Source organism: Vibrio ulleungensis, from assembly GCF_016900875.1.
Taxonomy (GTDB): domain Bacteria; phylum Pseudomonadota; class Gammaproteobacteria; order Enterobacterales; family Vibrionaceae; genus Vibrio; species Vibrio ulleungensis.
In genome coordinates this window covers 621931-737273 of sequence record NZ_JAFEUM010000001.1, presented here as the reverse complement: position 1 = coordinate 737273, position 115343 = coordinate 621931, and the positions used below count along the sequence as shown (strand labels likewise).

At 45.4% G+C, this 115343-nt stretch carries 96 protein-coding genes and 1 pseudogene (1 of these 97 running past the window's edge); 48 read left to right on the top strand and 49 right to left on the bottom strand.

The genetic code is table 11. The features are described from left to right. Nucleotides 1–89 precede the first annotated feature (89 nt). From JQC93_RS03400 to JQC93_RS03375, 6 genes are all read left to right on the top strand, one after another. Nucleotides 90–653 (top strand): dihydrofolate reductase family protein, encoded by a 564-nt coding sequence (locus JQC93_RS03400; RefSeq protein WP_205157042.1) that lies wholly within the window; start codon nucleotides 90–92, stop codon nucleotides 651–653. Nucleotides 654–776: 123 nt separating this feature from the next. After that, the gene (locus tag JQC93_RS03395; protein WP_205157041.1) at nucleotides 777–2171 is read left to right on the top strand and encodes a sensor domain-containing diguanylate cyclase; all 1395 of its coding nucleotides are present in this window, start codon (nucleotides 777–779) and stop codon (nucleotides 2169–2171) included. 220 nt (nucleotides 2172–2391) lie between these two features. Next, nucleotides 2392–4257: a methyl-accepting chemotaxis protein gene (locus tag JQC93_RS03390; RefSeq protein WP_205157040.1), complete on the top strand. Its 1866-nt coding sequence runs from the start codon at nucleotides 2392–2394 to the stop codon at nucleotides 4255–4257. 375 nt (nucleotides 4258–4632) lie between these two features. Further along, entirely contained in the window at nucleotides 4633–4938 is a 306-nt protein-coding gene (locus JQC93_RS03385) for an isoamylase early set domain-containing protein (RefSeq protein WP_205157039.1), read from the top strand. 270 nt (nucleotides 4939–5208) lie between these two features. Continuing rightward, nucleotides 5209–6438 (top strand): sodium/glutamate symporter, encoded by a 1230-nt coding sequence (gene gltS, locus JQC93_RS03380; RefSeq protein ID WP_205157038.1) that lies wholly within the window; start codon nucleotides 5209–5211, stop codon nucleotides 6436–6438. A gap of 126 nt (nucleotides 6439–6564) precedes the next feature. Then, on the top strand, nucleotides 6565–7680 hold the full coding sequence (locus JQC93_RS03375; protein WP_205157037.1) for a GGDEF domain-containing protein: 1116 nt from the start codon (nucleotides 6565–6567) through the stop codon (nucleotides 7678–7680). A 42-nt stretch (nucleotides 7681–7722) separates the two neighbouring features. On the opposite strand, the gene JQC93_RS03370 is transcribed toward JQC93_RS03375, so the two are convergent. After that, the gene (locus tag JQC93_RS03370; RefSeq protein ID WP_205157036.1) at nucleotides 7723–8934 is read right to left on the bottom strand and encodes an MFS transporter; all 1212 of its coding nucleotides are present in this window, start codon (nucleotides 8932–8934) and stop codon (nucleotides 7723–7725) included. Between the two features lie 7 nt (nucleotides 8935–8941). Beyond that, on the bottom strand, nucleotides 8942–9127 hold the full coding sequence (locus tag JQC93_RS03365) for a hypothetical protein (protein WP_236009262.1): 186 nt from the start codon (nucleotides 9125–9127) through the stop codon (nucleotides 8942–8944). 521 nt (nucleotides 9128–9648) lie between these two features. On the opposite strand from JQC93_RS03365, the gene JQC93_RS03360 reads away from it, so the two are divergent. Next, nucleotides 9649–9945, top strand: coding sequence for a hypothetical protein (locus JQC93_RS03360; RefSeq protein ID WP_205157034.1), 297 nt, complete (start codon nucleotides 9649–9651; stop codon nucleotides 9943–9945). A gap of 102 nt (nucleotides 9946–10047) precedes the next feature. Here JQC93_RS03360 and JQC93_RS03355 read toward each other — a convergent pair whose 3' ends face one another. Then, on the bottom strand, nucleotides 10048–11508 hold the full coding sequence (locus JQC93_RS03355) for a DUF3360 family protein (protein ID WP_205157033.1): 1461 nt from the start codon (nucleotides 11506–11508) through the stop codon (nucleotides 10048–10050). Nucleotides 11509–11882: 374 nt separating this feature from the next. Here JQC93_RS03355 and JQC93_RS03350 point away from each other — a divergent pair, with 374 nt between their 5' ends. Next, nucleotides 11883–14435: a DUF294 nucleotidyltransferase-like domain-containing protein gene (locus tag JQC93_RS03350; protein WP_205157032.1), complete on the top strand. Its 2553-nt coding sequence runs from the start codon at nucleotides 11883–11885 to the stop codon at nucleotides 14433–14435. Nucleotides 14436–14440: 5 nt separating this feature from the next. Here the strand turns inward: JQC93_RS03350 and JQC93_RS03345 are convergent, their stop codons facing one another. Further along, nucleotides 14441–15523: a LacI family DNA-binding transcriptional regulator gene (locus JQC93_RS03345; protein WP_205157031.1), complete on the bottom strand. Its 1083-nt coding sequence runs from the start codon at nucleotides 15521–15523 to the stop codon at nucleotides 14441–14443. A 336-nt stretch (nucleotides 15524–15859) separates the two neighbouring features. Here JQC93_RS03345 and JQC93_RS03340 point away from each other — a divergent pair, with 336 nt between their 5' ends. The 3 genes from JQC93_RS03340 to malE are packed head-to-tail and all read left to right on the top strand — an operon-like array spanning nucleotide 15860 to nucleotide 19356. Beyond that, entirely contained in the window at nucleotides 15860–16834 is a 975-nt protein-coding gene (locus JQC93_RS03340; protein ID WP_205157030.1) for an aldo/keto reductase, read from the top strand. A 35-nt stretch (nucleotides 16835–16869) separates the two neighbouring features. After that, entirely contained in the window at nucleotides 16870–18117 is a 1248-nt protein-coding gene (locus JQC93_RS03335; RefSeq protein ID WP_328833085.1) for an alpha-amylase family glycosyl hydrolase, read from the top strand. A gap of 60 nt (nucleotides 18118–18177) precedes the next feature. Then, complete coding sequence (gene malE, locus JQC93_RS03330; protein WP_205157029.1) at nucleotides 18178–19356, top strand: maltose/maltodextrin ABC transporter substrate-binding protein MalE; 1179 nt, start codon at nucleotides 18178–18180, stop codon at nucleotides 19354–19356. Nucleotides 19357–19465: 109 nt separating this feature from the next. Here malE and JQC93_RS03325 read toward each other — a convergent pair whose 3' ends face one another. From JQC93_RS03325 to JQC93_RS03300, 6 genes are all read right to left on the bottom strand, one after another. Continuing rightward, nucleotides 19466–19636 (bottom strand): hypothetical protein, encoded by a 171-nt coding sequence (locus JQC93_RS03325; protein ID WP_205157028.1) that lies wholly within the window; start codon nucleotides 19634–19636, stop codon nucleotides 19466–19468. A gap of 297 nt (nucleotides 19637–19933) precedes the next feature. Further along, a complete protein-coding gene (locus tag JQC93_RS03320; RefSeq protein WP_205157027.1) occupies nucleotides 19934–20938 on the bottom strand; it encodes a substrate-binding domain-containing protein in 1005 nt (334 codons plus the stop codon). Then, complete coding sequence (locus JQC93_RS03315) at nucleotides 20939–22750, bottom strand: methyl-accepting chemotaxis protein (protein WP_205157026.1); 1812 nt, start codon at nucleotides 22748–22750, stop codon at nucleotides 20939–20941. 139 nt (nucleotides 22751–22889) lie between these two features. Continuing rightward, complete coding sequence (locus JQC93_RS03310; RefSeq protein WP_236009261.1) at nucleotides 22890–23897, bottom strand: Ldh family oxidoreductase; 1008 nt, start codon at nucleotides 23895–23897, stop codon at nucleotides 22890–22892. Between the two features lie 62 nt (nucleotides 23898–23959). Further along, on the bottom strand, nucleotides 23960–24976 hold the full coding sequence (locus JQC93_RS03305) for a zinc-binding alcohol dehydrogenase family protein (RefSeq protein ID WP_205157025.1): 1017 nt from the start codon (nucleotides 24974–24976) through the stop codon (nucleotides 23960–23962). 13 nt (nucleotides 24977–24989) lie between these two features. Then, the gene (locus tag JQC93_RS03300; RefSeq protein WP_205157024.1) at nucleotides 24990–26459 is read right to left on the bottom strand and encodes a mannitol dehydrogenase family protein; all 1470 of its coding nucleotides are present in this window, start codon (nucleotides 26457–26459) and stop codon (nucleotides 24990–24992) included. A gap of 329 nt (nucleotides 26460–26788) precedes the next feature. On the opposite strand from JQC93_RS03300, the gene JQC93_RS03295 reads away from it, so the two are divergent. The 3 genes from JQC93_RS03295 to JQC93_RS03285 are packed head-to-tail and all read left to right on the top strand — an operon-like array spanning nucleotide 26789 to nucleotide 29510. Continuing rightward, nucleotides 26789–27748, top strand: coding sequence for a sugar kinase (locus JQC93_RS03295; protein WP_205157023.1), 960 nt, complete (start codon nucleotides 26789–26791; stop codon nucleotides 27746–27748). A gap of 12 nt (nucleotides 27749–27760) precedes the next feature. Beyond that, on the top strand, nucleotides 27761–28405 hold the full coding sequence (locus JQC93_RS03290; RefSeq protein ID WP_205157022.1) for a bifunctional 4-hydroxy-2-oxoglutarate aldolase/2-dehydro-3-deoxy-phosphogluconate aldolase: 645 nt from the start codon (nucleotides 27761–27763) through the stop codon (nucleotides 28403–28405). 1 nt (nucleotide 28406) lies between these two features. Beyond that, nucleotides 28407–29510: a 3,6-anhydro-alpha-L-galactonate cycloisomerase gene (locus JQC93_RS03285; RefSeq protein ID WP_205157021.1), complete on the top strand. Its 1104-nt coding sequence runs from the start codon at nucleotides 28407–28409 to the stop codon at nucleotides 29508–29510. Between the two features lie 84 nt (nucleotides 29511–29594). Here the strand turns inward: JQC93_RS03285 and JQC93_RS03280 are convergent, their stop codons facing one another. From JQC93_RS03280 to JQC93_RS03255, 6 genes are all read right to left on the bottom strand, one after another. Next, nucleotides 29595–32495, bottom strand: a complete 2901-nt coding sequence (locus tag JQC93_RS03280) for a beta-galactosidase (RefSeq protein ID WP_205157020.1) — start codon at nucleotides 32493–32495, stop codon at nucleotides 29595–29597. An 8-nt stretch (nucleotides 32496–32503) separates the two neighbouring features. Next, entirely contained in the window at nucleotides 32504–33145 is a 642-nt protein-coding gene (locus tag JQC93_RS03275) for a hypothetical protein (protein ID WP_205157019.1), read from the bottom strand. Nucleotides 33146–33166: 21 nt separating this feature from the next. Beyond that, nucleotides 33167–33631 carry a YhcH/YjgK/YiaL family protein gene (locus JQC93_RS03270; protein WP_205157018.1) on the bottom strand — a complete coding sequence of 155 codons (465 nt, stop codon included), beginning with the start codon at nucleotides 33629–33631 and terminating at the stop codon, nucleotides 33167–33169. A 63-nt stretch (nucleotides 33632–33694) separates the two neighbouring features. Next, nucleotides 33695–34354, bottom strand: a complete 660-nt coding sequence (locus JQC93_RS03265; protein ID WP_205157017.1) for a GlyGly-CTERM sorting domain-containing protein — start codon at nucleotides 34352–34354, stop codon at nucleotides 33695–33697. Between the two features lie 48 nt (nucleotides 34355–34402). Continuing rightward, the gene (locus tag JQC93_RS03260; protein WP_236009259.1) at nucleotides 34403–37291 is read right to left on the bottom strand and encodes a beta-galactosidase; all 2889 of its coding nucleotides are present in this window, start codon (nucleotides 37289–37291) and stop codon (nucleotides 34403–34405) included. A gap of 66 nt (nucleotides 37292–37357) precedes the next feature. Then, complete coding sequence (locus tag JQC93_RS03255) at nucleotides 37358–38620, bottom strand: carbohydrate porin (RefSeq protein WP_205157016.1); 1263 nt, start codon at nucleotides 38618–38620, stop codon at nucleotides 37358–37360. 383 nt (nucleotides 38621–39003) lie between these two features. Between JQC93_RS03255 and JQC93_RS03250 the strand changes: the two genes are divergently transcribed. From JQC93_RS03250 to JQC93_RS03240, 3 genes are all read left to right on the top strand, one after another. After that, nucleotides 39004–40080, top strand: a complete 1077-nt coding sequence (locus JQC93_RS03250) for a glycoside hydrolase family 117 protein (RefSeq protein WP_205157015.1) — start codon at nucleotides 39004–39006, stop codon at nucleotides 40078–40080. 67 nt (nucleotides 40081–40147) lie between these two features. Next, nucleotides 40148–42649 (top strand): glycoside hydrolase family 2 TIM barrel-domain containing protein, encoded by a 2502-nt coding sequence (locus tag JQC93_RS03245; protein ID WP_205157014.1) that lies wholly within the window; start codon nucleotides 40148–40150, stop codon nucleotides 42647–42649. A gap of 108 nt (nucleotides 42650–42757) precedes the next feature. Further along, the gene (locus JQC93_RS03240; protein ID WP_205157013.1) at nucleotides 42758–43348 is read left to right on the top strand and encodes an NAD(P)H-dependent oxidoreductase; all 591 of its coding nucleotides are present in this window, start codon (nucleotides 42758–42760) and stop codon (nucleotides 43346–43348) included. Between the two features lie 199 nt (nucleotides 43349–43547). Here the strand turns inward: JQC93_RS03240 and JQC93_RS03235 are convergent, their stop codons facing one another. Next, entirely contained in the window at nucleotides 43548–43880 is a 333-nt protein-coding gene (locus JQC93_RS03235; protein WP_205157012.1) for a PBPRA1643 family SWIM/SEC-C metal-binding motif protein, read from the bottom strand. Nucleotides 43881–44146: 266 nt separating this feature from the next. On the opposite strand from JQC93_RS03235, the gene JQC93_RS03230 reads away from it, so the two are divergent. Together JQC93_RS03230 and JQC93_RS03225 are read left to right on the top strand one after the other, a co-directional pair. Further along, entirely contained in the window at nucleotides 44147–44575 is a 429-nt protein-coding gene (locus JQC93_RS03230) for a hypothetical protein (protein ID WP_205157011.1), read from the top strand. A gap of 60 nt (nucleotides 44576–44635) precedes the next feature. Continuing rightward, nucleotides 44636–45106 carry a GNAT family N-acetyltransferase gene (locus JQC93_RS03225; RefSeq protein WP_236009257.1) on the top strand — a complete coding sequence of 157 codons (471 nt, stop codon included), beginning with the start codon at nucleotides 44636–44638 and terminating at the stop codon, nucleotides 45104–45106. Nucleotides 45107–45167: 61 nt separating this feature from the next. On the opposite strand, the gene JQC93_RS03220 is transcribed toward JQC93_RS03225, so the two are convergent. Together JQC93_RS03220 and JQC93_RS03215 are read right to left on the bottom strand one after the other, a co-directional pair. Next, entirely contained in the window at nucleotides 45168–45545 is a 378-nt protein-coding gene (locus JQC93_RS03220; RefSeq protein ID WP_205157010.1) for a thiol-disulfide oxidoreductase DCC family protein, read from the bottom strand. A 57-nt stretch (nucleotides 45546–45602) separates the two neighbouring features. Continuing rightward, nucleotides 45603–46280: a DNA alkylation repair protein gene (locus tag JQC93_RS03215; RefSeq protein WP_205157009.1), complete on the bottom strand. Its 678-nt coding sequence runs from the start codon at nucleotides 46278–46280 to the stop codon at nucleotides 45603–45605. A 301-nt stretch (nucleotides 46281–46581) separates the two neighbouring features. On the opposite strand from JQC93_RS03215, the gene JQC93_RS03210 reads away from it, so the two are divergent. The 3 genes from JQC93_RS03210 (at nucleotide 46582) to JQC93_RS03200 (ending at nucleotide 49414) form a co-directional block, all read left to right on the top strand. After that, nucleotides 46582–47034 carry a DUF302 domain-containing protein gene (locus tag JQC93_RS03210; RefSeq protein ID WP_205157008.1) on the top strand — a complete coding sequence of 151 codons (453 nt, stop codon included), beginning with the start codon at nucleotides 46582–46584 and terminating at the stop codon, nucleotides 47032–47034. Between the two features lie 447 nt (nucleotides 47035–47481). Further along, the gene (locus JQC93_RS03205) at nucleotides 47482–48750 is read left to right on the top strand and encodes a GGDEF domain-containing protein (RefSeq protein ID WP_205157007.1); all 1269 of its coding nucleotides are present in this window, start codon (nucleotides 47482–47484) and stop codon (nucleotides 48748–48750) included. A gap of 85 nt (nucleotides 48751–48835) precedes the next feature. Beyond that, nucleotides 48836–49414, top strand: coding sequence for an HD domain-containing protein (locus JQC93_RS03200; RefSeq protein WP_205157374.1), 579 nt, complete (start codon nucleotides 48836–48838; stop codon nucleotides 49412–49414). A 48-nt stretch (nucleotides 49415–49462) separates the two neighbouring features. On the opposite strand, the gene JQC93_RS03195 is transcribed toward JQC93_RS03200, so the two are convergent. Then, entirely contained in the window at nucleotides 49463–50005 is a 543-nt protein-coding gene (locus tag JQC93_RS03195) for a TetR/AcrR family transcriptional regulator (RefSeq protein ID WP_205157006.1), read from the bottom strand. A gap of 181 nt (nucleotides 50006–50186) precedes the next feature. Here JQC93_RS03195 and JQC93_RS03190 point away from each other — a divergent pair, with 181 nt between their 5' ends. Both JQC93_RS03190 and JQC93_RS03185 read left to right on the top strand, forming a co-directional pair. Further along, entirely contained in the window at nucleotides 50187–50804 is a 618-nt protein-coding gene (locus JQC93_RS03190) for a hypothetical protein (protein WP_205157005.1), read from the top strand. An 18-nt stretch (nucleotides 50805–50822) separates the two neighbouring features. Beyond that, complete coding sequence (locus JQC93_RS03185; protein ID WP_205157004.1) at nucleotides 50823–51695, top strand: SDR family oxidoreductase; 873 nt, start codon at nucleotides 50823–50825, stop codon at nucleotides 51693–51695. A gap of 92 nt (nucleotides 51696–51787) precedes the next feature. Here JQC93_RS03185 and JQC93_RS03180 read toward each other — a convergent pair. The 8 genes and pseudogenes from JQC93_RS03180 to JQC93_RS03145 form a co-directional block, all read right to left on the bottom strand. Beyond that, a pseudogene (locus JQC93_RS03180) lies at nucleotides 51788–52195 on the bottom strand (MarR family winged helix-turn-helix transcriptional regulator). Between the two features lie 8 nt (nucleotides 52196–52203). Continuing rightward, on the bottom strand, nucleotides 52204–53145 hold the full coding sequence (gene dmeF, locus JQC93_RS03175; RefSeq protein WP_205157003.1) for a CDF family Co(II)/Ni(II) efflux transporter DmeF: 942 nt from the start codon (nucleotides 53143–53145) through the stop codon (nucleotides 52204–52206). 243 nt (nucleotides 53146–53388) lie between these two features. Further along, the gene (locus JQC93_RS03170) at nucleotides 53389–54147 is read right to left on the bottom strand and encodes a hypothetical protein (protein ID WP_205157002.1); all 759 of its coding nucleotides are present in this window, start codon (nucleotides 54145–54147) and stop codon (nucleotides 53389–53391) included. Nucleotides 54148–54158: 11 nt separating this feature from the next. Then, nucleotides 54159–54614, bottom strand: a complete 456-nt coding sequence (locus tag JQC93_RS03165; protein WP_205157001.1) for an outer membrane beta-barrel protein — start codon at nucleotides 54612–54614, stop codon at nucleotides 54159–54161. Nucleotides 54615–54865: 251 nt separating this feature from the next. Further along, the gene (locus JQC93_RS03160; RefSeq protein WP_205157000.1) at nucleotides 54866–56011 is read right to left on the bottom strand and encodes an amidohydrolase; all 1146 of its coding nucleotides are present in this window, start codon (nucleotides 56009–56011) and stop codon (nucleotides 54866–54868) included. A 220-nt stretch (nucleotides 56012–56231) separates the two neighbouring features. Then, nucleotides 56232–57677 (bottom strand): aldehyde dehydrogenase, encoded by a 1446-nt coding sequence (gene aldA, locus JQC93_RS03155; protein WP_205156999.1) that lies wholly within the window; start codon nucleotides 57675–57677, stop codon nucleotides 56232–56234. Nucleotides 57678–57743: 66 nt separating this feature from the next. Continuing rightward, on the bottom strand, nucleotides 57744–58490 hold the full coding sequence (locus JQC93_RS03150) for a GntR family transcriptional regulator (RefSeq protein WP_205156998.1): 747 nt from the start codon (nucleotides 58488–58490) through the stop codon (nucleotides 57744–57746). Between the two features lie 418 nt (nucleotides 58491–58908). Then, nucleotides 58909–59997, bottom strand: a complete 1089-nt coding sequence (locus tag JQC93_RS03145) for an ABC transporter ATP-binding protein (RefSeq protein WP_205156997.1) — start codon at nucleotides 59995–59997, stop codon at nucleotides 58909–58911. 270 nt (nucleotides 59998–60267) lie between these two features. On the opposite strand from JQC93_RS03145, the gene JQC93_RS03140 reads away from it, so the two are divergent. The 5 genes from JQC93_RS03140 to JQC93_RS03120 all read left to right on the top strand — a co-directional run bounded on the left by JQC93_RS03140 (nucleotide 60268) and on the right by JQC93_RS03120 (nucleotide 65668). Next, nucleotides 60268–61524: an ABC transporter substrate-binding protein gene (locus JQC93_RS03140; RefSeq protein ID WP_205156996.1), complete on the top strand. Its 1257-nt coding sequence runs from the start codon at nucleotides 60268–60270 to the stop codon at nucleotides 61522–61524. 68 nt (nucleotides 61525–61592) lie between these two features. After that, the gene (locus JQC93_RS03135; protein ID WP_328833069.1) at nucleotides 61593–62459 is read left to right on the top strand and encodes a carbohydrate ABC transporter permease; all 867 of its coding nucleotides are present in this window, start codon (nucleotides 61593–61595) and stop codon (nucleotides 62457–62459) included. Next, on the top strand, nucleotides 62459–63355 hold the full coding sequence (locus JQC93_RS03130; protein WP_205156995.1) for a carbohydrate ABC transporter permease: 897 nt from the start codon (nucleotides 62459–62461) through the stop codon (nucleotides 63353–63355). Before JQC93_RS03135 ends, JQC93_RS03130 begins: the two co-directional genes overlap by 1 nt. Before the next feature lie 172 nt (nucleotides 63356–63527). Next, on the top strand, nucleotides 63528–64778 hold the full coding sequence (locus JQC93_RS03125) for an ABC transporter substrate-binding protein (protein WP_205156994.1): 1251 nt from the start codon (nucleotides 63528–63530) through the stop codon (nucleotides 64776–64778). Nucleotides 64779–64849: 71 nt separating this feature from the next. Next, on the top strand, nucleotides 64850–65668 hold the full coding sequence (locus tag JQC93_RS03120) for an SDR family NAD(P)-dependent oxidoreductase (protein ID WP_205156993.1): 819 nt from the start codon (nucleotides 64850–64852) through the stop codon (nucleotides 65666–65668). Nucleotides 65669–65680: 12 nt separating this feature from the next. On the opposite strand, the gene JQC93_RS03115 is transcribed toward JQC93_RS03120, so the two are convergent. Then, entirely contained in the window at nucleotides 65681–66853 is a 1173-nt protein-coding gene (locus JQC93_RS03115) for a multidrug effflux MFS transporter (protein WP_205156992.1), read from the bottom strand. 102 nt (nucleotides 66854–66955) lie between these two features. Between JQC93_RS03115 and JQC93_RS03110 the strand changes: the two genes are divergently transcribed. After that, the gene (locus JQC93_RS03110) at nucleotides 66956–67900 is read left to right on the top strand and encodes a LysR family transcriptional regulator (protein WP_205156991.1); all 945 of its coding nucleotides are present in this window, start codon (nucleotides 66956–66958) and stop codon (nucleotides 67898–67900) included. Between the two features lie 17 nt (nucleotides 67901–67917). Here JQC93_RS03110 and JQC93_RS03105 read toward each other — a convergent pair whose 3' ends face one another. Continuing rightward, nucleotides 67918–68943 carry a LacI family DNA-binding transcriptional regulator gene (locus tag JQC93_RS03105; protein ID WP_205156990.1) on the bottom strand — a complete coding sequence of 342 codons (1026 nt, stop codon included), beginning with the start codon at nucleotides 68941–68943 and terminating at the stop codon, nucleotides 67918–67920. A 196-nt stretch (nucleotides 68944–69139) separates the two neighbouring features. On the opposite strand from JQC93_RS03105, the gene JQC93_RS03100 reads away from it, so the two are divergent. Further along, the gene (locus tag JQC93_RS03100; RefSeq protein WP_205156989.1) at nucleotides 69140–70339 is read left to right on the top strand and encodes an enolase C-terminal domain-like protein; all 1200 of its coding nucleotides are present in this window, start codon (nucleotides 69140–69142) and stop codon (nucleotides 70337–70339) included. A 64-nt stretch (nucleotides 70340–70403) separates the two neighbouring features. On the opposite strand, the gene JQC93_RS03095 is transcribed toward JQC93_RS03100, so the two are convergent. Continuing rightward, nucleotides 70404–72917, bottom strand: coding sequence for an EAL domain-containing protein (locus JQC93_RS03095; protein WP_205156988.1), 2514 nt, complete (start codon nucleotides 72915–72917; stop codon nucleotides 70404–70406). Between the two features lie 494 nt (nucleotides 72918–73411). On the opposite strand from JQC93_RS03095, the gene JQC93_RS03090 reads away from it, so the two are divergent. Continuing rightward, nucleotides 73412–75775, top strand: a complete 2364-nt coding sequence (locus JQC93_RS03090) for a glycoside hydrolase family 2 protein (RefSeq protein WP_205156987.1) — start codon at nucleotides 73412–73414, stop codon at nucleotides 75773–75775. Nucleotides 75776–75875: 100 nt separating this feature from the next. Here the strand turns inward: JQC93_RS03090 and JQC93_RS03085 are convergent, their stop codons facing one another. The 4 genes from JQC93_RS03085 to JQC93_RS03070 form a co-directional block, all read right to left on the bottom strand. After that, a complete protein-coding gene (locus JQC93_RS03085; protein ID WP_205156986.1) occupies nucleotides 75876–79034 on the bottom strand; it encodes an efflux RND transporter permease subunit in 3159 nt (1052 codons plus the stop codon). Continuing rightward, nucleotides 79034–80176, bottom strand: a complete 1143-nt coding sequence (locus JQC93_RS03080; RefSeq protein WP_236009255.1) for an efflux RND transporter periplasmic adaptor subunit — start codon at nucleotides 80174–80176, stop codon at nucleotides 79034–79036. Before JQC93_RS03080 ends, JQC93_RS03085 begins: the two co-directional genes overlap by 1 nt. Before the next feature lie 319 nt (nucleotides 80177–80495). Further along, entirely contained in the window at nucleotides 80496–81269 is a 774-nt protein-coding gene (locus JQC93_RS03075; protein ID WP_205156985.1) for an IclR family transcriptional regulator, read from the bottom strand. Nucleotides 81270–81347: 78 nt separating this feature from the next. Next, nucleotides 81348–82109 carry an FCD domain-containing protein gene (locus JQC93_RS03070; protein ID WP_205156984.1) on the bottom strand — a complete coding sequence of 254 codons (762 nt, stop codon included), beginning with the start codon at nucleotides 82107–82109 and terminating at the stop codon, nucleotides 81348–81350. A gap of 350 nt (nucleotides 82110–82459) precedes the next feature. Between JQC93_RS03070 and JQC93_RS03065 the strand changes: the two genes are divergently transcribed. The 5 genes from JQC93_RS03065 to JQC93_RS03045 all read left to right on the top strand — a co-directional run bounded on the left by JQC93_RS03065 (nucleotide 82460) and on the right by JQC93_RS03045 (nucleotide 89317). Further along, complete coding sequence (locus JQC93_RS03065) at nucleotides 82460–84694, top strand: beta-galactosidase (RefSeq protein WP_205156983.1); 2235 nt, start codon at nucleotides 82460–82462, stop codon at nucleotides 84692–84694. 56 nt (nucleotides 84695–84750) lie between these two features. Then, nucleotides 84751–85989: a LamG domain-containing protein gene (locus JQC93_RS03060; RefSeq protein WP_205156982.1), complete on the top strand. Its 1239-nt coding sequence runs from the start codon at nucleotides 84751–84753 to the stop codon at nucleotides 85987–85989. Nucleotides 85990–86228: 239 nt separating this feature from the next. Next, entirely contained in the window at nucleotides 86229–87182 is a 954-nt protein-coding gene (locus JQC93_RS03055) for an SDR family oxidoreductase (protein ID WP_205156981.1), read from the top strand. A 216-nt stretch (nucleotides 87183–87398) separates the two neighbouring features. Beyond that, nucleotides 87399–88547: a DUF481 domain-containing protein gene (locus JQC93_RS03050; RefSeq protein WP_205156980.1), complete on the top strand. Its 1149-nt coding sequence runs from the start codon at nucleotides 87399–87401 to the stop codon at nucleotides 88545–88547. 425 nt (nucleotides 88548–88972) lie between these two features. Further along, nucleotides 88973–89317 (top strand): hypothetical protein, encoded by a 345-nt coding sequence (locus JQC93_RS03045; protein WP_205156979.1) that lies wholly within the window; start codon nucleotides 88973–88975, stop codon nucleotides 89315–89317. A 137-nt stretch (nucleotides 89318–89454) separates the two neighbouring features. On the opposite strand, the gene JQC93_RS03040 is transcribed toward JQC93_RS03045, so the two are convergent. Further along, complete coding sequence (locus tag JQC93_RS03040) at nucleotides 89455–90987, bottom strand: amidase (protein WP_205156978.1); 1533 nt, start codon at nucleotides 90985–90987, stop codon at nucleotides 89455–89457. 147 nt (nucleotides 90988–91134) lie between these two features. Between JQC93_RS03040 and JQC93_RS03035 the strand changes: the two genes are divergently transcribed. From JQC93_RS03035 to JQC93_RS03025, 3 genes are all read left to right on the top strand, one after another. Next, nucleotides 91135–92013: a LysR family transcriptional regulator gene (locus JQC93_RS03035; protein WP_205156977.1), complete on the top strand. Its 879-nt coding sequence runs from the start codon at nucleotides 91135–91137 to the stop codon at nucleotides 92011–92013. A 159-nt stretch (nucleotides 92014–92172) separates the two neighbouring features. Then, nucleotides 92173–93369: an MFS transporter gene (locus JQC93_RS03030; RefSeq protein ID WP_205156976.1), complete on the top strand. Its 1197-nt coding sequence runs from the start codon at nucleotides 92173–92175 to the stop codon at nucleotides 93367–93369. A 206-nt stretch (nucleotides 93370–93575) separates the two neighbouring features. Further along, nucleotides 93576–93863 (top strand): hypothetical protein, encoded by a 288-nt coding sequence (locus JQC93_RS03025; RefSeq protein ID WP_205156975.1) that lies wholly within the window; start codon nucleotides 93576–93578, stop codon nucleotides 93861–93863. A 337-nt stretch (nucleotides 93864–94200) separates the two neighbouring features. Here the strand turns inward: JQC93_RS03025 and JQC93_RS03020 are convergent, their stop codons facing one another. Further along, complete coding sequence (locus JQC93_RS03020) at nucleotides 94201–95229, bottom strand: IS110 family RNA-guided transposase (protein WP_205156974.1); 1029 nt, start codon at nucleotides 95227–95229, stop codon at nucleotides 94201–94203. A 117-nt stretch (nucleotides 95230–95346) separates the two neighbouring features. Between JQC93_RS03020 and JQC93_RS03015 the strand changes: the two genes are divergently transcribed. Then, nucleotides 95347–95739, top strand: coding sequence for an MAPEG family protein (locus tag JQC93_RS03015; RefSeq protein ID WP_205156973.1), 393 nt, complete (start codon nucleotides 95347–95349; stop codon nucleotides 95737–95739). Nucleotides 95740–95837: 98 nt separating this feature from the next. Continuing rightward, the gene (locus tag JQC93_RS03010; RefSeq protein WP_205156972.1) at nucleotides 95838–96203 is read left to right on the top strand and encodes a glyoxalase superfamily protein; all 366 of its coding nucleotides are present in this window, start codon (nucleotides 95838–95840) and stop codon (nucleotides 96201–96203) included. A 423-nt stretch (nucleotides 96204–96626) separates the two neighbouring features. Here JQC93_RS03010 and JQC93_RS03005 read toward each other — a convergent pair whose 3' ends face one another. Beyond that, nucleotides 96627–97007, bottom strand: a complete 381-nt coding sequence (locus JQC93_RS03005; RefSeq protein WP_205156971.1) for a winged helix-turn-helix transcriptional regulator — start codon at nucleotides 97005–97007, stop codon at nucleotides 96627–96629. A 149-nt stretch (nucleotides 97008–97156) separates the two neighbouring features. Between JQC93_RS03005 and JQC93_RS03000 the strand changes: the two genes are divergently transcribed. After that, on the top strand, nucleotides 97157–97699 hold the full coding sequence (locus JQC93_RS03000) for a nuclear transport factor 2 family protein (protein WP_205156970.1): 543 nt from the start codon (nucleotides 97157–97159) through the stop codon (nucleotides 97697–97699). A 106-nt stretch (nucleotides 97700–97805) separates the two neighbouring features. Here the strand turns inward: JQC93_RS03000 and JQC93_RS02995 are convergent, their stop codons facing one another. Beyond that, a complete protein-coding gene (locus JQC93_RS02995; protein WP_205156969.1) occupies nucleotides 97806–98111 on the bottom strand; it encodes a DUF3861 domain-containing protein in 306 nt (101 codons plus the stop codon). Nucleotides 98112–98500: 389 nt separating this feature from the next. Here JQC93_RS02995 and JQC93_RS02990 point away from each other — a divergent pair, with 389 nt between their 5' ends. Then, nucleotides 98501–99496 (top strand): glycine betaine ABC transporter substrate-binding protein, encoded by a 996-nt coding sequence (locus JQC93_RS02990; protein ID WP_205156968.1) that lies wholly within the window; start codon nucleotides 98501–98503, stop codon nucleotides 99494–99496. A gap of 126 nt (nucleotides 99497–99622) precedes the next feature. Here the strand turns inward: JQC93_RS02990 and JQC93_RS02985 are convergent, their stop codons facing one another. Together JQC93_RS02985 and JQC93_RS02980 are read right to left on the bottom strand one after the other, a co-directional pair. Continuing rightward, the gene (locus tag JQC93_RS02985) at nucleotides 99623–100006 is read right to left on the bottom strand and encodes a nuclear transport factor 2 family protein (protein WP_205156967.1); all 384 of its coding nucleotides are present in this window, start codon (nucleotides 100004–100006) and stop codon (nucleotides 99623–99625) included. A gap of 77 nt (nucleotides 100007–100083) precedes the next feature. Continuing rightward, nucleotides 100084–100938 (bottom strand): SDR family oxidoreductase, encoded by an 855-nt coding sequence (locus JQC93_RS02980; protein ID WP_205156966.1) that lies wholly within the window; start codon nucleotides 100936–100938, stop codon nucleotides 100084–100086. 196 nt (nucleotides 100939–101134) lie between these two features. Here JQC93_RS02980 and JQC93_RS02975 point away from each other — a divergent pair, with 196 nt between their 5' ends. Then, nucleotides 101135–101395 (top strand): DUF5062 family protein, encoded by a 261-nt coding sequence (locus tag JQC93_RS02975; protein WP_084882380.1) that lies wholly within the window; start codon nucleotides 101135–101137, stop codon nucleotides 101393–101395. 241 nt (nucleotides 101396–101636) lie between these two features. Then, complete coding sequence (locus tag JQC93_RS02970; RefSeq protein ID WP_205156965.1) at nucleotides 101637–102416, top strand: PhzF family phenazine biosynthesis protein; 780 nt, start codon at nucleotides 101637–101639, stop codon at nucleotides 102414–102416. 145 nt (nucleotides 102417–102561) lie between these two features. Here the strand turns inward: JQC93_RS02970 and JQC93_RS02965 are convergent, their stop codons facing one another. Beyond that, entirely contained in the window at nucleotides 102562–103434 is an 873-nt protein-coding gene (locus JQC93_RS02965) for a LysR family transcriptional regulator (protein WP_205156964.1), read from the bottom strand. A gap of 105 nt (nucleotides 103435–103539) precedes the next feature. On the opposite strand from JQC93_RS02965, the gene JQC93_RS02960 reads away from it, so the two are divergent. Next, nucleotides 103540–104781: an MFS transporter gene (locus JQC93_RS02960; protein WP_205156963.1), complete on the top strand. Its 1242-nt coding sequence runs from the start codon at nucleotides 103540–103542 to the stop codon at nucleotides 104779–104781. Nucleotides 104782–104915: 134 nt separating this feature from the next. Here the strand turns inward: JQC93_RS02960 and JQC93_RS02955 are convergent, their stop codons facing one another. Then, on the bottom strand, nucleotides 104916–105542 hold the full coding sequence (locus JQC93_RS02955) for a histidine phosphatase family protein (RefSeq protein WP_205156962.1): 627 nt from the start codon (nucleotides 105540–105542) through the stop codon (nucleotides 104916–104918). 258 nt (nucleotides 105543–105800) lie between these two features. Between JQC93_RS02955 and JQC93_RS02950 the strand changes: the two genes are divergently transcribed. Continuing rightward, entirely contained in the window at nucleotides 105801–106739 is a 939-nt protein-coding gene (locus tag JQC93_RS02950; protein WP_205156961.1) for an FG-GAP repeat domain-containing protein, read from the top strand. A gap of 168 nt (nucleotides 106740–106907) precedes the next feature. Here the strand turns inward: JQC93_RS02950 and atzF are convergent, their stop codons facing one another. From atzF to JQC93_RS02920, 6 genes are all read right to left on the bottom strand, one after another. Further along, the gene (gene atzF / locus JQC93_RS02945) at nucleotides 106908–108710 is read right to left on the bottom strand and encodes an allophanate hydrolase (RefSeq protein ID WP_205156960.1); all 1803 of its coding nucleotides are present in this window, start codon (nucleotides 108708–108710) and stop codon (nucleotides 106908–106910) included. 10 nt (nucleotides 108711–108720) lie between these two features. Next, the gene (uca, locus tag JQC93_RS02940) at nucleotides 108721–112311 is read right to left on the bottom strand and encodes an urea carboxylase (RefSeq protein WP_205156959.1); all 3591 of its coding nucleotides are present in this window, start codon (nucleotides 112309–112311) and stop codon (nucleotides 108721–108723) included. A gap of 91 nt (nucleotides 112312–112402) precedes the next feature. Next, entirely contained in the window at nucleotides 112403–113041 is a 639-nt protein-coding gene (locus JQC93_RS02935) for an urea amidolyase associated protein UAAP2 (protein ID WP_205156958.1), read from the bottom strand. Between the two features lie 10 nt (nucleotides 113042–113051). Further along, a complete protein-coding gene (locus JQC93_RS02930; RefSeq protein ID WP_205156957.1) occupies nucleotides 113052–113810 on the bottom strand; it encodes an urea amidolyase associated protein UAAP1 in 759 nt (252 codons plus the stop codon). 10 nt (nucleotides 113811–113820) lie between these two features. Then, nucleotides 113821–114606 (bottom strand): ABC transporter ATP-binding protein, encoded by a 786-nt coding sequence (locus tag JQC93_RS02925; RefSeq protein WP_084882345.1) that lies wholly within the window; start codon nucleotides 114604–114606, stop codon nucleotides 113821–113823. Beyond that, nucleotides 114599–115343: the 3' portion of an ABC transporter permease gene (locus JQC93_RS02920; protein ID WP_084882344.1), read on the bottom strand. 86 nt of this gene lie beyond the right edge of the window; the window shows 745 of its 831 coding nt (coding positions 87–831); its start codon lies off the right edge, out of view — the gene reads right to left on this strand; its stop codon occupies nucleotides 114599–114601. The genes JQC93_RS02925 and JQC93_RS02920 overlap by 8 nt, the downstream gene beginning before the upstream one ends.

Genomic DNA, 115343 nt, shown 5'->3' with positions numbered 1-115343 from the left:
ACCTATCCTTTTCTATGCATATCCAACACAACCTGCAGTTTTGACATATAATCTATTGAGTATTCACCGATTTTTAGAAAGGTCCTCGCATGAAATGTTCCGTCTATATTGCTGCCAGTGTCGATGGCTACATTGCGAAACACAACGGTGACGTAAGTTGGTTAGACAGCGTGGGAAATAGACAAGCCGATATGGGTGATCATGCCGACATGGGGTGGCATGCTTACTTTAGCTCTGTCGATTGCTTGATCATGGGCCGAAAGTGTATGCAAGTGATAGCTGATATGAATCTGTCTCTAGAGCAATGGCCTTATGGTGATACACGAATAGTGGTATTAAGTAATACGCTTAAACAGCTCCCTAACACACTTCATGGAAATGTAGAGTTGTACTCTGGCGATATTTACTCGTTAATGGAATTACTTGAACAAGACGGACATAAACATGTCTATGTTGATGGTGGCCAAACTATTCAGTCATTTTTGGAGCTCAAACTTATCCACCAAATCACCATTACCCGCGCACCGATTCTACTTGGCGGCGGCATCCCTCTATTTGCTAAAATGCCACTGCCCATTCTACTAAAGAAGGCAAAGTCGATTGCATATGCCAACGATTTTGTTCAAGAGCATTACGCAGTGTCTTACCTTTAAAACGCGCTATGGAATTGTTTTATAGCGAGAAAAAATAGCCTTGTGGCGCGCACACTTGTAATTCAAATCATTTTAGGGTGTTATGTACGCTTAAGCATATAAACTTTGCACAAGGTGGCCTTGGTGATAGAAACATTAGACAGTTCTTATCAATCTTCACAAATGATTGACCACTTGTTTGCCAATGTGGATGTGGCTTTTGTGGTGCTAAATCTTAACCGTGAAGTGATGTTGATGAATCGTCATGCTGAACGCTTAACCGGTTACACCCAAGAAGATATGGTTGGCAAAAGCGCTCGCGTGTTTTATGAGCGCGAAGAAGACTTTACCGAACAAGGTCAAAAACGTTATAACCCAGACGCTGAGTACACCAAAGAGCACTACGTCACCCCATACATTACAAAACAAGGGCGTCGTTTTTGGGGCGATACTCAAGGAGGCGCCGTTAAAGGAGCCGACGGCAAACCGATCTATTTTGTCGCTATTGTTACGGACGTAACTGAGCGTTATCAGTCAACACTCACATTGAATCACCTACATGCTGTCACTTCGGATCGAAACCTCGACTTTTCAGAGCGTATGAGTCGCATACTTACGCTGGGGTGCGAACACTTCGAGCTCCCAATTGGGATATTAAGTCGAATAGATGACGAAGTGTACACTGTTGAATACGCTAAACACCCAGAAAACGCGCTAAAAGGGGGGGAAGTGTTTGATCTATCAAACACCTATTGTTTTCACGTATTCCAAGCCGACGATGTTCAACAATTTCATCATGTCGCCGACAGCCGCATTTCTAGTCACCCTTGTTATACCGCGTTCGGCTTAGAAGCCTACATCGGTTCACCGATATTTGTGGATGGGGTTCGTTACGGAACACTCAATTTTTCTAGCCCTGACCCTAGACGCACATTTACTGCCCAAGATCGAGAAATCATTCGCCTACTCGCACAATGGGTAGGACATGAAATAGCAAGAATGCGAGATATCGATGAGTTACAACAAGCAAGGGAAGAGCTCGAACGCGTCGCCAACACAGATAGCCTGACAAGGTTGCCAAATCGTCGCTATTTAAATTGTGAAATTGAACGCCACATGGCTCATTTTGAACGATTTAGTGAGCCCGTCACCATCGCAATGGTTGATTTTGATAAGTTTAAATTGCTTAACGATCACTATGGACATGCTGCGGGTGACCAAGCATTAATCGACTTTGCTACTATCACCCGTAATGAGCTGCGTAAATACGATCTCTGTGGGCGTTGGGGTGGAGAAGAGTTCATAATTGTGTTCCCTAACACAAATATTTCTGACGCTTCACTGGTGATTGAGAGGCTTCGTCAACAAGTTATGGCCTCTCCCGTTACTTTAGACAATGACCAGATTTTTTTCACCATTAGCATCGGATTGAGTGAGTCACGAAAAGGTGAAGAAACAGAAGCACTGATACAACGCGCTGACGATGCTCTTTACCGAGCAAAAGAAAAGGGCCGCAACTGCTTTGTCACCAGTAAGTAGTCCTCACTTAGCTTTGTTTAATCGTTTGTTTCCAAAGCCCACCACTATTGTGACGGCGCTGTTTTAAAGTATAAGCAACGGGTGTGCGTTTTCGTGACGCCCGTTATAAAAGCCAATTCCTCTATGTTAACTCGATAATAACTTTCCAAATTTCCTCATTATTGTTAGTGCTAGGCCGATATAGCCATAGCAAAACTAAAACAATAATTAGGAACATGCTATGAAGTTTAAAAGCAAAGTTGTCACACTTACAGCAGCACTATTAGTAGGCACAATTGGCCTACTTACCACCAAAGCATTTTTTGATTCCAAAGAATCTATACAAAATCAACTCATCACCAGCACTGAAGAAATTGTCGAGAGTGTAAGCCAAACGGTTAATAGCGAAATGGAAGCTAAGCGAGCATTTTCGCAATACGTTACGCAGCTTTTATCCAACGCCACCACCGACGCTGAGGTTCGAAATATAATCGATCAACCTCAACTTACCAGCCAGTTTATCGTTACCGCACTTGGTTTTGAACATGACGGTCATATTGTAGAAAATGACCCAACCTGGGACCCTGTTGATTATGACTCGCGAACACGTCCGTGGTACCAAGAAGCAAAATCGACTCGTGAGCAAATTATTACAAAACCGTATATTGATATTGCTACGGGTGAAGTTATCGTCTCCATTGCACAATCTGTTTACCGAAATGGTGAATTTATTGGCGTATCGCTAGCGGATGTGTCACTCGCGTACCTATCGGAAGTCACTAACAGAGTCAATATGAGTGGTTTAGGCAACATGGTGCTAGTCAATAAAGAGGGCGTCTTGCTGGCTCACATAAACTCAAATCTAATTGGCAAGCAAGTCTCCGATATCGCACCAAACGTTAAGCTAGAGAATCGCGCTCAACAGACCGTAATCGATGGTCAAAAATACCTCATCAACTTTGCCGATGTGCCTAATACCAACTGGAAAGTCGGTGTCGTAATGCAAGAAGATAAAGTCTTCGCGCTAATTACTGACATGCGAAATAACTCTTTAGTTATCGCTTTTATTGCCATCATCGCAAGCATGCTTATTTTGCTTATGGCGCTTTCACACTTAATGAAGCCGCTGAATAATCTAAACGATGCAATGGACAATTTAGCCAGTGGTGAAGGCGATTTAACACAGCAATTAGCCACCGATACAGACGAAGAGTTTTCTAAAATTGCTGTAAGCTTTAACCGTTTTGTTGGTTCGCTAAAGGATAATATTTCTCAAACCAAACATATTAGTAGCCAACTGATAGAGAGCGCACATCAATCTACAAACAATGCGCTCAAAACGACCTCCGCCATTGAAGTGCAACTTGCTGAAATCGAACAGCTTGCGACAGCAATGAATCAAATGGCCACCAGCAGTAGCGAAGTTGCAAACAATGCACAAAGCGCAGCAAGTGCGACAAAAGATGCCGATCAGGCCACAACGGTCGGTACTGATGTAGTACAAAATACCACTGAATCCATCAGTCATCTTGCGCTTAGAATAGATCAAGCCGTTGATGAGATCGTTGGCTTAGAAGCGGCTACTGAAAATATCGAAAGCATTATTAAAGTCATTAACGATATTGCTGACCAAACGAATTTACTTGCACTTAATGCCGCTATCGAAGCTGCAAGAGCTGGAGAATCAGGCAGAGGCTTTGCAGTGGTGGCAGACGAAGTAAGAACTCTAGCTCATCGCACCCAAGAGTCGACTACAGAAATTCGCACTATGATTGAACAGTTGCAATCCGGAACACACTCTGTGGCAAACGCAATGAATCATAGTAAAACAACGGCCAGTGACACTGTTTCAAAAGCCAGCGAAGCAAACATTGCGCTGAACAGAATTCGTGATGCTATAAGTGATATTAACAGCATGAATTTGCAAATCGCATCGGCTGCGGAAGAGCAAAGCTTAGTTGCAGAAGAAATAAACAACAACACCATGAAAATCAAAGGACTGTCGGAGAACGTATCAGAAGGTGCAAATTCGGCTAAAACAACGGCTCAAGAGCAGACTAGCTTGGTTAAAGAGCAACAAAGCATTTTGGGGCGATTCATCGTCTAAGTAACAAGCTCTGTGCGAATACCTAAAAAGCCTTTCAATTGAAAGGCTTTTTTATGACTTATTGCAAGTGTTCAGCTTTACATATAAAGCTGTCACCACGGAGTCGCTTTCATGTACCTAATACGAATGGCTTAACCTAATTTACAACATATTTTAATGAAGATGCTGCAATGCTAATAAGTCATAAAAATGAAAAATATCAGTTGTAACGTGCACTAGTTACGCTCAAAAGTCCGCCTTGTTGCACGATAAATGAGCATGAAAACTGTAATTTATTGCAACAACAGGTGAAATGACCCTAGTTTTTGTGGTATTTATTTTGCTAGGTTCTACTAATTAAAACGATTTAACTTACGACGACTCTGAGGAGAGACAATGTTTACTAAGAAGTTTTTTAAAACGAAAGACGAAGTTGAAGTAACCTTTCAATGGCCAAAAGGTGAGTCTGACATTTCTAGCATCGCGGTTTGCGGTGAATTTAACGATTGGCAGCCTACTCCAATGAAGCTAAACAGACAAAAAGTGTTTACAACTAAAGTTCGAGTGCCTAAGAACAGCCAAGTTCAGTTCCGCTACCTGATCAACGAAGAACAGTGGGAAAATGATGGCCAAGCGGACAGCTACGTCTGGAATGAGTTTGGTTCTGAAAACAGCGTCATCGATACAATCGCAAGCGCCTAACTTATCGCTTTGCTCAATCGGCGATGCCCAATCGAACAACACTCATCAGTGAGTACGGTCATTAATCAGACTCCCCTATCTGGTTTCATCGTTAGAAAATACTGCAGCCAAGGTATCTAGACACCTTGGCTGTTTTTTGTTTCTTACCCTGCCCAAATCGACCAATTTCGCAATTTAATTCGTTGTACTATTTTCAACAAATGCATACACTTAATTAACAATTTACGTTTTGCACTTTACTCTAATAAATCAGACTTTTAGGAATCTTTAATGGAATTTGAAAATAACGTCCTTCAACTTGGCTCATTCTTCGCCATCACTGTGGGGATCATGGTGCTTTTTATCGGACGCAGATTAAATCAAGTTGTTGGGTTTCTGAAAGAATTTAGCATTCCAGAGCCTGTTTCTGGTGGGTTATTGGTGTCCGCGGCATTTGCCATTTTGTACTGGACTACGTCAATTGAAGTATCTTTTGATATGACGGCTCGAGATGTTTTACTGGTGTACTTTTTTACCACCATAGGTATTAACGCCAGCCTAAAAGATCTTGTAAAAGGTGGAAAGCCACTCATCATTTTACTCGTCATCACCATCGGCTTCATGCTGGCACAAAACGTGGTGGGCATTTCGGTTGCGACCATGTTTGGTCTTGAGCCTGTCTTTGGGTTATTAAGCGGTTCTATTTCACTGATTGGCGGACACGGCACCGCCATTGCTTGGGCGCCTCGCGTTGGTGAAGAGTTTGGTTTAGAAAGTGCAATGGAAATTGGCATCGCCAGTGCAACATTTGGCTTAATTCTGGCCAGTTTAATGGGCGGTCCAATCGCTAAATTCTTGATTAAGAAACACGGACTTGCCGCAGAAAAAACAGATGCAGAGCAGTATGAACAAGACAACTTAGACGAAGAACACACGCCAAAAATGAACTCTTTCGATTTTTTGGATGCGGTGTTAGCTATTCACATCTGTATTGTTATTGGTACCATACTCAATGAGTTAGTCAGTCAAACTGGTTTGCAACTGCCTCTATTTGTGACTTGTTTGTTTGCGGGTATTATTTTGACCAATTTAATTCCCACCGCCTACCCGCGTATTACTGGTACTAAGTGGCCTACTCGTACGGCCGCCATTGATCTGCTTGCAGACATTTCGTTGGGTACCTTCTTAGCCATGTCTCTAATGAGTATGCAACTTTGGACCTTGATCGATCTCGCTGGACCTATTTTTGCCATTTTGGCCATGCAGCTTTTGCTGGCAGTCTTGGTGAACATTTTCATTGTCTTCCCAGCAATGGGGAAAACCTATGATGCAGCATTAACTTGTGCAGGTTTTGGCGGTATATCCCTGGGTTCTACGCCAACAGCAATGGCAAATATGTCTGCGGTAAGCCACAAGTATGGCTACTCCGCACAGGCGTTCATTGTCGTACCTTTGGTATGTGCCTTCTTTATTGATTTAGCTAACGCCTTCATCATTCCATTCTTCATGGGCATTCTATAAATCCGTCAAATAGGGAGCCTTGGTGAATGATGGCTCCCTAATTCGTTGATTTTTATGACCTAGGTCCTCAACTAAAAATATGTCATATGGTAAAGTTTGCCTTGGACCTTTAGTTTCACTAACTGTATGTCAAATCAAGCCCAAGTATTCCAACGTCGATATCTCATCACTCACAGCCATCTAACTTACAGTATTGTAAGCCACCTAGTAATTGGCGGTGTATGCAGCGGCTATATGTATTTAAGCTCTTCGCTTGGACACATCGCCTTATATTGGTATTTAGGTTTGTGCGCGGTATTGCTGTTGCGGCTTATATTGCAAACATACCTAGTTTCGAACGTGAAAAACGGATTTAAGTACCAAAAGGCGTATGACCTATTGTTCGCATTCTGTCCTACGCTTAACGCCTTGGCATGGGGTGTGGGTTACTGCCTGATATTACAGTTGGGAGAGTACACCTTCTCGCTCAGTGCTACCTTGGTTCTTACCGCAATGGCATTTACCGGGTTTACTCACCTAACCTTAAGTCGCGCCAGCTATATCGGTTTCTTTGTCAGCTGCTTTGTTCCCGCCATTGTCTATTTTTTAATTTTTGAGCCTAACATTGCCGTCGTAGTTGTGCTGATTATGGGGGTCGTGCACTTCCTCGTGTTTAACCGATTGGTGTACAACATTTCCACCGATGCACTTCGATCTGACGAAAAACAAAAGAATCTCATTCAAAAACTCACCGAAGCCGAAGAGCAGCTTAAGTTACTCTCTGAAATCGATCCCCTAACGGGGCTAAGTAATCGTCTAAGCTATCAAAAGCAATACAAACGAATGCGCTACGATTGCATGTTAAGTGGCGCCACACTCAATATTGCGCTTATCGACATTGACTACTTTAAGCAGCTTAATGACACCCATGGGCACCTTGTTGGCGATCAAGTATTAACCTCACTCGCTCAGCTCTTACAAACTCAACTCGGTGAAGGTACGATAGTTGGACGTTTTGGAGGTGAAGAATTTATCGTTTTTCAGTTAGGAAAAACGGCCAGCCAATTTGAGCTGACCTTGGATAACCTGAGAGAATACGTAAGTTCTAATCAGTTGATTGAAGGCGAACACTACCCTATTAGCATCTCAATAGGCGCAAATACAATAGAAAGCCCCATGTCATTATCAACCTGCTTGGCACCCATTGACGAAGCCTTGTATAAAGCAAAGGCATTGGGGCGCAATAGGGTTTGCCACGCTTAACCTAATATTAGTGAACGGCTTAGTGTACGGAATAGTTCAGGGCTAACTCGCTATAGCCAACCTAGCTAACGGTTTATCGTTAATCGGCAAATGCACCACGGCGGCGATAAGTGCCAGCGCGACTGTTGACCACCATATAGGTTGGTAAGAACCGTAGTAGTCATAGATCAATCCCCCAGCCCATGCCCCCAAGAAGCTCCCCACTTGGTGAGTAAAAAACACCAGTCCATACAGCGTAGAGAGATACTGCGCCCCGAAGATTTGCCTGACCAACCCAGAGGTTAACGGGACGGTGCCTAACCAAACGAAACCGATAGCCCCACCAAATATGGCAGCGCTATATTGAGTGATAGGTAACGTCACAAATCCGGCAATAATCGCTGCACGCAAAAGATACAATACAAACATAACGTGACGTTTGTTAAATCGATCCGCCATCATGCCCCAGAAATAGCTGCCAAATATATTGAATATCCCTACATAGGCAAGCGCAAGCGCGGCACTCGATGCAGGCAGCTCTTTGTCTGCCAAATAGCTTGGAAGATGCGTTGCAATAAACATCACGTGGAAGCCACACACAAAAAAGCCTAAGTGAATAAGCCAATAACCTTTATGACGAAAGGCTTCCTGCAACGCTTGCTTTAAACTGACGGAGCTTGGAGATTGTACTCCACTCGCATCACTATTAGACGATGAGCTTTTGATAAAGCACGCAAACGCCACCATCACGGTGCACAACATCGCAAATACTTGCATAGCGCCTTGCCAGCCAAATTCGCTCAATAACGCTTGCGCGCCTGGGATCATTGCAAACATACCAAATGACCCAGCAGCAGTGGTAAGGCCAAACGCTTTTGCAGCGTGCTGTGCTGGTACCACTTTTGCCACAACACCCAAAATAATTACGTAACTGGTGGCACTTAATCCTAAGCCCACTAGCGCGCCAAGCGAAACATAGACAACCGCGGCCGACGTTGCTATCGACGTGATATACAAACCTGTTGCGTACGCAATCGCGCCCATAATAACAATGCGCTTTGCACCAAACCTATCGGCGGCCATACCAACCATTGGCTGGAAAACGCCGAACAATAGATTCTGTAGCGCGATAGCAAAACTGAAAAATTCTCGACCGCTATCAAAATGGTCCGAAATAGGCAGCATGAATATGCCAAAAGACTGCCTGATGCCTAAGCTCACAATAAGTATACCAATGCCAATCCATACCATTGGTGGAAACCGAAAAATGCTCATAATGATCCTAGTGATGGTGAATATGTTTGCCCATGTGCGTATCCATAGGCGAGTGAGAGTTTATGTCTTCATGTTGATGACAGCCCGCAGCCATAGCTTGCTCTGCAAGCAAATCTAATAACGGTTGGCAATGATGGACCGAAAATAGGGTTACACTTAAAACCACCAGCCAACGAGCTACTTGCGCGCTCATTGCTTGCGATTTAAATAGCCAAAGTGGTGATTGTGTCAACATGGTAGAAGTTAGGTGCATAACAAAAGCGGTAGCAAACTGAGGGCGCGAAGTATAAGAATAGCCGTCGGTAGATACAAATGATAAATAGACAATTACTCTATGACTAAAATGCATAGTGACACTAGGAACCTATGCACACGAAGCCACTTTTTTGCTTCATCTAAAACGTCAAAAATCGAATCTCCAAACGGTTTTTAAACTAAATACGACTATTTTTATCAACACAGCATCAAAAAGACTCAAATGTTCTAAATCGACTATCGAGATCACATGATTCAGTAGAATTTCTGTAGGGAGTGTCTTCCTATTACCGTACAATGTAAGGCATGCAATCAACGGAGTTCTTAGACTGAACAGTTTGACCATGTCAGTTCAAGACCTGTTGAAGTTGAAAGATTCAGCGCATGATTTCGTTACAAAGAGTTAAGGGACAACTCGGACGACGAATGAAAATATAACTTTATCCAAGGACAGGTACTATGAACCAAATTACCAAAGCATACCCAACCACCAATCCCTTTGTAATCGGCTTCTTTAGCTTCGCACTACTTTCTATTATCGGTACCCTAGGCTATTTATGGCCGGCCATTCAGATCACGTTCGACTATATGGCTGTTTCTAGCGCACTCAATGACGCAGCTGGTCAAAGTACTATGAGCGAGTTCGTCGTCGTAGAGCTGCAACGTATACTTCCTTTGGCATACGCTAAGGCAGGTGCAATCTGTATTCCAGCGCTTGTTGCCACTTTGTGGTGTTATAGAAAAGCACTTAAATAAAGCGTTCGATTATGCCGGTAGTGCGATAGCTGCCATTCTTGCTCCCAACGTTTAGACAAAAAAAGCACCGAACAATGTCGGTGCTTTTGTGATCTATCGAGTTTAGTTGCCAATAATGGCTGGAATACCAGGAAGTTGGCCAACCAATGCAAGCGACCCAACACAGATAAAAAATGCAATACCTGGGATTAAGTACTTATCTTGAGCTGAAAGCGATTTTGCACGCTCATGATCGCCTATCAAACCCATGTTATCGAGCAACATAGTTGTTGCCCAACCAAATACTGGGTTTACAAACGCACACGCAAAAATACAGATGCCCGCACTCAGTGAGTCTTTATGTTTATGGATCATTTGCATACCCGCTTCAAGAAGCGGTAAGAACACACCCACAATCAAAGCAACGCGCAATACTGGCTCCCACATGGCAAGATCCATTGGATAACCTAGTACAGACGCCATAATACACATGAGGCCGGTTAGCAACGCACCACCTGGGATAGGTCGCTTAGCGATGGCCGCTGGGATCATATAAGTACCCCACGAAGACGCTAAGTTACCACCGCCAAGAAACGAGCCCACACCTTGTCGAATGGACGCACCCATCATAGTGTCATCAACATCCATCAGAACGCCTTTGGCTTCTTTTGGATAGTTCAACTCTTGGAATACGCGGTGTCCTAAATAGTCTGGAGACCACATTGCAACTGCCAATAACGCAAATGGAACCACGGCAACAAAGTGCTCTAAAGTCGGCCAACCAAGTTTCCAACCGGTATCCTCACCCCACCAGTAAAATGGGCTAAAGTGCGGCAAACCTGGCGCTGTGCTAAACGAAAAGTCTGCGCCCAACACATAGGCAACTATTCCTGCCAACGCAGAACACAATGGAATTGCAAGCCAACGCTTATTGATCTTGGCGAGGTAGGCATACACCATTACCGTTACACCAATGACCGCAAACGAAATGTAACCTTGATCGGTGCTACTCGCCCAAGCCTCAGTTTTGTTAATTTGCCCAATAAGACCCACAGCCCCTAAGTAAATCAGTAAGCCCCCTCGAACCCCAACGCCTGTGAGGGTCATTAACTTTGAACCCCCTTTGGTATAGGCGAGGATAAGGCCAAACACACACACCATGATGCCCAGTGCGAGTGGGTGCCCGCCTGCTGCGGCAATCAAAGGGATCAATGGAATCATCGGCCCATGTGTACCCGCTAGGTTGGCATTAGGGTTTAAGATGGCGGAGAACAAAATAACAAATAGCGCGCCTGCGATTAGCAGCTCATAACGGACGTTTTCAGCCACAAATTCAGGCGATAAACCGAATTGAGCAGCAAACGCCGCCACCATTGCCGTTACCATGACCACTTTACCAATCGTTGCCGCTAAAGCTGGCACCCAATCTTCAATCTCCACACTATAATCACGTGAAGGTAAATGAATACCCCAACGCTTAAAGCTCATGATTTTTAGGTCATGGTTTAAAAATTCTTCCCTGCTTTCAAAATCTTGCGCTTTCTTGCGCATATCTCTATAAAATGTCTTTCCAGATTTAGACATGTAACATTTCCTTATTAGGCTTCAAAGCAAAGCGTTCACTGCTCAGTCTCACTTGCGCTCGGTATACCAACCTTCAGCTGATACGAGACGACATCCCAGACGCTACCTTGCATCTCCATTTACTTTTAAATAAAGAGGAGACAGACAGTGTGCAAGCTTATTAATGAATACGGTGACCAACCATTTTCGGTCACTGAACGTGCGTCAATCGCACTAGAAGCAGTCTAAAGAAACATTTTGTAACAGAAATTGACTTAGATTATTTTAGGGGATGAAGTACGGGTGTATTGTAGTATTAATAGACAGAGTTGCTACTTGGCGCACACTTTTTGTGTGTTAGTTAATCGTTAAACAGAGCGAGATGTAACTGCACGATGAAAATATCAGAACACGCTGCGCGCACAGAAGCATTGTTTGGCGTCCGGGGAGAAGATATCCATAAATGGATTGACGGGTTCTTTGATCACGATGGTAAAGATCATGCCCAGCACATGGCCAAACAACTGGATTATGACCCCTTTGACCATCGCCGCTTTCGCCACTGTAAAGAAGCTCTAGGAGAAGCATACCGTGAATTTGGTGGACGCTACACTCAGCAACAAATAAAAGATGTTTTCGAAACCCACATAAAGGATGACTACGAAGGCTACTTACCTGGTAGAGCGGATTTTGAAAATGGCACGTTTACCGCCAAATATCACGATAGAACTCATAGCGACTCCATAGAAGAAGTACTCGATGAACGAGAACTCGCTGATTACTTTGATGGACTGCATCAACAAGAACCCAGCGCCAGTCATCCGCTTAAGCATTTTAGCTACCGCATTGTTCTGCCGACCATTGCCGCAATTATCCTGTTCATCACATCGATTATTTATGTGATTGTGCCATTGGTCGAAGACTCCATGGTTGAACAAAAACGGCAAATGCTAAGAGAGCTGACCTCAGCAGCGGTGAGTATTGTAGATAGCTATGTCGAACTGGAACAGCAAGGCGTGTTAAGCAAAGAGAGTGCGCAAACAAAAGCTGCGCTCGAAATTAAAACCATGCGATACGGCCCAGAAAACAGCGATTACTTTTTTATTACCGACATGCACCCCAAAATGGTAATGCACCCCAACCGCAATGACTTAACCGGCCAAGACCTTACTCACTATAGTAACGATGCTCAAGACGACGGTCCGTCGGTCTTTGTTAGGATGGTGCAATTGGTTAACGAAAGCCAGCAAGGCTTTCTCGAGTATCAATGGCAATGGAAAGACGACCCTACCCTTACCGCCCCAAAGATGACGTACCTTGAAGGCATCGAAGAGTGGGATTGGATCATCGGTACCGGCGTTTATATCGAAGACGTTGAGCAGGGCATTGCAAAGTTAGAAAATACCATGTCACGTATCTTTGTTGTGATTACCATTGGTTTGATCGCGTTGATGAGTTACGTCATTAACCAATCGCGAAAGAGTGAGCTCAAGAAAAAACGAGCAGAGCTTGCATTACATGAAGCAAAAGATCGTTATAGAGCCTTAGTCGAGTCCTCCAATGAAGGATATATATTAGAGGCTGATGGACAGGTACTGTTCTCGAACACGCGCCTGAGACAGTTATTGGGGTATCAACAAGACGACCTCAAATCGAACACGATTTGGGAGAAGCTGTTTTCTACAGCGCCGCACAATACCAAAGTTATTGAACACTTGTTAAAGCTCTTCAAGCAACAAGCTGAGCCTGGAGAGTTCGAAGCTCAACTGCAAACAAAGCAAGGTCAACACATAGATATCATTCTCACTACATCTAAGATTTTCCTTGCCGAAAAACTGGGGCATGTTGTGAGCTTTCGACCTATTGTTCGTAAAATATATGGCACCAGCGTTACGCCAACCTCCTTATTAAGCAGTCACGCAGACCAGACAATTGTCGATCATATTCAGCAGGCAAATACGCACAGCGAGGTGGTGGAGTCTCTCAATCAGTTAGCGGATCAGATTCGATACAAAATTGAAGTAGGTACAAGGCCGCATCACCTACGCAACCTTATTGGTTTAACCTACGATGCCGCTATTTGCCGTTTTATCGAGTTAACCATCGCAGACATTGGCGAGCCACCAGTGCCCTTTTCTTTCATAAGCTTTGGCAGTAATGCACGCCACGATATGACACTGTTTTCCGACCAAGATAATGCTATCGTTTTTGAAACTCCTGACGATAGCGACTTAAAGTCCATTCGACGTTACTTTTTGCATTTAGCCGAAAAGGTCTGCGCCCTATTGAATCAAGCTGGTTATCGCTACTGTGACGGACTGATCATGGCTTCTAACCATCAGTGGTGCTTAAGCCAACAAGAGTGGAAGCAAAACTTCACTGACTGGATTGAAAGTGCAACGCCCGACACTATTTTGGAGCTCAATGTATTTTTCGACATTCGCTCAACCTATGGGCACGCCACATTGGTTGATGGTATTCAAACCCATATACAAAGTGTGTTAGCTAAGCAACCTGAGTTTCTACCAATATATTCGCTCAACTGTCTTTCCTATCACGTTCCGCTCGACAGCAGTGGCCAGTTAATCACAGAGAAGTATGAAGGGATAACGTCGATAAATCTAAAAGATTGCCTTCGACCTATGGAGATATTTTGTCGCTTATACGCTCTGCATTTTGATATACGAGAAATAAGCACCATTGAGCGACTAAGACAGCTCCACACGCACGATCTGTTTGATGCTGAAACACTACGAGAAATGGTCTATTTGTTTGACCATATGTGGAATTTAAGGTTTATGAATCAACTGGTCGAATACACAGATTTGCGCAAAGTTAATGACGTACTTGCCATCGATGAACTGACGACCGTTGAGCAGCAAAATCTCAAAAACGTACTCAGTCGCATGCAGCAATTAGAAGAATGGGTAAAACGAGACTTCGGTTAAGCGAGCTATCGGGTGCTTTGACGCGCTACAAATTGAGTACTTAAGGTGACGTTCTCTTGTGCTTCAAGCCCTAGCGCCATCATCGCAGCGGCTTCGCCTTTTTCAAAGATAGGCTGAGCAATCGTCGTTAGGCCATAATCAGCCGCGCTTTCAATATCGTCAAAACCAACAATCTGCGTCCGGTTGGGTACGTCAATATTGAGCTCTCTAGCCACTTGTAGCGTTGCGATCGCCACCTTGTCACTCATACATAAAATGATATCAGGGACGGTTCTTGTTGTGTCAGTAAGCAAACCGCGAACCATAGTACGGATCGCTTCACTTTCAAGCCAGGGTAAATGCCAAACGTTATCCTCTTTAACAGGCACTTGTTTGCTGGAGAGCGCCTTTTGATAACCGTCGAGTCTTTTGCGAGAGACAGAGAACTCTGGTTCAAATAACTGCTGCATATTCACAGGACCAGGGACTGAACCTTCATTAAGCCGCAGTCCGAGGATCAGTACTTCTGGACAACTCGCTTGTGTGGCGCTATGCCTCTCTATGGCATAACTGGCAATCTTAAAGGCGGCCTCTTGATCGTCGATTGCCACCTGCCGACATGAACTCATAGGCAGTTCAAAGTCGACCGTTACCATAGGTTTAGATTGACGTATAAGCCGCTCTGTAATGCGCTTATCCAGTGGTTCACCATACAATATAAAACTATCAGGCATTGTTTCGATGGGGCTGTTTTGATAGTGCGCCTCGCTGGTGGGCAACAAAAGCATACTGGCGTGATGAAGGTCCAGTGTCTGGCCAACCCCTGCTAGAAATTGGCTTGCAACTGGATCGGTAAATCCAAACGCTAGGGTGTCGCATAAGAACACTCCAACGACATCGGTCTTTCCAGTGATCAAACTTCTTGCAGTGACGCTAGGGCCGGCGTAGCCCACTTGCTCACAATACTTTAGAACTTTCTCTTTTAGCTCCGGAGAGACGATATCCGGCTTATTAAATACATTCGACACCGACGCTTTTGAAACGCCAAGTTCCTTAGCGATGTTCTTAAGCGTTGGCTTTGGCTGTTTAGCAAATTCCGGTGTCGACATGGGTGGGTCTAAATCCTTGAGGTTAACTTATTAATAATACCGTAATTAATCTTATTATTCGAATAATTGATGGCCTTTTTGGGGGCAATATTGAACCGGTTCAATGTTGAATTTGACCTTTATCACTAATCATTAGATTTTTGCCCTACACATAGAGATCTAAGTCGCAGCTTTGTGCTGATTTACTCGCAGTTTTATCCCGTATTACTACTATTACCCCATATTGAACCGGTTCAATCCGCTCGACGATAGATATAAATACTGGTTACAACGTATCCGATTGAATGATAGAGACCGGATTTTACGACCCACACATACACTTTTATAGAGAAGATTATGCAATACAAAAATGTCAAAGACCTAAACGCCTCAGCTATTGGGTTCGGCTGTTGGGCAATTGGTGGCACATGGAATAATATTGACGATAAGCACTCAATTGCGACTATTCGAGCCGCGATCGATCATAATATCAACTTTTTTGACGTAGCCCCGATTTACGGAAAGGGTCATGCTGAAACCATCCTCGGCAAGGCTCTAAAAGGGATAGAGCGAGACAAAGTCATCGTTGCCACAAAATGTGGATTGCCATGGAATAATGCTGGTGACGTTCGCAATGATCTTAGTAAAGCAAACATATTTAAAGAAATAGACCAGAGCCTGAGCCGACTTAACCTGGACGTAATCGATCTTTACCAAGTGCATTGGCCCGATCCTAACACGCCTATTAGTGAAACCGCCGACGCTCTTGCGGAACTGAAGCACCAAGGAAAAATCAAACACGTTGGCGTGTCTAACTATTCGCTCGAGATGACACTAGAAATGATGAAAGGTGTAGACGTCGCGACTTTCCAAGGCTTGTATAATTTACTCGAGCAAAACCCAACGCATTATCACTCAATCCCATTACAATACAGAGCACGCGAGCAAGCACTGCCATTTTGTGAGCAGCACGACCTGAAGTACCTACCTTACAGTCCACTAATGCAAGGCTTACTAACAGGCACGTTTAAACGACACAATAATTTTGACCATCATGACGATCGATCAAACAACCCTAAACTCAATGACCCTTTGTTTGAGTCATATTATGAATGTGTAGAAGAGCTGAAACGTCTTGCTGATTCGGCAAATGTGTCAATTACCGCCTTAGCCATGCAATGGCTTACAAACCAGCCTCACGTTGGTCCAGTAATAGCGGGGGCACATACTGTTGAACAAGTGATCGCAAATGCTGCCACTCTCCAAAAGACCATTGACTTGAATCTAATTCTGCAAGCAGAAGCCATCGTAGACAAATGGCAGCTTAAATAACCCCATATTATCTCTCTTATATTAAGGATTACCCAGTGACACGTTTAGCCCAAACTCCTTTCAATCACCCTGAGTGGACCAAAGATAAAAATATTTATGAGGTCAACCTTCGACAGTACACCTCAGAGGGTACCATTTCGGCTTTCATGACCCATTTGCCTCGATTGCACGATATGGGTGTCGACATACTTTGGCTCATGCCTATACACCCCATTGGCGAACTTAATCGCAAAGGAACGTTAGGCAGTCAGTACGCGGCCAAGAATTACCTTGAGCTTGACCCAGCTTTAGGTAACAAAACAGACCTACTTTCGTTAGTCAATAAAGCGCATCAGCTTGGCATGTACGTGATCTTGGACTGGGTGGCCAACCACACAGCGTGGGACAACATCTGGGTGAGTGAGCATCTAGACTGGTATCAAAAAGACGACGGTGGTTCGTTGTTTCCTTACACTTACCGCGACAACAATAAAGTCGAATACTGGACCGATGTAATAGGTCTAGATTACAACAACAAAGCCCTATGGGAAGGCATGAAAAATGCCATGGCTTATTGGGTCACTGAATTTGACATCGATGGTTTTCGGTGTGATGTAGCAGGTTTGGTCCCTACACCATTTTGGGAATATGCAACTCAAGAGCTCCACAAAATCAAGCACCTGTTTATGCTTGCAGAATGGTCTTCGCCTGAATTACATCGCAAGGCGTTCGATATGACTTACGATTGGGATTTGTATACCTTAATGGGCGATATCGCTTCGGGTCGAAAAGATGCGATGGATGTAATCGCCTACTATAACGACCTGTTTTCTCGTTACCCTCGTGATGCATACCGCATGCTTTTTACCACCAATCATGACAAAAACACATGGGAAGCAAGTGATCGTGAGTATTTCGGTGAATCCTTCAAAGCATTCACCGTGCTCACAATGACCCTTTATGGCATGCCCCTCATCTACAGCGGACAAGAATCTATTCTTGATAAGCGCTTGGCGTTTTTCGAAAAAGACGCCATTAACTGGAGAGACTTCCCTCTACAACAATTTTATAGTGAGTTGCTTGCCTTAAAACGCAACAACTGCGCTTTATGGAACGGCGAATTTGGTGCACAGCCAGAGTTCTTAGAAACAAATAACCACCATGTACTTAGCTTCGTACGTCGTAAAAACAGTAACCGCGTTGAAGTAACCATCAACCTGTCAGCAGAATCACAATCCATAACCATAAACCAAAATACCTATGAGTTTTCCCCCTATGAATACCGGATAACAACGACCCCTTAAAAGCGGTCGCTACGAACCGTACTAAGGACAAGCCTCTCGTAACAACACAAGGAACGAATCATGAAGAAACATGCTCTTTTGAGCGTGGCGGCTTTTTGCGCCCTGCAAACAGCCAATGCCGCCGCTTTTAGTGACGAAAGCATCACCATTTGGATGCCTTTAGATAAAGGTCAAAAAGGGATGACTCACGCAGTAACCACTTTTGAGCAGGACACCGGGGTAAAAGTAATAGTGGAGTACCCTGACGGTTTAGAAGAGAAGTACGTCAAAGCATCATCGATCGGCAAAGGACCCGATGTGATGATATTTGCTCACGACAGATTTGGTGGTTATGCCGAAGCAGGTCTGGTCCGTGAAGTCACGCCTAGCCGGGAATTTAAACAGTTATTTTCAGACTATACCTGGGAGGCGACACGCTACAAAGGAAAGCACTATGGTTATCCGATAACCGCCGAATCTATCTCTCTTTTGTACAATAAAGATCTTATAGACAAACCTCTAGAAAACTGGGAAGACCTTCATCAACTGGACCTAAAGTTATCCAAGCAGGGTAAAAAGGCCATCGCTTGGGAAATAAAATCGCCCTACTTCACTCAACCTCTGTTTTCGGCTGCAGGAGCCTATGTCTTTGAACGCACTGAGACGGGACTTGATGCGAGTTCAACGACGGTAAACAGTCCGCAGGCTGTTGAGACAATGAGTTTCCTAAAATCGCTTATTGATGATGGGATAATCTCAAAAGATATGGATTATGCTCATGCAGAAAGTGACTTTAACAAAGGACAGGTCGCAATGACGATTAACGGCCCTTGGGCATGGGCAAACCTAGACAAAACAGGGATTAATTATGGTGTAGCCGAGCTTCCTAAATACAAAGGAAATCCATCAAAACCTTTTGTAGGAATATTGATGGCTGGCATAAATAGCGCGTCTCCAAACAAGGATCTTGCTCAAGAGTTTATTGAACAGTATCTACTGTCGATTGATTCGTTAACCTTTATGAACAGCCAGGTGCCCATCGGTGTCCCTGCTTTAAAGAGCTTCGCGGAGCAGCTCAGCAGCGACGAACGCCTAAAAGCGTCCATGATTAATGCAGAAAATGGAGAGTTAATGCCTAACATACCGGAAATGATGGCATTTTGGAGTGGCCAGAATGCCGCACTAACCAACATTATCGATGGTCGCCAAAGCGTGGAAGATGCATTACGAGATCTAGAAAAGAGAGTATTACAAAAATAGTCGTCTTGTTACGATGTACGAAGTCATACACAGCGGCCGCGAGGTCGCTTTGTATTTTAGAGCCATTCGACATTTCATTGATTGGCGAGCCACTGGCTAACAGTCACCTTCAGCCAAACGAAAAATCTAATTCCAGTGGTGTCACTGGCTCAGTATCGTAGTAATAAGTCTCTTCAATAGAATCAGATTGCTGATCATCAGAATGGGAAGAATCTGGCTGACTACAGCCAACAAAAATCACACAGGCCATCACAATACTGCATACCGACTTGCTGTCCATACATCACTCCTTACAGATTAGACATACCTTGTATGTCCAAACCTTGAAGTTAGGCCGCGTATCCTTGCGACAATTGCTTCAAACCCGAGCTTTGAAGCGCTCCTTTCATGTCGCAACTGTATGTTGATTTTCGATAAATAGTGTTAGGCGTTTCAACGAGCATTGCGATCATTTGGTACCTAACTATTATAGCTATTGTGTTCGACTTAAACCTTGCTCAATCTATCAAAATTACCGGGATCCTACGGATTTTTGGACTGTTAATTTGCGTCGATATCACGCCCCTCTATAGACGGGCTAGCGTCGTTCAATAACTGACTTTCGCTGTACCAGTGTTGGTTTAAATTCGTGTGTCATATCCGCTTTTACAGGCATACCTGACTCTAAATCCAACGCGAGTTGTGCAGCGCAGGTAGCCATATGTGAAATGGGATACGCCATAGTGGTAAGTTTTGGATAAAGGTGACCTGCAATGTATTCATTATCAAACCCAATGACCGATATTTGTCGCGGTAAGGATATCCCATTATCTTGCAAGCACTCTAACGTACCAGACGCCATCGAATCGTTATAGGTCGCGATTGCCGAGTATCGTTTACCTGAATGGATTAACGCTGTAGTAGCGACCCTCCCACCTTCATCGGTCGGCTCGCCAAAGTAGACGTTATTAATATCAAAGTGTAAGCCCGCATTGTCCATTGCTGCTTTGTATCCTTGCAAGCGCTCTCTTGCATCCGGGATATCTTCGTTTGAACACACATACGCTATCTGTCTGTGACCTTTGGCAATGAGTTCATTACACGCATCTAGGCTGCCTTGGAAGTTATTTAGGTATAGGCACCGCTCACGTGCCGTCGGTAAATGACGATTAATGAGTACTAAAGCAGGTGCTTCTTGACAATACCTACTGAGTACGTCATCGCTTAGACCTTTTGAGTGCACAACAATAGACTTACAGCCATTACTTAATAACAGCTCTAGCATCTCTTTCTCTTGGTGTGCATCGTGGTAACCATTGGCCACCAATACATGCCTGCCATTTTGACGCGCTACATTATCGACGCCTTTGACGAGTGCGCCAAAAAAGGGAACGCCAACGTCCGAAACCAGCACGCCTATTGTCTCGGATTTGCTTCTCACTAAGGCTTTTGCCATTGCATTTTTTCGATAACCTAGTTGCCTTACGGCATTGTGCACGGCGTTGTAGGAATGCACACTGATTTGCGGCGAGTTGTTCAGCACCCGTGAAGCGGTCCCAACCGATACACCGGCTAATTTAGCGACGTCTTTAATCGTGGCCATTTACGCCTCCTTTTCAATCTTAAATCGGCCAACCAATGCGTCTAGCTGGCGATTTTTATCAAGTAAAGTATGGGTGTTGCTCACCGCAGCTTGGCTATTCTCTTCTAACTCCGACACAACAGAATAGAGCGTATGCATATTCCTATTGATCTCTTCACTCACCTGTTTTTGTTCACTAGCAGATTGAGCGACAGAATCATTGAGATCAGTAAGCTGATGAACTGCCGTGGTAACATCATCAAGATCTCGACTGATTTGATTGGTACTGATTGAGGTGCTCTTACTGCTGGATTTTGTCTCTTCGAGCGCTTGCACCACTTGATGACTGCCTTTCTCAAGTTTTGCCAGCATGGCGCTAATTTGTTCAGTACTTTGCTGAGTTCTGGCAGCCAATGCTCGAACTTCATCCGCAACCACAGCAAAGCCTCTGCCTTGCTCACCCGCCCTCGCAGCTTCAATAGCTGCGTTAAGCGCTAAAAGATTGGTTTGCTCTGCTATTCCCCCAATAACATTGAGCACTTCAGAAATGTCTGCCACATCGTCAACCATGCTACCCACAGAGTTCGACATGTTTTCCATTTCTAACGTCAGTGAATCTACGTTTGTTACTGCGTGCTCAACACTCTTTTGACTGCGTTTACTCACCATCATTGCATGATTGGTGACGCTCGCGGCTTCACTGGCTATGGTTGCAACCCCATCAGCAGCTGTGCTCATTTCGTTGATCGCGGTCACCGCTTTCTCGATCTCTTGGTTGTGTGTGACTGCTTGTTGCTGATTGGAAGACACTCGCCCTTCTAACTCATTCGCTTGTTGTGCAACGCTTGTACTGGTAAGTTTTACCTGCTGCATCAACGACTGTAAGTTGGATACAAAGCTATTTATGCTGGCAGAAATGCGGCCAATATCATCCGAGCTGTGGACCTCAAGGCGCTTGGTGAGATCAGCCTCGCCCGACCCTAATTCTTCAATGAGTTGACGCAGCGCAATGATTGGCCTGTAGGTCACATTGAGCGCCACGAGCGCCAACCCAATAAATACCACGCCACACACCAAGCTAAGCAGGGCCACTTTTACAACCAGGGCGTCAGTATGGCTATGAATGTATTGTTGATTGAGATAGCCGTGAAGCGCCCAAGCGCTATCACCGACCTCAATCTGTTTTGTAAGCAGCGGCTGTTGATGTGTGGCATTACCTTCGAGAAATGACACGCTCGAGAACAGCAATTCGCCATCAGCGGTGAGCAGCTCTAGCCCTCCAGCATCAGAATGAATGGCCTCTAAACTGGTTAAAATCGGCTGTAAATTGACTTCGAAAACATCGATACCACCAGAACTGTCTATCGAAGCGATAGCGATTGTCATAATTAGTTTATCGTCAACGAGTTCGACATAACGAATTGAGGCACCCTGTTCCACCTGAGTTGCAATCGCTTGGTAATGCTGCTCTTGCTGAGGGGAAAATTCTAAATAGGTGGGCGCCAAGCCGGCTTGATACTCTATGCTTGGGTCGGGCGAAAATACCGATCCATACATTACCTTAGTGATTCTATAAAAGCCTGAGGAGTCCAGTACCTGAGCCATGTTAGACAGGTTTAATGGAATACTGTTGGCAAGCTTCACTGCTGACTGGAGTTCCACTTCGACTCGCTCTGAAACCAAATCTAATTGTGTTTGAATTTGTTGACTATCGTTGGCGTAAAAATCTTTTTCTACCAACGTTCTCGCGCTTAAAAAAGACGCCAATATAGACAGTAACAACAGTAGTACCATCACAGACAATATTTTGTTTCTAAACGATAGTTTTGGCATCAACGTAATCTCCGAAGCCGTTTTAGGTAAAAAAAGGCCACGCCCTGAAGACTATCGATCAAAGCGCGGCCAAAATGTAGAGATTCCCCCTCTACGGAACATATCTAAATAAAACAGTGAAACACCTACCCCCTAAGTTTTACCCTTTTAGATACTGATACACCCCCTCAGCAACCGGAATTCCCTCAGCTTCACATTTGGCTTTATACGCCACTTGTGGATCATTTGGTGCCATGACTTTTTCAACACCTGGTACCGGTTTAACGGCGCGAAGCTCACTGGTCATCATTGCCATGGTCGCAGCAAACAGCGGCGTACCTAATTTGGTTGGGTCGATAATGATCACTAGGCTTGCGAGCTTACGCATCTTGTCGTAGTCGCCATACATACGAATAATGTGGTTGCCGTAATTCGCCCCCATCAAGACGCCAGTAAGTGCATCAATTGCAAGGGCAATGCCCGACCCTTTGTGTTGGCCAAATGGCAGTAAATTTTCAACCTTGTGAGGATCTGTGGTCATGTGACCTTCTTTATCAATCGCGAGATCAGGACCAATTTCTGTTCCCGTTTCTTTCGCGTGCAATAATTTGCCAAAAGCCGTCGCACTGGTGGCCATATCAACAATCATTGGATGGCTGCCTTCTACTGGGAATCCGAACGCGATTGGGTTGGTACCCAAGAAACGCTCAGCACCACCATGGGGAGCCACACAGGTATCCGTTTGCGTCATACCAATGGCAATCATGCCTTCGCGAGTCGCTTGCTCCATAAAATAAGACAGTGCACCGCAATGAGAGGTGTTCTTAACACTGACGAACCCTAAGCCCGTTTCAGCTGCCATCTCAATGCCGTGCTCAGTGGCCGCTATCAACGCTGAATGTCCCATACCGTCATCTGAATCAAGTACCGCGACCGACGGTGAAATTTGGTCTATTGAAAAAGACGCATGTTTGTTTAAGCCACCTGTTGTAAGGCGCTTACAGTAATGCTCGACACGCATAACTCCATGTGAGTGAACGCCTGTCATGTCTGCATGAATCAATACGTCCGTCACTTCCTGTGCGGTCTTATCGTCTAAACCTGCAGCGACCAACTTCGTCAACGCAAGATCTCTTAACTCGGCTTCTTTCACTAATGTCATCGACATACTTCTATCCTTTGTTTTTATGATGCGGCGCAAGCGCCGCTTATTGTTTGATAACGTCTGAATTAAAAATTGATTACGCCTTTGACCAGCGACGTGTTTTCAACGACATCTTGCTTATAGTTCAAGCCAAAACTGTGAAAATCGTACTCTTTGTTCTTCATGATGGTTTCCGAAATCTTGCCTTGTGCCATGAGTTCGATAACACGTTCAAAGTCCTGACGAGTGGCATTGCGACTGCTCAGAAGCGTAGTTTCTTTCTTATGGAAAGTTGGATCGTCCATCACCAAGTCACCAATGTACAAACCGATAAACACTATCTTTCCACCATGACGAATAAGCTCTACTGCTCGGCTCATCGAGCCTTTATTGCCAGTTGCGTCCATCACCACACAAGGTAGGTCACCACCAAATGCATTACGAAGTTGTTCTTGGTAATCATCGACAAGTGGGTCAAGTGCAATAACATCAAGAGATTGCGCTACTTTGTCGCGTCTTACGTCAGACACATCGGCAACGGCGACCGTCGCTCCCTCTGCTTTTGCAATAGCTGCCGCAGCTAAACCAATTGGACCGGCCCCTACAACCAGTACATTGTTGCGCGGCGTAATTTCTGCGCGTCGAACCGCGTGAGCACTAATGGCAAAACACTCAACCAACGCGCCTTGAGAGTCACTCACACTATCCGGTAGCTCCACTAAGTTATCTTCGTAAACCGCCAAGTACTCACTAAAACCACCATCTTGATGCACGCCATATAAAGAGACGTCTTCACAACAATTGGTTTTGCCATCGCGACATGCGGCGCAAACGCCACAAGGGATACATGGGATGACTGAGTAGCGTTTTCCGGCAGTGGCAGACGCTACTTTTTCACCCACTTTAATCACTTCACCCGAGATTTCATGGCCCAATACACGTGGGTAAGAAAAGAACGGCTGACGTCCTGCATAGGCGTGAATGTCAGTTCCACAGATTCCAACCGAACGAATTTTAAGTAGCACTTCGTTGTCTTGGATTTGAGGAATGTCGCGTTCGATGTATTCAATCGAGTTTGGTTCGTTACAAATTAGTGTTTTCATATCAGACTCTTACTTAAATTTTTGCTAGAGAATCGACAACATAAGCGATTCCGTGATGTTCAATAGCGTCAAACGCTTCCATAACCGCTTGTGTAAATTGCGGATTGGTTTGCGCTTGGTCGCCAAAAATTTTGTCAATCGACAATAGAGCGTGTGCTCGATCTTCCGGTGTCGTATTGGTTTCGCAAACCGAGGCATAGGTCTCTGCAAGTGGATCTGCAATGGCCTCTTTGTTAACAACTTGAGCGATGGTGTAATGCATCCAACCTGCAATTAAGGTAGGTAAGCAGGCAAAGTCCACATCGCGCTTTTGCAGCTCTAATAGCGGATCGAGTACTCGTTGAGGTAGCTTCTGTGAGCCGTCCATCGCGATTTGTGCCGTTTTGTGTCTGATGTTGCTATTGCTAAAACGCGCAATCAACAGTTCAGCGTATTGCTGTAAATCGACTTTTAACTCATCACTTAGCGAGCGCGCTTGTTCGTCAAGCATCAAACGAAGCGTTGTTGCACGGAGTTTGTCATCCTGCATGCATTGAAAAATAAATTCATACCCAGCAAGGCTGCCGTTGTAAGCTAAAAATGAATGGCTACCATTTAGCATGCGCAATTTCATTTCTTCGTAGGGCAATACGTCGTTAACAAACATCGCCCCAGCAATCGACCAATCAGGACGTCCCGCAACGAAGTTGTCTTCAATAACCCACTGGCGAAAATCTTCGGTCACAACACCACAAGGGTCGCGATAACCCGTTTTGCTTTCGATCACATCAAACTGATCGTCGGTCATAGCAGGTACGATTCGGTCTACCATCGTGCTAGGAAAAGACACATTGCTCTCAATCCACTTTGCAAGTTCAGCATCACGCTGTTTAGCAAATGAAAGCACGGCATTTTTGGTTAACACTCCATTTTCAGGAATGTTGTCGCAAGACATCACACTAAAAGGAGCGAGGCTGTTTTGCATACGTTGAGATAGTGCCTCTGTTATAAGGCCAATCGCTGATTGAGGTTGGTGTGGTTGGGCTAAATCATGAGCGATCAAAACGTTGTCGACATCAAGTGAGCCCGATTGTGGATCTACGCAGTAGCCTTTTTCGGTAATGGTCAGCGATACGATTTTAACTTGAGGTTCGACCATTTTATCAATTGCCGCTTGGATGCCCTTTTTAGGCGTATGGATCTGCTCGCAAACAGTACGAACCACACGAGAAACCGTTTTGGTTGATGAGGTCTCAACGACCGTGAACAAACCCTTCTGGTGCGATAGGTCATCAATAAGGTTCGCAGGACCAAACATGTTTATCTCACATATTCCCCACGGCTTATCTGACTGGTCATTTGTGAGGTCGTTATACACAGCTTGGTGTCCGCGATGAAATGCACCAAATCCGATATGAACGATATCACTGCTTAATGTTGAGCGATCATACGTGGTGGTTTGATCGTAATTTGCGTTAACCACATCCCTATCCAAAACAGTCATCTTATACCTTTTAATTAAAATTGATTAACCAATGATGAATTTATACTCTTTAGAACGACCAATTGCAGTGATAATTGTCACACTTAGAGAACCAATATACAAAAATGGCTGACCAATATTACTTTTCGATTAATTATTAGGCAAAATATTCGTTAATGGACTATGCCAAGGCCTACGCCATTAACCACACCACCCCTTATTAAATAAAGTGTGAGCTGACACATGTACCGAAATAGCCTTTTGGTTGACCAAAAATTACTAGTTGTTTAGTATCTAAATCAGTTGAATAAGTAATAAGCAGTTATTAAGAATTTATAGGTGAAATTTGTATGCTAAATAGTAAAAGCGGCCAACAGGTACCAGCAGAAATCCTTAGCTTTGGTGAACCGATGTTCGAATTCAGTCAAATGAAAGACGTAGCACTGGGTCAGGCAGACTTTTTAAGTGGGTTCGGGGGTGACGCGTCTAACTTTGCCATTGCCGCAGCAAGGCAAGGTGCTAATGTGGGCATGCTCACGCACGTAGGTAACGATGAATTTGGAAAGCGATTCATTGACCTTTGGACAAAAGAGCGCGTATCTACCCACAATGTCCAAGTAAAGTCGAACCAACATACCGGTGTTTACTTCATTACTCATGATGATCAAGGACACCACTTTTCGTTTTTAAGAAAGAACAGTGCCGCAAGTTTAATTACCCCTGACCAACTCCCTATAGAGCAGATTGAAGCAGCCAAGTTATTGCACGTTACTGCCATTACCCAAGCTATCAGTAGCAGCAGTTGTGATTCTGTGTTTGCTGCAATTGAAGCGGCAAAGCAAAGCAACACATTAGTGTCCTATGATACGAACCTGCGTTTAAAACTGTGGTCACTGGCAAGAGCAAGAGCTGTCATTAACGAAACGGTCAAAATGGTCGACATCTGCTTCCCAAGTATTGATGAAGCTCAGTTGATCACAGGGCTTACACACGCCGACGACATTATTGACCACCACTTAAAGCTAGGGGCAAAAGTTGTGGTCCTCAAGCAAGGCAGCGATGGCGCAACTGTAGCGGATGAACAACAGCGAATTCACGTGTCACCGCATAAAGTCACCCCTGTTGACGCTACCGCGGCTGGCGACTCTTTTGCAGGATCATTTTGTACCCACTTTGTGAGAGGAGCATCTCTCGAGCAAGCACTATTGCACGCCAATGCTACGGCTTCTATCACAATTACTGGCTACGGCGCTGTCGCGCCCCTGCCCACCCTTGAGCAGGTAGAAAACCGACTTCTAGAATCTAAATAAGGAAAGTGAATCATGGAGCTTCAAACCAAACAGCTCGTTAAACAACTTAAGCAATTTAAAGTTGTTCCCGTTATCGCCATTGATAGTGCACTGGATATACTGCCTTTAGGCGAGCAACTCGCTAACAACGGACTACCTGTCGCAGAAATCACCTTTCGATCAGATGCAGCAGTCGAGGCCATTCGCTTGTTACGTGATGCCCAGCCCGAGATGTTGATTGGTGCCGGCACCGTTCTTAACGAGCAGCAAGTGATTGCGGCAAAAGAAGCAGGTGCAGACTTTATCGTTTCACCTGGACTTAACCCAACCACCGTAAAAGCGTGCCAAAAGCATGGAATAATCATTGTTCCTGGTGTTAACAACCCTTCTCAAGTCGAGCAGGCTTTAGAGTTAGGTGTTTCAACTCTCAAATTTTTCCCTGCAGAAGCCTCTGGTGGTTTACCAATGTTAAAATCGCTGCTTGGACCCTATAGCCAAATTCAAGTTATGCCTACCGGCGGTATAAGTGCCAGCAACATTCAACAGTATCTCGACTTACCTGCGGTACTTGCATGTGGGGGAACTTGGATGGTCGATAAAGGTTTAGTTAATAAAGGCGAATGGGGTGAGATTGGTCGTCTCATTCGCGAAATAGTTCAGCAATTAAAGGATGCTTAACATGTCGTACGCACAATCAACTCAAATTACCGATATTCAGACACGGCTATTTAAAATCCCTCTAGATGAGATCCTTTCTGACGCGAAGCACGGGGATCACGACCATTTCGAACTCATTACAACCACTATTACTACCGCTGATGGGCTCACTGGCACCGGTTATACCTACACAGGTGGTAAGGGGGGTTACGCGATCAAAGCGATGCTAGAGCACGACTTGCAGCCTGTTGTATTGGGCAAAGACGCCGCCAATATAGAAGAAATTTATGACTTTATGGAATGGCATATACACTATGTGGGCCGTGGTGGCATCGCGTCGTTTGCCATATCGAGTCTAGATATTGCGCTGTGGGACCTAAAAGGTAAACGTGAGCAACTGCCACTGTGGAAAATGGCAGGTGGAAAGAACAACACCTGCAAAGCCTACTGCGGCGGCATAGACTTGCAATTCTCTCTTGATAAACTTCTGAGTAACATTCAAGGCTATTTAGACTCTGGCTTTAACGCAGTAAAAATCAAAATTGGCAAAAGCGATCCGCAAGAAGATATCGACCGAATCAAAGCTGTTCGTGCCCTCATTGGACCCGACGTTACCTTTATGATTGATGCCAACTACTCTCTAACTGTTGAGCAAGCGATTGCACTGTCTAAAGCGGTAGAAGAGTGCGACATTACGTGGTTTGAAGAGCCAACGATCCCAGACGACTACCAAGGATATGCTGCAATTGCAGAGGCCACCAACATTCCACTGGCAATGGGCGAAAACCTTCATACAATCCACGAATTCGGTTACGCAATGGAACAAGCAAAGCTTGGATTTTGTCAGCCAGATGCATCTAACTGCGGCGGGATCACGGGTTGGTTACAGGCCGCACACTTGATAACTGAACACCAAGTTCCAGTCTGCACCCACGGTATGCAAGAACTGCACGTGTCGCTTGTGTCTGCGTTTGATACTGGCTGGTTAGAAGTGCACAGCTTCCCTATCGACCGCTACACAAAACGACCACTGGTCGTCGAGAATCATCGCGCAGTAGCGTCCGACGAGCCTGGCATCGGTGTTGAATTTAAATGGGACATCATTGCCCAATACGAAGTCCATTAATAAACGGGGTCAGAGTCAATCGACTCTGACCCCGTTGGGTTAAAATAGGGGGTCGGAGTCAGATGACTCTGCCCCCCTTTGCTTTTACTGGCCGAAACGGCGGGTATAAAGCTCTTGGTTTACTTTTCTTGCTGACTCTACGAGTGGTTTGTAGGGCGTGTCGGTAACGGTGACAAAACCAACGTTATAGTTCTCGCCATCCCATGCTCGGCCCGTTGCTGGTGAGTCCATGTACTGGAACCAGTGCGCACCTACAAAGTATGGGTTATCGATAACACTACGCATATAGTGGGCATAAGCATCTGCCCTACCTTGCTGGTCATCCATACTCACCAATCCTGGGTGGAACAGTCCAGAATCGGTAGCACCAAAGTGAAATTCGCCAATAATACTTGGCATGTCCAATTCTGGTAAATGCGACCAGTCACCCTTCGAGTTAAGATCTTTTGCATACAAGTTGTAGCTCATAACGTCCACATACTTAGCGGCGGCGTTAGCGGCTTCTGGGGTTATCCCCCAATCAGAGAAACGCGATCCCAAGTTCAGGTGATTAGGCAGCACATTCTGCATTTCTTCGTCTACCACGCGGAAAAATTGGTCAGCAAGAGCCGACAGCAAAACACTCAGGTCTTGTTTCATTGCCTCAGATAGGTCGCTTGGCAGGCTCACCCCTTGTGCAAAACTTTCCCACGACTCAAACGATGTACTCCATGCCGCATTGAGCTTGTCGATAGAACCGTACTGCTGTTGCAGTAACTCATCGAAAGCCTTCTTAGCGGAACTTTGTTGCGAAGAGGCTTTCAATCCTGACAGAGCAAGAGCGTAATGGCTTGCATCAAATTGAGTGTTACCCCAGCTCAACTCGTTGTCGACAAAATATCCAATACAAAACGGATCATTATCAACGTCATCGGCCACAGATTTAGCCATGGTGGCTACAGAACGTCTAAACTCAGGATCAAATGGGTCGTGCATTGGACCCCAATAATCGTTCCCTGTGTTAATACGCTGATGGCTGCCTACAATCCAGCCGTGAGCCGTGTACGGTACCTTGTCATTGCCGTAAAAACTTGGATCAGACCAGTTGCCTAGAGAGGTAAAGCCCCAATCCATCATTCTTGCCAAGGTAACGTCTTGCCAAATCGCCAAAGCGTCTGCTTGAGACGACTGCTGATATTTCCGCTGTAAGTTTGCTCCATAAAAACTAAACACTTCGCCATGCTTAAGCGGGCCTGTATGGATCATTTGGGTATAGTTGTAGTTTTGCGCAAGCTCAGAGTCGTAATCGGGCAACTCGGTAAACATTCCGCGACGCAGTGGAGAGAGCTGCGCTCGAGGTTGAGTACTTTCAAGATACCCACTCTCAGCCACTTGACTCGGCCTTAGATCGTCGGTTGCAACGTCCGTGATGTCCGAAAATCCAATACCTGTGGTGGTATAGCTATCATCCATACGAATATTATCGAGACCTGTCGCGAAGTATAAGTACCCCTCAGGGTCGACCAGCGCCCACTTTCCTTCGACCTTTTCAGTTCTAAAATAGCCAGTTGCGTTAAGTTTTGGACCATCGCTCCACCCGCCATACGTTGAACGGTCTGGCAGTAGTGAGGCTTTTTCAAGAAGTGCGTAGTCCTGTGCTGCGCGAGATTGTAGGTCTGCCAGATCTGTGACCTTTTCTGGCCACTGCTCGGCAGTATACTGACCAAACTCGTCGATGATATTACTGTAGCGACTGGTATCATTGGTCAAGTTTGGAATAAGACGTAAATTATCAAATTCTAACTCAGCATCGGCTAATGGGTTCATCATATAGAGCTGAAAACTGACTATATTGGATAAATCGAGCTCTGTTTCCCCCCAACCAAACACGACCTGCGTGGCAGAGAACGCTTGTTTAGGCGGTTCGCCTCGCATTCCTGAGTTCATCGCTTCAGCTAAGTCTTTTAGCGTAAAGTAATAGGTATCTTGTGATTGTGGAGGAAGCTGAACATAGCCAGAACGACTGTGTACCACGCCAGTCGCGCCACCGCCTAGCTTTTCATCCAAGTCGTCATCGACACGAACAAACAGTTGCACACCTTTATCGCCGAGGTTTTTGGCATCAAACGCTAATGCCACGTCACCATACTGCGTCCAGTCCCACGATTCACCTTGAGTACCCGCGGAAAACTTAACGGTTGGGTAAGCTTCAGCTGTGGAATATTGAACTCGCAGCGCGTGGCCACCGTTATTTTCAACACGCGTTACATCTGTTCCTAATTTTAGCTCTAAAATTGAACTATTAGGGTCGTCAAACTGGCTTAAGTTCAGCACGGTAGGTACCGTGGCAGACGCAATAACATCCTCGCGAGCCTGAGATTTCACAAAATCGCCAGTACGTTCAATAAAGGCAATATCGTGCAGCCTTAAGCTTTGCTTAGTTGCCGGCCCAACAACATAAAATTGGAACTCAGATACAGTTTTAAGATCTAATTCTTCGCCACCACGATAACCGTCCAAGCCCATCTCAGAGCCGTTAAACAGATAGTCGACAGTTTTGGTTTCGCCAGCCGCCAGTTCGATGGGTTTATCCAGTTGATGAGTCGCTACACCCATAATGCCAATGGAATCCGCAACTTTTAGCTCAACACGCAACGGTGAATCAGTAGGGTTTTCTAAGGTCAGCTTTAAACCACCTTTTGTATTCCAATCGGCGCTACCGTCGACAGGCCTAAACTTCATATTTGGCCATTTACTGTTGGCATCAGCTTGGCTTACTTCATCAAATTCAACCAATACACTTTCAGCTTCAACCGTGTAGCGACTGTGTTCGTTCGCCGCCGCAGCTAAAAAAGCAGCATCGGTTAACACAATCGGTGCGACGCTCGCTGTCATGTCAGTTTGTTGCGCCTGCGTTGCTGTATCTGTCGTTTGTGTGCTGCATCCTAGAGATGCTAAACCGGCCGCGATGGCTATCGCAACCGCGGTTTTTTTTATTGTTCCCATAGCACCCTCTACTTAATGTACTCGATCGCTTGAACTTGAATCACCTGTTCGCCAATAGGACCCACTGCGTAAAACTGAAATTCTGGTATTTGTGTTAGATCGAGTTGCTCACCACCACGGTAGCCTTCTAGCCCCATTTTTTGGCCCGAAAATAAGAATTCAACCTCGCTGACACCGGTTGGCAAATACAGTGGTAAATCCAACTGATGCGTTGCAGCGCCCATGATGCCAATGTTATCTGCGACTTTCATTTCGATCCGTGCCTCTACGTCTCCGAGGTTTTCAAACGTTAGCTTAAGCCCTTTATATTGACTCCAATCATAAATACCCGCTGCAGGTCGGAACTTCATATTTGGCCACTTTGATGCGGCCTGAGACTGAGTCACTTCGTCAAAGGTTATTGTGACAGCGTCACCTTCTACTGCATAAGAGGTATGGGTATTTGCTGATTTACTTAGAAATTCAGCATCTGTAAGTACAATCGGGGCTGACAGATCGACGTTCTGTTCTTCAGCTGCCACATCGACAGCTTCGCTGGTCGCAGATCCCGCACAACCTGCGATCATAGCTGTGGCCATCAGTGCAGCGAGGAAATTACGTGTGTTCTTGCCAGTAATAGCTCGAGAGATTTGAGTAAGGGTAATAGTCATGATTCATTCCTTTTGAATGTATTATTCGAATAACGTTGCTGGGATTTTGATGATGGCTTTTTTAACCTTTGAAGGAGTGGTTAAACTGCACAGTGGGCGGTGCACCTGATTTGGATAAAACACCGCAAAATCACCACTGCGCAGTTCGATAAATTGCTCTTTTTCCACAGAATCAAAAAACATCACATCGTTGTCTAAGGTGGTTAGTTGTTCACTTTTTGCGTCTATGTGGTAAGAAAAGCCAATTTTCTCCTCCCCGGATAACACGATCTGCACGTCGATATAGTGCTTGTGAACTTCAGCTTTTCTTTCACTTAATGGCTCAGTGACAGCATTCGCAACCACAACAAACGCACCTGGGTAGGCGAGTTCATACTTACCTTCGGGTTGCGCTGCAGCAATGGGTAACGCTTCTTCAATCAAAGCGATGATGCGTTGGTCGCAATAAGCTAACTGGGAAAGCCGTTTAGTGTTGCCAAATAGCATGAGGATTCTCCTTAACGAAATCCTAAACGAAAAAAGGCGGCCCGAAGGCCACCAGTGGAAGGATTAACGACGGCGACGAAGCCAAAGAAGACCAGCCATCATAAGTGCACCAAACCCGCCTAGGCTGCCACCCTCAACTCGTAAGTTATCGGAATCAACTGGTGGCTCAGGTTCTGAACCATTGCAACCTGCACCAACAGTTGGAGTAGCGTTGGATAGCCGAAGGTTATCGATAAACACTTCCGCACCATCAGGAGAAGCGGCATTGCCTAAATCAATAACAGCAATATAGGCGAAATTGATATTCCCATTGTTATTGCCATCGACATAAGACAGATCAATCGCGTATGCTGCTGCACCACTCTGGTCGATGCTAATCCAGTGCCATGCATCATTGTTATTTGAATCAATAAGCTTGATCAGCAACTGCGCAGTAACACCAGAATCATTAATTGCATCAAACGCGATATGAGTGCTTGATGAAGCATCTACGGGGCTTGCGAGCTCAACCTTCAATTGGTTCCATTGATTACTAGCGTCGTAGTTGACCTTTAGAGATTTTTCACCGTCAGTACACTGATCTACACTAACCATATTGGTTATTCCCGTTGCATTATCAACGACTGCACCGGCTTGATAACTCTCAAATGACTCAAAGGCCATTACTTGTCCGCTAACAGCAAGCGACGTTGTCAAAGCCAACATTGTTAAACGTGTATTCATTTTTTTCATCCTTAATAGTATTTTGATATCAGCAATGCCTGCCAATTTTTACTTGCCAAATCGATTGTCGTAGAGGGTACGGTTAAACTCGGTAGCAGCCTCAATAAGCTCCACATACGGCTCATCAGCGATGGTGACAAAACCAATGTTGTAGTTTTCACCATCCCAAGCGCGACCAGTTGCTGGAGAATCTAGGTATTGGAACCAATGCGCACCAACAAAATACGGATTGTCCACGACGGACTGCATGTAGTGGGTGTACATTTCGGCGCGTTGAGTCTGATTTGCAACCGTCACGATGCCACCATGGAAAAGACCAGTATCCGTCGAACCAAAGTGGAACTCCCCTATCACGCTGGGCTTATCTAGCTCCGCAAGCCACTGTTTAAAGTGCGCTTTCTTAGGATCATTTAGGTCATTGGCGTACAAGTTGTAGCTCATAACGTCCACGTATTTCGCCGCGCCTCGAGCGATCTCTGGTGTCACACCCCAATCAGCAAATCTAGCCCCCATGTACATGTGGTTTGGTAGCACTCGATTTAGCTCTGCATCTACCGTTGAAAAGTACTTATCTGCCAACAGCGTCAACATGTCTGAGTAATCCGATTTCATACCCGCTTTTAATGCGCTGCGGTGTTCAAAGCTCGCATCAAAAGTTTCCCAACTGCTGATTTGCGTTTTCCAAGCACGGTTTAGCGCATCGATGGTGGTGTATTTCTGTTTAAGGTGGGCCGAAAATGCCGCTTTGGCAGGGCTCTGTTTCGCATCAAGGCTCAGCGCATTAACGATTAGGCCGTAGTGGTTGGCTTCGTTCATTACGTTGCCCCAGCTAATCTCGTTGTCGACAAATATGCCCACAAGCCACGGATCATTCTTGTCTACTTGTGCGGCAACACCTTCTGCCATTTCGCGTGTACTGTTGACAAACTCAGGATCGAACGGGTCATGGATAGGCCCCCAGTAATCGTTGCCGGTGCTGATGCGTTGATGATTACCATTGATCCAACCGTGTGCTTCATAAGCAACTCGCTCGCTGCCAAAAAACATTGGGTCAATCCAATTGCCAAGGGTTGTGAATCCCCACTCTTGCATTCGGTCTAACGTGACTTCTTTCCATGTTTCCAACGCAGAATCGCGATCTGTCTGGTACTTGCGCATCAAGTTAGTTCGATAAAAGCTAAACACTTCCCCTTTTTTGGTTGCGCCTGAATGCACATAAGGTGCGTAGTCGTAATTGACGGCATAAGGGTCGTCGTCTTCAGGTAGCCATTCGAACATGGAGTTACGCAGCTCAGACGCGACAATTCGCCCTTCACGTGCTGCTGGATTGTCAAAATCCACACCCGTCATTGTCACCGTATCGTCCATGCGAACATTATCAAGACCGGTCATAAAGAACAGGTAACCTTGTGGGTCAACTAAACTCCATTTGCCATCGACTTTTTCAGTTCTGAAATATCCAGTAGCTTCTAGTTTAGGTCCAGCCTTCCAACCGCCATAAAGGCTTCTGTCCGACATAGGTTTAACTTGGCCTAGCTTGGCAAGCTCTTCTTGGCCTGCGGCAATCAACTGTTCATCGCTGGTCACTTTTTCGGCCCAGGTGTCACCGCTAAACTGCCCATATTGATCCACAATATTGGTATAGCGTGACGTATCAGCGTCTAAATTCGGAACGAGTCGTACTGAGTCCATGATGATTTTGGCGTTGCTTGTTGGGTTTTGTAAGTACAACTGGAACGACACGATATTGCTCACATCCAAGGAGGTTAATCCCCAGCCATGGCTGATAGCTTGTGCACTGTACGACTTTTTCGGTGGTTCGCTGCGCATGCCCGAGGTCATGTCACCAGCCACTTCCGCCAGCGATAAATAGTAGGTTGAGCGTTGGTTTGGAAGCAGTGTCATATAGCTCGATAAGCTATCGTTAACGCCATCTGCGGTTCCACCCCAGTTTTTATTCTCGGCCTGATCCACTCGGACAAACATTTGCAGCGCATCGCTACTTGGGTTTTCGATATCAAACGCTAGGTTAAAGTCACCAATCTCAGACCAATCGAAAGGGCTACTACTCTTAAAAGTAAGGTTTGGATAGGCATTATCGGCAGTGAACACCACCTCTATCGCTTTTCCATCGTCACGTTTAATACGTTTAACCGTGGTTGATGTACTTCGATCTGAAATAAGCGAAGGCATGGTATCAAAATCAGTCACCATTTTAAGCGTTGGGATTGGACCTGCTTCAATCACTTTTTCCTGAGCAGAAACAAAATCGCCAGTAGAATCTACAAGAGAAAAGTTATCCAGAACCACTTGTTGAGCGTCCATGGGGCCTTGTACGAACACTTGCAACTCTACAAGTCGACGTAAATTAAGTTTTTGCCCATCCCAATAGCCATCTAACTGACGTGTCCCACCGTTAAATAGCATTTCTACCTGTTGGGTTTCACCGGCTGGGATCGTCACTGCATAATTAAGTTGGTTTGTAGCGGCACCCATTTGCCCAACATTATCGACCAGCTTAAAGATGATGTTAGCCGGCTTGTCTGTCGGGTTGGTCACATCCACCGTAAAACTGCCTTTATCATTCCAGTTCCAAGGTTCACCTTGAGGGAAAATTTTTACGTTTGGCCAGTAGTTGTATTTATCGGCCTCTGACACAGCGTCAAAACTGATAGCAAGAGCACGTTCACCCTCTGTAACACCGTCACCAGAGACAGGTTTTACTGTTGCGTGCGTTGCAGAAGCTGCGCTAAAGAACGGTGTAGACTCAAAGTCAGGAGCCACACTAGTGTCACTTTGTTCGGTATTTGAAGTCGGTGAATTAGACGTTGTTGACGATGTCGAACACGCTGTCATCGTAAAGACAGCCACTCCCAATGCAGCGCATAGCGAAAGCGACAACGGAGAGCGAGAGTATGTTTTTGAAGAGTCATTCATAGGAAACTGCACCTGTGAAAAACGCCCTAGCAAAAACTTACTAGGGCTAGATAAAAGAGGATGGGTTTACCACCAAGCTTCGAACTGAGCACCAAAAGAGAGTGCATCTTGGAGTTTGGCATCGCCGTAACCGAAGCGCAGGTCTTCATCCACATAGGTTGCAAAGAAGCGGATCACAGGACGGTCCCATGCGCCGCTACCAATATGAATGTTTTGAGATAAAGTGACTTTGTAACCGGCGTTGGTGTCGTCGGCTGATGTTTCGTAGCCTTTGAAGTCCATGAACTCGTAACCAAGCTCAAGTTCCGAAGACGTACGTTGGTTCCAAGCGTAAGAGTTGCGCAACACAAACACATTCCAATGCGACTGGACATAATCTGTACCGTTTACGTTACCGACACTCTTATCAGCGCCTTCGCCACCATCCCAGATTTCAGTTTCGTGCTGCCACAAGTACGAGATGCGAAAATCATCCGTAATCCCTTTATTACCTTGCCAAAAAGCACCAATTTGTTGATCTGGACGTCGCTCCCAGCTACGAGTAATTGACGCTGACGTATTAGCGCTAAAACGGACAAAGAACTCATCGTTATTCACCCAGTCGCCAAAGCGCACTTTTGCTGCCAGTTGGAAGGCATCATCTGGTTTTTCAAAGTTGTCATCGGAAAGTGCAGGCCCCATGAAGGTGCCATAGTTTGCATACAGGGCTAGACGACCTGTTTCAGACACAGTGATGTCAGATAACGAACTGGTAAAGGCAATTTGTTCGCCTGAATCTGGTGATTCGTCGTATAGGTTGCGCGTCACACCTAAGTGTAGGGCGGCAAAACCTAGGTCAAAATTGTCCATACCAAAACCGGCACCATCATTTGACATCGCTTGCGAATCATTAAGATATACGTCAACACGGTTATAGTAACGCTTACCGGCCCAGAACGTCGCTGATGGATTGCTTTGAATAATCCCACCGCCTTCAACCATTAACTCATCTAACGCTAAAAAACTCCCATAGACAACGTTGGTTTTGATCCCCCAAGACATGTCATTTGTGGGGGTCCAACCATAAGAGGTGTGCATTTCTAGCCAGTTCGCTTCATTTCCTAAACGTCCACCGGAGCTATTGGTATAACCATTGCCTTCAAGTCGAAATATGTTAATCCCTGAATTGGCCCAGTCATATGCTGGTTGATTTAAAATGGCATCATTAGTAATACCTATGCCGCCTTTCGCGTAACCATGAAACCCAAAACCCTCATCGATAGCTGCATACGATGGTAAGCAAACAAGTATTGCGCTACAAAGAGTGGAAATACGAAACGTATTTTTCATTGTTCATCCCTTTTTATGAATTTTTTTGATTTTTTACTTTTTTGGTAAACCAATACCGCTGATTCGTTGATAAATCTAGAGTATTCAGCGTGCCATTTACGTGACAGGTTTATCAATTCCTTTCCATGGTTGACAAATGAAAGCAAATTGCACAAGTTATATCGGCAGTCTCAAGTGTAAATTTTTCACTTACAATTCAATAACTTAAACAACTAGTTGCCATCGATTGCATAGTGTTTTTGTCGCACGAACAATTCGCCAAATTGCGTGTTCCATCACTGTTCCATGGGATTTTTAGTGGATTATGACCTGTGTCACTGAGAAATTAGATAAATTGGTTTACCTTTGTCGTTAATTACTATTATTTGAAACCCGAGACTCACATGGAATCTAAAAAACTCAGCGCTGCATCGCGTCGCGCTCTTGAGCGTGGCTACGATCAACGTGGCCCAGAATGGATGATAGAATTTGACGTTCACGAATTGACTGGCGACTTCGCCTATGAAGAAGGTGTGATCCGTCGTGACCCAACAGCGGTCATAAAAGTCGACGATCTATACCACTGCTGGTACACAAAAGGGGAAGGCGAAACCAAAGGATTTACTGGCGATATAAACGATAAGGTATTTCCATGGGATAAAACCGAGGTGTGGCATGCCACCTCTAAAGACGCGATAGAATGGAAAGAGCAAGGCCCTGCCATTCAGGCCGGTGAATCAGGCCGCTTCGATGACCGCGCGGTGTTCACACCAGAAATTCTTGCACACGATGGCAAATATTATCTGGTGTATCAAACCGTTCAAACGCCCTATACCAATCGTCAGTACGAAGAAATCGGCATCGCATGGGCGGACTCTCCTTACGGACCATGGAACAAGTCCGATGCCCCTATTCTAAGTCCCTCAAAGGACGGTGAATGGTTAGGTGAGGAAGACAACCGTTTTCATGTTAAGTCTAAAGGCAGCTTCGATAGCCACAAAGTCCACGATCCTTGTTTGATGTTCTTCAACGGCCAGTTTTTCCTTTATTACAAAGGGGAAACCATGGGTGAAGAGATGAATATGGGCGGGCGCGAAATTAAGCATGGTGTCGCTATCGCTGATAATGTTTTAGGACCGTACATCAAATCGGACTACAACCCTATTTCTAACTCTGGCCACGAAGTCGCGGTTTGGCATCAAAATGGTGGCATAGCGTCACTGATTACCACCGATGGACCAGAAAAAAACACCATTCAATGGGCAGCTGACGGCATCAACTTTGAGATTATGTCTCATATTAAAGGCGCTCCAGAAGCGCTCGGGATATTCCGTGATGCACAGGAAGGGACTTTCCAAAACCCTGGTTTGAACTGGGGTATATGCCACAAGTACGATCCAAGTTGGAACTGGAACTACATCTGCCGTTACACCATTAAACGACAAGTGTTAGACGCTGGTACTTTTCAAAACAGCAACTAGGCCACCTCGCAATACGTTATTAACTGCATAAAGGTTTCCTATTGGAAGCCTTTTTTAGGACCCATCTATGCCCCGTCAAATTATAGACTTTACTCCAGGCTGGGAGTTTCAACTCTCTGATCACCTGCCGCAAAGCCCACTATGCCGCTCAGTTTCTATTCCTCACGACTGGAGCGTAGAACATCCTTTCGATGAAGCGCTAGACGGTGCAACGGGCTATTTACCTGGCGGCATGGGTTGGTATCGGAAACGCTTTTCAGCACCTACTCTCAAACCTAACCAGCGAGTAATCATTGTTTTTGATGGGATTTATAACAACAGTGAACTGCGTCTCAACGGGCAGTTATTGGCCCGTCATCCTTACGGATATTCACCGCTAAAAATCGATATCACAGACCACCTCGATTCCAGTAACGAGCTGATAGTAAAGGTCGACAGAAGACGATATATCGATAGTCGCTGGTACACCGGCTCTGGCATTTATCGCGATGTGAACATGTTTATTGTCAACCCTACTCATATCGACATTTGGGGGAACCAACTTACTGCAGATCGCATTTCACGCGAGTCAGCCACGATCACTCAATCACTTTCGGTTAACCTTCCGCGATATCTCGAGTCTGCTACACAACAAGCGCTGCAGATAAAAACCTCACTTTTTGATTGCCAGACCAACATGGACAAACCCGTTGCCTGTCATGTACATACTGCCTCAGAGTTGGATTTCGCCTGCATTAAGCGCGCTCAACCGATTTCTTTTGAGTTTTCGCTGCAAAACCCTAAGCTTTGGTCGCTTGAGTCACCAAATCGCTATCAGGTTGTCACACAACTGATCGCAACCGACGAGAACGGCCAACAAGTCTGTGTTGACGAAGATACCCAGCCCTTTGGATTTAGAACCATTCGGTTTGATCCCGACAATGGATTCTTTTTAAACGATCAAGCAACCAAAATTAAGGGTGTCTGCCTACATCATGATGGGGGCTTAGTGGGTGCTGCTGTGCCAGACGCAGTTTGGAGGCGCCGCTTGTTAAAGCTCAAACAAGCTGGTGTCAACGCTATTCGTAGCGCCCACAACCCTGCTTCATTGGCTTTCTTAACGCTATGCGACGAGTTGGGGTTATTGGTTCAAGATGAATTTTTCGACGAGTGGGATTACCCTAAAGACAAACGCCTCAATATGGGCGAACAACACGAAGATTTTTACTCTCGTGGGTATACGGAACACTTTCATCAATATGCTGAGTCCGACCTAAAAAACACCCTGTGCAGCAGAGTTAACCACCCTTGCATATTCATGTGGAGCATTGGTAACGAGATTGAGTGGACGTACCCAAGAAACGTAACGGCGACTGGATTTTTTGACGCCAGTTGGGACGGCAACTATTTCTGGAACTTACCGCCCCACTCGCCAGAGCAAATTAGCCAACATCTTGAAGAGTTGCCTCGTCAGCAACACGATATAGGCACTACGGCAAAAATGCTTAGTGGTTGGGTCAAGCAATTAGACACCTCTCGCCCCGTAACCGCGAACTGTATTTTGCCGTCGGCCAGTTACCTATCTGGTTATGCGGATGCGCTAGACGTGATTGGGTTTAGCTATCGACGCGTAGTCTACGATTATGGCCACCAGCACTACCCTAATCTGCCAATAATTGGCAACGAAAACCTGGGACAGTGGCACGAGTGGAAAGCCGCAATAGAACGTCCTCACGTCGCCGGTATATTTCTTTGGACTGGGATTAACTACATGGGCGAGTCTCATGACCAATGGCCAACTCGCACCACCGACAGTGGACTGTTAGACTCTGCTGGGTTCGAAAAGCCGTCGCACGCCATGTTTAAATCATTGTGGTGTGACGAACCGGTATTAAACATATTCACGCAGTCTGCTGACAGCACTGACCTAATTATTGCACCAGAGGATAACGCCGCCTACGAGACTGACCCAGACGCATGGCAACAAAAGCTTTGGACGTGGCCACAACGAAACCAGCATTGGAACTACGATGAGCAGCAGATGGTGGTTGTTGAAGTGTATACCAACTGCCCAGCTGTAGAGCTTCAACTCAATGGGCAATCTATGGGCAAGCGGGTTCTATCAGAACACCCCGATCGCATACTCCGTTGGGCCGTTCCGTTTTCACACGGCACACTCACGGCTATCGAATGCGATGTTGAAGATAACGAGTCTGATAAACGCTGTGCTTGTTCGTGTTCGTTGACCTCGGCTGACTCACCAAGTGACGTAGAAATAGACCTAGAGTTTAGCGACCAAGACGGTGCATACCGACACATCATTTTGAAAAATATAGACAGTCAACAAAGAGTCGTTCGTCATCAACAAGTGACTTACCGCGTCGAGATTGAAGGTGGCAGACTCTTAGGTGTCGACAACGGTGCTAAGGACAGCTTACAGCCCTACCAAAGTAACACCATTACAACCCACAATGGGCAAGCACTTGCGCTTGTTGTACTCGAAAAGCAATCAGCCACGATCCGTGTCACCGGTGCCCTGTCCAATCCCGATAATAGCGGTGTCATCGAAAGGACGCTTCAACTTTCATAGCGGTAACACTACACCACTTGTCATAACCAAGAACTCTATGTCTAGCTCATGGTATGGCCAAGTGGTGTAACCAAAACCATAACCCGAAACTAATGGACGAGTTAAGAGATGAATAATGTATTAATACTAAATGGTGGCAAGCGCTACGCGAGCGCAGAGGGCAATTTAAACCTTGCTATGACGCAGCTCGCAGAGGAGCATTTAAGTACGTTAGGGCACAATATTCAAGTCACTCACATTGCGCAAGATTATGATATAGAAGCAGAACTTGATAAATGGCAATGGGCAGACGTGGTGATTCATCAATCTCCTGCCTGGTGGATGGGCCCACCTTGGATCGTCAAAAAATACATTGACGAAGTGCTTACCGCTGGCCATGGGCGTTTGTATCAAAGCGACGGTCGAACAAGAAGTGATGGTAATAAAAATTACGGCGCAGGTGGGTTGATACAAGACAAGCAATACATGTTTTCCGTAACATGGAATGCACCACTAGAAGCATTTGAAGATCCGTCTCAGTTCTTTGAGGGTGCGGGTGTCGACGGTGTCTATTTAGCTTTTCATAAAGCGCATCAATTTTTAGGGATGTCAGCGATGAAAACCTTTATGTGCAATGACGTCTCAAAGAACCCTGCTATTGACGGCGATTTTGAACGCTATAAATCACACTTAGATGACGTTTTTAAACAGACGTCATAATGGTTTCAAAACAGATTATTACTGTGAGACTGGCTGAGTATGTATTCACATTACCTGGCTTGTACATAAACAAGGCGAATGTGCGTAATCTCTATAAAATCCGCTATCATCGGTTCGATTACTAATGGTCGAATAACTGATCGTCCAATAGCGGATTTTCTATGCATTATTGAGTAGGCATATTACGCCTCGACGCTACTTAGCCGCAGCATTTCTTGAATTTTTTTCCGCTGCCACAGCTGCATGGATCGTTACGGTTAGGGGTTTTCTCAAACACCATTGTTTTTGGCTTGTTCAAAATAACGTCAAGCTCAGTGGTATTTTCCTGTGCATCCGCATCAACAATAATCTCAGCCACTAATTGTTGCTCAGCCACAATAGCTTCAAGCTCAGCTTTACGCTCTAACGTGTTTACTGTGAGTGAGATAGGTGCAAGCTCGGTACCTGCTTTGACTTCACGGTCGACATTGTAGCCTGACATCACGTGGTTTTGGCGCGTCTCGATACGGCCTTTAAAAAACATTTTTGACATACTGAACTCATCACAAATAACAAAGATAGGCGGCGATTATACGCATCGGGTGTCGATAAAACAGAGTTAGATCATGTACTTTACGGTTATCACCCACTAACGATAATAAAATTAGTAGCTTACACAGTTGCCATCGGTTAACAAAGAACTGCCCAAAGGCGTTAAAACGGGTAATCACTCAAAAGTAGCGCAGTTTTGTTGACCAACAGGCAAAGGAAGCGGACATTAAGCACTACGCCGTCGCGATAACACTATAGGTTTCCAGCATGCACAGCGATACCACACTTATCGAACTATTTAGCTATGAAACGGGTAACAAACAGCTTAGTGATGTGATTAACGTAAAGTTAGCCGTCAAGGCAACTGTTCCGTTTCAAACATGGCATGGCAACAAGCGAGCATTAACAACAGAGGATGTCATTAGTGGTCAATGGGTAAAAACTTGCACCGCAGGATACATCACAGAGCTCTCGTTTAATCAGGATGGGCGCGTCGATGAATTTCGCCTGTTCGATCGCTTTCACACTAAAGGAAATTGGACCCTTGAACATGGGATTCTGTCTGTGCAAATAATGAAAGGCGAAAACCAGTACCAATTTGATGTTGTGGGTAACAGTGACGTTAATATTCACTCGGCCATTGAACGCAAAAATGGACGACTACACTCCTACCTTAAACTCATGCAAATTAAATAGCGTAATCACGTCGACATAATGAGCAACAACCAAGACGATATTTAGAGGGAACTTACGTTAATGAAAAGACGGGATGATGGCTGTTATATCACTGATTTTACCCCTGCAATGACCCAAGAATTGCAGCATTTATACTTGGAGTGTCGCACCAACGCATTCACATGGCTTGATACACAAACATTTTCGCTGCGAGATTTCGCTAACGATACCAAAGAAGAAAGGATACGCGTGGCCGTGAAAGACTCTAAGGTCATTGGGTTTTCATCGCTGTGGCTTCCTGAGCGGTTTATCCATCACCTATATATCTCGCCGGATTACATAGGCCAAGGGGTCGGTTCTATGCTGATGCGAGAATTGAAGCTTGAACACGCTAAGCTACGTTTGAAGTGTATGGTTAACAATGCCTCAGCGATTGAGTTTTATCGTCAACACCAATTTCAAATATCATCCACGCACCATGACAATGAAGTACCTTATCACTTAATGATTTGGACCAATAACCTCAATGAGTCGTATCCCCTACTAACCTGAATAACCAAGCTCAACAAAATAGCGTTGACCATTTATAAGTGATAACAAGCCTGTATCTAGGCTAACGACCGCAGTTGCATTTTTCGGCCCCAGTTAACCACTTCGAAATGCGATATCGATGGCGCGCAAATAAGATGTAAGCTTTGTCGGCAGCGGGCTTAATGATGGGCCAACGTAACGGGGCGTATAACCACCCACGCCCTAACAGGGACCAGGCTTTATGTGCCGCATCTAATCCAAGCAGCAATTGACCCTGGCTATCATAGGCGTGCAAAATCTCATTGGCCTTCTCGTAGTTCACGTTGGGATAGCGCATGAATTCTTCACTATTGATATCGACACGTTTAATCTGACGACGTTTATCGTGCTTTTCGAGCGAGCTCATTTCTCTCGCACACAATAGGCAAGTCCCGTCATAAAAAAGCGTTAATTCAATCATAGTGTTTACTCTTTGTGAGAAGGTTACTCTTAGATACGCATTGAACTCTTTGAGCGATCAACCTTTTCTGTTTAGCCATTTCAACCCTTCGCGTTTGGCGAGCCCTTCGATTGAGTGTTGTTCAATGAAGCTCACTACCCAGTTAGCATCGGTTTTTGAGTACTCTCTTAACATCCAGCCGATCGCTTTTTGAATGAAAAACTCGCTGTCACTGCGGTTTTCTAAAATGATTACACTGAGCATCTCCACATCGGTGTTGGTCTTATACTTTAATTGATACAGCAGTGCCGTTCGGCGTAACCAGGTATTCTCAGACCGTCGCCACTTTGAAATATATTGAGCGGTTTGTTCGGGATAGCGGTTGAATAATGAGCCAACCACATGCGTTGCCAACATGTCGACGGTATCCCACCACGATTTAGTTGTTATCCAGCGCTCCACACTCGACAGCACTTCCACGGGCAGTTGGGTTTTGCTCTTGATCAGCATATCAACCGCCACCATTTGATACTCACGCTGCGGTTTCGACCATAGTTCATCAACGAGTTCAGGGATTTCGACTGCACCTGGAAAACTCTTCTTTGAGAACAGTGGTTTTAGAGCCTCCCTGCGTGGGCCCGATTTTATTCCATAGAATTCGAACTGCCCCCGAAGGTACGCCTTCATATAATTGGCGTCCTTCTCGTTTGCAAGTGGAATAAGTGCTAAATGAACATGTTCAATCCAAGGGTGCATAGAGTATTCCGAATGATTGCTTAAACGCGGTGAGTATAACGCAACCGTTCGCCTTCACTGAAATCTAGATTTCTTACCCAACCTTTGCCCACGATTCTGGGGGCAGCATAGTAAGCGATGTAACTTATTTTTGGATGAACAAGACTAAGCGCCGATTTTGCACTACGTTTTAATGGACCATGAACCACCGCCTAAGGTGTTCACGCGATAACATTTACAATCGCTAAACCTAGCTGAGCTCGGATCACACAAAGTCATTCTGCAGTCCGAGCATAGCGTCTCATTAAACTTAGAGGTTACTATGAAAAAGTTACTCCCATTTGGCACCGCCTTGTTATTACTTTCGTTCTTTACCGATGCCTCTGACGGATTAGTGAGATATGAAAGCCAATATTCGGTAGAAGAAACCGCTGACCGCTTTGAAAGCATTGCCAAAACGAAAGGCCTCACCGTGTTTGCGCGGATAGATCACCAAATGAACGCACAAAGCATTGATTTGCCCCTTCGACCTACCGAAGTGATTTTGTTCGGTAACCCCAAAGTTGGTACACCTCTAATGCAATGCACACAAGAGGTCGCCATCGATCTGCCACAAAAAGTCTTGGTGAGCCAGGATGAAGATAACATTGTCTGGCTGGCCTATAACAATCCGAACTACTTAGTCAGTCGACATGACATTACTGGCTGTGACGACGTGGTTAAAAAAATATCAGGTGTATTGCAAGCCCTTGCAAAAGCGACTGTCGAAAAGTAGTCCGAGTTGAATAATGCTAACTCTATGAATGGGTGCGCAATGCACCCATTTCTCGTTGAGTGACTGCACCTCAAACTTCAAGCACCGCCAGCGATACAAATCGTTACAAAACTTGAAGCGCGTCTCGATTCTGGTAATTTATTTCACTAAAAACCGTTGATAATTGACCCTATATAATGTTGTGGTACAAAGGGGACTTACGGTTTCCCGTTCTATTTAGTTAGCTATTTTGAGCCCAGTAATGAGCACAATATCTCCCTAATTTAACAGTAAAGAACCTTTGTTGAGTGCCAGTTCAGGACTCAGTTGTTCTAAGTAAGTAGCGTAGCTCAAACCGTTAACCGAAATTCGAATTATCGAAGTGGATTTTGATGTCTGGTGATACAGGCATGACCTGTGCAGTGTAAGCCTTAAGCATGACTTACCGCTGTCGTATAGGGACGTAGTATGATTCAGCTTTTTTCATTGCCTCTAATTGTCACCTCAAGTATCAGTTTGATATTAGGGCTGTTTTATATGCTCCTGCATTATCGGCTGAAGACTCGTTACCAAGAATCTGTAAAGTACTACTACGTGTTTTCTTTGTCTGCCTTAGTGAGCGGTATATTCTTGGCCTCGTTCGCTGTACTGGTAAACTCTGGGTCTAATCTAGACATATTGAGTATTTCTAACCGTATAGCGATCATAACGTCAATGTTCACTATCGTATTAGGCTTGCATTTCTACGTGTCATTTTTTGACTATAAAGCACCCGTCTTTTTGAAGTGGTGTTACGCCATCTGTCTAGTCTTCTCCGTATTAGCCATTATCCCAAGCCCCTACTTCTTGGCTAAAGAGTTTTACCCTACGTCACAGTACTATGTAGGACTCGCTTTTGGGCCGCTATTTCAGCTTTGGGGCGCTTGGGTTTTGTTGCTTGCTATCTACTGTATCGTTATCCTGTTTCGAGTCTATTTACGAGAACATCGTGACGAAGAAAACCTATCACTCGGTACGGTACAACTGCTTCTAGTCGCCACTACGGTTTGGATGGTAACAGGCGTTGGAGACACACTTACTGGACTGCAAATCGTTGATTGGCCGCCATTAACTTGGGTTGGCTCGTTTTTTGTCACTTGCTGTATCGCGTGGATACTAGTGTTGCACATCGACAAACTGTACGAAGATAGGCAGCAGATGAGCAATCGCTTAATGTACGATCATCTTACCCAGGCTTTTTCACGCAGTTACTTCGAAATACGCTTAACGAACTCGATTCAATCGATGTCACGCAGTGATCCAGACCGACTGTACATTTGCCTGTTTGACGTTGATGACTTCAAATCCGTCAATGACCAATATGGCCATGTTAACGGAGATGCGCTGCTTAAATCGATCTCCGAAATTGCTAAAGAAATAACACGACCATTAGACTGCTTTGCCCGCTTTGGTGGTGACGAATTTGTACTATTGCTTACAGGGCTGCAAAACGATGAACAAGCACTCACCGTTGTTGAGCGGATCCGAACGCGTATATACGAAACGGCACATGGAGAAGGGTCTCAGAAGTTTAGAGCGACCTGCTCTTTTGGTATTGTGAGCGCGGGTGCCGAGCACCTGTTTCAGGCCGATCTTGCCAACCAGTTGTTGACACATGCTGATCAGGCTCTTTACCATTCAAAACATCAAGGAAAAAACGCCAGTTACTTAAAACGTCTACCTTTATTCGACTCATAACAAGTCGCTACTAGGTACTGGTATCAAGGAAAATAGAGTGCTAAAGAAGTATCGAAGCCTATTCGAGCAATTTATCCAAGCAGAGATGATCCAAGATCCCGCTCACGATATTAACCATGTTCGACGGGTTGTTAAAACGGCGCTTTCATTATGTCAGCAAGAACACGCTAAGATAGAGGTTGTTTTACCCGCGGCCTACTTACATGACTGCTTCACTTTTCCCAAAAATCTCCCTGATCGAGCCACCAGCTCCACCATTGCCGCTCAAAAAGCGGACGCATTTTTGCGATCTATCGACTACCCGCAGCAATACCTTAAAGCGATAGAACACGCAATCATGGCTCACAGTTATAGCGCCAATATTAAGCCGAATTCACTGGAAGCGAAAATCGTTCAAGATGCAGATAGGCTTGATGCATTAGGTGCCATTGGCGTATCCCGTTGCCTACAAGTGAGTAGTGGTTTTGGTGCAAGTTTGTATCATGGTGATGATCCTTACGGAGAACACCGCATCCTAGATGATAAGGCGTACACCATAGATCATTTTCAAACCAAACTTTTCAAGCTTGCCGACTTGTTGCATACCGACGCAGCCAAGCGGGAGGCAAAATCTCGCATCCAGTTCATGGAGCATTTCCTAGAACAACTAAACTCAGAAATGTAATCTCAGCTTTCATAGATGGTATAACAGTAAATAAAGGTTGTCGTTTTATCAGGCCTCTTCTGCTAGTTCAAACACCCATTCAACAATGCTTTCTATGTCCGTTTGTTGTCCATTCAACAAGCGCATGGTTAGACCGCCAAAAAGCAGTGCATACGCTTTGTCTGCATGATCTGAACCCACAATTTGAGCCAGTTCTTGTGTAAATCGCTGATTCGCCAACTCAATTAAGCTATCTTGCTCAATTTGCTGGTGGCTTTTGTTTTTGGTGTAATCCAACATCAGTGTCAGCTCACCTCTAAATCGACTGTCTAGAGCTGTAACCAACTTTGTTAACATCGCCTTTTTATCCTCAGGAATGGTTTCTCCGGGATGCAAACCATATAAGGAACCTGGCTCTAGAAATGCTTCGGTACTGGCTTCAAATAACGCCTCTTTACTTGGAAAGTAGTGATACAAGGCGCTCTTTGAAATACCTAATGCTTCTGCGATTCCGCGCATACCTAAACCGTTAACACCGTGCTCAGCAAATATATCAACGCTTTTAAGCGCAATTTCGCGGCGGTAAGCCTCGTGATCAACAACTTTAGGCATAGATTATTCTCTCAATTAAGTCCAAATGGACTATATAAAGATTCCTCACTGAAGTCTAATGAATTATTTTAGGACGATCGGTCTAAATAGTTTGACAGGTGAAGACTCGATCGCATACTCTTTAAATAGACCGAGTGGTCTTTAAAGAGTTTCTGTTCTTTTTACTAGAGGTGCACTATTTATGCCGACAGACACATCAACGACCAACAGCGCCCCCATCAACTGGGTCTGCTCTGGAAAGTTCAATTTCACAACAGGCTTTTCCGCAACAAAGCAAGAAGCGATGATCGCCAACTACGCTGCATTTATCGCTCCACTAGCGCTCTATTTTGCAGTTTGGCAAGGGCTAGAGTGGTCATGGATTCAGGTTGCGGTCGCATCACTGCTAACCCTCGATATGATTGGTGGCGTGTTGAGCAACTCACTGGGTTCAATGAAGCGCTTTTTACATTCCGAACAATCGCTGGATGTCGGCAGGCTGGCTAAATTAGTGAAAAGCAAATTCCTATTCCCTCTGGTTCATCTACAACTGTTTGCCATACCGGTATTTTTTGAAGCACCATGGACGTATGCGTACTGTTGGTATGGCGCAATGATCGGTTCAATTTGCATACTGCATTTATTGCCCTTGTACCTACACCGCCCTATCGCACTGTTGTTCATTATGATGTCCATCATATTGGCGACCATTACCTATGCGCCAACAGGGCTTGAGTGGCTAGCACCCATTTTCATGATCAAATTGGTGCTATCCCACGGCGTACGAGAAGAGCCTTACCGTCCCTCAATCGACAGCTAAACTAAACAGGACCCCTTTATGGATTTAGTAAAAAAGATGCTAATTGTTGGCGCTACTGGGTATTTGGGCTTACACATCATTAAGCAGTTACAGCAAAACAACCAAAATTTTGTCGCAGTGGCTCGCAATAGGTCAAAACTTATCGCTTATGGCGTTCTACCATCGCAAATCATTGAAGCAGAAGTGACAGACCCTCAACAACTAATGGGGATCTGTGAAGGTGTAGACACTGTCATCTCGTGCCTTGGTATTACTCGTCAAAAAGATGGACTGAGTTATATGGACGTTGACTATCAAGCCAACTTAAATGTATTGCTCGAAGCCGAACCGGCAGGTGTTCGTCGTTTTTTGTATATCTCAGCCTTTAATGCCGAGCACCACCCGAAAGTGAGATTACTCTGCGCCAAAGAATCCTTTGCCAAACGTTTACTCGCCTCGACCCAAGTATCCCCTTGCGTCATTCGACCGAACGGCTTTTTTGTGGATTTAGAAGAGTACTTCCACATGGCAACGAAAGGTAAAATCTACCAGTTTGGCCAAGGCAAGATGAAAATGAACCCCATTGATGGTGAAGATCTCGCACAATTTTGCTTGAGCCAGATTGAGTCCGACGAACATCAGTGTGACATCGGTGGACCACAGGTATTAACGGTCAATGAGATCGCCGAGTTGGCGTTTAAGACGCAAAATAAAGCTCCGACAATAACCAGCATTCCTGATGTGGTCCGCCGAGGATCTATCGCACTGATGGGTAAACTACCAGAGAAATGGGGAGGTCCTGCAGAGTTTTTTTTAACCATGCTAGGACAAGATTCTGTTGCGCCGCACTTTGGAAAACATACCATTGAACAGCATTTTAAACGCTGTTATGAGGTAAGTTCGAAAAAGTAACAATATGAAATCGAAAAGACCTATCTCGCCCTCAGCAAGTGAAAGTCAGAGTTCACCACTTTTCCCTTTGAGTTATAGGAACACGCTTTGCCTTAAAACTCGCGATTCATTTTCACTAAAGAGTTTGCTAAAACTTGAGCGGACTCATCATCAAGATGTCGAGTGATGTCTTCGGTAAGTTGAAGATGCATTTGATTATGATGCTGGTATAGATCGCTCCCTTCGGGGGTTAATCCTACCACTTTGGAGCGTCTATCTTCACTGTGCGGATAACGAGCGATCAAGCCTAGCTTCACCAGTTTATCAACCTGCACGGTGAGTGTTCCGGTTGTGATCCCTAATCAGTCTGCTAACTCTTTCATGCGCATTGAACCGTGTGAGCCTAGCACCTCCACAGTGTGGACCTGAGCCAATGAGTAGCCAGTCTCTTTAACCACAGACTGTTCCCAAGACGATAGCTTGTCGTAAAACTCAATAATTAGGTTGTTTAAGGTGTGCATAGCATGACTCAACAGTGATTCACTTCGATGGTTAGGTGATGAAGTTTAGCAAATTTCGTTAGCTCTTGTTTAAACGATTCAGCGCTATTTTTCGTTGCAGTAACAATCACTAACGAGGCTGCGTAATGATCGGCACTGACCTTCCAAATGTGTATATCAGTCACTTTAGTCTGTTTGTGGCGTTCAATTATATCCACGATTTCTTGTTGGTAGGCAGAATCAGTATTTTCATCTAACAATATCGGGCTGGTTTGATTTATTAGGTTTAACGCCCATTTAGTAATTACCAGTGCGCCAACAATTCCGATAATAGGATCGAGCCACACCCACCCTACGTACTTCGCGACTAACAGTGCCCCAATTGCGAGTACTGACGTTAATGCATCGACAAGAACGTGAAAATAAGCGGCTTTAAGGTTATGGTCTTGAGCATGATGGTGTCTGGACTCCGAGTGAGAATCATGTTGATGAGCATGATGATGCGAATGATCGTGAGTGTGTTCATGCCCAAGTATGAAAATACTAACAACGTTTACCGTCAACCCAATTGCCGCGACCAATATAGATTGATTGACCTGAACGTCGATTGGCACAAATAGACGATGCACCGACTCACCGACCATAACCAGCGCCACTATGCCTAACGCGATGGCACTGGTGTACCCGCCAAGAACCCCGACTTTACCAACCCCATACGAAAACTTTTCGCTATTTATGTGTTTTCTGGTGGAGCGATAAGTAAACAGCGTAATGCAAAATGCCGCTGCATGCGTTCCCATGTGCCACCCGTCTGCCAGCAGTGCCATAGACCCGTAAACCGTTCCGGCAATGATTTCGACCACCATGGTTACTAGGGTAATCGCGAGTACATACCAGGTTCGACGTTCATTTTTCTGGCTGAAAGAAGAAAAATTGTGATGGTGAGTGTGTTTAGTAATGATCTCGTTCATATCCATATAACTTGATAATCAAAATATATCTAGCTATAGATATTTTGATTATCAAAGTAAATAGGTATGGAGATTCACTTTTATGGAATGGAATTCACATTAATTCGATGGATAGCAGGACTGCTATCCATCAGAGGGTTACTAGGCTCGCCCCACTATAAAGTGAAAGCAATTAAGTCGAGTTAGCATTTGGTTATTTGCTATTTCTGAAACCCCACAAACGCCCAACACTTTATAGCGCTTCTACTGTAGAGCATAGAAAGGAGTCCCTGCTGGATTTCGATACAGCATTTTAAGGACCGCCATCGATGTGGTATTCCATTTACCAAAATAATCAAAATGATGAAACAGCCCCAGTGCGTGCGCCATTTCGTGCAGTACGATGCCTTTATCCCAACTGCATTGTCGATTACCAAGATTAACCCACAGCAGTGTCGATGGTTCAAACGTGTGTGTATTAGTGTCGACATTAATGCTTAAGCCACCATCATAAGGCCCTTGACCCGCATTTGCGCACATAGTATTTGGGTTGGTGGTGTATTGATGCGAATAAAACGCCGAGTCGATTGAGAAGACAATACCTCCGGTTATTCCGTGAGTAAGCTTGAAGTCATCTTCGCTATACTCACCATTACCGATGTTTTCCTCGGCATGCCAAAAATTTCGGTATTGCTCAATATCTTCGTTTAGGACCTGTATCTCGCTGAATGATACACCGAGTTGGTTCCTCATGACTTCGACTGATTCTAAAATACTCTTTGGCACGCTCTGGCCAACGTCGGTGACATAATAAAGCGGAATAGACGACGTAGTATCAAAGCGAACCGTTCCACGCTGATCTAGGCCATGCAAATACGGGAAGTGGTTTATCGAACGATTCGAAGACTCTAAGTATGCTGCGAGAGTATTTTGATCCACCAGCCCATCAGTTTCACCGGTGATCCCAAAACAGCCCAATAAGTTTAACGACAAGCCACAGATAACAACCGATTTAGCGTTCATGACAGTCATCCTCAAAACAAGTAGCTCAATTTAACCGTTAACGCTTCGATATCCGACACGCCGATTTTATAAAAATTATATTCCGCTCCAATGGTTGCTCTTTGGTGGAGGTAAGTCTCTGCGCCAAGGCCATACACAAATTGTGCGTCGATATCCGCTTCGCCATTGAACACATGAAACCCTAAGTTGCCGTACATTGTAAATGTCGCAAATTGGTACCTTGGTTTTACTTTAAATGACACTGTGTCGTAGGTGGTTTTATACCCAGAACGATAATCGTCACCGAGTCGATCTATGCCAATTTCCGCCCCTAGGTAAGGCAAAGGTGTGTAACCTAAATGCACCCCATAACCATGACTGGCAGCGCCATTAACATCGGTTAAGTTGGCATTAATGCCACCATTAAAAACGGCGTGTGCTGGCATACTTAGCATGACAAGTACGCCACTGAGTCGACTTAATTTCACTTTGTTATCCGCGTCTAAATGCAAACAACCCTTTCTTTTCGATAAGGAAAAGAAAGGGTTGATGCGTTGTAAACGTTGATAGTAAAACAGTAAAGGATTTCAAAATATCCTTTAAAAACATTTAATTACAATTTAGTCGCTATACAGTAAATCAAGCAACTCTTACTGTAGATAGCGCACTAAAACAGCTAACTGAATGTCCTAAACAAACACCGTAAGCTTACTATGCTTGTTACCCACAGTATAATGACCTACCCATGTAATTGTTTAACGATAGACATAAACAGAGTACTGGCGGTCTCAATGATCTCATCGGGAAAATCGTAATCAGGGTTGTGCAATTCTGGGTGAGACTCCCCACTGCCAATACAAAAGAGTGCCCCTGGATAGTGAATGAGAAACTCCGAAAAGTCTTCCGACCATCGCATGGGCTCACGCAATTCGTTAACCTTTAAGCCAAGTTGTTTGGCTTGTGTGCGAACGATATCAACGTGCACGCTCGAGTTCACGGCGGCGTTAAACGGCTCATGCCAAGAGTACTCAACCCCGAGTCCACTGCCCTTTCCAACCTCTTCTAGCTTTAAACGAATCGTTGATTGCATAGCGTGAAAAGTCGAATTGCAGTCGCTTCGTAGTGTGGCCAGTATTCTTGCTCTACCCGCAGAGACACCAAACGCTTCCTCACCCAGTTGTGCGCTTACAATGGTAACCAAAGCAAAGTTTTCCGTGTATTGTGAGGGTAGCCCTTCCAAAAACTGTAAAATCTCTATCATCGCCTTAGCGGGGTTAAGCCCATTTTCTGGGTACGCTGCGTGCGACGTCTTTCCTTCAAGTTCAATGCTCACGCCAGTAGATGCACAGGCAAACGTATTGTTTTTAATGACCACTTCATGCAGAGGTTGACCCGGAAGGTTGTGATACGCGAACACATTATCAATCTTCAGTTGTTTGAGTTCGGCAGAGTTAAGCATTGCGCTGGCACCCACGCCAGTTTCTTCTGCTGGCTGAAACAGTAAAATAACCTTTCCGCGTTTGGGTGGAGTCACTGCAAGCTTCTCTGCTACGGCAAGTAGCGATGCAGTATGCCCATCATGACCACAAGCGTGCATGATCCCATGATTGACCGACACATGCGAATGTGTGGCTTTTTCTTGAATTGGCAACGCATCAAAGTCGGCTCGCAGCAAGGTTGTCTCGCCGTCTTGCTCACCCGAAACAGTGCAAATGACACCATGACCGCCGATTCCCTCTTGAGGGTTCAAACCAAAGTGTCGAAGTTGCTGCGCAATAGTTAAAGCGGTATTGATCTCATGACCCGACAGCTCAGGGTGCTTGTGGAGCTGTTTTCGAAAGGACTCGGCCTTAAAGTCGTTACCTAATTGACGTTCTGTTTCCATTACACACATCATCCTTAATGCTGCAAAATACATTCTGTCTTAAAGAGTATAAAAAAACCTGTGTGCGTTGCTATTTACAAATAAAAGCTCTATCACTTAGTGATTTACGGCCTGTGAAAGTAACTCTCAATAACAAGGTGCAACGACGCAATACAATCTGGTTGAGTATCAGGCAAAAAAAAGCCACCCGAAGGTGGCCATCAAGAATCCATCGCGCAACTTAGTCGCCAAAGTTCACGTAAAATGTCTTCTTCTCTAGGTATTGCTCAAAACCATATTTACCGTCTTCACCGCCGGTGCCACTCAGCTTATAGCCATTGTGAAAACCCTGATGCTGCTCGCCATGGCCACGGTTTACATAGATTTCGCCACATTCGAGTTCGTGGGTAAGACGTTGAATATACTTCATACTTTGGGTACAAATCATCGTCGCAAGGCCGTATTCACTATCGTTGGCATAGCCTAACACTTCTTCAAAAGAATCAAACTTAATCACAGGCAGAATAGGACCAAACGCTTCTTCATGGACAATAGTCATAGACTGCGTCACATCCGTTAGAATAGTGGGTTCAAACCAAAAGCCTTTCTCAAACTCACCTGTCGTTAAGCGGTTACCACCATACAATACCGTTGCACCTTCGGCTTTTGCTTGCTCAACCAATTCAACCATATGCTCGACTTCGCGTCGGTTCACTTTTGGTCCCATGTCCGAATCTTCATGCATTGGATTGCCCACTTTAAGTGCTTGCACTTTCTCCATGAAGATGGCCATAAACTCATCATAAACCGCAGAATGCACGTACATGCGCTCGTTACAGGTACACACTTGGCCGCAATTATCAAAACGTGAATGCAGCGCTGCTGCTGCTGCTTGTTCTAAATTGGCATCTTCCATCACAATGAACGGTGCTTTGCCACCAAGCTCTAGTTGAACATGCGCCATGTTTGCTGCGCATGACTTAATGATTGATTGCCCAACTGGCGTAGAACCGGTCATGGTTACCATGTTCGTTAGCTCGTGGCCAGTCAATGCACCGCCTAGGCTAGATCCACCACCCGTCACAATGTTTAGTACCCCTGCAGGGATCCCTACTTTTTCGGCTAGGTGACCTAGCTCCAATGTTGCCAGAGGCGTTTCCGATGTTGGTTTCACAACGATTGCATTACCTGCAACCAACGCAGGACCAATTTTTCGACCCGCTAGTGCCAACGGGAAGTTCCAAGCGGTAATGGCAACAACAACGCCACGAGGGATTTTTTGGATCCAGATATGCTCGTCTGCATTATCAGATTGCACTATGTCTCCGTCCATCTGGCGCGCCCAGTCACAAGCGTAGTCAATAAACGATGCGGTAACATCCACTTCGCCACGTGCCACTTTAAGCAGCTTGCCTTGCTCTTGGACGAGCAATTCTGCCAAGAACTCACGATTCTCTCGGATTTCTTGAGCAAACTTTCTTAGTAGTTCAGCACGTTGACGTGCAGGGACTCGTTTCCACTCGGCTTGAGCGCGCTTTGCAACACCAAGTACATAATCGGCATCGCTGGCATCGCCATCTTGGATCTCTGCAACCACTTCTTCAGTTGAAGGGTTAATAACTTGATCAATCTTGCCATTCTTAGCATCGACCCACTTTCCATCGACATAGTTTTGGTAACGTTTCATAGCTTTTCCATTCGTTATAGGAAGGTCGCTTCCTGTCTAGTTTGTATAAGTTTGTACTACTGGAGTTCACATGTCTCCAGCGAAAAAGAAATCGTCAATATCGGCATTGATGCCATCACTGGTGGCTATTTTCATCAGCTCCACCTTACTGTTTTCAATATGCTGCCAAACGGCTTGCTTTACGTCTTCGGCTGCGCGGCGTTGCAGTGCAAGCAAAATTCGTTTGTGGTCACAGATCCACTGAGATTGCAGATCGGCCTCGTGCAAATACTTGTGATTTAGTGCTTTCCACAATGGATTTTGAGTACGCACCGATTTCCACATTTCGGTGGCCTGATCGATCAACACGCGGTTCTGAGTCGACTCAGCAATCAACTGATGAAACTGATGGTCTAACTCTTCAAATTTTTTACTGTCGCGGTTAATTTCATTTTCTTGAGCAATTAGGACTCTCTTGAGTGCTTTCAACTCATTAAATTTTATCTGAGTCGCGGCAAAACAGGCGATATTGCTTTCTACGACTTGGCGAGCTTGTAGCAATTCAAAAGGACCAATGTCGTTATACTGGTTAGGCGGCCCTGTTTGGACCTGCTTAGATTCGATAAAGTAAATGCCTGCCCCCTGCTTCACTTCGACTAAGCCTTTTAGCTCCAACATGATGATAGCTTCACGGATAGTGGCACGGCTGGTTTCAAACTTTTCGCTCAATACGCGCTCTGAAGGCAGTCTTTGCCCCGCTTTAAATACGCCACTATCAAGCAGTTCTTCAATTTGGGTGCCAATTTCAAAATAGCGCCTTTTATTTGATAACATCCTTTGAGACTCCTAAGGCCACCAATGGTTGACCAAGAAAAACTTTGTAAACCATCAAAAGAACTTGATTGAAAACTGGGTAAACCAAGGTTTAACGGGCTCTTGATAATCAAGATACAAGGTAATTATACGTGAGTGGAAAAATTATAAGTAGGATCTACGTCATAATTTATCAACCAAATTAAACTGAATATACAATATTGGTTGACCATAAAGTCATACTTACCTACCATTAAGCTGTCTTAGTAAGACACATCCTATAGAGTGCGATGGCTCAGGCATGTATCACGCTTGTTGCTCATTAGCTTACCTATTTTGCTCCAGCTTGCTGGAGCTTTTTTTTACTAAGCATTTGTTTCAATGTACGATTCTCAAAAAAAAAGCTGCCGAAGCAGCTTTTTTAAAGTCCGATATTGATTTAACTGGTGATACAGATTCCGTCTTGATTAAACACATGACAATCTTGAACATGTAGCCCAAGCTTGGTGGTTTCAAACGAATGAATCTCTTTATCTCCAGGGTGATGTACGATGAATCCACCTTGGCCTGCAAAATTACCAAACAAATAGGTACTGTTTCCTAATCGTTCGACCACTTCACTGGAGAACTCTATTTGATAATCTCCAGTTCCGCCTATTTCTAAGTGCTCAGGACGAATACCAACTTTAACGCTGTCGCCAATATCGACTTTACCTTGGGCCTCGGTTGGCAATGCCAATACTTGGTCATCGTTTAACTTGACGTGCAATAGCGAATCGGTCATATCGACTACTTTTGCTTCAATAAAGTTCATTCTTGGAGAGCCAATAAAGCCTGCAACAAACGTGTTTACCGGTTTGTTATAGAGTTCTAAAGGCGATCCTACCTGCTCAATTTGCCCTTCTTTAAGAACGACAATCTTATCGGCCAATGTCATTGCCTCAACCTGGTCATGCGTTACATAAACCATAGTTGTATCAAGCTCTTGGTGAAGCTTGGCTATTTGCAGTCGCATCTCAACACGAAGTTCTGCATCGAGGTTAGATAGTGGTTCATCAAACAAGAACGCAGCAGGATTTCGAACAATTGAGCGACCAATTGCAACGCGCTGTCGCTGTCCACCAGACAGCTCTTTAGGACGTCGTTGCAGTAGAGGTTCAAGTTGCAGTGTTTTTGCTGCCAACAACACTTGTTTCTTCGCGTCTTCTTTAGACACACCGTTCATTTTTAGGCCAAAGCCCATATTTTGTTCGACGGTCATATGTGGGTAAAGTGCATAAGATTGGAAAACCATAGAAACCCCGCGATCAGCGGGCTCTGCATCGTTTACCAATTTGTCTGCGATATATATGTCGCCATCCGAAATGGTTTCTAAGCCAGCAATCAAGCGCAGTAGTGTAGATTTACCACAACCTGATGGACCAACAAACACTACAAACTCGCCATGTTTGATCTCTAGATCAACACCATGAATCGTTTGTACTTTACCAAACCGTTTTTTCACACCTTTAAGTTGAATATCTGCCATGGGATCAGCCCTAATATTGTTATCAATGATTCGTCAACCAAAATAACTCATATACAGACCATTGGTTAACATCTTTTCGTTTTTTGAACAGTTATTGTGACCAAATTCATAGAAAGCACTCAATTGTGACACTTTAGCAGGCTCTATTTTGCTTAATTTGAGCCTTGTCACATCAGTGGTTGACAATGGTTGTTAACCTAAGGGTGAATTTGGTGAGCCAATTTATTTTTAACTTTGCTTACTAGAAAACAATAATTAAGGATTGAACCCATGAAAATGAAAAAGGTTGCTGCGTTTACTGCAATCGCTCTGTCAACAATGGCCTCTGCAGCCATCGCACAAACAGAACTTGAGGTCGCAAGCTGGAAAGGAGCTGGTACTGAAGTTGCCAATTTCCCTGCAATCATTGAGCGTTTCGAGCAAGCTCACCCAGACATTAAAGTTAAGCTCAACTATATGGCTCGTAACGACATGGTTACCACCATCCCGGCTCGCTTCCAAGCAGGTACACCACCAGATGTACTTATGGTTGACCGCGAGTTTGTTACTCACTGGGGTGGAAACGGCCAGTTGATGGATTTGAGCGGAGAAGAGTTTATCTCTCGCATTCAACCTGCTCTACGCCCACATTTAGGTCTTGGCGATAACACTTACTACGCAATGCTACAAATTTCCGGTATGGGCGTATACGTCAATGACGATCTCATGAAACAAGCGGGTATTACTGCCTACCCAGAAACATTGTCTGAGTTTACAGCAACTTGTGGCAAACTGCGCGAACAAGGCACTCTACCACTGCTTCTAGCGGGTAACAACGGTAACTGGACACCGTATGTATTCTTTTTAGCACTTGCGTTAGCTGACGGCGACGTTCCTAGCCAAGATCGCTTAGCGAAATTTAATAGCGGTGAGCTAAAATTTGTCGACGACGCAGCGGTTAAGGGTGCCTTTGAAGCGTTCCGTACGCTGATCGACGCTAAATGTTTCGACCCTAAAATCTCTGCAGGTACCGACCCATGGTCAGTTGGCCTAACGACCTTCCAGTCTGGCCGCGTTGCTATGCTTCCTCAAGGACTTTGGAATATCACGCCATTTGCAAAAGATGCACTACCAGAAAACTTTAGCCTGCATCCATTCCCGTCAGCGAACGGCACGCAAGGTATTACCATGGATTACTTGGGCCCTGGTTGGGCAATCCCCGCTGCAGCAAAAGACAAAGAAGCGGCTAAGAAATGGATCGATTTCTGGATTCAAGATGAGAACCTAAAACTGTTCTTAGAAGCGGATACTGCACTGACAACCCTTGAAGGTGGAACATCAGGTCTGCCAATGGATATCGCATCAAACTACGTCGAGTCTCGCAATGAAAACCGTTACGTGACCTTCCCTGTTGGTGCTCTGCCCATCGATTTGACCGACGACATGATGAATGCCGTGACGTCATTTATGTTAGACCCTAGCCAAGATTACAACAAAATCTTGCAGCGCTGGGACAGCATCGTCGAGAAAGATATTGCTCGTCGATAACCCTTTAGGTGACTGGGTTTCCCAGTCACCTCTTTTTGTAAGTCGTTATGTAATTTAAGGAATTGGTTGTGAAAATTGATAAACGATTTTATTTCCTTGTGCCAGCCTTATTGGTGTACGTCATTTTTATGATTTACCCGGTATTAAAAGGTGTGTCGCTCTCGCTGACCGAATACGCAGGTGTTGGGGAAGCGACCTGGGTAGGGATGGAAAACTACCAAGAAATATTTCAAGATGAACGCTACTTAAAAGTGCTTCGTAACACGCTTGTTTACGGCATTGTGGTGGTGGTTTTTCAAAATGGTATTGGTCTCATTTTTGCTGCCATTTTAAATAGCTTACCCGCAGTTAGAGACATGTTTCGTACTGCGCTTCTCGTGCCTTCTATGCTGTCGCTAGTGATTGCGGGTTACGTGTGGCAGTACCTTTATGCTCCAATGGGCGGTGGCTTAAACGAATTGTTGGGCGCTCTCGGGCTACAAAGCTTGCAGCAAGTTTGGTTAGGTGACTCGGCGATTGCCTTGTTCTCCGTTGCTGCGGTGCATGTTTGGATGTTCGTGGGTTATTCAACCGCGATTTTCTTAGCCGGTTACGCAGGTATATCGTCTGAAATCAAAGACGCAGCACGTATCGATGGCGTGTCGCCTATTAAGTCTTTCTTCCATATTGATATTCCGTTGCTCGCACCCGCGATCACCGTCAACATCACATTGGCTACTATCGGTACCCTTAAGTCGTTCGAGTTCCCATTCATTATGACTCTAGGTGGACCAGATTACGCCACCATGACGCTAGGATTGAAGATCTTTACGCTGATCTTCCAAGACTTTAAGTATGGTATGGCTGCAGCATTGTCTGTGGTAATGATTCTCCTGGTTGCCATTATCACCATGGTTCAAAACAGTTACCTACGTGCAAGAGAGGACCGTATCTAATGAACAGTTCAACTCCACTAAAGACTAACACTGTAAGCACTAAGCCTACGTCAAAACGTCTTAATGCGTTGTTCGCACCGCGTAACATCAAAAAGGTCACTATGACCACTCTGATGTCACTGTGTACGCTGATCATCTTGTCACCGGTTTTCTACATGATTTTCATGTCGTTTAGAACACGCCGCGAAATCATGCTTGATCCGCTTGGCATGCCAAAGACTATGCAATGGGAAAACTACGTCAACGTTATTGGCGACATGAACTACTTTGGTACCTTGTTCAACACGGTAGGTATCACGGTAACCACCATCTTCATGGTGGCAATGCTTTCGTCACTAGCGGCTTATCCACTGGCAAGAATTCGCGGAAAAATGTCGAACTTCCTGTACTTCTTCTTCCTACTTGGGATGATTGTACCGCCGTTCGCAGCATTGACCCCGCTGTACCTATTCATTCGCGACTTAGGTCTGCTGGATACCTTTGCTGGACTGGTTATTGTCTATACCGCGGGTAATTTGCCACTGGGTGTGTTCTTTTACACCAGTTTTATTAAGGCCATCCCTAAAGAGTTAGAAGAAGCTGCTCGATTAGATGGTGCAAGCTACTTCAAAACCTATTGGTACATCATCTTCCCGATGCTTAAGCCTATCACGGGTACGCTTGCCATCTTTGTGACCTTGTCTTGTTGGAATGACGTAGTGAACCCACTGCTGTTTATTACCACAGAAGCCAAGCTCACGCTGATGCCAGCAGTACTTCGATTCCTAGGAACCTATTCAGTTGACCCAACCCAGTTGTTCCCAGCTGCGGTATTGGCTTCACTGCCGCTACTGATTGTGTTCTTCACCCTATCTAAACAGATCGTTAACGGCATGACCGCGGGCGCTGTTAAATAATTGAGTGTGCCCTTCCATGTGAAGGGCACTTCTTAGGATTTAAAGGAGGCTACACACTAAATACAAACATAAAAACAAGGAATTACCGTTATTTTTTTATAACTCGCCTTGCGAGATTACAAAGACTATCACCCTACAAATAACGATTAATTATCAAAGGAATGTTACAGCGATGAAACTACAAAAATTGACACTCTGTACTGCTATTGCCGCTGCTATTATGGCTTCAACATCAGTTGCTGCAAAAACTGAACTTGAAGTCGCAAGCTGGAAAGGCGCTGGCGCTGAAGTTGCGGATTTCCCTGCAATTATTGAGAGATTCGAACAAAAATACCCAGACATTGAAGTAAAACTGTCCTACATGGCGCGTAATGACATGGTGACGAGCATCCCTGCACGTATGCAAGCGGGCAATCCACCAGACGTTGTGATGGTTGACCGAGAGTTTATACTGCACTGGGGTGGCAACGGCCAACTTAAAACTCTTAACGACCTCCCTTTTGTCGAGCGCGTACAACCTAACCTTCGCCCTTACCTAGGCTTAGGTGACGACATCTACTACTCCATGCTAGAAGTTTCGGGCATGGGCGTATACACCAACGATGACCTTTTAGCTAAAGCCGGCGTGGATAGCTATCCACAAACCATCGAAGAACTCGTTTCAGCGTGTGGCAAACTAAACGACGCAGGTATTCAACCTATGCTACTTGCAGCAAACAATGGTGGATGGACACCGTTTGTTTACTTCTTGGCAATGGGCTTAGCAGATAGCGACAATCCTGATCATACTCGCATTGATAAACTCATTAGCGGTGAGCAATCGTTCGAAAACGATGAGTCGATGAAAATGGCCTTTGAAGGTTTCCGCAAGATGATCGATGCTAAGTGTTTTGATCCTAAAATCTCTGCCGGTACCGACCCATGGTCTGTGGCGCTAACGACCTTCCAATCAGGTCGCGTAGCTATGTTACCTCAGGGTATGTGGAATATTACCCCATTTATGAATGACAGCTTGCCAGAGAACTTTAGTTTCCATCCGTTCTCAGCGATCAATGGTGACACAGGTATCACCATGGATTACAACGGTCCAGGTTGGTCTATTCCTGTTGCAGCCAAAGACGTTGATGCCGCTGAAAAGTGGATTGATTTCTGGATGACTGATGAAAACCTACAAATTTTCCTTCGTGCTGATACGGCTATCTCAACGTTAGTTGATGGCACGTCTGGTGTCCCTGCTGTTGCTGACCCATTTAAGGCAGCACGTAATGCGGGGCACATGGTGACATTCCCAGTAGGTACAATCCCACCGCAACTTGGTATCGATATGCCTAACGACATTACCTCGTTCATGCTAGATCCAACGCAGGATTACAACGAGATCCTTAAAGGTTGGGACAAAGTGGCTGCTAAAGAAAGAAAGTAGCGCTTAAGCGTCAGCCATAGTTGAAATAAGCCCGCTCATCGCGGGCTTATTTATTGAATACGGGAGATACCATGAAACAAGTGATTGTGATCACCGGAGCCACTGGTGGCATTGGCAGCATGCTAGCAGAAGGATTAATAGACGCGCACCGACACTTCGTATGTATAGGGCGAAGCGAAAATAAGCTAGTTAAACTTGTCGAAAACCTAGCCCACACTCACCGCCGCCATGCCGCGCAATACTCTTACCAAGTTGCCGATATGCAGAACCAACGTGATGTCGAAAGAGCGATAAATAATATTGTTCACCAGCATGGTAAGGTAGACATGTGGATCAATAACGTTGGAGTTAATCATCACGATGCAATGGGGCCCAGTTGGACTATTGACCCAGTGATGTGGCAACAAGAGGTTGAAGCCAACCTCTACAGCGCCTATTTAGGCTCTGCAGCAGCAATAAACATTATGAAGTCACAACCAAGAGGCTATATTGTTAATTTTGGCGGTGGGGGTGCCGATCAGCCAAAGACATATGGATCTGCCTATGGAGCCGCAAAAGCCGCTGTGGTTAAATTTACCGAAACCTTGCAACAAGAACTGCGCGCAGAGCAGGTTCCGTTGTGCGCGTTTTGTATCAATCCAGGGTTTATTAAAAACGAACGAACACTAAAGCTCACAAACTCAACCGTTGCTACAGACTATATGCCACACCTAAAAGCCGCAATGGACAGCGGACAAATGTCCGACATAAACGATACGTTATGGTTACTTAATTCGATGTTGTCTGGCGAGCTCGATCACTTAAGTGGCCGCTATTTACTGGCCGACACCATTCAGCAAAACCTTAAACAGCCGATTGGACACGACCAGTTTTGCCTCCGCGTCCAATAGGTCTTTATTTGCTTAGTGAGTTGCTTGTTGAAGCTTAGAGCGACGTTTAAAAATGCCGTACCAGCAAATCGGCAGAATCGTTGCCAGCGCCAGCGCGTGTACCGAGCTTAACGACAATGCGCCTATTGCTGCGACAAGAACAGAAGCTCCTGCCATTTGGAAGAACCCCATCAATGAGGAAGCTGTACCCGCTCGTTGCGCGAAGGGGGCTAATGCTGCTCCGCAACAGATGGCTAGCACAATACAAAACCCTGTACTTGCGATGAATACGGGACCCATGAAGGCAAATGGGTGAGCAATATGGCTAAGCGTCACTAACAATACCGCCGCTAAGGTGCACATCCCAATAGCCAGTTGTAATGCGCGATCTTTGCCCAAACGAGCAATAACCATTGGTGCCGTAAATGATGCGATGATATTGATTATTGCGTTGCTACCAAACCACAATGAGAATGCCGTTGGGCTTAGACTCAGTTCAACCATAAGACGTTGCGGAGCGATACTCACAAACGCAATGATTATCGCCATAGCCAGCATGACTAACCCTACATTAAACCTAAACGTTGGGTTTTGGATAATAGGCTTATATTGCGCCCAATTAATAAGCTTGTCTTGAACAATAGTGTCTTGAGGACGAGTTTCTGGGAGTTTCCAAAGTGCAATTAGCATAACAAGTACTGCATAACCCGTCATGAAGTAAAAGGTTGAACGCCAACTCCAGGTTTCGCTGAGCCATCCACCTACGAGTGGGGCTAACGCGGGGATCACACAAATTACACCGTTAATGTAGCTGTATATTGACGCGGAACGCTCTGCAGAATAACTGTCTCGAACGCCCGACATCACGCCAACCGACACAGCGCAAGTCCCTAGGCCTTGTAATACCCGAGCAAACCATAACACTTCAATCTGCAAAGCCATTGAGCCAACAACAGCGCCCACAATGTATAGAATAAGACCAACAAAGATCATCGGCTTACGACCGTACCGATCCGCCAAAGGTCCTGCGAACAATTGCCCCAAACCTAGCGCCGCAAGAAAAATCGGAATGGTCGATTGAACGTTAATCATTGAAGTTTGTAGATTTTCAGCCATCTGAGGCAGGGCTGGTAAAAAGATATCGATCCCCATAGGGCTTACGATTATCAATAGCAAAAACAGATAGATAGGCGCTTTCTGCGTCATGGGTATTCTCGTCAAAAATGTACAGGGCGAATACTAACAAGCTTGCGATATGAATAATATTGAATTATTGTCATTCACAAATTTCCAAAATGGAATATTAAAATGAAGCTTGACCATATCGACCTCAATTTACTGCGTTTAATGCTGGCGTTACTCGAAGAAAGAAGCGTCAGTCGAGCCGCAGAGCGCCTAAATGTGAGTCAATCTGCGGTAAGTAAACAATTGACCAAGCTTAGAGAGCAGCTCGGAGAGGTTTTAGGCGATCCACTCTTTATTCGAACTGGACGTGGACTTACGCCTACAGCACGTTCGGCAGCACTGGAGACACCACTTCGTCAATGGTTACGCGACTCACACATCATGTTATTGCCAGAGTCCTTCAATCCCGCAAAAGACGAACGTAGCTTCACCATCAGTATCTGCGAAACGGCTTTCCCAACGATTATTCCGCGATTAATGCCCAAACTGAGACAGCGCGCGCCCGGATTGCAGCTCAGCATCGTTCCTAAGGTTAAAGAGAGTTTGAGCCAGCTTAATCAAGGAGATTTAGACTTACTCATCGCGGCTAGAGACACCGACCAACGAGCTCAATCTCCGTTTCACATCTCTGACTTGGCTGGTCAACCGAATAAGGAATTGTACAAGGATAGGCACGTCTGTTTAGTGAGCGAATCTTATCCCGTTTCTGCCTCTAATTGGGACGTTGCGCAGTTTCTGGCAACGGATCTTGTCAGGATATTTGTTGAAGAAAACGAATTTTGGCTGCTGGATAGAGTCGCGGGCGAACTAGGCCATCGAATAGAAGACAAAGCAAAAGTACCCGATTTTCACTGCGCGGCACTGCTCGCACAACACACTAATATGATGCTGGTTTCGACATCCATATTTGCTGAACAGTTGGCGCAGAGGTATTCGCTAAAACCATTACCGCTGCCTTTTGAAATGAAACCCGTTAGCTATCGCATGCTATGGCCTGCCATGCTTGAACAAGATTCCGCTCACCAATGGCTAAGAGAGCTAATATCTGAATGCTGCAGTGACCTTTAAATCGAGATTGACTGCCACTAAGTTGCGAGTAGCTCCATGAATTCATAAGGAATCACGACTTGTTTTACACCTGATGACGATCCAGTTGCCGACTCAATCGCCAGCTGGGCAAGCGTCTCTCCTGCCCGATTAAAATCCTGATAGTAGCAAGCAATAGGAATATCCAGCATCTCCAAAAGACTTGGCGTTGCGGTCGAACAGCACACCAGCAGATCCTGACCAATAGTTCGGTTGTTAGATACCGCAATTTTTTTAATTTGATGCACTAAATGCGGAGATATGGTGATGATGGCATCGCACTCTTGGACCACTTTCTGTAAACGAGTCCGAGTAGCGCTATCATTGCTAACATCCACTTTAATCAACTTAAACAAGGCTTTGTTGGATGATTGGACAGTTTGTTGAGCGTCTTCAAAGCCTCTCAGCTGATGCATGTAATGCAAGTAAGACTCTTGCGATACAACAAAGGCGATGTTGGTTCTGCCTTGAGTCACTAGACGTTTGACGGCATCAAACACAAAGGCGTAGTTATCAAAATCAAAGCAATGCATTGACGAAGCCTCATCAGCGAGACCAAAGGCTACTGTAGGTATCTGACCCTCTTGCAAACGTGCGATCCTACCATCATCCAGTTCGAGCTGCGTGATCACGAAGGCATCTGGGTTAAACGTCGTTAAATAGGCGTCTAACACCTTGTCTCTTTCTGACGCCGAGGTGTATGGCAACAGTTTCATGTTGTAGCTATTGGCTAAACATCGACTTGAAAATGCAGCAATCAAGTCGTATTGTGCTGCGCCCATCGTTGCTGAACTGCCTTGGCGATCGAAAGGTAACATGATGGCAATATCGTAGCTCTTTCCCGTTCGCAATGCCTTACCCGCAAGACTCGGTTGATAGCCCAACTCTTTGGCTGCCGCCATAACCACATCAATGGTCTTCTGTTTGACGATATCTGGAGATGAGAACACACGGCCCACTGTTGCGGGTGACACCCCTGTTGCGCGCGCTATATCTTTGATCGTTATGTTTTTATTTACGGCCATATCTATGTCGTGAGATCACAATTATTGAAGGACAATTGATCCTATTGATTGACGCCAATATAGCACAGCGCTATCTTTATCACACCAATGAGAACGTTATCATTTAGACCGCAACCATCAATCGATGGTTTTTCTTAAACTCAAAATGATATCGTTCTCATAACTCCTTTATACTTTAACTTTATAAGGCACCACAATGAAACCAACCTTAATCACTGACATCGAAGTTATTCTCACGCGCCCAAAAGATCACAACCTTATCGCGGTTAAAGTTCATACCGACCAAGGCGTGTACGGATTAGGATGTGCTACCTTTCAACAACGTCCGTTAGCAGTAAAGAACGTAATCGAAGAGTACCTAAAACCGCTACTGATTGGTCGCGATGCCAGTAACATAAATGACCTGTGGAATATGATGATGGTCAACGCATACTGGAGAAATGGCCCTGTATTGAATAACGCCGTGAGCGGCATCGATATGGCGCTGTGGGACATTAAAGGAAAACTTGCGGGCATGCCTCTCTACCAACTACTCGGTGGCAAAGCCAAAGACGCTATCGATGTCTACTATCATGCAGATGGCGCGACGCCCGAAGAAGTAGAAAAAAATGTACGTGCTTTGATGGACAAAGGTTTCAGACATATCCGTTGCCAAATGGGACTGTACGGTGGAAAAGCAGCCATCCCCCACATCAACAAGTCACAAACGCCGGGTGCGTACTACGACCAAAAAGCCTATATGCGCAGTGTGGTCGAACTGTTTACCCATTTACGCAGTAAGCTAGGATACGAAGTAGAGTTGCTGCATGATATTCACGAGCGTTTAACCCCAAACCAAGCACTGCAATTGGTCAAAGACCTCGAACAATTTAAACCATACTTCATCGAAGATCCGCTTCCACCGCATCAAACGGAATGGTTAGAGATGATCAGGCACCAAACCTCAACCCCAATTGCCATCGGCGAACTGTTTAATAACCCTATGGAGTGGCGACAAATCGTCGAGAAGCGTCAACTCGATTTTATGCGAGTACATATCAGCCAAATAGGCGGGATCACGCCGGCAATAAAATTGGCTCACTTATGTGAAAATTATGGAGTTCGAATGGCTTGGCATGGCCCGCAAGATATGACCCCAATAGGTCATAGCGTTAACTTACATCTCAATATTGCACTATCCAATTCTGCCATTCAGGAATGGGATGGACCCAATGACAATATTCGCAAAGCCTTTCCTGGTGTCATTGAGGCCGATAATGGTTACTTGTATCCAACCGATCTTCCGGGTATTGGTGTTGACTTAGATGTTGAATTTGCAAAAACATTTGACTTGGACTGGGGCGTGCAAGAATGGACTCAATCTCGCACTCCCAATGGCGCAATACACACGCCATAACAAGTTGTACTTAGGCTTTATTCTCTTTGGTGAGTAACACTCGGCATTTTACTGTCTTTTAAGATTAGCGATGAAGGTAGGCAACAGTTTGTTTGTCTTCATCGTGACTGTCCTGCAGTCGATGAGAATACTTGGTTTCAAAGTCCAACATAGGGATTGCGCCAGACCAGTGAAAACCTTGCCCCAGTCGCCCACCTAACGCTTTGACCGTCTGTTTCTCGTAGGCATTTTCAATACCTTCAATCACCACATTCGCATTGAACGCGGCGGCTAATCCAATCAGAGATTTTACGATCGTTTGATTGGTAAAATTCTTATCGATGCCGCGGGTAAACATGATATCTACCTTCACTTCATCAATGTCCAATTGACTCAAATACGCCATCGATGAATACCCCGTCCCAAAATCATCGATAGAAATAGCAAAACCTAGTTTCTTTATGGCAATCATTTTTGCAATACAATCTTGCGACATTTCCATCTCGCAGGACTCGGTGATCTCTAAAGTAATGCAACCAGCAGGTACGCGATATTTGTCGCGCATGTTTTTTAGGTAGTGGACGAAGTCTTTTTGCTCGATATCCAACGCAGAAATATTCACCGAAAAGCGCATACCTCGCGGCTGCGTCGCAACCCAGGAGAAAACACGTTGGATAACGTACTTAGTCACGCTGTAAATCAAACCGCTTTGTTCCGCAATAGGGATAAACTCGGCGGGAGATACGGATCCTAACTTGGGATGGTTCCAACGAATTAACGCTTCGCCTCCAACCACAAGGTTGCTGTTTAAATCTACTTGCGGTTGAATAAATACATCCAGCTCATTGGCCGCAATTGCCACCTTCAAATCGTGCAGCAGTTCAATGTGTTTTTGCACGTTGTTGGCCATGGTTTGGTTGTAAGACAACCATCTTTTGTCGGCCTTCTTGGCCTCCAAAACCGCCATATAAGCCTTTTGATGAAGATGCGGCAATTCATCCCAGTTATTATCAATTCGAGCCGTAGCAGCGCGAATATAGAGATCAGAGAGAAAGCAACTGTTATCAATCTCGTTATGCCAAATTTTGAGTAACGCTTGTACTTGCATTTCGATTGGTTCTTCGTCGGTAACGTATATAAGCGTTTTATTAGGAGGAATACACACCCCAAAATAACTCTTGTCGAGCGTCACATCGATCTGCCATGGAAGCTGCGAGATCTCCTCAGACATGTTTTCGAGTACCTGTACTGTAGAGCGCGTAACAAGGTCAGTGCCCAAGGTACCAATGATATTGTCTAAGCCCTCTAACTGGATCAACACCATACGAACACTATTGGGTTTTATTCCCGTTTTAACAAATTGTTTGGTGAGTAAAGATTGAATGAAGTTCTGATTGGGCATATCCAAAGTTTGGTCAATTAATCGATGCTGCTTCTCCTTTTTTTCTTGAAATCGCAACCGAACGCCTAAACTTACCGACAATAACAATTGCTCTGCCAACGCACCCAACAAAAAGGCGTGCATAAAAAACACATTTTGAGGCAGAACATTTATGTAAGTAAGGTAACCACCCACCGCACCTAGTGAGATACCTACCCATGACAACAAGTAATAAAATGCAGGTAAATAGCCTTTACGAAGTGCATGAACAGCGCTGCCAATACAGATATACAGCACAATGCCGATCATCGGTACAGTGATGAACATTCGTTGTAAATTGGTAATGTAAAACCCAATTAAAATGAGTGGGATAAACACCCAGTAACTGTGCTTGATGTACCGAGCGAGGCGCGGTCTAAAACGCTTAGTTTCAAGAAAGTGATAGCCAAATTGCAATGCACTCCAGAGTACCAATAAGTGCATAATACCCATATGGTTGGCTAACCAATGGCACACTGCTTCAGGTAAAATGAGGTAACCAAAGCCATACAACGGCGCAAAGTTCAGCAACATAAAGACTTGAAACACCAAGTACCAACCATATTGATGATTATGGCGGTTCAAAGCGAATACGAAACTGTTATAGATAACCAAAGCAATTAATACACAGATCGCTCCTCCCCAAAGGAAGTAGGTCGTTGCCTGATACTCGGTAAAGCTTTTACCGTCCATCATCACAAGCGGCATAATGCCCGGACCATCGGTTTGTTTATAAATAAGTACCGAGGTGGACTCAGAGGAGTCGGCAGTAAAGCGGAAATACATGCCTTTGTAGATGGAGGTTAAAGGTTCTCGGTCATTGATGCCCAGCGACTTACTGGTTTGAAGTTGGCCATCTTTGAATAAAAATACATCGAGGTGCTGCAAAAGGTGGTTTTGGAATACTAAGACTAAGTCTTTAGAGTGACTGAGCTGGTCGGTTTGAATATTCAGTTTGTACCAATAGCCATCGTCGTCAGGTGACACCGATTGTTCATACAAACTGGCGCTAAAAAGATCGCTAAGATACATATCTTGAGCGGTCACATTAGGTGTCCCCACCGCAGTTAACAGTGGATTATTTAACCCCACCTCTGTGAAGGTGTCAGTCACCGTAATGGTTTTGGCCATCACAGTCTGGCTGAGGACAACCAAACACACCAGAATTAACCTAATCATAGCCTGACGTTTTCCTTTTCTAAAACAACAATCAGCTATCTTGCTGATTAACTTACACTTCCTCAGAAGTCTTGTTGCTCCTATCTCATAGAAGTGCGGAAAGTTGTCTCTATACTCATTAAAAAGTATAGGAAAGGCTCTATGTAGGTCAACTAAAGTTATGCATTTAGTGTCATTATTTAGTCGAACTGGAACGCTAGTTTTCGTCTATTTAATCACCGTTTTTTGAAGATTTGTATATGAGCTTGTGCTAATTCTATTGCTAATTGTTTGATTACGTAATCAATTATCTATCTTTGTTACGATGCATTTTCCACCCATTATGTCGTACGACCATGTCTTTCTAGCTAGAAAAAATTTTTGGGGTTCCTCTCAGCGGGTTTTCGATAAAAATCTTGCCTTTTGCGATCATGATCATCAACGATCATTTTATAATGATTTATATTTAAATTATACATTCATATAGAAATCAAACTGATATTGGAAACTGAACTATGACAAGGATTAACGTAGACCTCAGCGGTAAACGCTGGCAAATGGAGCGAATGCGTCCGGAGCAAGGCGTTAAGGAAGGGTTGCATTTACTCCCCGCGGAATATCAAGGCACGCACTTTAGCTGGAACTTCGCCAAGGTACCTGGGGACGTGTATACCGACCTTTATCGTGCCAACGAAATTGACGACCCCTACTTTGGTCGCAATATGCATAGAGCAAAGTGGGCTGCGGACTACGAATGGTGGTACAGCAGGCGTTTTGCACTGCCTAACGAAATGCAAGGCAAACACATTCGCCTTATTTTTGAAGGGGTCGATTACAGCTGTGAGGTCTGGTTAAACGGTCATTACTTGGGCCGTCACGAAGGGATGTTTTCAGAGTTTGAATTTGATATTAGTGAGGTCGCGAGCTTTGCAGATTGGCGCGACGGCTCCAACATGTTGATGGTTAAGCTGGATCCACCACCTAAGAACTATCGTAACTGTGGTGGCAAAAAAGTGAACTTCTCTGGTGATTATTTTTCTGGATTGGTTCCGTTTGGCATTTGGCGCCCTGTTAGAGTCGAAGCTACAGACAAAGTCCGTATTAAAGACATTCGCACTGATGTGAAAGTGTTAGGCGATGCTCAAGCTAAAGTCAGCGCCATCTATACTGTCGTAAACCATTCCAATACCTCACAAGAGGTTATCGTTAATTCATCACTAACAGGAAAAAACTGCAACACTCACACCTTGTATACCGAGCAAAAAACCGTGGTTGCACCGGGTGAAAACCAAGTGGAAATGACACTTGAAGTTGACGACGCAAAACTCTGGTGGCCTTGGGACATGGGCGAGCAAAACTTGTATACGCTTGAAGTACAAGTTTCTCAAGATGGCGCAGAGATGGATCTAACCCAAGAAACCATCGGCCTTAGAGAAGTAGTTATGGATTACAATCCTGGTTACAGCCGAGAAGAGGCAGAGTTTCCTTGGACTTTTTACATTAACGGAAAACGACACTTTTTGCGCTCTGCTTGTTGGGGTGGTCAACCATCTTTCCTTTACGGTCAAAATAGCCTTGCAAAATATGAAGACCGCTTGCAAATGGTCCGAGAAGCCAACATCAACAATTTGCGTATTTTTGGTTGGCACCCGCCAGAAATCCCAGATTTCTACTCCATCTGTGATGAGCTGGGTATCACCGTTTGGACTAATTTCACCTTGGCGACACAAGCCTATCCGAGCGACGAAACCTTTGTAAATGGCGTTCTTCACGAGTGTATTGAAACCGTAAAGCAGCGTCGCAACCACCCCTCTCTCATCTATTGGATGGGCGGTGAGGAAGTGTTTTTCTCTGGCGCACATGAAGAGAGTGGCAACAAAGCGTTGATGGAAGTCATCGGTGAGGCGGTAGCACAATATACCAATACACCTTATGGTCTTGCATCACCACTAAGCTCAGAGTCTGCGCAAAATATGGGGTTCAAAGCTCATGAGTCCATTCACGCCAATGAGCACTATTATCAAGGTGGTGCGGAGTTTATGGAAGAGTATTACCCGTCTTTAGACTGCTGCATTATTCCTGAACTAACGGCAGCATCGGCACCGTCCATCGACAGTCTAAAAAAATTCATTCCAAATGACGAGCTTTGGCCAATGGGGCCAAGTTGGGCCTATCATTGGGCCGACATCGATATTTTAATTAACCTAAACTTTGAAGTGTTTAACGACTACAAAATGGGTTCATTGGAAGAGTTTGTCGAAGCAACCCAAATAGCCCAAGGGACGGTGATTCAGTTTGCACTAGAAACCTATAGACGCCGCAAACCAAAAATGAGCGGTGTTGCGCTATGCCATTTCATCACTCATGTGCCAGACATCAAATGGGGCGTGGTTGATTTCTATGGTGAAAAGAAAGTCAGTTACGACTACTTGAAGCGCACCTATCAACCTTTGCTTCCGAGTCTCGAGTTTTCAAAAAGACGTTGGCAAGCAGGTAAACCGTTTGAAGCCAACCTATGGATTGTCAACGACTACCAACGTGATTACCCTGAACTTTCATTAGAATGGACGGTCCGTTATCAAGATCAAAATACTGAGTGTGAAGGCTCAATCATGGTGGATGTTGATGCCGATTCGGCGTCAAACCTTCAACCAATCAAATGGGTGTTACCAAGTGATGCAAAAGGTGACTTTGAAGTGCAATTAACGCTTAAAGATTCTACCGGTAAAGAAGTGGCCACCAACCACTACACCCTATTGGTAGGCGATCAACAACAAGCGAAGCAGCAAAGTCTCGATTATTTAGCCAAAGCTCAGCAACGCTTAGAAGAGCATGGCCACTGCGTCTATCGCTATTGGCCTGAAATGTGGGAGTCGTGAGTTTGCAACCTAAGCTATTTGTGCATTAACACTTGGCACAATCCCAATAAAAAGAGCCACTTGCTAGTGGCTCTTTTTTCAAACCATATTCATAAACAAGTTAGGCGGCTGAGCTTTCTAGCTCCCCTTGTTCAGTTGTCTCTGCTTGTTTGCTCTTTTTCTTCGACGATTTAAGCCTCGCAAGTTGCTTTTCCAACTGTCTACTTACAAATTGCGGCGACTTAGTGCGAGCACTCAATAAGCGGTACATCATCGGTATAACAAACAGCGACACCAGCGTCGAGAACGCCATACCAAAGAATATAACCGAACCCACTGCCACTCGACTTTCAAAGCCTGCACCGGTCGACATGATGAGTGGCACAGCACCAGCAAGAGTGGTGAACGCAGTCATCATAATTGGACGCAATCGACGTGACGCCGCATTGATGGTCGCTTCTTCAAACGCCTGCCCTTGGTCACGCAGCTGATTCGCAAACTCTACAATCAAGATACCGTTTTTGGTTACCATACCAATAAGCATGATCATCCCAATCTGGCTGTACATGTTCAAGCTCTGGTCAAGCAGCATCATGCCAATGAAGCCACCAAGAATACCCATAGGAACGGTGAACATCACCACCAACGGACTGACAAAGCTTTCAAATTGTGCCGCCAAGATTAGGTACGCAATCAGTAGCGCCAAGCCAAAGATAGCCAAAGTACTCGATTGGTTCTCTTTGTAGTCTTTAGACTCGCCAGAGTAACTAATTGTAATATCGGCAGGAAGCTGTTCTATCGCTTGTTGGTCTAAGAAATCAAGCGCTTGTCCCAAAGTATAACCTTCAGAAACCGTTGCACTTAAGGTCACTACTTTTTGTTTGTTTAGACGGTTAAGACGAGACGCTGACGCAACAATTTGAGTATCTGCAACGGTATCTAGAGTCACAATACCGCCGCTTTCAGTTCGGATATAAATCTGACTCAAATCGGTACTGCTATTAAAGCTGTCTTCACTACCGCGCAAGTAAACATCGTACTCTTGACCACGTTCGACATAGGTGGTGACGCTCGATCCGCCTAAGACGACATTTAGAGTATTGGATAGATCCGAGTAGCTAATCCCTAAATCTGCTGCGCGCTGCTTATCAATCGCAATGATCACTTCAGGGGTGCTTTCATTGTAATCGATGCTTGCGCCTTCCATATACGGACTATCTTCGGCAATGTGTTGCAGGACGTCGCCCCACTCTGCAAGCTCTGTATAGTCAGGGCCTCCTAATACAAATTTCACCGCCTCGTCAGAGCCACCACGACTGCCTGGCATCATTGGGATCGTGCGTACGTCAATGATATCACCAACGGTTTTGCGGATCATCGCTGTGGCTTCTGCCGCGCTAAAATCTCGCTCACTCCAATCCGATAGTGGCATAATTACAAAACCAACATTGTCGCCACTGTTACCACCAAACGCCGGGGATTGAGAGCTGTATGCCGCAATGTAACCTTGGTCCATCAAAACTTGAAGTTTCTCTTCCACTTCCTCAATGTTACCAGCCATACGATTAAAGCTGGTCGATTCTGCGCCGCGGATCATCATAAACACAACGCCGCGATCCTCAGTTGGAAACAGTTGAGACGGCACTTGTGTTGCCACTTGATAACTGCCATACACACAGCCGACAATAATTAACGGCGCTATCCAACGGATCTTCATAGAACCGCGAAGCAGCCAGCGATAACCCGCTTCCAAACGACCAAACGCCGCATTTACCACACGGCTAACCCAGTTTACGGTCTCTTTTTGCTTAAATAGTTTACTGCCCAATACTGGCGCAAGTGTTAATGCCACCAATGAAGAGGCTATCACCGCAGCAGACAATACCACCGCAAACTCGGTGAACATGAGTCCCACTTGGCCATCCATAAAGGTTATTGGTAAAAATACGGAAGCCAAAACAACGGTAGTTGAAATAACCGCAAAGCCCACTTCTCGCGCACCTTTATAAGCAGCAACCAGAGGCGTTTCGCCTTCTTCAATATGGTGGAACATGTTTTCGATAACAACGATGGAATCATCCACCACCAAACCAATGGCGAGGATTAGCGCCATCAGTGTGACTAAGTTAATCGAGTAGCCCATAAAGTAGGCCACTGTAAACGCGGTAATTAGCGAAATTGGTACAGTAACCGCTGGAATTAGGGTTGAACGAGCTTGGCCAATAAAAATGTAGAGAACAAGCACCACCAAACCGCCCGTAATCACTAGCGTGCTGTATACCTCTTCGACTGAGCGTTCAATAAATACTGTTGAGTCATAGTCAACGCGCAATTCACTGCCTTCGGGTAGAAATGGAAGTACCTTTTCGACCTCTTCATGCACTTTTTGTGCAACCTGCAATGGGTTGGCATCCGATTGAACTTCAACACCTAAACCAACTGCTGCCGCCCCATTACTGTTGTAAATCGAGTTTTCATTTTCAGCGCCTTCGTAAACAGTCGCCACATCTTGCAGATAAATCGCCGAACCGTCGTTGGCAGTTTTCACTTTTAGATATTTGAAGTCTTCAACCGCATTATAGGAACGCTCGGTACGTACCGACATGGTCACACTATCGTTACGGATCTCGCCGCCCGGTGCTTCCAAGTTTTCGGCTCGAAGTGCATTCGAAATATCCGTCACACTAACGTTTCTGCCGGCCATCAACTCTGGAATCAACTGCACATACATGACCTTATTGAGCGCACCGTTCACCGATACGGCACTAACGCCGTCAATCAGATCAAATCGGTCCACCAGCACGCGGTCGGCGTAGTCGGTTAGCTGAGTTCGGTCCAAAGTCTCAGAAGTAAAGCTGATGTACATCGAGCCTTGGCCTTGAGAGTTACTTTTAGTAATGATTGGCGTGTCGGCATCTGACGGTAAATGACGCTGTGCCTGAGAAACCGCTTCACGCACATCACTCAATCCTTCGTTGATGTCATGGCTGTAATCAAACGTGACCGTAATGCGCGAGCTGTTGGCGCGAGATGTCGATGAGATTTCATCAATGCCGCTAATACCGGCCAATTGCGACTCTATCTCAGATGTCACCTGTGATTCGATGATGTCGGCAGAAGCACCGCTGTAAGTTGTGCTCACTGAAACAACAGGGTTGTCCATGTCTGGCAGCTCACGTACTGGCAGACTGGTAAAAGAAATATAGCCAAACACGATTAACAACAAGCTAAGTACTATTGCGCCTACGGGACGCTTTACTGAAATATCCGAAATCAGCATTAGCTGTCTCCCTTAGCAGGCATACCTTGCTCAGCGGCGTCTTTTTCTTGAGCGCCACGACTGTCGGAGATCATAGGGCCTTTTGGCGTGTCGTTTTGGTCTGTGATCAAACTGCCATCGCGCAGTTTCACAGTCCCTCTCACTACAATGCGATCGCCAATGTCCAATCCATCAGTCACTACGACTTGCTCGTCATAGCTACTGCCTAGCGATACTTCGGTTCGCATCGCTTTGTTGTCATCACCGACAAGATACACATAACGCTTGCTGCCCGAATATTCTATAGATTGCACTGGAACGATAGGTTCAAAAACAGGCGCAAACTCGAGTCCAACGGTCATTAGCATGCCCGGTTTAAGCTGCGTATCTGAATTAGTAAACTCGATGCGAGCAGTCATGTTTAGGGAGTCTGGGTTTACGCGGGTATCGACAGCTTTTAACGTGCCTGTAAATTCCACACCTGGCCACGCTTGGCTGGTTGCCGTTGCTTTCAAACCGCTTCCAGAAAGTTGCTGCATGTACTTTTCAGGAACTGAAACGTCCACATACATGACAGAAAGATCATCGATGGTCAGCAGCTCTGTCGCCGTCGACACCATTTTACCGCGGCTAAAGTTGATAAACCCTGTGGTACCAGAGAATGGGGCTTTAATATAAAGCTCTTCAAGATCATGCTGAGCACTTGCCAACTTCACTTCGGCGATTTGCACTTTTGCACGCTGTCCTGCAATGGATGTTTGCGTGATCGCTTTTTTCTCAGCGAGGCGCTCATATTCGCCCAGAATTCGCTGCTCTTCCGCCAAAGTCAGTTTTGCTTCTTCAACGTTCATTTCTGCCATGGCGGTATCCAGTACCACCAGCACTTCATTTTCTGCCACTTGTTGGTTATTTTGCACCAATATTTTGTCTACACGTCCGGCGCTTTCTGGGGCAATGACCACCGATTGGCTCGCTTCAAGCTTGCCGACTAAGTTGAGTGTTTGATGTAATTCGTGCTCTGCAACGGTAGTTGTTTCTACTAACGTTGCTTGCGCAGCGCCTGATCTCGCACCGCCAGGGCCACCTGGGCCTGCTGCATACACTGGAAGGGTAAGTAGTTGAGACGCGACGATGAATGCGACCATTCCATAACGTAATTTCATAAGGAACCTTTATGCTCGAAAAGTTGAAAGATGTAATCGGTTACAACGCATCATACAGAACACAATATCGAATAACGTAAAGGTATGTAAAGTTATGAAAATCAATGCTAGTTGGCTGTTAATTTGCGCAATTAGGCGCAATATTAAACAGTTTTTTTTGGGGGCGCGGGTGAGGGTAAAAATATGAACTGTCTTATTAGCGCAGACTGCAGCTGTGACAGCAAAGCTTGCGTATTGATGGCGCGCAATCGATGTCAAAAATGCAAGTACCCAACCCCTTAACTCAAAGCTTGGTCATTAGCTCAAAACGAAGCAGCTACTAGCCACCTAATTGCTCGGTAATATTGAGTGCAGCCTGTTGAAGTTTTGTGATCAGTTCGTGTTGGCTCATAACGTGATTCAGTGGTGTAGGCATCGTGGATAGAGACAGCGCTGCGATCACCGATCCCTCATGTTCACCAATCAACGTTGAGTAATCGGTCACCCCAGCCACAAATGGACTGTCAGCAATGTGGTATTGCTCATCACGAATCTGATCCAGTCGAGCTAACAACGTTGCTTTGTCACCTTTAGTCATACCTTGAAATGCGTCATCGCGTTCCAAAATCATGCCCCGAACTTCATCGTTACTGTTGGCCAACAAGATGTTACCAGGGCTGGTCGTACTGGTTGGGATCAGGGTTCCTTCTGCAATACTGAGAGACACCGGAGCATGGCTAGAGGCATGAACGATGACCATAGTTTGACTCTGATAAAGCATTGTTAAATAACTTGAGCAGCCTGTGGTGAACGCCAAATCTTCCATATGAGGTAGCGCACACTGCCTTACTTTATCAACAGGGTTGATGCGACGAGAGAGATTATAGAGCTTTAGCGAAACGCGATACTTACCGGATATATCATCACGATGCAAATACCCTCGAGCTTCTAAACCAACCAGTACACGATAGATTTCGTTTGGCGATCGCCCTAAAGCAACGGCGATATCTGCTTGCGAACAAGGCGTCTCTTGCGAGGCCAGAAACTCTAAGATATCCAACCCTTTATCTAATGCGGGTACGGCGTATTTGTTGGTTGTTGGCTTGTCTGCCATAGTCGTTATCACACTCTACAAAGACACAAGCCGAAGACGCAGCTTCGGCTTGAAATGGTATTACGTACACAAATGAATCTAGGTATCAAATTCCATAGCGAAGAAATAGTCATCCAGATCTGCATCAGCGCCATCGCTGTTGGCTATTTTAAGCAGCTCTTGCTTACTGTTTTCAATGTGCTGCCACACCGCTTGGCGAGCGTCCTCTGCTGACCGTTTCTGCAACGCAATAAAAATACGCTTGTGGTCATTAAGCCATGTGCTTCTTAGAGCGATATCGTGCAGATATTGATGATTAAGCTCTTTCCACAGCGGGTTTTCCGTTCGCACAGAACGCCACATGTCGTTCGCTTGATTAATGAGCACTCTATTTTGCGTCGACTCTGCGATTAAGCGGTGGAACTGACGATCGTACTCTTCAAACTTTTCACTGTCCCCATCGAGCTCATTTTCTTGCAAGCTTAGAACACGTTTAAGTTCACGCAACTCATTGATCTTAATTTGAGATGCCGCAAAGGCTGCAATATTACTTTCGATGATTTGTCTTGCTTGAAGCAGTTCAAAAGGCCCTATGTCACTGTGCGGGACAATACTCATGCTGTCGATTTTTTCAGGGGAATCGATAAAGTAAATACCCGCACCCTGCCTCACTATCACTAAGCCTTTCAACTCCAGCATGATAATGGCTTCGCGGATAGTCGCGCGACTCGTCTCAAAGCGCTCACTAAGCTCTCGTTCAGAAGGCAGTCTTTCGCCTGCTTTAAACACACCTGAATAGAGCAGTTCTTCAATTTGTAAACCAACGTCATAATAGCGACGTTTAGTAGTAGGTTCTTTCATGGGTATACCTTCCTAGCCAATAGCTCAAACGGCTAAATTAGCATCACACATAAACCGAATTCCGAATTGGTACAGTTTAACGGATCTAATTGATTGAGCAATATCTTGTCTATCTTTCTTGATATTGTATGACAAACAGCCGTTGGTAACTTTGACCGCTTTCTCATTGCCTTAGAATAATCGACTAAAAAATGAGTAACAGATTCATTAGTCTAATGATTTAACCACTTCACCATCGATTACCTTGTGAGAGCAAGATCAAATATTGGTAAACGAGAACCACAAACTGGTAAACAACTAAGGTGGATTGGTCTAGTATTATCGCAATCCTGTTAACGTTTGGAAAAAACATGTCCGCTTCTTCACTTTCAGTTATCACACCGTTGCTCACTTTTGACAGCATGACGATTCCAAACCAGATCTCTGCTCTTAATCAAACTTTGTCCATGAAGCGTAGTGACGATGAATACGCGCTACACTTCGTTTCGTTAAGCCAGCAACACTTCCACACTTCATTAGACCTAAAGCCTGTGGGTGACGAAAGGTGGGACTGGAGTAGCTATGGCGATTTCTGTTTGGCACTTGAGCTAAGCAATACCAATGCCCGATCAACGCAAGTATTTATCAACTTGTTCGATCGCGCGGGCACGATGCACAGCCGCAGCATTACCGTAGATGGTTATTCTAGAAAGACTTACCTTGTTGAACTAAAAGGCGAATTTTTAAAGGGCAAAACCAACTACTATTCGGGGTTACGCTCTAATCCGGCGCCATGGTCACACAACAGTGAGTACGCTACATGGATGTGGGGTTCAATGAATGTAGACCTTACCGACATCGCGCACATTGAGCTGAGTATCCACGGTTCGCTTATCGATCACCATTTGGCATTGCATAGCGTCAACTTGGTTAACAGCCCAGACACTAACCCGAACTTTCTAGAGCAGATTATTGACCGTTATGGGCAAAATGCCACGGCGCAATATCAAGATAAAATCGAGTCGGATGAGCAACTATCCGCACTCACTGAACAAGAACTGCTAGAGCTTCAAAAAGGCACACTGCCTCAACGTTCAAAATACAGTGGTTATACCGGGGGCCAGCAATACCAAGCAACAGGGTACTTTCGCACCGAAAAAATCGACGGCAAATGGTCGCTCATTGACCCAGAAGGCTACCCTTATTTCGCAACTGGAGTCGACGTCATTCGATTGGCCAATGCCTATACCATGACCGGTATCGACTATGACCATAACCTAGTACCACAACGTGATCCCAATGACCTCACACCTGAAGATTCTATTGAGAAACTTCCCATATCTGACCAAGCAAAAGCCAGCGCAGTGGTAGCCAGTCCGCTTCGTAAACACTGTTTTCAGTGGTTACCAAACTATGACGAACCACTTGCTGAGCATTACGGATACATGCGCGAGCTGTTTGAAGGAGCGCTTGATGCAGGGGAAACCTTTAGTTTCTACGCCGCCAATCTAGAGCGAAAGTACGGCAAGGCGCGCTATTTAGAACGGTGGCGAAACGTCACAATCGATCGCATGTTGAATTGGGGCTTTACTAGCCTAGGAAACTGGGCTGCACCCGAATTCTACAACAACGATTCTATCCCTTACTTTGCAAACGGTTGGATAATTGGTGACTTTAAAGTCGTCTCTAGCGGTGATGATTTCTGGTCTCCCCTTCCAGACCCGTTTGATCCCGTATTTCGTGAGCGAGCTGAGGCAACCGTGTTACAAATAAAACACGAGGTCAAAGACTCACCATGGTGTGTTGGGATCTTCATCGATAACGAAAAGTCGTGGGGGCGCATGGGCACCATTGAGGGGCAACACGGCATTGCCATTCATACTCTAGGCAGAGACGCACGCGAGTGCCCGACTAAATCTGCGTTTGTTGACGCCCTTAAACAGAAATACACCAGCATAGACGCGCTTAATCAAGCGTGGAAAACCGACATACAAGACTGGCCGTCATTGAGTTCTGGTGTCAAAAATTTAGCCCACAATACGGCGCAACTTGACGACTACGGAATGCTATTGGAGGTGTTTGCCTCTCAATACTTCAAGGTCGTCAATGAGTCGCTTAAAGCACAGCTGCCTAATCACCTCTATTTAGGTGCAAGATTCGCCGATTGGGGTATGACGCCAGATGTGGTGAAAGCGGCGGCAAAACATTGCGATGTGATCAGTTACAACTACTACAAAGAAGGGCTCCATCCACAGCAGTGGTCTTTCCTCGAAGAAGTCGATATGCCTAGTATCATTGGTGAATTTCACTTTGGCTCTAAAGAAACCGGCTTTTACCACCCAGGATTAGTCAGTGCGACCAATCAAATAGAGCGCGCACAAATGTACGAAGACTATATGCAAACAGTCATCGACAATCCGTATTTCGTTGGCGCTCACTGGTTCCAATACTTAGATTCGCCCATCACTGGTCGTTCCTATGACGGTGAAAACTACAACGTTGGGTTTGTCTCTGTCGCAGACGTTCCATACAAGCCCATGGTCGAGGCTGCAAAGCGCATCCATACCCGCATGTATACGCAGCGGCACACCGCAAAAGATAAATAGGCAAAATACACCAGTCAACATCCCAAACTTCAACACACAGTTAAGCAAGGATAAAGATGAAAAAGACACCACTTGTTACTCTCATCGCGGTGACGCTCACCGCATGTGGAGGGGGCTCTGGCAGCTCAAATTCAGGCAGTAGCCAACTCATTCGTCACGATTCGCCGCCAAACAGCAGCAGTCAATTAACCACCATATCGAGCACAGGTTATTCCGCTGGGCACGATACCGAAAACATGACAGGTTTACCTGTACCTGCTTTTGTCGACGCGAACATGGAATGGCAACTGCAAAGCCAACTCAGCGATGATTTTAACTACACCTTTACCCCAACCAATAACACCACCACCGAATTTGGTTCCGGGAAATGGTATAACTTTTATCATAATCAATGGGATGGGCCGGGTGCGACATACTGGCAGCCTGATCACGTATCGGTTGACGGTAATGAAGGCAAATTGAAGCTACGCACTTCACGCAATCCTAGTACCAGCAAACAAGATAAGCCTGGGGTGAATACAGGCTGCATCTCTTCCAACGCGACGGTGCAATATCCGGTGTTTGTCGAAGCAAGCGTTAGCATGGCCGACATATCTTTGGCCGCAGCGGTATGGTTGCTCAGCCCAGATGACACACAAGAAATCGACATCCTAGAAGCCTATGCGGGCAATGGTAACGGCAACGGATACTTCTCTAAGCTTATTCATTTGAGCCACCACTCATTCATTCGAGATCCTTTCACCGATTATCAGCCTAGAGACCGTAACAGTTGGTGGGAAAACACCACCAGCAATGGACCTCTTGTTCAAGGCAACTACGACAGTTGGGGCGAATACAGTTGGAATAATGGGACGAGACAGTACCTGCAAATAGGGGTGAACTGGATTAACCCATGGCATTTTGAGTATTTCATCAATGGAGAGTTAGTGCGTGTGCTGTACGCCAATGCGTTTGCGACCAAAATGAACGACCGCTGGGAATACAGCTACCCGAAAGTCGCAAACGACGACTTAGTCATCGATGGCTACCAAACGGTAGTGACCCACTCCACCGACAATGGCGACTTTGACTTTGCCGCGCTAAAAGCGGCAAGTAACGCCTCGAAGGTTTCGGTCATTGACCCATACGATTTTCAAAAAGGCAAAGGGTTTCACAAAGCGGCTGACATCATCATAAACATGGAGCTGCAAAGCTGGTGGACACACGATCCAACAGACAGTGAACTTCTAGATAGCAGCGGCAAAACGACGATGCTTGTTGACTGGGTTAGAGTATTCAAACCTGTAAACAAATAGCTCGGTTTTTAAAGGCGCACTTGTCATCAAGTGCGCTTTTTGTCCGTGAGCATCTTATTCAACCCACCAACTTACTCCCACCTACCCTTCTAGCTCCAAAATCTCCTAGTGATACAAATAGGCATTTTTTAGAGACCAATGCGCCTATTTCTTCAGCATTGTGAGAGTTATATTTACTCTCAACGAACGGCAATGGGTTTTTAGCCCAGTCACCAGCACTGACACTCAGGAGTGATACAATGAAAAACAACAATCCATTTGGACCAAAAGGTTGGACACCAGAGCGAATTGGTTCTTTAGACGGAAAAACCTACCTGATCACCGGCGCAACTAGCGGCACAGGCTATGAAGCAACCCGTATATTGTTGTCAAAAGGTGCCAAGGTGGTGATGCTCAATCGTAATCCACAAAAATCGGCTGATACTATATCAGCACTAAAAACCCAACTGGGTGATGACGTCGATGTATCCTTTGTTCAAGTTGACTTAGGCGTGCAATCTTCCGTGAGAAAAGCGGCGAGTGAAGTACTAGAGCGAGTATCTCGCATCGATGCGCTTATGTGTAATGGCGCGATCGCCCAAGTTCCCCAACAAGTGATCACCGAAGACGGCTTTGAAAGCCAACTGGGTGTAAACCACTACGGTCACTTTTTGCTTCAAGGTTTGCTCTACCCACTGATTGAGCAGTCCCAAGGTCGTATCGTGACGGTAGGCAGTGAAGGCTACAAAATGGGCATCAAGACCATTAAATTTGACGATATGAATTGGGATCACGACTACACTGCCAACACCGCCTACAGCCAAAGTAAGCTTGCTCAAATCATGTCAGTTTACGAGCTGCAAGATAGGCTCAAACGAGCAGGTAAAACCGGCGTCAAAGTGTATGCCTGTCATCCAGGCTCTTCAAGAACATCGCTCATTTCAACCAGCGGAAATGGGTTATCTCGCTTCATCTTTGGACTTATGATGAAAACACCTCTGACCCAAACAGCTGAAAAAGGCGCATACCCAGAGCTAATGTGCGCGCTAGAACCTGACTTGGATGAAAAAGGCTTTTACGGCCCGACTGGATTTAACTACTTCACCGGCCCCGTAGGTCAATGTGAGTTAGCCCCGCACGCGGTCGACAAAACGGTATCGAAAAAACTGTGGGCAGTGTCAGAGCAAGCGACTGGTTTTAGGTGGTCTTACTAATTCGGTTACCAGATTGTTTAAACATCAGCTGTTTTCTATCGATAAAGTTATTGCCTGAGCCGGCTAGGTGATCGCTCGCAAATCTGTGCGCAATGTAACATTTGCTAATATTGATAAACATTTGAACTGCTAATAGCTATTCAATCCGTATGATTTTATTGAATATTTCTCGAGATATGGTCTAACTTTAATGGAACACAAGGAGCTTGTTCCACTATGACAATGACGTCTCGCACACAGACAATGAGCGCACCCCTCTGCGCTATTGCGCTTTCTTTTTCAATGTATGCTGAGTCAGCGGTAGGCTCTGAGACCGAAGAGCCGCAACTGACCGCTCCTGCATGGTTCATTGAAATACCCTCTGTACCCACCAAGTTCGACTGGCTACTCGTCCATAAAGGAGAGTTGTTGGGAGGAGACATCATTGCCATGTACGATGAACGAGTCGAGTTTGATAGTGATGAGGTTGGCGTTCATAAAGTAAAGATGAAAGACATTAAGGAACTTCGAACTAAAGATATTATGCAGCTTCGTTTTCTTGATGGCACCATAATCGAGGGGCACCTCGTCATTGATGAAGAGCATGTTTATACAATGGAGCTTCCCGCGGTTACTTACCCAAGAGAGAACATTTTGTCTATCACGCCCTCAGAGAAAAGCGGCGACAGTTTGTGGACAGGAAACCTGAGCCTTGGGTTTAACTTTAAATCTGGCAATACCGAAAGTGTCGACTTTTATGGTAACGCGGACGTGCGTTACTTAGTCACAACAGGACGTTTTAACTTTACCTATCGAGCGATGTACGAACAGGTAAAAAATTCTGACTCGGGAAGCAGTGTCGTAACCGAAGATAATCATAGGTTTACCGCACAGTACGACTATTTCTACTCACACCAGCTCTATTTTACCCTACCCAGTTACGACCTGTTATTGGACGAGCTGAAAAACATCAAGTACCAGACCTCTCTGGGCGTTGCTGTGGGTTATGAAGTCATAGATATAACAGGGCTCGATATTAACGTTTATGCCGGTCCAAGCGCTCAACACACAGAGTTTGTTAATGTTGAAGCAGGCGCAGACGACAAAGTGTTCTCTCCAGCACTGGCCTTTGGTCTCGATTTTGAGTACGACATTACCTCCGATCTAGAATACTTCCTCGTTTACGACGCCAAAGTCGTCAACAAAGAGTCAGGGCGGTTTATTCAGCGAATTGAAACCGGGTTTGATATTGAAATCGTCGACGATTTTGACTTAGAGCTAATGACTATCATAGACAATACCGCCGAGCCAATAGCCGATGAAAATGGCGTACAACCTAAAGCTACGGACGTTGTCTTCGCGGTGGGGATAGAATACGAGTTTTAGTCGCTTTTCATTCGTTACGATTACTACTTGGAAAATTGTATCCTTAATTCAAAATCGTCCAATAAAGGCTATTAAGTTGGCGTGTCGTCAAGTCAATGGGCAGGGACTGCGCTAAGAAATAACACTTAACCTCAGGTTATATTAGAACGAAAGCTAGCTTAGGACATTGATACAGCCAAAAGCAATATACTACCCCGCAACGTTTATAGAGATAAACCGAACGACTGTAATCGAGATAATCCGAATGTACTCCTATTACGAGTGCAGCTAGAGAACATGAGGCGTGCAACAAACCACTTTCCCTAGCATTTATTCGATTCCATTCGTGCCCTTTAATTCTAAAAACGTTAGTGCTGATGCACCAGTACAAAAAGATTTGAGCTTAAATTCTCCCTTTTCGCTAACTACAAAATGTAAGGATAATTATGTTGGACTATTCACCCGATCAGCCGGTTGAACTCAAACAAATCGTCATAGACCCAGCGCTGTTTATGGCCAAGCAAGAGCGTCGACTACAACAGCAGCACCGTAAGTTCAAAAGGTGGTCAGAAGAATGGATAACCGTTGCGCGGCTAAAATCAGATCGCCTCTGGACATCTTCTGCAATTAGAAAATACCTTGGCGAGCCAGAGACTCAAGGTAAGTACAAAGTATTCAGCGTCGACGATGTTAAAAGAGCAGAAAAAGAGGCTGCCTTTCGAGAGTGGTTACAGCCTCGACTTGAGAAGTGCTTACTGAGCAACCCGCATTTTCGACTTGATAGTATTTAGGTTAATGCTTGTTGGTGAACTCAATAAAAAACTAGCGCTAATTTAAAGATTTTTTTGAGCTGCTACCCGAAACCTAAAACACCTATACGAAAGCCTCGCAATGATTGCGAGGCTTCGGCTAGTTAATAAGGGTGGTATTACTTAACACCTTTTGGCATCAAATCTCCGGTAAAGAATTTAGGTGCGCCTTTACTGTAAGCACCTGCAACCTTCACCACAGTTGCTGTGTCATCTGGCTTACCTATGATTTGTAGACCGAATGGAACACCGTCTGGGCTTAGACCTGCTGGTACGCTAGCCGCTGGCAACCAACCCAATAGGTTGAATGGTAGTGTGTACATCATACCAACTGCGTTATCGTAAGTTTGACCGTCTTCTTGGATTGGCGCATCAGTAATGAAGTTGTAATCGGCTGGTACCGTAACTGTCGGCATAGTCGGTGCAATAACAAGATCGTACCCTTGCGCGTAGACTTCTTCCGCCAGCTTAGTCCACATACGTTGAACTTCCGCCTCAGTTTTGGCTTGAGCCATACCGTTGTAATCTTCTTTATGGCTAATGGCTTTTTTAAGTAGACCACCTGTGTAGCTTGTCATTTGGTCTGTCACTTCTGCATAACTTTCTAGCATGGGCGCGCCCATCGCTCCGGAAAATGCGAGATTAGAAACACCTTCTAATAGGCCCATTTGCATGTCAAAATCAAAGTCAACAACATCAACAACTGCACCTTGTTTGCGAAGGACTTCCATTGCGTCTTCCATACCTTCCGCTACATAGTTCGCCATAGGACTTGTCCCCATGTCACCGAGATAAGCGATTTTCATACCTTTTAGTGATTCAACGTCTTTAGTGAGTTTCTGTTGCTCTCCTACTGTTGGCACCGACCATGATGCATCGGGACCCGACATGACGTTGTACATCATCACCATATCTTCAAAACTACGTGCAATTGGACCACTCCCTGAGAAGTAAGAGTATAGCGATGAGTTAGGTACACTGAATGCCGCTGGTTTTAAACCATACAGGCCGTTGAATGATGACGGTATACGAATAGAACCACCCATATCAGAGCCTGTAGCGATGGTCGCGTATCCTGCAGCGACAGCTGCGCCAGAGCCACCTGAAGAACCACCCACTGCAAAATCAGGATTCCAAGGGTTGCGAGATGTCCCCCATGCGTCGGTACTCGTTACCCAATTGAAGTAAAGCTCTGGAACTGTGGTTTGAATAACAGGTATCGCACCCACTTCGTTTAGTTTCGACACCATTGGGTCAGCGTGGTCTTTAGGTGCATCATTCATATGAAGCTTAGAGCCAAATGTCACTTTCCAACCTTTATCGTGGTGCTCATCTTTAACCGCATAAGTTACACCCTCCATCGCACGATAAGACCCATCTTGGTAGCGTTTAGTGGCTTCTTTAGCGGCTTCTAGTGCAGAGTCCCAATGCTCATACGTTACTGCATTAACCACATTATTTGTTGCTTCATATTGTGATTTTTGCGCTTTTACTACATCAACGGGTGTGATCATTCCAGACTTGAAAAGCTCAATTTGTGTATTTGCTGGCATGTAAGCCAATTCTTGTTGAGAAAAATCGGCTGACAATGCGTTGCCTGCTAATAGAGCAAACGCGAGAGGAGCGAATTTAAAAGTACGTGATAGTGTCATAATATTGCCTACTAATTTATCGACCGCTACTTCAACCACTGAAGTAACTCAAGGATTGAGATAGATTATTATGCAGTTTCGTTTGACTCTCCATGCTACCAAGGATAGGTTAAACCTATCCTTAAGATGCAGCCCAGTGGATTGATGATGACAACTTCAGTGGAACAATTAAGTGCATTTGTAGAAACAATAGAGAAAGGTGGCTTTAAACCCGCCAGCCGAAGCTTAGGTAAACATGCCGTCACCATCAGTGGGTTAGTCGCCAACCTTGAGAGTGAAATAGGCTTTGAGCTGTTTATTAGAAAGCCCCGATCTCTTGAACTTACCGAAAAAGGTAAAGAACTTTATGATCATGCTCGCTCGGTATTGCGAGAGTTAGAGCACTTCGATGCTAAAGCAAATAGCCTACTTGATGATGAACCAAGCCGGATTACCCTTGCCGTAGATTCAGCACTGCGTGGGAGCGAGTTATCTAACGTCTACAAACAATTGTTCCTACGTTTTCCAACCCTAGAAGTGAAAATAATAAGTGGTGATCCACTTTTAGTCAGAAGCTGGGTATTGACCGGTCAGGCGGATCTGGGCTTTAGTATGGGGACGTTTTCGATGCCGCATGAACTCTCTTCGGCTAGAGCGTTTAGCTTCCCGATTGCAAACGTGGCCTCGCCCGAACTAGGTTTAGCCGGTAAACAACTGACCATGCACCAAGTGCGTGGTTTACGACAAATATCCGTCAATTTTTTGAAAGACTTAGGGCTTAGTGACGGCCACAATTTTAGTAATAAAATCACCTATTGCAATAACTTGCATGAAATGTTGGAACTGGTGAAATACTGTTCATGTTGGGCAATCATGCCGCTGTATTTGTGTGGTGACGCACTTGAAAGTGGCGAGATAGATAAGTTTGAATTAGACGTTGAAAATACCGCACATTGGTACACAGATGTGATTTGGCGAACCGAAAAGCCGGTGAACCCGGCGATGCAATTTGTGATCGACAAAATTTTGCAATTTTCGGACAAGTAATTAGCCCGTTCTCGGTCAATCCAGTATCTCAGAGCTCTTCTTTGTCCAATAGCCCGAGTATGTATCGCACTTCACACAATACTTGTAATGCTAACAATTCTTTAACTCATTTACACAAAGCCGTATAGTAATTATCCCAGACACGCAAAGGACGGCGTAATGACAACAGATTCGGCTTTCCCACGTTCCGCTTGGCTACTCATCATAGTGGCAGCGCTTACCATGAGTACTGGGTTTACCATGGTATTTGTTGGCGGAATTATTGGCCTTGAACTGGCCCCAAAAGCCGAATGGGCGACATTTCCATTGGCGCTGATGATCACAGGCGTTGCACTCACCACTTTACCAATGGGCGTCGCGATTAGTCGTTGGGGACGTAAGCCAATTATCGTTGCAGGCGCCTGGGTAGCGGTGTTTGGCGGATTACTCGCAGCGCTGTCCGTTGCACTTCAGTGGTTCTGGCTACTTTGTTTATCTGCGGTGATACTTGGCGCAAGTATGGCTGTTGTGCAGCAGTATCGCTTTGCGGTTATGGAGTGGGTTTCGCCCCAGCGCCGAGCAGAAGCCGCGTCTCGCGTATTAGTTGGCGGGCTTGTGGCCGCTTTTCTTGGGCCAGAACTCGCCAGTTTTGGTAAAGACTGGCTGTCGACCCCTTACGTAGGCTCGTTTGTATTAATGGCCATCGTCAATGGCATCGCTGCCATCGTATTATTAGGCCTAGATCCAACACCGGTACCCAAAACCAATCGACCTGATTCTAAGATGACTTGGGGACAGTTAGTGACCAAGCGCGATCTAGTATGCGCGGTATTAGCAGGCGCCATCGGTTACGCGGTAATGAGCTTTATCATGACGGCGACACCTCTTCACATGCATGGCAATGTGGGACACAGCCTGGAACACACTAAATGGGTGATACAAAGCCATATATTTGCCATGTTCGCCCCTTCATTGTTTAGCGGTTGGTTAATTCGTAAACTCGGCTTTGCAGCAATGATGGTGTTGGGGATTATTGCCTTTGCTCTTAGCATCGCGATTGCGCTAAAGGGAGACCAAATAGAACTGTTTTGGGGCTCGCTAGTCCTTCTCGGAATCGGATGGAACTTCCTATTTGTCTCTGCAACTGCCCTACTCCCAACCACATGCAGTCCAGAACAAGCGCCAAAAGTGCAATCGATGAATGACTTCTTTATTTTCGCAAGCCAAGCCGTCGCCTCGCTATCTGCCGGTTGGATTTTACATGCCTTTGGGTGGCAAACTCAGCTTTGGCTCTGCGCCCCATTATTGGTTGTGCTACTGATTGCTATTGTCCGCTGGCAGACGAGTCTTCAATCGACTGCGAAACAGACTTCTTAACCAGCTAAAAACTTCTGGCTGTATGTACTACACAATCAGAAAACTAATCGGAAATTGTCTGTGAGGCTCTTTTCCTGATTATCCTTATGGCTTCAAAAAAATCATCTGCTTTTCAGCTTGTTATGGAACGATATGCTAAGTTAGCAGGAAGTAGAGTTAGTGGACGTTCCGACTAATAAGCTGTTATGTGGTTAAAGGAATAGAGTTTGAATACTGGTAAATCACTAATAATGGTGTCAAAAATCAGATTTTATGTGTTTCTGTTGTTATCTGCGTATGCCATATATTCGACATTAGACGGTGTTATTTATCTTCCTTCACGTAATGGTGGTATTTTTCTGAGCGGTTTCAGCGCCATTTTATTTAGCATTGGCAGCGTTTTGTGTGCGATTTCATTTAGTTTTGATACATTCAATATGAAGGGTTTTCCTTTGACTGAATGGGCAGCTAGAACTTTAGGCATAGTAATATTAGTCGTGGCCTTGTTCACATAGGCATTAGCTTTAGGAAACCACATAACAAGGCGCTTAAATCTGATTCGTGAACGCGTGCCGAGCTCGCTAGCGCTCAGACATGGCACACGTTCACTCACAGCTTAGCTTGGCTACATGGACTCCCTCTTTTGTCAACAATAGCTCCCGCTGACAACAGTGGATCGGACAGCAGCTCTACATTCGGTGTTTAGTCGGACTCTATCCGTCACCCTGATGATATTCGCTTGATGCTGACCTCATTCGTTAAACAGTATTTTTTACTTCCAAGCTAATCAGGTTTAAGCATCTCGGTCTGACCGTATTGTCATCATTCGCTATTGCTATGACTCGGTGAGAGTTAACCGTTTATGTAGTTAACGTCGTACTCTTTTCCAGTCGTTAATATCGCCCAAATTATTCGAGCGTTTTTTGCTGCGAGAGCAATTGCCGCTCGCTTATATCCTCTTCGTTCGACAAGTTGTTGTAACCACACACTTGTTCGGTCCGTCTTGGTTTTACATCGTGCAATGACGGCTCTAGCACCGTGAATAAGTAGAGTGCGGATGTGTTTTTCGCCTCTTTTACTAATGCGACCAAGATGGATGTGTCCGCCTGTTGAATACTGCCTTGGAACTAATCCAATCCAAGGGGCAAATTGCCGACTTGTGCCGAACTGCTTGCCGTCATTGACGGTGGCGACAATTGCCGTTGCACTGTGCTCACCAATACCAGGAATACTCATGAGTTTATTCGCATCTTTCATCTTGCGGCTGAGTTGGTAGACCTTTCGGTCATAACCTAGTATCTGTTCGTTGAGATTGAGGATTTTAAGGTGTAGGTCATTGAGCAATTCGCGGGCGAGAAATGGTATGCCATTTTCGGCATCCTCCAAGATTTCTCTGATTTGTTTTTGGAGTGAATAGCGCCCTTGAGGCAATACGATACCAAACTCAGAGAGCAATCCTCGTAGCTGATTTATCGTTGCGGTTCGGCTTTTTACCAAGCCTTGCCTTATTCTATGCAGACAAAGCACCGCTTGTTGTTCTTCGCTTTTGACTGATACGAACCGAGTCTTTGGGCGACCAACGGCTTCACAAATAGCTTCAGCGTCATTAGCATCATTCTTTTCGCTTTGTCGATACGGTATAACGAACTTAGACGCCATGATTTTAGGGTTGTGACCGAGTTTAATAAACTCTCTTGCCCAATGATGAGCACCTGAGCAAGCTTCCATTCCAATTAAACAGGGTGGAATATTGGAGAGTGTCTCTAAGAGTTTGTTTCTTTTGACCGTTTTGCGTAAGACGCACTTGCCATATGCATCAACGCCATGAATACTGAAAACATTCTTGGCGAGGTCAATGCCAATGGTTTGAATGATGGACATAATAGCCTCCAGTTTTTCAATGCGTGCCATGTAACTATGGCACGAAATGGTTCAAGCAGAGGGAGTCCATATCATTCGTTAAGTGGCTCTTAAAAAAGCGTAGATAAGGATATTGATTTGCAAACTCTAATTTGGTGTCTGATCATAGTTGCATTGTTACCTTACATTGCAAAAATCCCATTAGCGTCCGCAATGAGTAAGGCTGGTGGGTACAATAATAAATACCCTCGAGATCAACAATCGACGCTAACTGGATTTGGCTCAAGAGCTTTAGCAGCACATGAAAATGCCTTTGAGTCACTCATCGTATTTTCTGTGTCCGTTTTGCTAGCGATAGCGACAAACTCAGCAACAGAATTGGTTCAAATTCTAGCGATAATACATGTTTGTTTTCGAGTTGCTTACCACGTTTGCTATTTGTTAAACAAAGATTTGTTGCGTTCTGTTTTTTGGTTCATTGCTATTGGTTGTTCATTTTCAATTATGTGGCAATGTCTGCCAAGTCATTAAATTTCAACGACTTAAAAAGCGCTTCACGGCGGGTTCGTAAACGCTAGCCGAAATCACTATCGGTCAGGTATTGAGTTTTCAAGGATAAAATTAACACTATGAACTTTCAGACAATTCCCATTTTAAGAATTTTCGATATTCAAAAAGCTAAAGACTTTTACCTAGATTATTTAGGCATGAGTCTGGATTGGGAGCATAGATTTGAAGAAGGTTTCCCACTGTATATGCAAGTTTCAAAAGGCAGTCTTGTGTTTCACCTAAGTGAGCATTCGGGTGATGGTACTCCGGGCAGTAAGGTTTTCGTAAATACAGATAAGGTTCAGCAGTTATTTACTGAATTGGAACAGAAAGATTATAGATTTTGCAATCCGGCGTTAGAGTCAGCGCCCTGGGGTGGGGAGTGCTTTACAGCAACTGACCCGTTTTCCAATAAAATTATATTTAGCGGCATATTAAATGCGTAACAAGGTTATGTAGGATGGAATTTTCTATATCTCGAATTCATACGTCAGTTGGAATATTCAGACTAAAGGGTGATATTTCAACAACCAGTGAACTTTGTTATTCGGTTGCTGAGTTTATGGGGTCAGATGGTTGGGTTGAAATCGATCTAGAATCCAAAAATGGGAAGTCAGTGCTAAGTAAAATAGAGAGCGATGTGCTTTTGCACTTACTTTCCTAACTGTATGTAATAGCAATAAAAATGTGGGAGTTAGAAAAAATCGACAAAGTAGAATTTAACGCATATAGAAAGTAATAACATTACAACGCCCTTAAGCTGATTCGTAAACCATCTAGCGTTATTAGCTCACTCTCAATTAATGTAAGGTTGCGGTCTAAAATACTTAATTGAAAAACAGCAACCACCCCACCAGAAGCATTTACGCTTAACGTTTCTCATCATAGCTTTGTCGCGCTTGTTTTATCTCTTCATGATGATCATCCGCCCATCGAACAAGCTGATACAGAGGCTTCACTATCTCCTTTCCCATGTCAGTTAGAGCGTACTCAACACGCACTGGCACTTCAGGATAAACGGTTCGCAACACATAACCCTCTCGCTCAAGATCACGCAGCGTTTGGGTAAGCATTCGTTGTGAAATCCCTTGGATTCGTGATTTGAGAGCATTAAAACGCTCTGGACCATCAACCAGTGCGAACAGGATCAGTAAAGACCATTTATCGCCTATTTGTGCAACGACATTACGTACTGGACAGTTATGGTCGTTGTAAAAAACGCGTCTATTTGATGTTGCTGCTTCCGTCATTGTTATCTTCCTAAATTGCTTGGTTAACGCATGGGGGTTACCAAAAAGTGCCTAGGTACGCTTTTAGTGCCTTCTTGCACAGTAGGTTACTATTAATTACCATGGTTATCAATGTATACCTACATGAACATTAATCAAAGGACTGCACAATGCTAAAATCACTGACTTCGTTCGTACTTCTGTTCGTTAGTACACTCGCTTACGGACAATCGACCAACCCACTACTCATCGACTTTTCGTCGCTTAAGAAATCAAATTGGACTGAGCAAGAGCTGGCAAACGCCGAGTTGATCACCGATTTCGTTCAACACCTTATGAACAACCATGATTTTGACTACGTTTTAGAGCATTACAACAGTAGTGCCTACGTACAACACAACCGCAACCTTGAGGACAAAGTACCAGGATTAGTTGGATTTCTAGAGGAGTTTGTTGAGGATTATCCCGACTATGGCTATGACGTAAAACACATATACGTCGATGGTGATTACGTCATCTTTCATTCCCATGCAACCATCGACAAATCCCATAGGGGTAATGATCAAAAAGGGATGAATATCATTGATACTTGGCGCATTGAAAACGGCCAAATTGTAGAGCATTGGGATTCGATTCAGCCATTAGATTTTTCGATGAGAGTGTTTACGCTATTTAATGGTGGAGACATCGCCAACCAAAATGGGGTTTTCTAACTTAGTTTGCGTTGTAGACGTGATGACCCGCAAATAGCCAATCATTCACACAATGTACAACGCGGTAAGGTGGCGTACTTAGCGACACCTCACCGCGTTTATTCGATTATGCCTTCATTGACTCTTTAACCGTACTTTTTAGGTTATGCATAAAACTTTTAAAGTGCGGCGCAAAGTCTGCAAATAATGGGTGTTTACGATCTTTCATCATTACTGGGCCAAGTAAGCGAAGAGCAACCGCAACCTGTGTAGCGCTCTCTGGCTCTAACCCACTGCCTTTTTTAAGTTTATCGATAATGTTGAACACGTCTTCACGGTCTTGATAGCTAAACTCAAGTGACTTGGGTTCTTCTGCATCAATCTCTTCAATAATGACTCGGTACTGTTGTTGTTTTGGTTTTGTCGGGAACATAGCTCTTACCTTTTTAATATTTAGTGGAACCACAAAGGGTGGTTTAAACAACGTAAAAGTTGGTGGTGACTCCAAGCCATTTGAGTACGAACAAAACTACAGACGACTCGTTCAATTTCGCACCAACATTGTTGAAAATGTCAACTACAGTGACGTTAGTTGATATTGTCAGCAAAATTAACTTACGGAAAATATCTCATCGAGTAATCCGTAGATTTAGATCAATTTTGTGGCTCATTTTATCCTGCTCAAATTGCTACATTTAGACTAGAATCTGTAGCGTTGAGGTTATGTATCTATCTGGGAACATACACTTTTATGGATAAGATTGACGCTTTTAGGGAATTGCCAACTCTTTGAGCGATAGACAACAAATAGGATTAGCGCCAATGAAATCATCACTCACAATAGTTGCGGCGACACTACTGTCGACACTCTCGCTCAGTGTACAAGCCGACGAATGCGGTGAATTTACCATCGCAGATATGAACTGGAACACCGCCAGTTTTATGGCCTATGTGGACCAATTTATCCTTAATGAAGGTATGGACTGTAGTGCCGAATTGATCCCCGGAGATACCGTACCGACCGGCACTTCAATGATAGAAAAAGGACAACCCGATGTGGCCCCAGAAATGTGGACCAATGGGATTAAAGCTGCGATAGATAAAGGTGTCGCAGACAAACGGCTGCGACTGGCTGGTAAATCGTTTCTTGATGGTGGTGAGGAAGGCTTTTGGGTGCCCGATTACTTGGTAGAGCAATACCCAGAGATCACAACGATTGAGGGGGTGATCCAACACGCTAAGGTTTTTCAGCACCCTGAAGATGATGAAAAATCCGCGTTTTACGGCTGCCCAGCGGGTTGGACCTGCCAAATCACATCCGGACACCTATTTGACGCACTTAAGCTCGACGATCACGGCTTCGAAATGATTGATCCTGGCTCGGGCGCAGCACTTGCCGCCACCATCGCAAAAGCGTACGAGCGAGAAAGACCTTGGATTGGCTATTACTGGGCACCAACGTCCGTTTTAGGAAAGTACAATATGGTTAAAGTTGATTTTGGTAGCGGAACGGATGTGGACGAGTTTCGTAACTGTACTACTCAGCCAGAATGTGCCTCTCCTAAAGTGACTATGTACCCTTCAGCGCCCGTTTACACACTGACTACTGAGGCATTTGCTCAAAACGAGCCCGTTGCGTTTCAATACTTTGAGAGCCGCGGATATACCAATCAAACCATGAATGAACTGCTTGCTTGGATTGAAGACAACCAAGCCGACTCGGAAGAAGCCATGTACTATTTCTTTGAGAACTATCCGCATGTATGGAAAGAGTGGGTCAACGCAGACATCGCAGTCAAAGTGGAAGACGCCCTATAACCACAAGGCTAAAATCGCAATTATACCAATCGAAGTAATTAACGAGTTAGAAAATTGCATTGATTGGTATTGCGCTGCCCAAATCGCTAAGGCATTGGGTCGTATAGTTTGCCGCATTCAACAGCGCTAATACATTGTATTGCCGTTAAGCGTTGTTTCAGGAATTTCTTGCATCGCGTCCCAGTGCTCAACAATTTTGCCGTTGTCATCAAACCTGAAAAAGTCCATCGTCACGTATTCTACATTGTCGGGCCAAGTTTGATGCGTATGCAGTGCCACTAAGTCCCCTTCAGCAATGGCTCGAACAAACTTGATCTCTTTTTCTGGGTACTCAGCCTGCATCCGTTCAAAGTACTTGATAAACGGCTCTGGTCCATTTCCTACCAACGGGTTGTGCTGAATGTAATCGCCACCAACGTATGTCTCTACTGCCTCTCGGGGCTTTCCGCGATAAGCGGTTTCGTAAAATGCGATAGCATTGCGTTTATTTGCTTGAAGATCGTGGCTCATACTGCGCTCCGGTTTATCTCGAATTAATGGTCTTTGTGTTGATGCGGTAAAGTGAACCTGCACTACGCAAGTTATTGCTAAGGGTTCGATGCTTTTAGAGAAGAAAAATAACTGTCCCACGATTGGTGAGCACGCCCCGCCGCCGCTTCAAAATCGCTCGGATTATTGGATTTACCCTCGCGGATCCCTTGGTAAATTCCCGCGATCACCGTACCGATAAAATCCCCTAATTCTGCCACTCGGTCTTGCTTGTACTCGTCGACCGTCATGGACTCAAATTTAAGGTCGGTGCCAAACGCTAGGTTTAAGTAGCTCGCCAGTTCGGTCTGCGTTAGCGCTTCTCCGTGTAGGTTATAGGTGTTTCCATTGTGTTTGTCTTTCGTGAGCATGCGCGCATATGCGTAGCCAAGCTCTTGGCGTGTGGTATACCCGCACTTTCCGTCGGCCGCGCAATTTACTATCTTGCCCACTTTTTTGTAGTTTTCGATGTACTCAACATCTGGCTCGATATAGATACCATTACGACCAATGACCCAATCGAGGCCACTATCGCGTATGTCTTGTTCGGTTTGGCGATTGCTTTGGATCACCGGCGAGAAAGCCGTGCCTTCTTCCGCGCCTTGTACGCTGGTGTACACGAGTTTTTTCACCCCTGCCGCTTTTGCCGCGCGAATGACGTTTCGGTGTTGCTCAATACGTTTGTCTGGCGCATCCATTCCAGAAACGATGAGTAAAGTGTCAACACCTTGCAACGCTTGCTCTAACTGCAAAGGTTCATTGTAATCACCCGGCCTAACTTCAACACCAAGGTGTTTGGCTCGTTGCGGCGTTCTCGCAAGCGCTATGACGCTCTCGGCAGAAGTACACTCGACAACCGCTTCTACAATCGCCGAACCCAACTGACCACTGGCGGCTGTCACTGCAATTTTCATAGACTTATCCTTACTTCCCTAACAAAGGTCATCTCTAATACTAGAGTAAAAAACGCTCATCCCGCCTATCAGCATTGCGCATTAATTAAGCAAACAAGCATAAACCCGTCCACTGCGTCTCACTTTGGGGTCAGAGTAAATTCGCAAATTCACCAGTTTGATATACTTATTTCACGCTAACGTTAAGGAAAATACCATGTCCAAAACCACAAAATTGCACAATGAAGATAAGCTGGTCAAAAAGGCGTTAGAAGTCGGGCTGAAAATGGCAACGATGCAGGGATTTAAACTTCCTACCTCACCGCAGCCGACCAAAGTAAAAGCTGTGTACTTATTCTTGGTAGAGGTGAATCAAATTACGCCGCTGCCAGCCGAAAAAGAAGATGGTGCAAACATCAAAAAACGCCTCGCGCTGTGGATCCATAGCGTACTACCGGACAACGACCCGCTCAAATAGCCCTATAGGGCTTAACCCACTTATAGACAAAGACGCGAGGGCAACATTGGTGTTGTTTCTTGCGTCCACATTTTTCGCAATTCGCCATCTTGCCCATCGCCGCAATACCCATTTTTTTACTCACCGTTTATACCCTTCATTAATGGAGAACCTTCGACTAAAGTCATTGAACGGCCTGCATTTATCCGTGTTATCGTATAGTTAAATGACGCTAGTATTCGAACTGATTAGGAGAACATGAATGGACATCAAGCTATACCAAGTCGACGCCTTTGCCACCAATGTCTTTGAGGGCAATCCCGCGGCCGTATGCCCACTCGATCACTGGCTTGATGACCACAAGTTGCAAAAAATTGCCGAAGAGAACAACCTATCTGAAACGGCGTTTTTCGTTCAGACAGAAACCAACGTAGAACTGCGATGGTTCACTCCTGAAGATGAAGTTGATCTTTGCGGTCACGCCACTTTAGCAGCGGCGCATGTGCTGTTTACCCACTTACACTTCGCACAACCCTCAATCTCGTTTTCAACGCGAAGTGGCATCCTTATTGTCGAAAAAACCGCTGCTGGGTATAGCATGGATTTTCCTGCCACAATACCAAGCAATATAGACGCGCCATCAACCTTAATCGACGCATTAGGGATAACACCTAAAGCCGTTTACTTAGCCTTTGACTATGTGGTGATACTAGAGAACCAACAACAAGTGTCTGACCTAAAACCAGACTTTGCGAAAATGGCCGAACTTGATCACCGTGGGGTCGTGGTCACAGCGAAAGACGACGAGCATGATTTTGTCAGTCGATGTTTCTTTCCTAAACTCAGAGTCAATGAAGATCCAGTGACAGGCTCAGCCCATTGTGAACTCGCGCCCTATTGGCAACGAGAGTTGAACAAAGACACCATGATCGCGAAGCAACTGTCTAAACGTTCGGGCGTCGTTCACTGTGATATCACTGGTGAGCGAGTTGTGTTGAGTGGTCATGCGGTGGATTTCATGCAAGGTACGATCACTTTGTAGAGTGATTAACATTAAGTTTTAAGCCGTCCAGCCAACACCATTAATAGAACTTTTGTGTTTGGTATCATGTGATTATGTAGATATTGCGCGATTGTCAACAATGCTTATCTACTGATTCAAGCTACGACAATCTCGTATAAAAATATTATACATACCGCTTCACAAACTCAATAAACGTTCGGTCTGCCTTCGACAGGTATCCTTGCTTTCTCCAAGCAAGTGAGAGGTTCAATGTGATGGGCTGCTTAAACGGGATCCCAACCAGGTCTTTTTCATGTTCAGTTACTAGGCTTAATAATGCGGTGATCGCAAATTCTTGCTTAACGATGGAAAGGATCATTGGCAGCAAGTTAGTTTCAAATGCGATTTTGGAGTCGAGTTGATACTTTTGCGAGGTAGCATCAATAAAATCACGATGGAAATAGCCAGATTTGAACATGATCAGCTCTTGAGCAAAAAATTCTTGGTAGGAAATTGACGCTTGGTTGGCAAGTGGGTGCTCCTTTCCAACTACGGCGAGCATTTCAGAACTCAACAGGTGGTCGGTTTCCAAATCTTCCGGTACATTTTGATGATTAATCACACCGATATCCAGTTCACCATTTAGCAGCATCTTACGAATAGACGCAGTGCCCGCATCGATTATGGTGAGTTTCAGGTTGGGAAACTGACTTTTGAATGCCATAACCACTTGTGGGAAAAAGTAACAGCCCATCATACTGGGCGCCCCTAATCGCACCTCTCCTTTGTCGAGCCCTTTCAGCTCATTCATGGCAAGTTGAGCGTCTTCAAACTGCTGAGTGATCCTTTTAGCATGCTCAAACAACACTTTGCCTTCTTCGGTTAAGGTGATCGACTTCTCTCCACGTCGAAACAAGACCAACTCAAGCGTTTGCTCTAGCTTTTTAATGGAAATACTCAGCGCTGGTTGCGCGATGTGGAGCACTTTAGCCGCTTGTGTGAAGCTGCCAAACTGAGCAACCGCTAAAAAATGGCGCAGTGATTTTGATTCGAGCATGGCAATATAATTAATATATGGGGTTAATAGTTTTAATATATTTCTTTAATTTATCTGAAGCTGATAAGTTGTTCACAAATCGCATACTCACATAGGCTCAGCGCCATGATTGACAAAGGTAGCCCCCAATACAAACGAATCACGCAGTCACTTGCGATTGGCTCGTTCATCATATTTTGCAATCTCTATCTTTTTCAGCCTATTTTGCCTTATATGGCGGTTCAATTTACCGTTTCTGAAACCCAAATAAATTGGCTCTTTGCCGCGACGACTCTTGGCATATCCATCAGCTTAGTGCCTTGGGCAATTGCTTCTGAAACCTTTGGGCGCAAACCCATTATCCTGCTCAGTCTTTTTGCTATTCCTATCATCGGATTGAGTATGGTATTTACCACCACACTATTACAGCTTGTTATTGCTCGAGCACTGATGGGTATTGCGGTCGCCGCATTTGCCGGGGTTGCGGTCGCTTATATGGTCGAGGAGCTCACACCAAGAGCGTTCGCTGTGGCGATTGGTGGCTATATTGCAGCCAATTCATTGGGCGGTATATTTGGACGCATTTTGGGTGGTGTGCTCACCGACTATTTTGATTGGCGCAACGCCGTTCTGGTTTTTGTGGTGGGGTCTTTGATTGGGGCGCTGTTTATCGCTTTTACACTACCGAATCAATACAACTTTACACCGCAAAAAAGGATGCTCACGCATCACAACCGCTCTGTGTTACTACATTTAAAAAATCGCACACTTTGGCTAGCTATGCTAATTGGTGGCGCAAACTTTGCGCTGTTTGTTAACCTCTATTCGGTAATGGGGTTTAGACTGGTCTCAGAGCCGCACTCGCTCCCAGTGGGCCTGGCTTCGCTAATTTTCTTATGCTATTTGGCGGGTACCATCAGCTCAAAGCTAACCAACCATTGGGTACAGCGTCATGATCCTTTGAGCGGCATCTTACTGGGTGCTTGTGTAAGCTTAAGTGGCATGTTGATTTCAGGTTTGGACTCGATACCATTGATGCTGGGTGGTTTACTGCTGATCAGCGGCGGGGCATTTTTTGCCCATACGTTAGCGTACTCCTGGGTAAGCCAGCAAGCGACCACCGCCAAAGCTACGGCGACGGCGCTCTACCTAGTCCACTACTACATCGGTGGCAGTCTTGGGGGATTCTTACTGCTCTACTGCTGGCAAAGTTTTGGATGGTATGGCGTGATGGCAGGTGCGTCTTTGCTATACCTTGCCATTTTTAGTTGGATCCATCAGATAAAACAACATCAACTGAAGACGTCTGCAAATGATCCAGAAAGCACTGCATTATCGAAGTTAAAGTACAGCTCAGCAGGCAAATAATTGTTAGTACTGCGCAGGTGATTGTGCTTGTCATTCTCACTGTTAATTAGGGAGCAAGACGCTCTGGTAAAGGCTCTAGGAATTAATCGGTTTCTGCATTTCGCGACTCCTATGCCGTACTTTATTGATGTTCTTTATGTAGTTAAGTGATTCAATTGCTTAACCAGCCAAACATCGGTTGTTGGGTAGTAGACCAGATCTATATAACTGAGATCGCCAAGCGCAAAAATCACACTAGGCGTGTTGGCGGTGGGTTTTATGCCAAGTGCTGCGCTCACTGCAGCGTTGATCATTTTACCATGTGAGACGACCAGCACCTTTGAATGACCACTGCGCAGTATGTGCTGCAGTGCGAGTAAACTTCGGCAATGAAGCTCTACTTCAGACTCGCCATCTGATGCGCTTTTGATGTATGCCTCATATGGGTTCACGAAGCTAGCTTTTGGGAAACGCTTATCGGCATCGGCAAAGGTTAACCCAGCAATAGATCCGTTGTCTTTCTCCTGCCAGTTAACCTCAACGTCCAACGGCAAATTAAGACCATCGGCAATGATGGACGCAGCACTCATCGCACGTTGAAGCGGGCTAGATACAACGGTGTCAAACGAGCGACCTTCTTCTTGCCAGTGTGCCAATCGTCGCTTGGTTTGCTCAACACCCACCTCTGTTAGTGGCGAATCATATCGCCCTTCGCAACGTTTCTCATCATCTGCGAGCGAGCGTCCGTGTCGCAGCAGTGTTATCTCTATTGGTTGACTCATCTCATTCCATTTCAGCGTTAAGAAAGCAAAAAATCTACTTACTAACAGTACTTTGTCACGCGATTTGCGGTCAAATCGCTAGGCGACATTTGTGAGAAAGTTTCATGACCGAATTAACATGAACCCGAAATATCAGGTATGGTAAACCCTATACTACTGTGGCCGCTGTCAACAAAGCACCTTGGATAGCCAAGATTTGGATTGGCATGCATTTGTATAGTGTGAAAACCACACCGATTTATAAAAAGGAAAGCAAGGATGCGACTTTTTAAATACGGCACTAATTGTCGACACTTCATTAATCACCATCAAAGCACATTTTGGATGTTTTTGGGGTTTATACCACTGTACTTTATTATCGCTGCTAACACTGCTCATGCGTCGACTGACAGTGGTTCGACAACTTTTCCAGATAACCCCGTTAAGGTTGAAGGCAACGTACTAGAGTTTTTAGCCAACAACTTTGCGCAACTTCCAGAGAACCAGGTCACCACGAACAACGATGCCTCCGTCTATGCGCACTACGCGCAACCAACCATGAGGTATCGACACGGGATTTTAGGTGACTCTACTGAAGCTCAGCAACTGGTAGTGGTGCAAGATGGCATGGCTTACACACATACCCTAACTGAAAGCTATGTTTATGAGGACATTCAGCCTCGCCTATTTGATGTAGACAATGACGGTAAACTCGAAATCATTACCATTAGAACGCACCTAAATAATGGTGCTGGGATCATGATCTATAAAATCGTAGATAACGTGCTGAGTGAATACGCTTGGGTTAAAGAAATAGGTATAGCCAATCGCTGGCTTAACATTGTGGCGAGCTATGATTTAGACAGCGATGGCATCGTAGAATTGGCCTGGATCCAGACACCACATATCGGCGGCGTGCTCAAAGTTGCTGACATTAAGGCCGGTGAGCTAGTCGTACTTGATGCGTTATCAGGCTACAGCAATCATGCTATTGGAGAGCGCAATCTCTGTTTATCGGTGGTGACTAAAACTGAAAATGGCGTGGTATTTTACGCGCCTTCGCAGAACCGTCGCCAGATTGCCGGATTTTGGCTCTCGGATAAGTCCATCAAAAAGGTAAACACTATTTCACAAAGCGTGGACTTTTCAATCCCTCTGCTGTCGCAACATGATTTCGGTGACAAGGTAGTAAAGGTCGGTTTTTGTAGCGGATTGTGATTCGTATTAGCACCATTGGACTTCACTGTTCAATTCTAAAAAAGTACCGTCTATAAATAAACAAGCCGCCGAAAAGAGTCAGCGGCATATTTTGGGGTGCTAGTTTACTTTAATTGCTGGATTTCACTCCAGCAATCATTGCTTCAATGTATCGATTCGGCAAGTCAATTAGGCACCTTGAGCCAAAAATTTCCGCCACCCTCCGAAGTGTGTGATCTCTTTTGCACCTACAAGCCCTATTGACTCACAGATAAAGCCTTTAACCCATTCACCCGATTCCAGTTCAACGGTTCCTAAGCCTAGAGGGTGTGGGATCTGTGCCAATAAAGCGCCCACTTTGTTTTTTGGCATTCGCCACACTTCCACTGCAATGGCTTGGCCATTTTCTTCGTTTCGAACCAAACCCGGTCTCAACGGCGGTCCTCCGGCTAAGCAGTAAAGTGAGTAATTGCTGGATGTGAGAGTACTTTGTTTCAAGTTGGCGCCCAGTTCAATCATTTGATGATTCAGCGCCAAGTCCTTCATATGCGCTCCGCAGACCAGCAAATCCATTGTTTCTGCGTTAGGTAAACTGCGACCTGTCGCGCCAAGAGGCAAATTCATTATTTGCTCCCAGTGATGGGCAAGCGACAACAGCGACTCATCGTTAAAGGCGTGGCTAAACAAGGTTACACCAAAAGGCAGTCCCGTTTGGGTGAAACCTGCTGGCATAGCCAGTGCACTGTAATCAAGCAAGTTCATAAAGTTAGTGTAGTAACCAAGATTTGAGTTTAGCTCGATTGGGTTCGCCTCAACGTCTTCAATGGTGTAGATGGTTCCTGCGGTTGGAGTTAGCACAACATCCACGCTCGCCATTAAGCGATCGCATTGCACCTTGTAAGCTTGCAACTGATACATCGCTTTGTACGCCTCACTGGCCAAAAGTGATTTGGCCCCTCCCACGATGGTTTGGATCACCTCTAAGCACTCAGCGCCCTTTTGCTGGTAAAACTCTTCAATCGCAGCATAACGCTCGGCTACCCAAGGACCTTGATACAGCAAATTAGCGGCGTTTTGAAAGGGTTCAAAATCGAAAGGGATCACCGTTGCACCAAGTGATTCAACGCGTGCTACGGCTTGGGCATAGAGCTTCTTGTATTCCTCATCACCAAAGAACTGCAGATGTTTCTCGGTTAAGACACCTACTCGAGTTCCTTTAAAAGAATGCGGTTGCGATTGAGACGATTGCTCTAGAGGGCGGGCGTAGCAATCATCACTGTCATACTGTGCGCCCACCTTGTACAACAGTGCGAGGTCTTGTGAACATTTGGTAAAAAAGGTTACGCAATCCAAGGTTCTACATGCGGGCACTACACCACTGCAGCTAACCACACCTTTGGTTGGCTTTAATCCATACAAGTTATTAAATGCCGCTGGCACGCGGCCAGAGCCTGCTGTATCGGTACCCAGCGAAAAATAAACCTGCTCAGTAGCCACTGTTACTGCGCTGCCAGAACTTGAGCCACCCGAAATATAATGAGGATCAAAGCTATTGCTGACCGCTCCCCAAGGGCTTCTCGTGCCCACTAAGCCGGTGGCAAATTGGTCTAGGCTAGTCTTACCCAATGGCACGGCTCCAGCGGCAATAAGCACCTTAACGATAAACGCCGACTCTTTCGGTTGATATCGATAGGCGTCACAGCCCGCGGTCGTTTCCAGCCCTTCAAGATCGATGTTGTCCTTGATGGCGAAAGGAACCCCATATAAGGGAAGATCACTGGCGTCTCGTTGAGATAATCGAGCCAGATAATCATCGAGCTGCTCATCAGAGATCACCGCAAGCCACGCATTCGATGACTCAGAGCGAATACGATCCAGCTTCTGTTTCAAAAAAGCTTTCGGCTCTAGAGCGCCTTGTCGATAGGCCTCAACAAGCGATTGAATTGTCGTAGGTTCAGCAGATGTTGTTGGCTTATTTAATTCTATATTCATTTCTTAGCTCCTATGCTTCACAGGTATTTACGACAACTAATGGCTCGCCCGCATGAACCTGAGCGCCGGCATCATGACAAATATGGTCAATCACACCTGAAACGGTTGCTGTCACCTCGAGTTCCATCTTCATCGCTTCTAATATCATCACAACATCGTTCTCTTTGACGGTTTGACCGGGCTCTACTAGCACCTGCCAAATGTTACCTGCTACATGGCTTTCAATGGCCTCTTGACCTTCTTCAAGCTGCGTAAACACCGTAGACTCTTCGATTTCAGTTGCGACAAAATTAGCCTGACCCGTCTCTTCCCAGCGTTGTCTTTCTGCTTCAAAGGCGGTTTGCTGGCGGGTTTTACAAGATTTGATCTCTTGTGCATGCTCGTCTAGGAGCTGCTGATAATCGGCCAAGCAAAACTCTGTCTCTTCAATCTTCATTGGGAATTGGCCGAGCGGATGTTTTTCACGAATATCAAGCAGCTCGTCGGCACTGACTTCGTAAAACTTAATCTGATCAAAGAAGCGCAGCAGCCATGGCTTATCAAATACAGCGGTTTGGCGATAACGGTTCCACATTTGCAGCGTGCGGCCAACAAATTGATACCCGCCAGGACCTTCCATCCCATAGACACACATATAGGCACCACCAATGCCAACAGCGTTTTCCGGTGTCCAAGTTCTGGCTGGGTTGTATTTGGTGGTCACTAATCGGTGGCGAGGATCCATTGGCGTCGCAACAGGTGCACCTAAATACACATCACCTAAACCCATAACCAGATAGCTTGCGTCAAACACAATTTTTTTGACGTCATCGACAGAATCTAAACCATTGATCCGGCGGATAAACTCAATGTTGTCTGGACACCATGGCGCATCTTTTCGCACGATTTCGTCATACTTGCGAATGGCCAATCGAGTGGCTTCGTCGTCCCAAGACAGGGGCAAGTGGACCACTCGAGCAGGCACCTTAAGGTCATCGATGTTTTCTAGTAAAGACTCAATCTCTTCCAGCTCAATGAGAAGATCTTCTCGCGGTAAAACCAAATTATCGTAATGGATTTGTAGCGAGCGAATACCTGGCGTAAGTTCCTGAACGCCTTGTAGCTGCTTTTGCTGTAATTTCAGCATTAACGCATGGACTCTAAAACGTAAGCGTATGTCGAGTTTTTGTGGGCCGTACTCCACCAACAGGTAGTCTTCACCACTTGGGCGATACACTACCTGCTCACCAAATTTTTCTGCGGGTATGGTTTTAATAACGGGCGAGCTCGGCGCTTCACGATCTAGCGCTAGCTCTTCAACACTTGCCGTTGTGAGCTGATCAAGTTGATGACGCTCCGCTTGTTCAGCACTCGCTATCGAAACCGGAATAAAGCGAATTTTATCACCCGCCTTTAATTGTCCCATCTTCCACAAATCGGCTTTTATGATGGTTGCTGGACATACAAACCCACCTAAACTTGGGCCATCAGGACCTAAGATAACGGGCATATCTCCCGTAAAGTCAATTGTCCCCACCGCGTACGCATTATCGTGAATGTTCGATGGATGGAGACCGGCCTCACCGCCATCTGCGCGAGCCCAGTTAGGCTTTGGCCCAATCAACCGAACCCCTGTGCGACTAGAGTTGAAGTGCACTTTCCACTCGGCATCAAAAAAGGCGTCGATATCGTCGTCGGTAAAGAAATCTGGCGCGCCGTGTGGACCGTAAATCACGCGAATTTTCCACTCGTCGGTAATACGAGGCTGGAACACGCTGGTGAGATTCGACGCTGTGTTTGATTCGCACGCATTAAGGTGTAGTACATCACCAGAGCACAAAGCACGTCCAGCGTGGCCACCAAACTGCCCTAATGTAAAGGTTGAACGGCTGCCTAGATACTCTGGACAATCGATGCCACCTTCAATGGCCAGATAGGTTCGAGCACCTTCTATGATCTTACCTAACTTAAGGGTTTGGCCCGCTGCAATATCAATACGCATGCCCATAGAGACGCTATCACCCTCCAGCGAAGCTTGAATGGTGGCTCCGGTTAAACACACAGACGTTGCCTGGTTAAACTTAAGAGTAGGTCCCGATACGATGATCTCAAGTCCTGCACAATCAGGGTTGTTGCCCAGCAAAGTGTTGCCGAGTTGGAAGCTTAGGCAATCCATAGGTCCAGACGGTGGAACACCGATGTCCCAATAACCGGTTCGTGCTGGGTAGTCTTGGATAGTTGTTTGAGTACCGCCGCTAATCACATCAAAGGTGTTGGGTTGGTATTCAAATTGATTAAGAGACTGAGTCAGTACCTCACCGTCTTTAACAAGTTGGCTGTCCAACAACTGACTTAAGTAAGCCTTATTATGCTCAATCCCATAAATTGTACTGTCGTCTAGTGCTCGCTTTAATTGTGAGAGCGCTTCATCGCGGCTCGATGCGTGTACAATAACTTTTGCCAACATCGGATCAAAAAACGGCGAGACTTCAACGCCAGCCTCTATCCAGTGTTCAACACGTAAGTTGTCTTGCGTAGCCCACTCGACGTGGCTTAACAATCCGGCGCACGGCTGGAAGTTTTTATTGGCGTCTTCTGCATACAGGCGCACCTGAATCGCATGCCCTTGCGAGCGTAAATTTTGCCCCAAGGCGGCAAGATCAAGATCGTTTGCGCCTTGACGCACCATCCATTCGACCAGATCAACTCCAAAGACTTCTTCTGTAACGCCATGCTCTACTTGCAAGCGCGTATTCACCTCTAAAAAGTAGAACTCTTGACTGCGTTGGTCGAGAACGAACTCCACAGTGCCTGCATTGCGGTAGTTCACCTGCTGAGCTAACCGGATAGCGGTATTGTGTAAATCTGTTCGTGTTTGCTGGCTTAGGTTTGGTGCAGGGGTCTCTTCAATCACTTTTTGATTGCGGCGCTGAGCTGAACAATCACGCTCACCCAGAGCGACCACATGCCCTGCTCCATCACCAAAAATCTGTACTTCGATATGGCGTGCTTGCTGAATGAATTTTTCTAGAAAAACGCCACTGTTACTGAAGTTATTCTCGCTTAATCGCTTTACACTTTCGAACGCATCCGACAATTCTTGAGCGCTGCTGCAACGCTGCATACCGATACCACCGCCACCGGCGGTACTTTTAAGCATGACTGGATAGCCAATTTGCTCAGCTTCTGCTAACGCTTGCTCTTTGCCGGTGAGTAATCCAGTACCTGGAAGCAATGGAACCTGAGCTTTCTGTGCCACTTCACGAGCAGAGTGTTTTAAGCCGAAGGTACGCATTTGGTCTGGTGTTGGCCCTAGGAAAACCACTCCCTCCTGCTCACATCGTTCGACAAACTCAGGGTTCTCACTTAAAAATCCATAGCCGGGATGAATGGCTTCTGCGCCCGTTAGTTTTGCAATCGCAATGATTTTGTCTTGATCAAGATAGGTGTCTGTCGCTCCTCCTTTACCCAGCGAGCACGCTTGGTCAGCAGCAACAACATGTAAACTTTGGGAGTCCGCCTCGCTGTATACAGCGACACTCGAGATATTGAGTTGTTTTAATGTGCGGATAATTCGACAGGCAATGGCACCACGGTTAGCAATTAAGACCTTACTAATCATAATTTCGTCCCTAAAACCCGGGTCGTCCCGGAAAAATAAAGAGCATTCGATAGGGTCGTCCCTTGCTCATTTTTTAGTTATGTGACTGACTTTATTGCCAAACAATCATTTCTACAGGCGTAGGATTGTAGGCATTACAAGGGTTGTTTAACTGAGGGCAGTTAGACATAAGAACAATCGTATCCATGTGCGTTTTAAGCTCAACGTACTTGCCCGCGCCGCTAATCCCATCTTCAAACGTCAGTCCGCCGTCAGAGGTAATTGGCACGTTCATGAAAAAATTGATGTTGTGGGTGATATCGCGCTTGGACATGCCAAACTGTTCATTTTCTGCCACCGCAAGCAACCAACTGTCTCTGCAAGCGTGCATGCATTTCTTTTCGACAGAGTAACGAACGGTATTGCTTTCGGTAGCGCACGCGCCGCCTAATGTGTCGTGTCGCCCACAAGTATCTGCGACAATTTCAAGCATCACGTTACCAAGATCCGATAAAATCTTAGTGCCCGCCGTCAAGTAGACATTGCCTTGCTCACGGATGGTATCTATCGCGCTATAGCGCTCCGAAGGGTCGGCGGCACTGTAAAACAGTGTATCCGCGGCTTGATTGCCTTCTAAATCTAGAATGCGTAGGGTTTGCCCTTTTTTTAACACCTTCATGTAGTAGTCCCCGGCAGGAACAACGTCACGATGCAAGGCGGCTTGCGGATCTAATTGGCTTTCTAAAATCATAATGCGTCCCTTAACAGCAGTGACTAGTGGCGGGTGAAGCGGCGTCTGATTGCGCTAAGTAGCGTCGATTATTTTCAAATCCACGCGCATTCTCGTCGCGATGGTTGTAGCAAACATCGTTGTCTAAGCGCTTTTCCGATTCGAATACGCACACATCTACTAGTTTGAACGGGTAACCGGTCTGAGGGTTCATTGGGTGTGGACAGGTAGTCATCACAACTAAAGTATCCATCTCAAATCGAAGATCGATACAATCACCTGCTTTGCTGTGGGATTCAGCAAAAAGTAGGTTCCCTGCGTCATCTGTCGACACTTTACTAAACAAGTTTACGTTGGCTGCTAAGTCACGTTTGCCTAGCCCGTATTTAGCGACTTCGACAAGCAAGGCGTCAAACCCGTTTTGCTTCCACTGGTTACGATCGCTTTGGTAATCGCGCTCGCCCCACTTTTGCGCGACTTTACGCTTGTTTGCAACGCCACATACCGTGTCTATCCAACCTGTGTCATCACGAACAATGGAGCAAAAAATCCGCCCCATATCAGAATATAAGCAGTTGCCTTCAGTGAGTTTAAACGTGTGTTGACACTTCAACGTGTCGGGAGCGTTGTAGCGCTCTAGCAGGTTGCTAGGGTTGTAGAACAGCAGGCTCATGTTTGCCCCACCTTCTACATCTTTAAATTGTACTGTGTGGCCTTTTGGTACGACCATCGACCAATGAGAGGCGCCTGGAAGCGTATCGGTAAAAAGGCTTTCCTGATTTGCTAACATAATGTGTCCTTTATGCGATTTTTTTCTGAATCAAGTCAGGCATCGAATGTTCAACTTGTTCTGTAGGAATATCAAAAGTGACTTGAGCGCCGAACCGTTCTGGCGCTTGTTCATCGTTTCTGGCGTGATCAAATACCCATAAACGGCTGCCTAGGTGAAAGCCTTCACTCAAATCATGGGTGATCATAAACACCGTCAAGTTTTGTTCTTTCCATAACGACTTCACTAAAACGTGCATATCCTTACGGATGCCGGGATCGAGCGCGCCAAACGGTTCATCGAGCAGCAGGATGCGAGGCTTCTTAATCAGTGCTTGCGCTATCGACAATCGTTGTCTCATGCCCCCTGATAGCTCGTGCGGGTACTTATCTTGAGCAGACAAAAGCCCAACTTGATCTAATATCTTTCTTGCTTGCTCGATCGCATCTTGCTTACGTTGTCCAAACAACCGTCCTAACAGCCGAGAAGAGGTGCCTTGAGTGTCGACTTCTAACCCCAGAACAACATTGTCCAGCGCCGTTAAATGCGGAAAAACAGAGTACTTTTGAAACACAATTCCGCGCTCCACACCCGGCTCCTGACTCAGAGGTTCCCCATCCAATAGAATCTCTCCACGAGAAGGGGTCTCAGTGCCTAGCAGCATGTTTAAGAACGTCGTTTTCCCGCAACCAGAAGCACCGACAATGCTGATAAAATCACCTTGGTTTACACTCAGATTGAGGCTTTCGAGTACGATGTTGCTGCCGTACTCTTTCCACACTTGATTGATCTCGATGATGGGTTGTTGATCAGCCATTTTCTTCTCCTTGCGTCTGGTGATACCAAGGGCTTAGTTTTTTCGATAACAAGCGCAATAGCCAATCCATGCAATAAGCCAATACTGTGATCCACATGACGTAAGGCAAAATCACATCCATCGATAAGTAACGTCGAACTAAAAATATTCGATAGCCCAATCCTTCTGTTGCCACTATGGCTTCTGCGGCAATAAGAAACAGCCATGCACTGCCTAATGTCAGCCGAACCGCTTCAATTAACTTGGGCATGATCTGAGGTAAAATGACTCTGACGATGATTTGCCAACTGTTGGCGCCTAGCGTTTGGGCTTTAATCAACTGCTCGTCGGGTAAGCTCTGAACTCGCAATTGAATATCTCGAATGATGATTGGACAGACTCCAATCACTATCAGCACCACTTTAGACACTTCACCTACACCAAATGAAATGAACAAGATGGGTAGTATTGCCATCGGCGGAATTAACGAAATGGTCGTGATCACCGGTGACAGTGATGAGCGCACCAATGGGATGATCCCGGTCGCCACGCCTAAGCAAAGACCAAGTAAAGCACTGAGCCCTATTCCCCACGCTAAGCGGGTCAAACTGGCAAACGTGTCTGTCCAAAGCAGATACTCGCCAGTACGACGGCTTGGCGTAAACGCCATTCTTTCAATGGCGTCAGCAAAGCTACTAAAGGCAGGGAGTAACTTATCCGCCGAGTTGGCTGCTAACCTCGCATCGGAGGCAACAATA

Coding starts and splice junctions, on each gene's coding strand:
- JQC93_RS03400 (WP_205157042.1), top strand. CDS start 90: ATGAAATGTTCCGTCTATATTGCTGCCAGTGTCGATGGCTACATTGCG.
- JQC93_RS03390 (WP_205157040.1), top strand. CDS start 2,392: ATGAAGTTTAAAAGCAAAGTTGTCACACTTACAGCAGCACTATTAGTA.
- JQC93_RS03385 (WP_205157039.1), top strand. CDS start 4,633: ATGTTTACTAAGAAGTTTTTTAAAACGAAAGACGAAGTTGAAGTAACC.
- gltS (WP_205157038.1), top strand. CDS start 5,209: ATGGAATTTGAAAATAACGTCCTTCAACTTGGCTCATTCTTCGCCATC.
- JQC93_RS03375 (WP_205157037.1), top strand. CDS start 6,565: ATGTCAAATCAAGCCCAAGTATTCCAACGTCGATATCTCATCACTCAC.
- JQC93_RS03370 (WP_205157036.1), bottom strand. CDS start 8,934: ATGAGCATTTTTCGGTTTCCACCAATGGTATGGATTGGCATTGGTATA.
- JQC93_RS03365 (WP_236009262.1), bottom strand. CDS start 9,127: ATGAGCGCGCAAGTAGCTCGTTGGCTGGTGGTTTTAAGTGTAACCCTA.
- JQC93_RS03360 (WP_205157034.1), top strand. CDS start 9,649: ATGAACCAAATTACCAAAGCATACCCAACCACCAATCCCTTTGTAATC.
- JQC93_RS03355 (WP_205157033.1), bottom strand. CDS start 11,508: ATGTCTAAATCTGGAAAGACATTTTATAGAGATATGCGCAAGAAAGCG.
- JQC93_RS03350 (WP_205157032.1), top strand. CDS start 11,883: ATGAAAATATCAGAACACGCTGCGCGCACAGAAGCATTGTTTGGCGTC.
- JQC93_RS03345 (WP_205157031.1), bottom strand. CDS start 15,523: ATGTCGACACCGGAATTTGCTAAACAGCCAAAGCCAACGCTTAAGAAC.
- JQC93_RS03340 (WP_205157030.1), top strand. CDS start 15,860: ATGCAATACAAAAATGTCAAAGACCTAAACGCCTCAGCTATTGGGTTC.
- malE (WP_205157029.1), top strand. CDS start 18,178: ATGAAGAAACATGCTCTTTTGAGCGTGGCGGCTTTTTGCGCCCTGCAA.
- JQC93_RS03325 (WP_205157028.1), bottom strand. CDS start 19,636: ATGGACAGCAAGTCGGTATGCAGTATTGTGATGGCCTGTGTGATTTTT.
- JQC93_RS03320 (WP_205157027.1), bottom strand. CDS start 20,938: ATGGCCACGATTAAAGACGTCGCTAAATTAGCCGGTGTATCGGTTGGG.
- JQC93_RS03315 (WP_205157026.1), bottom strand. CDS start 22,750: ATGCCAAAACTATCGTTTAGAAACAAAATATTGTCTGTGATGGTACTA.
- JQC93_RS03310 (WP_236009261.1), bottom strand. CDS start 23,897: ATGTCGATGACATTAGTGAAAGAAGCCGAGTTAAGAGATCTTGCGTTG.
- JQC93_RS03305 (WP_205157025.1), bottom strand. CDS start 24,976: ATGAAAACACTAATTTGTAACGAACCAAACTCGATTGAATACATCGAA.
- JQC93_RS03300 (WP_205157024.1), bottom strand. CDS start 26,459: ATGACTGTTTTGGATAGGGATGTGGTTAACGCAAATTACGATCAAACC.
- JQC93_RS03295 (WP_205157023.1), top strand. CDS start 26,789: ATGCTAAATAGTAAAAGCGGCCAACAGGTACCAGCAGAAATCCTTAGC.
- JQC93_RS03290 (WP_205157022.1), top strand. CDS start 27,761: ATGGAGCTTCAAACCAAACAGCTCGTTAAACAACTTAAGCAATTTAAA.
- JQC93_RS03285 (WP_205157021.1), top strand. CDS start 28,407: ATGTCGTACGCACAATCAACTCAAATTACCGATATTCAGACACGGCTA.
- JQC93_RS03280 (WP_205157020.1), bottom strand. CDS start 32,495: ATGGGAACAATAAAAAAAACCGCGGTTGCGATAGCCATCGCGGCCGGT.
- JQC93_RS03275 (WP_205157019.1), bottom strand. CDS start 33,145: ATGACTATTACCCTTACTCAAATCTCTCGAGCTATTACTGGCAAGAAC.
- JQC93_RS03270 (WP_205157018.1), bottom strand. CDS start 33,631: ATGCTATTTGGCAACACTAAACGGCTTTCCCAGTTAGCTTATTGCGAC.
- JQC93_RS03265 (WP_205157017.1), bottom strand. CDS start 34,354: ATGAATACACGTTTAACAATGTTGGCTTTGACAACGTCGCTTGCTGTT.
- JQC93_RS03260 (WP_236009259.1), bottom strand. CDS start 37,291: ATGAATGACTCTTCAAAAACATACTCTCGCTCTCCGTTGTCGCTTTCG.
- JQC93_RS03255 (WP_205157016.1), bottom strand. CDS start 38,620: ATGAAAAATACGTTTCGTATTTCCACTCTTTGTAGCGCAATACTTGTT.
- JQC93_RS03250 (WP_205157015.1), top strand. CDS start 39,004: ATGGAATCTAAAAAACTCAGCGCTGCATCGCGTCGCGCTCTTGAGCGT.
- JQC93_RS03245 (WP_205157014.1), top strand. CDS start 40,148: ATGCCCCGTCAAATTATAGACTTTACTCCAGGCTGGGAGTTTCAACTC.
- JQC93_RS03240 (WP_205157013.1), top strand. CDS start 42,758: ATGAATAATGTATTAATACTAAATGGTGGCAAGCGCTACGCGAGCGCA.
- JQC93_RS03235 (WP_205157012.1), bottom strand. CDS start 43,880: ATGTCAAAAATGTTTTTTAAAGGCCGTATCGAGACGCGCCAAAACCAC.
- JQC93_RS03230 (WP_205157011.1), top strand. CDS start 44,147: ATGCACAGCGATACCACACTTATCGAACTATTTAGCTATGAAACGGGT.
- JQC93_RS03225 (WP_236009257.1), top strand. CDS start 44,636: ATGAAAAGACGGGATGATGGCTGTTATATCACTGATTTTACCCCTGCA.
- JQC93_RS03220 (WP_205157010.1), bottom strand. CDS start 45,545: ATGATTGAATTAACGCTTTTTTATGACGGGACTTGCCTATTGTGTGCG.
- JQC93_RS03215 (WP_205157009.1), bottom strand. CDS start 46,280: ATGCACCCTTGGATTGAACATGTTCATTTAGCACTTATTCCACTTGCA.
- JQC93_RS03210 (WP_205157008.1), top strand. CDS start 46,582: ATGAAAAAGTTACTCCCATTTGGCACCGCCTTGTTATTACTTTCGTTC.
- JQC93_RS03205 (WP_205157007.1), top strand. CDS start 47,482: ATGATTCAGCTTTTTTCATTGCCTCTAATTGTCACCTCAAGTATCAGT.
- JQC93_RS03200 (WP_205157374.1), top strand. CDS start 48,836: ATGATCCAAGATCCCGCTCACGATATTAACCATGTTCGACGGGTTGTT.
- JQC93_RS03195 (WP_205157006.1), bottom strand. CDS start 50,005: ATGCCTAAAGTTGTTGATCACGAGGCTTACCGCCGCGAAATTGCGCTT.
- JQC93_RS03190 (WP_205157005.1), top strand. CDS start 50,187: ATGCCGACAGACACATCAACGACCAACAGCGCCCCCATCAACTGGGTC.
- JQC93_RS03185 (WP_205157004.1), top strand. CDS start 50,823: ATGGATTTAGTAAAAAAGATGCTAATTGTTGGCGCTACTGGGTATTTG.
- dmeF (WP_205157003.1), bottom strand. CDS start 53,145: ATGAACGAGATCATTACTAAACACACTCACCATCACAATTTTTCTTCT.
- JQC93_RS03170 (WP_205157002.1), bottom strand. CDS start 54,147: ATGAACGCTAAATCGGTTGTTATCTGTGGCTTGTCGTTAAACTTATTG.
- JQC93_RS03160 (WP_205157000.1), bottom strand. CDS start 56,011: ATGGAAACAGAACGTCAATTAGGTAACGACTTTAAGGCCGAGTCCTTT.
- aldA (WP_205156999.1), bottom strand. CDS start 57,677: ATGAAACGTTACCAAAACTATGTCGATGGAAAGTGGGTCGATGCTAAG.
- JQC93_RS03150 (WP_205156998.1), bottom strand. CDS start 58,490: ATGTTATCAAATAAAAGGCGCTATTTTGAAATTGGCACCCAAATTGAA.
- JQC93_RS03145 (WP_205156997.1), bottom strand. CDS start 59,997: ATGGCAGATATTCAACTTAAAGGTGTGAAAAAACGGTTTGGTAAAGTA.
- JQC93_RS03140 (WP_205156996.1), top strand. CDS start 60,268: ATGAAAATGAAAAAGGTTGCTGCGTTTACTGCAATCGCTCTGTCAACA.
- JQC93_RS03130 (WP_205156995.1), top strand. CDS start 62,459: ATGAACAGTTCAACTCCACTAAAGACTAACACTGTAAGCACTAAGCCT.
- JQC93_RS03125 (WP_205156994.1), top strand. CDS start 63,528: ATGAAACTACAAAAATTGACACTCTGTACTGCTATTGCCGCTGCTATT.
- JQC93_RS03120 (WP_205156993.1), top strand. CDS start 64,850: ATGAAACAAGTGATTGTGATCACCGGAGCCACTGGTGGCATTGGCAGC.
- JQC93_RS03115 (WP_205156992.1), bottom strand. CDS start 66,853: ATGACGCAGAAAGCGCCTATCTATCTGTTTTTGCTATTGATAATCGTA.
- JQC93_RS03110 (WP_205156991.1), top strand. CDS start 66,956: ATGAAGCTTGACCATATCGACCTCAATTTACTGCGTTTAATGCTGGCG.
- JQC93_RS03105 (WP_205156990.1), bottom strand. CDS start 68,943: ATGGCCGTAAATAAAAACATAACGATCAAAGATATAGCGCGCGCAACA.
- JQC93_RS03100 (WP_205156989.1), top strand. CDS start 69,140: ATGAAACCAACCTTAATCACTGACATCGAAGTTATTCTCACGCGCCCA.
- JQC93_RS03095 (WP_205156988.1), bottom strand. CDS start 72,917: ATGATTAGGTTAATTCTGGTGTGTTTGGTTGTCCTCAGCCAGACTGTG.
- JQC93_RS03090 (WP_205156987.1), top strand. CDS start 73,412: ATGACAAGGATTAACGTAGACCTCAGCGGTAAACGCTGGCAAATGGAG.
- JQC93_RS03085 (WP_205156986.1), bottom strand. CDS start 79,034: ATGCTGATTTCGGATATTTCAGTAAAGCGTCCCGTAGGCGCAATAGTA.
- JQC93_RS03080 (WP_236009255.1), bottom strand. CDS start 80,176: ATGAAATTACGTTATGGAATGGTCGCATTCATCGTCGCGTCTCAACTA.
- JQC93_RS03075 (WP_205156985.1), bottom strand. CDS start 81,269: ATGGCAGACAAGCCAACAACCAACAAATACGCCGTACCCGCATTAGAT.
- JQC93_RS03070 (WP_205156984.1), bottom strand. CDS start 82,109: ATGAAAGAACCTACTACTAAACGTCGCTATTATGACGTTGGTTTACAA.
- JQC93_RS03065 (WP_205156983.1), top strand. CDS start 82,460: ATGTCCGCTTCTTCACTTTCAGTTATCACACCGTTGCTCACTTTTGAC.
- JQC93_RS03060 (WP_205156982.1), top strand. CDS start 84,751: ATGAAAAAGACACCACTTGTTACTCTCATCGCGGTGACGCTCACCGCA.
- JQC93_RS03055 (WP_205156981.1), top strand. CDS start 86,229: ATGAAAAACAACAATCCATTTGGACCAAAAGGTTGGACACCAGAGCGA.
- JQC93_RS03050 (WP_205156980.1), top strand. CDS start 87,399: ATGACAATGACGTCTCGCACACAGACAATGAGCGCACCCCTCTGCGCT.
- JQC93_RS03045 (WP_205156979.1), top strand. CDS start 88,973: ATGTTGGACTATTCACCCGATCAGCCGGTTGAACTCAAACAAATCGTC.
- JQC93_RS03040 (WP_205156978.1), bottom strand. CDS start 90,987: ATGACACTATCACGTACTTTTAAATTCGCTCCTCTCGCGTTTGCTCTA.
- JQC93_RS03035 (WP_205156977.1), top strand. CDS start 91,135: ATGACAACTTCAGTGGAACAATTAAGTGCATTTGTAGAAACAATAGAG.
- JQC93_RS03030 (WP_205156976.1), top strand. CDS start 92,173: ATGACAACAGATTCGGCTTTCCCACGTTCCGCTTGGCTACTCATCATA.
- JQC93_RS03020 (WP_205156974.1), bottom strand. CDS start 95,229: ATGTCCATCATTCAAACCATTGGCATTGACCTCGCCAAGAATGTTTTC.
- JQC93_RS03010 (WP_205156972.1), top strand. CDS start 95,838: ATGAACTTTCAGACAATTCCCATTTTAAGAATTTTCGATATTCAAAAA.
- JQC93_RS03005 (WP_205156971.1), bottom strand. CDS start 97,007: ATGACGGAAGCAGCAACATCAAATAGACGCGTTTTTTACAACGACCAT.
- JQC93_RS03000 (WP_205156970.1), top strand. CDS start 97,157: ATGCTAAAATCACTGACTTCGTTCGTACTTCTGTTCGTTAGTACACTC.
- JQC93_RS02995 (WP_205156969.1), bottom strand. CDS start 98,111: ATGTTCCCGACAAAACCAAAACAACAACAGTACCGAGTCATTATTGAA.
- JQC93_RS02990 (WP_205156968.1), top strand. CDS start 98,501: ATGAAATCATCACTCACAATAGTTGCGGCGACACTACTGTCGACACTC.
- JQC93_RS02985 (WP_205156967.1), bottom strand. CDS start 100,006: ATGAGCCACGATCTTCAAGCAAATAAACGCAATGCTATCGCATTTTAC.
- JQC93_RS02980 (WP_205156966.1), bottom strand. CDS start 100,938: ATGAAAATTGCAGTGACAGCCGCCAGTGGTCAGTTGGGTTCGGCGATT.
- JQC93_RS02975 (WP_084882380.1), top strand. CDS start 101,135: ATGTCCAAAACCACAAAATTGCACAATGAAGATAAGCTGGTCAAAAAG.
- JQC93_RS02970 (WP_205156965.1), top strand. CDS start 101,637: ATGGACATCAAGCTATACCAAGTCGACGCCTTTGCCACCAATGTCTTT.
- JQC93_RS02965 (WP_205156964.1), bottom strand. CDS start 103,434: ATGCTCGAATCAAAATCACTGCGCCATTTTTTAGCGGTTGCTCAGTTT.
- JQC93_RS02960 (WP_205156963.1), top strand. CDS start 103,540: ATGATTGACAAAGGTAGCCCCCAATACAAACGAATCACGCAGTCACTT.
- JQC93_RS02955 (WP_205156962.1), bottom strand. CDS start 105,542: ATGAGTCAACCAATAGAGATAACACTGCTGCGACACGGACGCTCGCTC.
- JQC93_RS02950 (WP_205156961.1), top strand. CDS start 105,801: ATGCGACTTTTTAAATACGGCACTAATTGTCGACACTTCATTAATCAC.
- atzF (WP_205156960.1), bottom strand. CDS start 108,710: ATGAATATAGAATTAAATAAGCCAACAACATCTGCTGAACCTACGACA.
- uca (WP_205156959.1), bottom strand. CDS start 112,311: ATGATTAGTAAGGTCTTAATTGCTAACCGTGGTGCCATTGCCTGTCGA.
- JQC93_RS02935 (WP_205156958.1), bottom strand. CDS start 113,041: ATGATTTTAGAAAGCCAATTAGATCCGCAAGCCGCCTTGCATCGTGAC.
- JQC93_RS02930 (WP_205156957.1), bottom strand. CDS start 113,810: ATGTTAGCAAATCAGGAAAGCCTTTTTACCGATACGCTTCCAGGCGCC.
- JQC93_RS02925 (WP_084882345.1), bottom strand. CDS start 114,606: ATGGCTGATCAACAACCCATCATCGAGATCAATCAAGTGTGGAAAGAG.